This is a genomic window from Bacillus sp. MZGC1 (assembly GCF_002998605.1).
In the GTDB taxonomy this organism is placed as follows: Bacteria; Bacillota; Bacilli; order Bacillales; family Bacillaceae; genus Bacillus.
Genome location: NZ_PVRE01000002.1, coordinates 57,672 through 169,139, shown reverse-complemented (window position 1 = coordinate 169,139; position 111,468 = coordinate 57,672). Strand labels below are relative to the sequence as shown.

General features: G+C 40.2%; 133 protein-coding genes and 2 pseudogenes (2 of these 135 running past the window's edge). 50 read left to right on the top strand and 85 right to left on the bottom strand.

Annotated features, from left to right (window positions below):
* The 19 genes from C6Y06_RS05990 to C6Y06_RS05905 all read right to left on the bottom strand — a co-directional run.
* Positions 1 to 687 carry the 5' portion of a DUF3383 family protein gene (locus C6Y06_RS05990; protein ID WP_106036656.1) on the bottom strand. It extends 348 nt beyond the left edge of the window, so 687 of the gene's 1,035 nt are visible here — the first part of the coding sequence; the start codon lies at positions 685 to 687; the stop codon falls past the left edge of the window.
* A gap of 4 nt (positions 688 to 691) precedes the next feature.
* On the bottom strand, positions 692 to 1,171 hold the full coding sequence (locus C6Y06_RS05985; protein ID WP_106036655.1) for a phage neck terminator protein: 480 nt from the start codon (positions 1,169 to 1,171) through the stop codon (positions 692 to 694).
* Complete coding sequence (locus C6Y06_RS05980) at positions 1,164 to 1,514, bottom strand: hypothetical protein (protein WP_106036654.1); 351 nt, start codon at positions 1,512 to 1,514, stop codon at positions 1,164 to 1,166. The genes C6Y06_RS05985 and C6Y06_RS05980 overlap by 8 nt, the downstream gene beginning before the upstream one ends.
* Positions 1,514 to 2,014: a hypothetical protein gene (locus C6Y06_RS05975; RefSeq protein WP_106036653.1), complete on the bottom strand. Its 501-nt coding sequence runs from the start codon at positions 2,012 to 2,014 to the stop codon at positions 1,514 to 1,516. Before C6Y06_RS05975 ends, C6Y06_RS05980 begins: the two co-directional genes overlap by 1 nt.
* A gap of 4 nt (positions 2,015 to 2,018) precedes the next feature.
* The gene (locus C6Y06_RS05970; protein ID WP_106036652.1) at positions 2,019 to 2,354 is read right to left on the bottom strand and encodes a phage head-tail connector protein; all 336 of its coding nucleotides are present in this window, start codon (positions 2,352 to 2,354) and stop codon (positions 2,019 to 2,021) included.
* Complete coding sequence (locus tag C6Y06_RS05965; protein WP_189288322.1) at positions 2,354 to 3,211, bottom strand: phage minor head protein; 858 nt, start codon at positions 3,209 to 3,211, stop codon at positions 2,354 to 2,356. Before C6Y06_RS05965 ends, C6Y06_RS05970 begins: the two co-directional genes overlap by 1 nt.
* Positions 3,212 to 3,222: 11 nt before the next feature.
* Complete coding sequence (locus C6Y06_RS20035) at positions 3,223 to 3,372, bottom strand: hypothetical protein (RefSeq protein WP_189288320.1); 150 nt, start codon at positions 3,370 to 3,372, stop codon at positions 3,223 to 3,225.
* On the bottom strand, positions 3,372 to 4,274 hold the full coding sequence (locus tag C6Y06_RS05960) for a phage major capsid protein (protein ID WP_106036650.1): 903 nt from the start codon (positions 4,272 to 4,274) through the stop codon (positions 3,372 to 3,374). The genes C6Y06_RS20035 and C6Y06_RS05960 overlap by 1 nt, the downstream gene beginning before the upstream one ends.
* A gap of 12 nt (positions 4,275 to 4,286) precedes the next feature.
* A complete protein-coding gene (locus C6Y06_RS05955) occupies positions 4,287 to 4,868 on the bottom strand; it encodes a DUF4355 domain-containing protein (protein ID WP_106036649.1) in 582 nt (193 codons plus the stop codon).
* Positions 4,869 to 4,899: 31 nt separating this feature from the next.
* The gene (locus C6Y06_RS05950) at positions 4,900 to 6,345 is read right to left on the bottom strand and encodes a phage portal protein (RefSeq protein ID WP_106036648.1); all 1,446 of its coding nucleotides are present in this window, start codon (positions 6,343 to 6,345) and stop codon (positions 4,900 to 4,902) included.
* A 4-nt stretch (positions 6,346 to 6,349) separates the two neighbouring features.
* Complete coding sequence (locus C6Y06_RS05945; protein WP_106036647.1) at positions 6,350 to 7,552, bottom strand: PBSX family phage terminase large subunit; 1,203 nt, start codon at positions 7,550 to 7,552, stop codon at positions 6,350 to 6,352.
* On the bottom strand, positions 7,539 to 8,291 hold the full coding sequence (gene terS, locus C6Y06_RS05940) for a phage terminase small subunit (protein WP_106036646.1): 753 nt from the start codon (positions 8,289 to 8,291) through the stop codon (positions 7,539 to 7,541). Before terS ends, C6Y06_RS05945 begins: the two co-directional genes overlap by 14 nt.
* A 155-nt stretch (positions 8,292 to 8,446) precedes the next feature.
* A complete protein-coding gene (locus C6Y06_RS05935) occupies positions 8,447 to 8,848 on the bottom strand; it encodes a hypothetical protein (RefSeq protein WP_106036645.1) in 402 nt (133 codons plus the stop codon).
* Between the two features lie 74 nt (positions 8,849 to 8,922).
* Positions 8,923 to 9,387, bottom strand: a complete 465-nt coding sequence (locus C6Y06_RS05930; RefSeq protein WP_106036644.1) for a hypothetical protein — start codon at positions 9,385 to 9,387, stop codon at positions 8,923 to 8,925.
* A gap of 161 nt (positions 9,388 to 9,548) precedes the next feature.
* Positions 9,549 to 10,013 carry a hypothetical protein gene (locus C6Y06_RS05925; RefSeq protein WP_071168002.1) on the bottom strand — a complete coding sequence of 155 codons (465 nt, stop codon included), beginning with the start codon at positions 10,011 to 10,013 and terminating at the stop codon, positions 9,549 to 9,551.
* A 357-nt stretch (positions 10,014 to 10,370) separates the two neighbouring features.
* The gene (locus C6Y06_RS05920; protein ID WP_200964054.1) at positions 10,371 to 11,435 is read right to left on the bottom strand and encodes a dimethylarginine dimethylaminohydrolase family protein; all 1,065 of its coding nucleotides are present in this window, start codon (positions 11,433 to 11,435) and stop codon (positions 10,371 to 10,373) included.
* Positions 11,436 to 11,534: 99 nt separating this feature from the next.
* A complete protein-coding gene (locus C6Y06_RS05915; protein WP_058015869.1) occupies positions 11,535 to 11,918 on the bottom strand; it encodes an ArpU family phage packaging/lysis transcriptional regulator in 384 nt (127 codons plus the stop codon).
* A 74-nt stretch (positions 11,919 to 11,992) separates the two neighbouring features.
* Positions 11,993 to 12,214: a hypothetical protein gene (locus C6Y06_RS05910; RefSeq protein ID WP_106036643.1), complete on the bottom strand. Its 222-nt coding sequence runs from the start codon at positions 12,212 to 12,214 to the stop codon at positions 11,993 to 11,995.
* An 11-nt stretch (positions 12,215 to 12,225) separates the two neighbouring features.
* Positions 12,226 to 12,651: a hypothetical protein gene (locus tag C6Y06_RS05905; RefSeq protein ID WP_106036642.1), complete on the bottom strand. Its 426-nt coding sequence runs from the start codon at positions 12,649 to 12,651 to the stop codon at positions 12,226 to 12,228.
* A gap of 122 nt (positions 12,652 to 12,773) precedes the next feature.
* On the opposite strand from C6Y06_RS05905, the gene C6Y06_RS05900 reads away from it, so the two are divergent.
* Positions 12,774 to 13,043: a hypothetical protein gene (locus tag C6Y06_RS05900; RefSeq protein ID WP_106036641.1), complete on the top strand. Its 270-nt coding sequence runs from the start codon at positions 12,774 to 12,776 to the stop codon at positions 13,041 to 13,043.
* 40 nt (positions 13,044 to 13,083) lie between these two features.
* On the opposite strand, the gene C6Y06_RS05895 is transcribed toward C6Y06_RS05900, so the two are convergent.
* The 19 genes from C6Y06_RS05895 to C6Y06_RS05800 all read right to left on the bottom strand — a co-directional run bounded on the left by C6Y06_RS05895 (position 13,084) and on the right by C6Y06_RS05800 (position 21,884).
* Positions 13,084 to 13,353, bottom strand: coding sequence for a hypothetical protein (locus C6Y06_RS05895; RefSeq protein ID WP_106036640.1), 270 nt, complete (start codon positions 13,351 to 13,353; stop codon positions 13,084 to 13,086).
* Positions 13,354 to 13,368: 15 nt separating this feature from the next.
* Entirely contained in the window at positions 13,369 to 13,782 is a 414-nt protein-coding gene (locus tag C6Y06_RS20300) for a hypothetical protein (RefSeq protein ID WP_223251436.1), read from the bottom strand.
* Positions 13,783 to 14,024: 242 nt separating this feature from the next.
* Entirely contained in the window at positions 14,025 to 14,276 is a 252-nt protein-coding gene (locus C6Y06_RS05875; RefSeq protein ID WP_106036638.1) for a hypothetical protein, read from the bottom strand.
* On the bottom strand, positions 14,273 to 14,530 hold the full coding sequence (locus tag C6Y06_RS05870; protein WP_106036637.1) for a hypothetical protein: 258 nt from the start codon (positions 14,528 to 14,530) through the stop codon (positions 14,273 to 14,275). Before C6Y06_RS05870 ends, C6Y06_RS05875 begins: the two co-directional genes overlap by 4 nt.
* A complete protein-coding gene (locus C6Y06_RS05865) occupies positions 14,527 to 14,778 on the bottom strand; it encodes a hypothetical protein (protein ID WP_106036636.1) in 252 nt (83 codons plus the stop codon). Before C6Y06_RS05865 ends, C6Y06_RS05870 begins: the two co-directional genes overlap by 4 nt.
* Before the next feature lie 15 nt (positions 14,779 to 14,793).
* On the bottom strand, positions 14,794 to 14,994 hold the full coding sequence (locus tag C6Y06_RS05860) for an XtrA/YqaO family protein (protein WP_248065121.1): 201 nt from the start codon (positions 14,992 to 14,994) through the stop codon (positions 14,794 to 14,796).
* A 75-nt stretch (positions 14,995 to 15,069) separates the two neighbouring features.
* The gene (locus C6Y06_RS20030) at positions 15,070 to 15,225 is read right to left on the bottom strand and encodes a hypothetical protein (RefSeq protein ID WP_186304664.1); all 156 of its coding nucleotides are present in this window, start codon (positions 15,223 to 15,225) and stop codon (positions 15,070 to 15,072) included.
* Positions 15,226 to 15,246: 21 nt separating this feature from the next.
* Positions 15,247 to 15,681: a RusA family crossover junction endodeoxyribonuclease gene (locus C6Y06_RS05855; RefSeq protein WP_106036634.1), complete on the bottom strand. Its 435-nt coding sequence runs from the start codon at positions 15,679 to 15,681 to the stop codon at positions 15,247 to 15,249.
* Between the two features lie 91 nt (positions 15,682 to 15,772).
* Positions 15,773 to 15,949, bottom strand: coding sequence for a hypothetical protein (locus C6Y06_RS20025; protein ID WP_189288317.1), 177 nt, complete (start codon positions 15,947 to 15,949; stop codon positions 15,773 to 15,775).
* Positions 15,950 to 15,962: 13 nt separating this feature from the next.
* Positions 15,963 to 16,718 carry an ATP-binding protein gene (locus tag C6Y06_RS05850; protein WP_189288315.1) on the bottom strand — a complete coding sequence of 252 codons (756 nt, stop codon included), beginning with the start codon at positions 16,716 to 16,718 and terminating at the stop codon, positions 15,963 to 15,965.
* Between the two features lie 37 nt (positions 16,719 to 16,755).
* Positions 16,756 to 17,460: a DnaD domain-containing protein gene (locus tag C6Y06_RS05845; RefSeq protein ID WP_106036632.1), complete on the bottom strand. Its 705-nt coding sequence runs from the start codon at positions 17,458 to 17,460 to the stop codon at positions 16,756 to 16,758.
* 188 nt (positions 17,461 to 17,648) lie between these two features.
* Complete coding sequence (locus C6Y06_RS05835) at positions 17,649 to 18,446, bottom strand: PD-(D/E)XK nuclease-like domain-containing protein (protein WP_106036631.1); 798 nt, start codon at positions 18,444 to 18,446, stop codon at positions 17,649 to 17,651.
* Positions 18,418 to 19,311, bottom strand: coding sequence for a hypothetical protein (locus tag C6Y06_RS05830; protein ID WP_105927717.1), 894 nt, complete (start codon positions 19,309 to 19,311; stop codon positions 18,418 to 18,420). The genes C6Y06_RS05835 and C6Y06_RS05830 overlap by 29 nt, the downstream gene beginning before the upstream one ends.
* A complete protein-coding gene (locus C6Y06_RS05825) occupies positions 19,311 to 19,490 on the bottom strand; it encodes a hypothetical protein (protein WP_106036630.1) in 180 nt (59 codons plus the stop codon). Before C6Y06_RS05825 ends, C6Y06_RS05830 begins: the two co-directional genes overlap by 1 nt.
* Positions 19,483 to 19,767, bottom strand: coding sequence for a hypothetical protein (locus C6Y06_RS05820; protein ID WP_098676744.1), 285 nt, complete (start codon positions 19,765 to 19,767; stop codon positions 19,483 to 19,485). Before C6Y06_RS05820 ends, C6Y06_RS05825 begins: the two co-directional genes overlap by 8 nt.
* 208 nt (positions 19,768 to 19,975) lie before the next feature.
* Positions 19,976 to 20,260: a YqaH family protein gene (locus C6Y06_RS05815; protein WP_223251435.1), complete on the bottom strand. Its 285-nt coding sequence runs from the start codon at positions 20,258 to 20,260 to the stop codon at positions 19,976 to 19,978.
* Positions 20,257 to 20,826: a helix-turn-helix domain-containing protein gene (locus C6Y06_RS05810; RefSeq protein ID WP_106036629.1), complete on the bottom strand. Its 570-nt coding sequence runs from the start codon at positions 20,824 to 20,826 to the stop codon at positions 20,257 to 20,259. Before C6Y06_RS05810 ends, C6Y06_RS05815 begins: the two co-directional genes overlap by 4 nt.
* A 66-nt stretch (positions 20,827 to 20,892) precedes the next feature.
* The gene (locus C6Y06_RS05805) at positions 20,893 to 21,582 is read right to left on the bottom strand and encodes an ORF6C domain-containing protein (RefSeq protein WP_106036628.1); all 690 of its coding nucleotides are present in this window, start codon (positions 21,580 to 21,582) and stop codon (positions 20,893 to 20,895) included.
* Positions 21,579 to 21,884 carry a hypothetical protein gene (locus C6Y06_RS05800; protein WP_008348790.1) on the bottom strand — a complete coding sequence of 102 codons (306 nt, stop codon included), beginning with the start codon at positions 21,882 to 21,884 and terminating at the stop codon, positions 21,579 to 21,581. Before C6Y06_RS05800 ends, C6Y06_RS05805 begins: the two co-directional genes overlap by 4 nt.
* A gap of 66 nt (positions 21,885 to 21,950) precedes the next feature.
* On the opposite strand from C6Y06_RS05800, the gene C6Y06_RS05795 reads away from it, so the two are divergent.
* Positions 21,951 to 22,262 carry a hypothetical protein gene (locus C6Y06_RS05795; protein WP_106036627.1) on the top strand — a complete coding sequence of 104 codons (312 nt, stop codon included), beginning with the start codon at positions 21,951 to 21,953 and terminating at the stop codon, positions 22,260 to 22,262.
* On the opposite strand, the gene C6Y06_RS20020 is transcribed toward C6Y06_RS05795, so the two are convergent.
* Both C6Y06_RS20020 and C6Y06_RS05790 read right to left on the bottom strand, forming a co-directional pair.
* On the bottom strand, positions 22,259 to 22,402 hold the full coding sequence (locus C6Y06_RS20020; RefSeq protein WP_185847329.1) for a hypothetical protein: 144 nt from the start codon (positions 22,400 to 22,402) through the stop codon (positions 22,259 to 22,261). The genes C6Y06_RS05795 and C6Y06_RS20020 overlap by 4 nt on opposite strands.
* Positions 22,403 to 22,425: 23 nt before the next feature.
* Positions 22,426 to 22,650: a helix-turn-helix transcriptional regulator gene (locus tag C6Y06_RS05790; RefSeq protein WP_106036626.1), complete on the bottom strand. Its 225-nt coding sequence runs from the start codon at positions 22,648 to 22,650 to the stop codon at positions 22,426 to 22,428.
* A gap of 165 nt (positions 22,651 to 22,815) precedes the next feature.
* Between C6Y06_RS05790 and C6Y06_RS05785 the strand changes: the two genes are divergently transcribed.
* The 5 genes from C6Y06_RS05785 (at position 22,816) to C6Y06_RS05765 (ending at position 26,431) form a co-directional block, all read left to right on the top strand.
* The gene (locus C6Y06_RS05785) at positions 22,816 to 23,184 is read left to right on the top strand and encodes a helix-turn-helix domain-containing protein (RefSeq protein WP_106036625.1); all 369 of its coding nucleotides are present in this window, start codon (positions 22,816 to 22,818) and stop codon (positions 23,182 to 23,184) included.
* Between the two features lie 56 nt (positions 23,185 to 23,240).
* Complete coding sequence (locus C6Y06_RS05780) at positions 23,241 to 23,591, top strand: helix-turn-helix domain-containing protein (protein ID WP_106036624.1); 351 nt, start codon at positions 23,241 to 23,243, stop codon at positions 23,589 to 23,591.
* 301 nt (positions 23,592 to 23,892) lie between these two features.
* Entirely contained in the window at positions 23,893 to 24,654 is a 762-nt protein-coding gene (locus C6Y06_RS05775) for a hypothetical protein (RefSeq protein ID WP_106036623.1), read from the top strand.
* Positions 24,655 to 24,719: 65 nt separating this feature from the next.
* Positions 24,720 to 25,223, top strand: coding sequence for an ImmA/IrrE family metallo-endopeptidase (locus C6Y06_RS05770; RefSeq protein WP_106036622.1), 504 nt, complete (start codon positions 24,720 to 24,722; stop codon positions 25,221 to 25,223).
* A 14-nt stretch (positions 25,224 to 25,237) separates the two neighbouring features.
* Positions 25,238 to 26,431, top strand: a complete 1,194-nt coding sequence (locus C6Y06_RS05765; protein WP_106036621.1) for a site-specific integrase — start codon at positions 25,238 to 25,240, stop codon at positions 26,429 to 26,431.
* A 78-nt stretch (positions 26,432 to 26,509) separates the two neighbouring features.
* Here the strand turns inward: C6Y06_RS05765 and C6Y06_RS05760 are convergent.
* Positions 26,510 to 26,752, bottom strand: a pseudogene (locus C6Y06_RS05760) (competence protein ComK); the annotation flags it as partial.
* A 289-nt stretch (positions 26,753 to 27,041) separates the two neighbouring features.
* Here C6Y06_RS05760 and C6Y06_RS05755 point away from each other — a divergent pair.
* The gene (locus C6Y06_RS05755; RefSeq protein ID WP_060595937.1) at positions 27,042 to 27,278 is read left to right on the top strand and encodes an IDEAL domain-containing protein; all 237 of its coding nucleotides are present in this window, start codon (positions 27,042 to 27,044) and stop codon (positions 27,276 to 27,278) included.
* Between the two features lie 56 nt (positions 27,279 to 27,334).
* Here the strand turns inward: C6Y06_RS05755 and C6Y06_RS05750 are convergent, their stop codons facing one another.
* Positions 27,335 to 28,195: an SDR family oxidoreductase gene (locus tag C6Y06_RS05750; RefSeq protein WP_106036619.1), complete on the bottom strand. Its 861-nt coding sequence runs from the start codon at positions 28,193 to 28,195 to the stop codon at positions 27,335 to 27,337.
* Between the two features lie 145 nt (positions 28,196 to 28,340).
* Here C6Y06_RS05750 and C6Y06_RS05745 point away from each other — a divergent pair, with 145 nt between their 5' ends.
* From C6Y06_RS05745 to C6Y06_RS05730, 5 genes and pseudogenes are all read left to right on the top strand, one after another.
* Complete coding sequence (locus C6Y06_RS05745) at positions 28,341 to 29,873, top strand: FAD-dependent oxidoreductase (protein ID WP_106036618.1); 1,533 nt, start codon at positions 28,341 to 28,343, stop codon at positions 29,871 to 29,873.
* A 91-nt stretch (positions 29,874 to 29,964) separates the two neighbouring features.
* Positions 29,965 to 30,504, top strand: a pseudogene (locus C6Y06_RS20595) (protoglobin family protein); the annotation flags it as partial.
* A gap of 144 nt (positions 30,505 to 30,648) precedes the next feature.
* Positions 30,649 to 31,260, top strand: a complete 612-nt coding sequence (locus C6Y06_RS20590) for a methyl-accepting chemotaxis protein (protein ID WP_404841025.1) — start codon at positions 30,649 to 30,651, stop codon at positions 31,258 to 31,260.
* A 61-nt stretch (positions 31,261 to 31,321) separates the two neighbouring features.
* Positions 31,322 to 31,906 carry a histidine phosphatase family protein gene (locus tag C6Y06_RS05735; RefSeq protein WP_106036616.1) on the top strand — a complete coding sequence of 195 codons (585 nt, stop codon included), beginning with the start codon at positions 31,322 to 31,324 and terminating at the stop codon, positions 31,904 to 31,906.
* Between the two features lie 389 nt (positions 31,907 to 32,295).
* The gene (locus C6Y06_RS05730; protein WP_060595933.1) at positions 32,296 to 33,441 is read left to right on the top strand and encodes a serine alkaline protease SapB; all 1,146 of its coding nucleotides are present in this window, start codon (positions 32,296 to 32,298) and stop codon (positions 33,439 to 33,441) included.
* A 43-nt stretch (positions 33,442 to 33,484) separates the two neighbouring features.
* Here the strand turns inward: C6Y06_RS05730 and C6Y06_RS05725 are convergent, their stop codons facing one another.
* Positions 33,485 to 34,768, bottom strand: coding sequence for a M48 family metallopeptidase (locus tag C6Y06_RS05725; protein ID WP_106036615.1), 1,284 nt, complete (start codon positions 34,766 to 34,768; stop codon positions 33,485 to 33,487).
* A gap of 177 nt (positions 34,769 to 34,945) precedes the next feature.
* Here C6Y06_RS05725 and C6Y06_RS05720 point away from each other — a divergent pair, with 177 nt between their 5' ends.
* Positions 34,946 to 35,353, top strand: a complete 408-nt coding sequence (locus tag C6Y06_RS05720) for a YhfM domain-containing protein (protein ID WP_066031080.1) — start codon at positions 34,946 to 34,948, stop codon at positions 35,351 to 35,353.
* 114 nt (positions 35,354 to 35,467) lie between these two features.
* On the opposite strand, the gene C6Y06_RS05715 is transcribed toward C6Y06_RS05720, so the two are convergent.
* The 3 genes from C6Y06_RS05715 to C6Y06_RS05705 all read right to left on the bottom strand — a co-directional run bounded on the left by C6Y06_RS05715 (position 35,468) and on the right by C6Y06_RS05705 (position 38,928).
* Positions 35,468 to 37,021, bottom strand: coding sequence for a fatty acid--CoA ligase family protein (locus tag C6Y06_RS05715; RefSeq protein ID WP_060595931.1), 1,554 nt, complete (start codon positions 37,019 to 37,021; stop codon positions 35,468 to 35,470).
* Positions 37,022 to 37,192: 171 nt separating this feature from the next.
* Positions 37,193 to 38,182: a lipoate--protein ligase gene (lplA, locus tag C6Y06_RS05710; protein WP_060595930.1), complete on the bottom strand. Its 990-nt coding sequence runs from the start codon at positions 38,180 to 38,182 to the stop codon at positions 37,193 to 37,195.
* Positions 38,183 to 38,184: 2 nt separating this feature from the next.
* Positions 38,185 to 38,928, bottom strand: coding sequence for an MBL fold metallo-hydrolase (locus tag C6Y06_RS05705; protein WP_189288341.1), 744 nt, complete (start codon positions 38,926 to 38,928; stop codon positions 38,185 to 38,187).
* 156 nt (positions 38,929 to 39,084) lie between these two features.
* On the opposite strand from C6Y06_RS05705, the gene yhfH reads away from it, so the two are divergent.
* Together yhfH and gltT are read left to right on the top strand one after the other, a co-directional pair.
* Positions 39,085 to 39,222 carry a protein YhfH gene (gene yhfH / locus C6Y06_RS05700; protein WP_008359029.1) on the top strand — a complete coding sequence of 46 codons (138 nt, stop codon included), beginning with the start codon at positions 39,085 to 39,087 and terminating at the stop codon, positions 39,220 to 39,222.
* Between the two features lie 339 nt (positions 39,223 to 39,561).
* Positions 39,562 to 40,851, top strand: coding sequence for a glutamate/proton symporter GltT (gene gltT, locus C6Y06_RS05695; protein ID WP_034663550.1), 1,290 nt, complete (start codon positions 39,562 to 39,564; stop codon positions 40,849 to 40,851).
* A gap of 16 nt (positions 40,852 to 40,867) precedes the next feature.
* Here the strand turns inward: gltT and C6Y06_RS05690 are convergent, their stop codons facing one another.
* The 7 genes from C6Y06_RS05690 to C6Y06_RS05660 all read right to left on the bottom strand — a co-directional run bounded on the left by C6Y06_RS05690 (position 40,868) and on the right by C6Y06_RS05660 (position 50,924).
* Positions 40,868 to 41,929 (bottom strand): M42 family metallopeptidase, encoded by a 1,062-nt coding sequence (locus C6Y06_RS05690; protein WP_106036613.1) that lies wholly within the window; start codon positions 41,927 to 41,929, stop codon positions 40,868 to 40,870.
* A 143-nt stretch (positions 41,930 to 42,072) separates the two neighbouring features.
* Complete coding sequence (locus C6Y06_RS05685; protein WP_106036612.1) at positions 42,073 to 44,382, bottom strand: YhgE/Pip domain-containing protein; 2,310 nt, start codon at positions 44,380 to 44,382, stop codon at positions 42,073 to 42,075.
* Between the two features lie 64 nt (positions 44,383 to 44,446).
* Positions 44,447 to 45,025, bottom strand: coding sequence for a TetR/AcrR family transcriptional regulator (locus C6Y06_RS05680; RefSeq protein WP_034620016.1), 579 nt, complete (start codon positions 45,023 to 45,025; stop codon positions 44,447 to 44,449).
* 174 nt (positions 45,026 to 45,199) lie between these two features.
* Positions 45,200 to 46,612, bottom strand: a complete 1,413-nt coding sequence (gene hemY / locus C6Y06_RS05675) for a protoporphyrinogen oxidase (RefSeq protein WP_106036611.1) — start codon at positions 46,610 to 46,612, stop codon at positions 45,200 to 45,202.
* A 22-nt stretch (positions 46,613 to 46,634) separates the two neighbouring features.
* Positions 46,635 to 47,573 carry a ferrochelatase gene (gene hemH / locus C6Y06_RS05670; protein ID WP_034663560.1) on the bottom strand — a complete coding sequence of 313 codons (939 nt, stop codon included), beginning with the start codon at positions 47,571 to 47,573 and terminating at the stop codon, positions 46,635 to 46,637.
* 32 nt (positions 47,574 to 47,605) lie between these two features.
* On the bottom strand, positions 47,606 to 48,664 hold the full coding sequence (gene hemE / locus C6Y06_RS05665; protein WP_060595926.1) for a uroporphyrinogen decarboxylase: 1,059 nt from the start codon (positions 48,662 to 48,664) through the stop codon (positions 47,606 to 47,608).
* Positions 48,665 to 48,788: 124 nt separating this feature from the next.
* The gene (locus C6Y06_RS05660; protein WP_060595925.1) at positions 48,789 to 50,924 is read right to left on the bottom strand and encodes a transglycosylase domain-containing protein; all 2,136 of its coding nucleotides are present in this window, start codon (positions 50,922 to 50,924) and stop codon (positions 48,789 to 48,791) included.
* Positions 50,925 to 51,051: 127 nt separating this feature from the next.
* Between C6Y06_RS05660 and C6Y06_RS05655 the strand changes: the two genes are divergently transcribed.
* Positions 51,052 to 51,537: an antibiotic biosynthesis monooxygenase family protein gene (locus C6Y06_RS05655; protein WP_060595924.1), complete on the top strand. Its 486-nt coding sequence runs from the start codon at positions 51,052 to 51,054 to the stop codon at positions 51,535 to 51,537.
* Positions 51,538 to 51,601: 64 nt separating this feature from the next.
* Here the strand turns inward: C6Y06_RS05655 and C6Y06_RS05650 are convergent, their stop codons facing one another.
* Positions 51,602 to 51,889 (bottom strand): hypothetical protein, encoded by a 288-nt coding sequence (locus C6Y06_RS05650; protein ID WP_223251434.1) that lies wholly within the window; start codon positions 51,887 to 51,889, stop codon positions 51,602 to 51,604.
* 148 nt (positions 51,890 to 52,037) lie between these two features.
* Here C6Y06_RS05650 and C6Y06_RS05645 point away from each other — a divergent pair, with 148 nt between their 5' ends.
* On the top strand, positions 52,038 to 53,225 hold the full coding sequence (locus tag C6Y06_RS05645; protein ID WP_106036610.1) for a M20 family metallopeptidase: 1,188 nt from the start codon (positions 52,038 to 52,040) through the stop codon (positions 53,223 to 53,225).
* Between the two features lie 225 nt (positions 53,226 to 53,450).
* On the opposite strand, the gene C6Y06_RS05640 is transcribed toward C6Y06_RS05645, so the two are convergent.
* Genes C6Y06_RS05640 through C6Y06_RS05630 form a run of 3 tightly spaced genes read right to left on the bottom strand, consistent with a single transcriptional unit; the run spans position 53,451 to position 56,165 of the window.
* Positions 53,451 to 54,158 (bottom strand): EcsC family protein, encoded by a 708-nt coding sequence (locus C6Y06_RS05640; protein WP_060595922.1) that lies wholly within the window; start codon positions 54,156 to 54,158, stop codon positions 53,451 to 53,453.
* 53 nt (positions 54,159 to 54,211) lie between these two features.
* Positions 54,212 to 55,432 carry an ABC transporter permease gene (locus C6Y06_RS05635; RefSeq protein WP_060595920.1) on the bottom strand — a complete coding sequence of 407 codons (1,221 nt, stop codon included), beginning with the start codon at positions 55,430 to 55,432 and terminating at the stop codon, positions 54,212 to 54,214.
* Complete coding sequence (locus C6Y06_RS05630) at positions 55,425 to 56,165, bottom strand: ABC transporter ATP-binding protein (RefSeq protein WP_003212171.1); 741 nt, start codon at positions 56,163 to 56,165, stop codon at positions 55,425 to 55,427. The genes C6Y06_RS05635 and C6Y06_RS05630 overlap by 8 nt, the downstream gene beginning before the upstream one ends.
* Before the next feature lie 485 nt (positions 56,166 to 56,650).
* Here C6Y06_RS05630 and C6Y06_RS05625 point away from each other — a divergent pair, with 485 nt between their 5' ends.
* The 3 genes from C6Y06_RS05625 (at position 56,651) to C6Y06_RS05615 (ending at position 58,962) form a co-directional block, all read left to right on the top strand.
* Positions 56,651 to 57,079 (top strand): HIT family protein, encoded by a 429-nt coding sequence (locus tag C6Y06_RS05625; RefSeq protein WP_034663580.1) that lies wholly within the window; start codon positions 56,651 to 56,653, stop codon positions 57,077 to 57,079.
* 159 nt (positions 57,080 to 57,238) lie between these two features.
* Positions 57,239 to 58,318: a 3-phosphoserine/phosphohydroxythreonine transaminase gene (gene serC, locus C6Y06_RS05620; protein ID WP_106036609.1), complete on the top strand. Its 1,080-nt coding sequence runs from the start codon at positions 57,239 to 57,241 to the stop codon at positions 58,316 to 58,318.
* A 125-nt stretch (positions 58,319 to 58,443) separates the two neighbouring features.
* Positions 58,444 to 58,962: a tryptophan transporter gene (locus tag C6Y06_RS05615; protein WP_024425455.1), complete on the top strand. Its 519-nt coding sequence runs from the start codon at positions 58,444 to 58,446 to the stop codon at positions 58,960 to 58,962.
* 48 nt (positions 58,963 to 59,010) lie between these two features.
* On the opposite strand, the gene yhzF is transcribed toward C6Y06_RS05615, so the two are convergent.
* Positions 59,011 to 59,202, bottom strand: a complete 192-nt coding sequence (yhzF, locus tag C6Y06_RS05610; protein WP_003211362.1) for a membrane protein YhzF — start codon at positions 59,200 to 59,202, stop codon at positions 59,011 to 59,013.
* 128 nt (positions 59,203 to 59,330) lie between these two features.
* Between yhzF and C6Y06_RS05605 the strand changes: the two genes are divergently transcribed.
* Positions 59,331 to 59,687: a YtxH domain-containing protein gene (locus C6Y06_RS05605; RefSeq protein WP_034663584.1), complete on the top strand. Its 357-nt coding sequence runs from the start codon at positions 59,331 to 59,333 to the stop codon at positions 59,685 to 59,687.
* Positions 59,688 to 59,874: 187 nt separating this feature from the next.
* Positions 59,875 to 60,495: an HTH-type transcriptional regulator Hpr gene (locus tag C6Y06_RS05600; RefSeq protein WP_034663587.1), complete on the top strand. Its 621-nt coding sequence runs from the start codon at positions 59,875 to 59,877 to the stop codon at positions 60,493 to 60,495.
* Here the strand turns inward: C6Y06_RS05600 and C6Y06_RS05595 are convergent.
* Entirely contained in the window at positions 60,473 to 60,817 is a 345-nt protein-coding gene (locus C6Y06_RS05595) for a YhaI family protein (protein ID WP_106036608.1), read from the bottom strand. The two genes, C6Y06_RS05600 and C6Y06_RS05595, sit on opposite strands and share 23 nt — an antisense overlap.
* A 233-nt stretch (positions 60,818 to 61,050) precedes the next feature.
* On the opposite strand from C6Y06_RS05595, the gene C6Y06_RS05590 reads away from it, so the two are divergent.
* Both C6Y06_RS05590 and C6Y06_RS20295 read left to right on the top strand, forming a co-directional pair.
* Positions 61,051 to 61,569: a DUF3267 domain-containing protein gene (locus tag C6Y06_RS05590; protein ID WP_060595916.1), complete on the top strand. Its 519-nt coding sequence runs from the start codon at positions 61,051 to 61,053 to the stop codon at positions 61,567 to 61,569.
* Between the two features lie 82 nt (positions 61,570 to 61,651).
* Complete coding sequence (locus C6Y06_RS20295; RefSeq protein ID WP_072368131.1) at positions 61,652 to 61,837, top strand: hypothetical protein; 186 nt, start codon at positions 61,652 to 61,654, stop codon at positions 61,835 to 61,837.
* A gap of 53 nt (positions 61,838 to 61,890) precedes the next feature.
* Here the strand turns inward: C6Y06_RS20295 and C6Y06_RS05580 are convergent, their stop codons facing one another.
* Both C6Y06_RS05580 and C6Y06_RS05575 read right to left on the bottom strand, forming a co-directional pair.
* A complete protein-coding gene (locus C6Y06_RS05580; protein WP_017360317.1) occupies positions 61,891 to 61,980 on the bottom strand; it encodes a YjcZ family sporulation protein in 90 nt (29 codons plus the stop codon).
* Between the two features lie 145 nt (positions 61,981 to 62,125).
* A complete protein-coding gene (locus C6Y06_RS05575) occupies positions 62,126 to 62,212 on the bottom strand; it encodes a YjcZ family sporulation protein (protein ID WP_008361129.1) in 87 nt (28 codons plus the stop codon).
* Positions 62,213 to 62,373: 161 nt separating this feature from the next.
* On the opposite strand from C6Y06_RS05575, the gene C6Y06_RS05570 reads away from it, so the two are divergent.
* Complete coding sequence (locus C6Y06_RS05570; protein WP_106036607.1) at positions 62,374 to 63,258, top strand: peptidylprolyl isomerase; 885 nt, start codon at positions 62,374 to 62,376, stop codon at positions 63,256 to 63,258.
* Between the two features lie 53 nt (positions 63,259 to 63,311).
* On the opposite strand, the gene C6Y06_RS05565 is transcribed toward C6Y06_RS05570, so the two are convergent.
* The 4 genes from C6Y06_RS05565 to C6Y06_RS05550 all read right to left on the bottom strand — a co-directional run bounded on the left by C6Y06_RS05565 (position 63,312) and on the right by C6Y06_RS05550 (position 68,686).
* Positions 63,312 to 63,539: a sporulation YhaL family protein gene (locus tag C6Y06_RS05565; RefSeq protein WP_034663596.1), complete on the bottom strand. Its 228-nt coding sequence runs from the start codon at positions 63,537 to 63,539 to the stop codon at positions 63,312 to 63,314.
* Positions 63,540 to 63,655: 116 nt separating this feature from the next.
* Positions 63,656 to 64,603 carry a 3'-5' exoribonuclease YhaM gene (gene yhaM, locus C6Y06_RS05560; protein WP_034663598.1) on the bottom strand — a complete coding sequence of 316 codons (948 nt, stop codon included), beginning with the start codon at positions 64,601 to 64,603 and terminating at the stop codon, positions 63,656 to 63,658.
* 62 nt (positions 64,604 to 64,665) lie between these two features.
* A complete protein-coding gene (locus C6Y06_RS05555) occupies positions 64,666 to 67,455 on the bottom strand; it encodes an ATP-binding protein (RefSeq protein ID WP_106036606.1) in 2,790 nt (929 codons plus the stop codon).
* A gap of 16 nt (positions 67,456 to 67,471) precedes the next feature.
* On the bottom strand, positions 67,472 to 68,686 hold the full coding sequence (locus C6Y06_RS05550) for a metallophosphoesterase family protein (protein WP_066031087.1): 1,215 nt from the start codon (positions 68,684 to 68,686) through the stop codon (positions 67,472 to 67,474).
* A gap of 172 nt (positions 68,687 to 68,858) precedes the next feature.
* Between C6Y06_RS05550 and C6Y06_RS05545 the strand changes: the two genes are divergently transcribed.
* Positions 68,859 to 69,047: a YhzD family protein gene (locus C6Y06_RS05545; RefSeq protein WP_034663606.1), complete on the top strand. Its 189-nt coding sequence runs from the start codon at positions 68,859 to 68,861 to the stop codon at positions 69,045 to 69,047.
* 31 nt (positions 69,048 to 69,078) lie between these two features.
* Here the strand turns inward: C6Y06_RS05545 and C6Y06_RS05540 are convergent, their stop codons facing one another.
* Complete coding sequence (locus tag C6Y06_RS05540; RefSeq protein WP_081311426.1) at positions 69,079 to 69,852, bottom strand: enoyl-CoA hydratase; 774 nt, start codon at positions 69,850 to 69,852, stop codon at positions 69,079 to 69,081.
* 569 nt (positions 69,853 to 70,421) lie between these two features.
* On the opposite strand from C6Y06_RS05540, the gene C6Y06_RS05530 reads away from it, so the two are divergent.
* Complete coding sequence (locus C6Y06_RS05530; protein ID WP_066031090.1) at positions 70,422 to 70,919, top strand: cation:proton antiporter regulatory subunit; 498 nt, start codon at positions 70,422 to 70,424, stop codon at positions 70,917 to 70,919.
* Positions 70,920 to 70,922: 3 nt separating this feature from the next.
* Positions 70,923 to 72,146: a cation:proton antiporter gene (locus C6Y06_RS05525; RefSeq protein WP_066031091.1), complete on the top strand. Its 1,224-nt coding sequence runs from the start codon at positions 70,923 to 70,925 to the stop codon at positions 72,144 to 72,146.
* A 36-nt stretch (positions 72,147 to 72,182) separates the two neighbouring features.
* Here C6Y06_RS05525 and C6Y06_RS05520 read toward each other — a convergent pair whose 3' ends face one another.
* From C6Y06_RS05520 to C6Y06_RS05500, 5 genes are all read right to left on the bottom strand, one after another.
* Positions 72,183 to 73,457 carry a lysine N(6)-hydroxylase/L-ornithine N(5)-oxygenase family protein gene (locus C6Y06_RS05520; protein ID WP_106031631.1) on the bottom strand — a complete coding sequence of 425 codons (1,275 nt, stop codon included), beginning with the start codon at positions 73,455 to 73,457 and terminating at the stop codon, positions 72,183 to 72,185.
* 75 nt (positions 73,458 to 73,532) lie between these two features.
* On the bottom strand, positions 73,533 to 75,032 hold the full coding sequence (locus C6Y06_RS05515) for a coproporphyrinogen III oxidase (RefSeq protein ID WP_060595900.1): 1,500 nt from the start codon (positions 75,030 to 75,032) through the stop codon (positions 73,533 to 73,535).
* A gap of 114 nt (positions 75,033 to 75,146) precedes the next feature.
* Positions 75,147 to 76,013 carry a Cof-type HAD-IIB family hydrolase gene (locus C6Y06_RS05510; RefSeq protein WP_060595898.1) on the bottom strand — a complete coding sequence of 289 codons (867 nt, stop codon included), beginning with the start codon at positions 76,011 to 76,013 and terminating at the stop codon, positions 75,147 to 75,149.
* A 447-nt stretch (positions 76,014 to 76,460) separates the two neighbouring features.
* Positions 76,461 to 76,820 (bottom strand): YlbF/YmcA family competence regulator, encoded by a 360-nt coding sequence (locus C6Y06_RS05505; RefSeq protein WP_034663625.1) that lies wholly within the window; start codon positions 76,818 to 76,820, stop codon positions 76,461 to 76,463.
* Between the two features lie 121 nt (positions 76,821 to 76,941).
* Positions 76,942 to 78,075 (bottom strand): DUF445 domain-containing protein, encoded by a 1,134-nt coding sequence (locus C6Y06_RS05500; RefSeq protein ID WP_106031630.1) that lies wholly within the window; start codon positions 78,073 to 78,075, stop codon positions 76,942 to 76,944.
* A 215-nt stretch (positions 78,076 to 78,290) separates the two neighbouring features.
* On the opposite strand from C6Y06_RS05500, the gene C6Y06_RS05495 reads away from it, so the two are divergent.
* From C6Y06_RS05495 to C6Y06_RS05465, 7 genes are all read left to right on the top strand, one after another.
* On the top strand, positions 78,291 to 79,394 hold the full coding sequence (locus tag C6Y06_RS05495; protein ID WP_106036605.1) for a YheC/YheD family protein: 1,104 nt from the start codon (positions 78,291 to 78,293) through the stop codon (positions 79,392 to 79,394).
* Positions 79,351 to 80,709, top strand: a complete 1,359-nt coding sequence (locus C6Y06_RS05490) for a YheC/YheD family endospore coat-associated protein (RefSeq protein WP_106031628.1) — start codon at positions 79,351 to 79,353, stop codon at positions 80,707 to 80,709. The genes C6Y06_RS05495 and C6Y06_RS05490 overlap by 44 nt, the downstream gene beginning before the upstream one ends.
* Positions 80,710 to 80,864: 155 nt before the next feature.
* Positions 80,865 to 81,074 (top strand): YheE family protein, encoded by a 210-nt coding sequence (locus C6Y06_RS05485; RefSeq protein ID WP_003211787.1) that lies wholly within the window; start codon positions 80,865 to 80,867, stop codon positions 81,072 to 81,074.
* 20 nt (positions 81,075 to 81,094) lie between these two features.
* Complete coding sequence (locus tag C6Y06_RS05480; RefSeq protein WP_106036604.1) at positions 81,095 to 81,970, top strand: helix-turn-helix domain-containing protein; 876 nt, start codon at positions 81,095 to 81,097, stop codon at positions 81,968 to 81,970.
* 139 nt (positions 81,971 to 82,109) lie between these two features.
* Positions 82,110 to 83,216: an ABC transporter ATP-binding protein gene (locus C6Y06_RS05475; protein ID WP_060595888.1), complete on the top strand. Its 1,107-nt coding sequence runs from the start codon at positions 82,110 to 82,112 to the stop codon at positions 83,214 to 83,216.
* Positions 83,217 to 83,449: 233 nt separating this feature from the next.
* Positions 83,450 to 83,653, top strand: a complete 204-nt coding sequence (locus C6Y06_RS05470; RefSeq protein ID WP_034663637.1) for an alpha/beta-type small acid-soluble spore protein — start codon at positions 83,450 to 83,452, stop codon at positions 83,651 to 83,653.
* 286 nt (positions 83,654 to 83,939) lie between these two features.
* Entirely contained in the window at positions 83,940 to 84,557 is a 618-nt protein-coding gene (locus C6Y06_RS05465) for an NAD(P)-dependent oxidoreductase (RefSeq protein WP_060595886.1), read from the top strand.
* A gap of 119 nt (positions 84,558 to 84,676) precedes the next feature.
* Here the strand turns inward: C6Y06_RS05465 and C6Y06_RS05460 are convergent, their stop codons facing one another.
* Entirely contained in the window at positions 84,677 to 86,692 is a 2,016-nt protein-coding gene (locus tag C6Y06_RS05460) for an ABC transporter ATP-binding protein (protein WP_106036603.1), read from the bottom strand.
* Positions 86,689 to 88,446: a multidrug ABC transporter ATP-binding protein BmrC gene (gene bmrC, locus C6Y06_RS05455; protein WP_066031099.1), complete on the bottom strand. Its 1,758-nt coding sequence runs from the start codon at positions 88,444 to 88,446 to the stop codon at positions 86,689 to 86,691. Before bmrC ends, C6Y06_RS05460 begins: the two co-directional genes overlap by 4 nt.
* Before the next feature lie 557 nt (positions 88,447 to 89,003).
* Here bmrC and C6Y06_RS05450 point away from each other — a divergent pair.
* Entirely contained in the window at positions 89,004 to 89,510 is a 507-nt protein-coding gene (locus tag C6Y06_RS05450) for a universal stress protein (RefSeq protein WP_003210990.1), read from the top strand.
* Between the two features lie 46 nt (positions 89,511 to 89,556).
* On the opposite strand, the gene dat is transcribed toward C6Y06_RS05450, so the two are convergent.
* Entirely contained in the window at positions 89,557 to 90,414 is an 858-nt protein-coding gene (gene dat / locus C6Y06_RS05445; RefSeq protein ID WP_106031624.1) for a D-amino-acid transaminase, read from the bottom strand.
* A gap of 296 nt (positions 90,415 to 90,710) precedes the next feature.
* Here dat and C6Y06_RS05440 point away from each other — a divergent pair, with 296 nt between their 5' ends.
* Positions 90,711 to 91,565, top strand: a complete 855-nt coding sequence (locus tag C6Y06_RS05440) for a polysaccharide deacetylase family protein (RefSeq protein WP_066031100.1) — start codon at positions 90,711 to 90,713, stop codon at positions 91,563 to 91,565.
* 43 nt (positions 91,566 to 91,608) lie between these two features.
* On the opposite strand, the gene C6Y06_RS05435 is transcribed toward C6Y06_RS05440, so the two are convergent.
* The 3 genes from C6Y06_RS05435 to C6Y06_RS05425 all read right to left on the bottom strand — a co-directional run bounded on the left by C6Y06_RS05435 (position 91,609) and on the right by C6Y06_RS05425 (position 93,724).
* Positions 91,609 to 92,340, bottom strand: coding sequence for an NAD-dependent protein deacylase (locus C6Y06_RS05435; protein ID WP_375567667.1), 732 nt, complete (start codon positions 92,338 to 92,340; stop codon positions 91,609 to 91,611).
* Between the two features lie 29 nt (positions 92,341 to 92,369).
* A complete protein-coding gene (locus C6Y06_RS05430; protein WP_060595874.1) occupies positions 92,370 to 93,458 on the bottom strand; it encodes a mechanosensitive ion channel family protein in 1,089 nt (362 codons plus the stop codon).
* 164 nt (positions 93,459 to 93,622) lie between these two features.
* The gene (locus C6Y06_RS05425) at positions 93,623 to 93,724 is read right to left on the bottom strand and encodes a YhdX family protein (protein WP_017360338.1); all 102 of its coding nucleotides are present in this window, start codon (positions 93,722 to 93,724) and stop codon (positions 93,623 to 93,625) included.
* Between the two features lie 306 nt (positions 93,725 to 94,030).
* Here C6Y06_RS05425 and C6Y06_RS05420 point away from each other — a divergent pair, with 306 nt between their 5' ends.
* From C6Y06_RS05420 to crcB (C6Y06_RS05410), 3 genes are read left to right on the top strand one after another with little or no spacing between them, the layout of a single operon-like run.
* Complete coding sequence (locus C6Y06_RS05420; RefSeq protein ID WP_066031101.1) at positions 94,031 to 94,747, top strand: glycerophosphodiester phosphodiesterase; 717 nt, start codon at positions 94,031 to 94,033, stop codon at positions 94,745 to 94,747.
* A gap of 5 nt (positions 94,748 to 94,752) precedes the next feature.
* Complete coding sequence (gene crcB / locus C6Y06_RS05415) at positions 94,753 to 95,148, top strand: fluoride efflux transporter CrcB (protein WP_060595870.1); 396 nt, start codon at positions 94,753 to 94,755, stop codon at positions 95,146 to 95,148.
* Positions 95,149 to 95,514: a fluoride efflux transporter CrcB gene (gene crcB / locus C6Y06_RS05410; RefSeq protein ID WP_060595868.1), complete on the top strand. Its 366-nt coding sequence runs from the start codon at positions 95,149 to 95,151 to the stop codon at positions 95,512 to 95,514. It abuts the gene before it with no gap.
* Here the strand turns inward: crcB (C6Y06_RS05410) and C6Y06_RS05405 are convergent.
* Together C6Y06_RS05405 and C6Y06_RS05400 are read right to left on the bottom strand one after the other, a co-directional pair.
* Positions 95,511 to 95,903, bottom strand: coding sequence for a hypothetical protein (locus C6Y06_RS05405; protein ID WP_060595866.1), 393 nt, complete (start codon positions 95,901 to 95,903; stop codon positions 95,511 to 95,513). The two genes, crcB (C6Y06_RS05410) and C6Y06_RS05405, sit on opposite strands and share 4 nt — an antisense overlap.
* An 89-nt stretch (positions 95,904 to 95,992) precedes the next feature.
* Positions 95,993 to 97,375 (bottom strand): hemolysin family protein, encoded by a 1,383-nt coding sequence (locus C6Y06_RS05400; RefSeq protein WP_060595863.1) that lies wholly within the window; start codon positions 97,373 to 97,375, stop codon positions 95,993 to 95,995.
* 334 nt (positions 97,376 to 97,709) lie between these two features.
* On the opposite strand from C6Y06_RS05400, the gene C6Y06_RS05395 reads away from it, so the two are divergent.
* Together C6Y06_RS05395 and C6Y06_RS05390 are read left to right on the top strand one after the other, a co-directional pair.
* A complete protein-coding gene (locus C6Y06_RS05395) occupies positions 97,710 to 98,150 on the top strand; it encodes a MerR family transcriptional regulator (protein ID WP_034620022.1) in 441 nt (146 codons plus the stop codon).
* 58 nt (positions 98,151 to 98,208) lie between these two features.
* Complete coding sequence (locus tag C6Y06_RS05390; RefSeq protein WP_012009419.1) at positions 98,209 to 99,540, top strand: hemolysin family protein; 1,332 nt, start codon at positions 98,209 to 98,211, stop codon at positions 99,538 to 99,540.
* Between the two features lie 39 nt (positions 99,541 to 99,579).
* Here C6Y06_RS05390 and C6Y06_RS05385 read toward each other — a convergent pair whose 3' ends face one another.
* Positions 99,580 to 100,182, bottom strand: coding sequence for a lysophospholipid acyltransferase family protein (locus C6Y06_RS05385; protein ID WP_034663683.1), 603 nt, complete (start codon positions 100,180 to 100,182; stop codon positions 99,580 to 99,582).
* A 372-nt stretch (positions 100,183 to 100,554) separates the two neighbouring features.
* Here C6Y06_RS05385 and C6Y06_RS05380 point away from each other — a divergent pair, with 372 nt between their 5' ends.
* The 3 genes from C6Y06_RS05380 to C6Y06_RS05370 are packed head-to-tail and all read left to right on the top strand — an operon-like array spanning position 100,555 to position 102,375.
* Positions 100,555 to 101,046: a sigma-70 family RNA polymerase sigma factor gene (locus C6Y06_RS05380; protein ID WP_003211938.1), complete on the top strand. Its 492-nt coding sequence runs from the start codon at positions 100,555 to 100,557 to the stop codon at positions 101,044 to 101,046.
* Entirely contained in the window at positions 101,039 to 102,097 is a 1,059-nt protein-coding gene (locus tag C6Y06_RS05375; RefSeq protein WP_034663685.1) for an anti-sigma factor, read from the top strand. Before C6Y06_RS05380 ends, C6Y06_RS05375 begins: the two co-directional genes overlap by 8 nt.
* The gene (locus C6Y06_RS05370; protein WP_034663689.1) at positions 102,085 to 102,375 is read left to right on the top strand and encodes a hypothetical protein; all 291 of its coding nucleotides are present in this window, start codon (positions 102,085 to 102,087) and stop codon (positions 102,373 to 102,375) included. Before C6Y06_RS05375 ends, C6Y06_RS05370 begins: the two co-directional genes overlap by 13 nt.
* A gap of 140 nt (positions 102,376 to 102,515) precedes the next feature.
* Here the strand turns inward: C6Y06_RS05370 and C6Y06_RS05365 are convergent, their stop codons facing one another.
* The gene (locus C6Y06_RS05365; RefSeq protein ID WP_034663692.1) at positions 102,516 to 103,349 is read right to left on the bottom strand and encodes a C40 family peptidase; all 834 of its coding nucleotides are present in this window, start codon (positions 103,347 to 103,349) and stop codon (positions 102,516 to 102,518) included.
* A 353-nt stretch (positions 103,350 to 103,702) separates the two neighbouring features.
* Between C6Y06_RS05365 and C6Y06_RS05360 the strand changes: the two genes are divergently transcribed.
* Positions 103,703 to 105,067: an alkaline phosphatase gene (locus C6Y06_RS05360; RefSeq protein WP_106036602.1), complete on the top strand. Its 1,365-nt coding sequence runs from the start codon at positions 103,703 to 103,705 to the stop codon at positions 105,065 to 105,067.
* Positions 105,068 to 105,116: 49 nt separating this feature from the next.
* Here C6Y06_RS05360 and C6Y06_RS05355 read toward each other — a convergent pair whose 3' ends face one another.
* Positions 105,117 to 106,541, bottom strand: a complete 1,425-nt coding sequence (locus C6Y06_RS05355; RefSeq protein ID WP_374955730.1) for a SpoVR family protein — start codon at positions 106,539 to 106,541, stop codon at positions 105,117 to 105,119.
* A 67-nt stretch (positions 106,542 to 106,608) separates the two neighbouring features.
* Entirely contained in the window at positions 106,609 to 107,808 is a 1,200-nt protein-coding gene (locus C6Y06_RS05350) for a globin domain-containing protein (protein WP_106036601.1), read from the bottom strand.
* Positions 107,809 to 107,992: 184 nt separating this feature from the next.
* Between C6Y06_RS05350 and C6Y06_RS05345 the strand changes: the two genes are divergently transcribed.
* Both C6Y06_RS05345 and C6Y06_RS05340 read left to right on the top strand, forming a co-directional pair.
* Positions 107,993 to 108,424 carry an Rrf2 family transcriptional regulator gene (locus tag C6Y06_RS05345; protein WP_034663719.1) on the top strand — a complete coding sequence of 144 codons (432 nt, stop codon included), beginning with the start codon at positions 107,993 to 107,995 and terminating at the stop codon, positions 108,422 to 108,424.
* A gap of 159 nt (positions 108,425 to 108,583) precedes the next feature.
* Positions 108,584 to 110,059, top strand: a complete 1,476-nt coding sequence (locus tag C6Y06_RS05340; protein WP_066031106.1) for a catalase — start codon at positions 108,584 to 108,586, stop codon at positions 110,057 to 110,059.
* A 40-nt stretch (positions 110,060 to 110,099) separates the two neighbouring features.
* Here C6Y06_RS05340 and C6Y06_RS05335 read toward each other — a convergent pair whose 3' ends face one another.
* Positions 110,100 to 110,483 carry a YqzG/YhdC family protein gene (locus C6Y06_RS05335; protein WP_060595857.1) on the bottom strand — a complete coding sequence of 128 codons (384 nt, stop codon included), beginning with the start codon at positions 110,481 to 110,483 and terminating at the stop codon, positions 110,100 to 110,102.
* Positions 110,484 to 110,611: 128 nt separating this feature from the next.
* Between C6Y06_RS05335 and C6Y06_RS05330 the strand changes: the two genes are divergently transcribed.
* Positions 110,612 to 110,860: a YhdB family protein gene (locus C6Y06_RS05330; protein WP_024426598.1), complete on the top strand. Its 249-nt coding sequence runs from the start codon at positions 110,612 to 110,614 to the stop codon at positions 110,858 to 110,860.
* 35 nt (positions 110,861 to 110,895) lie between these two features.
* Here the strand turns inward: C6Y06_RS05330 and C6Y06_RS05325 are convergent, their stop codons facing one another.
* On the bottom strand, positions 110,896 to 111,468 hold the 3' portion of the coding sequence (locus C6Y06_RS05325; protein ID WP_060595855.1) for a GNAT family N-acetyltransferase. Its footprint extends 312 nt past the window's final position; the window shows 573 of its 885 coding nt (coding positions 313–885); its start codon lies beyond the right edge, outside the window; the stop codon is at positions 110,896 to 110,898.

Here is a 111,468-nt window from a genome sequence, read left to right as displayed (position 1 = left end):
AATACCCTCGCTTGTTTGATTGCGGCCAGCTTTAGTTACAAATGCAATGGCACCCGCCTTGTGGATGTTTTCCAATGTATCGACTTTGAAATCTTGCGGTGTGACACCAACAAGATTTTTAAACTTCCACGTAACAGAACCGACAGGCTTGTTTGCAATGGCACCGATAAGTGCGGCGTCCGGCTCCTCATCAACAAGCGGATGATGGAATACAATGGTCCGATCTTTTCCTGTGTATTGCTCCAATTCCTCGAATGACGCGACTTTCAGCACTATAAACTTGTAAGATTTTTCTTCAAAGAATTTAGACGCCTCAAGACGATCCTCTGCGTTAACAGCAGCCAGCAATACAAAATGAAAGTCTTTGTCAAAATACTCTTCTAATGCGTTTCTAACGCTAAAAACCTGTTTAGGGTTCTCTGTATCTCCTGTCTCAACTTCGTGCCCAAATGAAGCCACAGCAACCTTATTTGGTGCGTTGTCACCTTGTGCAAAGATAGCCGCCGCCTTTTTGTAAGTAGCTGTGCTTTCACCGTAGTTCTGTTTTAAGGACTCTAGTGACCCGTATTCTCGGTAAACACTCTCAGTTGCGCTTGTGTTTTTAACCAAGATAAGCGGAATACCAAGACCTACAAGCGTTGTGGGCTTTAAAATATCAATTTTGACTTTTACGTCTGATAAAGGCATGTAATTACCCTCCTATATTCTCGTTATTTATGGTGACGGAATCAAAATACTCTGACTCTGCCCCGTTATGCGTTACTTGTATTCTGAACCGTGCATCAAAGCCATGACGTCGCTCATTTTCAATAGATAGAAATGTATCTCTGTTACCTGTTCCCTCCGCTTTAATAAACGCGATTCCCTTATCATAAAGAACCTGCTTCGCCTTCATTGTTCTCAAAAGCGTAGCAGTCTGTTGTGTTAATGAAATCACTTCAATAGCATCATCGGAAATCCAAGTGAACGAAAAGAAAATATCTACATCCTCAGTGATTGCATCTCCCTCAATAATTCCCCGGTGCTGGGGAAGATATGGGGAAGTAACGGTATATGTGCAAAAAGGATAAGCAGGCTGCTTCCCTGTTCCATTTTCCATAATCACTTTGTGACCGGTACTATCTCTAATGACACCAATCACCGTGCTTATAATGGATTCGTAATCAATCAAAGCTGCTCACCGCCTTTAAGATGTAACTATTGAAGTCTGCGTAATCCTCGAAAGGGTTCATAGATTCAACATGGTATGTGGTTCCCTTATAAATCACTTTAGATTTCAAAGGGATCTCCACAGATTTGCTGATATAAAGTTGGCGGTCAAGTGTCGTTAAACGGCCACCTGATTGATAGATTAATTGACTAGGTAGAACAACAAGTGCCCCTTTTTGCATTGTGGTTACGGCTTCACCGTCTTGCCATCGCCCGAGATCGTCATAATCTCCTTCACTCTGCACAACGAGGTCAAAAGTCACACTATATTTGCCTATGAGTTTCATGAAATTGAATTGGCTCATCACTGCACCTCATAATCAATGGAACCAATCAGCTCACCTGTATCAACAAGTGGATTTGATGATCCTTTTTGTTGAGTGGTAAATGGCTGGTTTGCTGGTGACTTCAGATCACGGGCATATTTTTGTATTTTCCCCTTTGTCTCAAGACCGATAGAGTTCATGACGTTTCGAGTGCTGATTCCTTTTTGGACAGCTTCAAGCAAAAATCTGTCCAGCTTCCGTAGAATTTCACGCTCGTTTTCATCCCATCCCGATCTAATAAAGGATCGTTCGGGAATCACAACGTGAGTGGTATCTTTCCGCAAATGCAGACCTTGAGAATGAAGATATGCACGCATCTTAGGTGTCACTGTGATACGTGTACCAAATTCATGCACAGCTGCAATCATAGCTTCTTTTCCTGTTCCAAGAACGCCCACTCTTGCTTTTCTCTCGCCATTTCCAAGTGCGTTTACCACTTTCGGAATACGATTTTTGTCTTTGATCTTTATGCGCCCCATATCATCACCTCAACGGGCGGAACTTAACTTTCCTGTATTTTCTCCACAGCTTATACACAGCCTCGTAACGTGTGTAATCACTTGTGTATGTCTTGCTCATGCCGCCGATAGATTCGGAGGAAACACCTACCTCATTCGAGCGGTCAATTTTAATCATCATGGCAATTCCTTTTTTGACTGGTGAAGGCAACTCTAGTAACCCCTCTTTGTTTAAAAAGGGGTTGTTGCAATACTCTTTTACGTATTCAATGCCGTCTTGCAATTCCAGTTTCAGCTTTTCATCCTGTGACTCATCATCTAAAGGGATCTCTAAACGGGTTTTCAATTCTATTAAATCCATTATTCACCCCTCAATCCCACTACTTCATATGTTAGAAAGCAGCGGCAATGTATGTCATTGGCTGCGCTGCCTGATTGTCCGGGCGCAACTGCTGTGACACCATTTCCTAAATCAAAATGTTCATTGACCTTTCTACGCTGACCTTGTAACGCTTTATGATTTGCCTTCCGAGTTTGTCGGACCCGCCCATCATTAACGTTGTTCCATACCTTTTCCATAATGATGCCTTGTTGCTCAAACTCTTCAGCTTTATTGTGAGTAGCCTTTTCACGCACTCTGTGAGCTTCTGTACGAGCGATAACGGTTGATCTATAGTAAGAGCTATCAAAAGCATTTCTCACACGTCTAGCAATATCAGAAAAGCGTTCACGTTCGATGAAGCCTCTTTCTATTGCTTCGTTTATGTCCTTCACAATCATTGCACGATGCTTTTCCAATGCTTGCGTTAGCTTGAGTCCATATACAGTGTTCTTACGAGTCTCTTCTACCATTCTAGGCAAAGATGGTGTGGCGTTTTTCAGCTTTTGATCAATCATTGCTTCGACAACGGATGCCATCCAGTCATAAGAGAAATCATAAGTATCTTCTAAGAGCCTTATGATTTCTCTTTGAGAACGGGTATCTAGTTTGGATGCCAAAGCAAGTATTTGAGACTTCAAGGCTTCAATATCATCGAATTGATTAATGTCAGCATATGAAAGGTCTTCACCTTGATCTAATTTCTCGTACAGATCAGTAAGAGAACTCATAAATTCCTTTGAGGCTTCACGATACAGCTTTTTTAACCTTCTCATGGCCCCTCGTTCTTTAAGGTCCAACGGCTTCAAAAGCTCGTTTAAAAATTTCCCTTTATCCACCGTCATCCCCCTTATTCTTCTACTAGTTCAGGAACTTCTTCAACTTCATCTTGTTCCTGCTTCTCGCCCTTTTTGTCGAGCTTATATCCTAATTCTTTGTAGATGATTTCAAAGGCTCTTTCAGTGACATCAAGTGAATGCTTACCTTTTTTAATTTTCATTACTCTCCAGCAGCTCCTTTTGGTGTGATAGCAGCAAATGCATCATCATTAAGAGTCATAAAGCCAACTTGTTGAGTAACACGTAAAGCCACTAAATCTTGCTCAAATAAGCTAATCGGTTTGCCATCTTTATCAAGAGTACCTTCAAGCGTAGCATCTTCACTGATTTTGTATTCCATTCCTTGTGGGATACCGTATCTAGCCATGCTCCAATCACCAGCAAACAAAGAAGCTTTATCATATTTCCAAGACTTAGAACTAACATAGCCGATTGGTAGACCTAGAGCCTCAGATGTGGCACCACCCTTTGGATCATTAAAAATCGGCAAGCCATTTTCATCTTTTGCACCACGCAGTTTTTGTTTAAAGCGTTTTGTTGTTGTAAATCCATTTGCGTCTTTATCAGATTCTTCTAAGAGCGCCATCACTGCGTTTAGCTCGTCATACAAGCCTCCCAAAGAATCTAATTCAATTTTATTTCCTTTAGATTCAATTCTCTCCATGACGGATACACCTGCACCAAATGGAGAGCCAATACCAAATAAAGCAGCTTGGTCAAATTTAATAGCGAAAGCTTCTGCAATTGCTGGCTGCATTTCTGCGAAGAAATCCGGCACAGAATAACGTAAAAACTCCTTTGAAACAGGAATGATAACGCCTAGTTTTTTAGATACCATCTCTGCATTCAACCATGTCGCACCATCCGTTTTAATTCTTTCGCCTTCACCAACCCAGTAAGCCCCAGGTCCAGAAGCTAAATAAGTAAACTCTTTTTTAGGCTTGGTCATTTCTTCATATTGCGCCAGCTGTGTCACTGCTGATTGTGTCAAAAAGTCTCTTAATACTAATGTCCCCGTTTCTTTCGGGACCGCCCCTGTCTTTGCGTCTTGTAGCATTACCATAATTATTTCCCCCTATTTTCTAATGTTTGCTTCTTGAGCAATTGTTCTAATATCAATGTTTCCAGTAGAATTACCTGCACCATTACCTCGTTCAATTTCGCGGCCCGATTCTTTGAATTTCACATCTACAGCAGCTTGCACGGCAGCATTGAATGATTCTTCAAGCTTGCTTAGATTTTCCAGTGTAGAATCTTCGTTTTCTCCAATAAAAAAGTCAATAACGTCCTTTGGCAACTTCTTTTCATCAGCTGCTTTAAGGGCTTTATTGACTAAAGTTTCTCTATTTCGTGCTGCTTTTTCTGCTTCAATTTCTTTTCTGAGCTTTTCTACTTCAAGTTGTTCAGGTGTTTTGGAAGGATTCCTTTTTGAAACCTCTTCCTCAACGATTTTTTCAAGGTTGTTCTCTTTCCAAGTCGCTAGACCTTTAGTGAAATGGGAATCCAATCGAGGCTGCAAGAGCTTCTTTCCTTCTTCTGTTTCTAGGAATCCTTTCACCTTGTCCGCTGACACGGCTGATAGTTCACCTACAAACGCTTTTACTTCTTCATTTTCTTTATTTTGTTCAAGAAACTGCTTAATTTCTTCAATATTCATTATTTCATCCTCCAAGCCATGTAGTACGAGCCTACACGTCTAAGTTTTCCGTCTTTTCACGACTTCCGGCAGGTCGATTGTCTAGCTCTTCATCTTCGTCCAAGCTGTAGATTGAATCTACTTTCACGTCATTCATTCTTTCGATTTCATATTGAACATCATCAACAAACGTAAGAAGTGACAGCCTTGTTTCTTCGCTTACAAGCCCTTTAAGTTTTGCCGTGGTTTCAGCTTCTTCTGCGATATTCGCAGGAAGGTTACGTGTGAACGTGAACCATACTTTCAAATAATCATCATTACTAATAGCGGCGTTTTTTCGTGACCAAGCTGAACACAGCAACTTGTATTGGTATCTCAAAGCAGCAGTCATTTTACGCTCCATCGTAATACATTTGTTTTCTAATGCCATAAGCTTGTACCGCATTGCAACGCCTGTTAGATTGCCGCCAAACGCTTCATCTGAGAAGTTAACCGACTTAGAGAAGCGCATAATGTTTTCTTCTAACCGATTCAAGTGATTTTCAATCATTGTGTCGTTTATATCTTTTGTTAAAAACTTCACGTCATCGTTATCACCGAACAGCTCAAAGACCCCATGTTTCTTTAGCTTCTCAAGCGTTTCCTCATCAGCACCAGCACCTTTAAAGATCATGTAAGCAAGTCGCAACTGCTCAATTTCATTTGATGCATCTGATAATGTGCGGTCATAAGCATCAATAAGAGAGAGGACCTTTTCAGCATCACCCATAAACTCATCATTGTTCGGCAAACCGAATAAAGGACAGTGGTCAAATAAGTGGTTTTTAACTTCAATTTCTTGCCATCCATTCTCAAGCTTCTCAAAATAGTAAACGTAAGAAGAGTCGTAAAACTCTGCTTTTTCTCTTTTGATCTGCTTTCCATCTATCCAGGTTGTCACCTCATAATATCGAAGAGCAAATTCAGGTTCAGTAATGTCATTGCCGCTACCAATAATGACCGCTTCCCACGGATCAATATTCACGGTCCTAACTTCTCCCGCTGTGTCAACATAAGCCAAGCGAGCGGCATACCCACAGATGGCCGCTTTCTTACCCAGTTCACTATCAGCATCCTCGATAGTATTTAGCAGATTAAATCTATTGATCACTTCGACTAAAGCCCCTGATTCACTTACTTGGTTCTTATCCACCTCGTAAGTGATTGGATGACCAAACATATAACCCACTTTTGTATCAACAATCTCACTATCAAAACCATTGTTTAAGCGGTTGTTTACTCGATCATCTATTCGGAGGATTGCCCCTGTTTCAAAGTCCTCTTGATGTTCAATGGTAAAAGCGTCCCTTTGGAGAATCGGCACGCCCTCAATGGACGCTTTATATCTCTCGTACTGATTGATCATTTTCTCTCGCTGTGTTTTATGAGAATTTATAATCGCTTCAATGACTTTGCTGTTAATCTTGTTTTCTCTTAAATACTGTACAAATTCATTCATTTGCTCACCTCTTTCCTTTACGCCTCATCGGTTTATTATGTGTATAAAGGGCATAACGCACTGAATCAAGCACATCGTCCCATTCTTTAACTGGATCACCCGTCTTTTGATTCCACACATACATGAATATTTCTTGTTTGAACCGCTCTACTTTGTCCTCAACGACAAAAAGCCTGTTCTTCTTGAACAAGCCTGCCACCTCTTCTATACCAGACACTACAGCCTTATCAGCATTCAAGGCTCTTAACCTTTCACGCCTGAATCTAACAACATGTTCTGGCCGAGCGGTATCGCAATAAAAATTCATGCCGCCGTAACGCTCTTTTATATCTTTCGCCACTTTGACCCAATAATCTATTTCTTCATGCTGCGCTGCATGCTCTTCCAAGAGATAATAATTTTGTTTATCATCCTCTCCAATAACGACGATGGAACCAAAATGCTCATACCCCCAGTCAACGCCAGCGAAGTATTTTACAAAGTTGACGTTCTCTAATTGATCTGACTTGATGTAATGCACATCTTTGTTGAAATCTTTGTATATCACGCCTTCTGGCGCAACCCAATACCCGTGAATATCCCTGTCTGTAAACATGCCGCTCGGTGTCGATGCCACTATACTTTCAACATATTCAGGATCAAGAAAGTTATTATCAAACAAAGAAAAGTGAAAAGCCCTGATGTTAAGACGGCCACTCTTTAACCTTTGCCCGTCTTTGTCGATGTAATCCTTTTTTACGGTGTGCATTGGGTTTTCAGGGTTTGTATCCATCAAGACCATTGCGCCCTTGTAGGAGCAACGGGATATAACTTCCTTCACGAATGAATCATGAAGAGCGGTTGCTTCGTTTAAAAATGCGCCAGCTGATGTAAAACCCCTTGCTTTTTTCCAAGCATCCACATTGGCACCATCGAAACAGTAGACCCGGTTGCCGAATATCTCAATGGCATTTGCTTTGTCTAGTTTAAGCTCTTTCTCTAATATCAATTCAAGGTCATTCAATACGTTACGCTTGATGGCTGCTTGAGTAGCACCACCGATAATAAACGAAAGACCCTTGTTTTGATATTTACTAATGTGAGCAAGGAATGCTAAAAGAAGCACGAATGTTTTCCCTGCTCTCTTTGCTCCGCTACACAAAAGGATTTTAGGACGCTCTTTTACGAAGCTGTCCCATACCTCTTTTTGTTTTTTATTCAATTCCATGTTCAATCACCATCTTTTGAAGCATTGAAGCAATTTTGTTTTCCCCGCTGCTTTCGCTACCGCCATCAATGGCCTTCTTAGTCTTCTCGATGTTCAAGCGCATCTGCTCCAGTTTAAGCCGTCTTTCGTCTGTCTCATGGGCTATGTTGTCAAACTGCTTTATCAAGCTTCTCAGCTCGCCCATTGCCCTAGATTGAGCGTTTAGGAAAGCAGCTTGTTTATCCCAAGCAAATTGTATGTCATGTTGTAACTCTTCCACATAATGCATATTAGTAAGATTCCCTGTTTCATCTACGCTAAGATCACCTTTTATTTTTGACACAACTTTTGTAGTATCATTCTTACTTTCAACAAACATGATCTTCTGCGCTCTTACAATAGCGGTGAACTGAATTTGTATTTGCTCCCACAGCAGGTCAACGGGTGAAAACTCCTGAATGTCCTGCATGATCTCAAACGCTTCTGCTGGCATGTGCTTTGAATAAAAGCCGTGCGTCTTTGCGTTTTGGTTTCTTGCAGGAGCACCGCCGCTATTTCCGATAGCGTTTTTGTTCCCAGGTTGCCCACCTTTTTTTGTGTGCACACTTTTTTCTTTGGGTGCACCCTTTTTCCTTTCCCAACCATGCCGCTTTTTCCACGATTTTATGGTGTTGATCGACACCCCGTATTTCTCGGCAAGGTCCTTGTATTTCATGCCTTTGACGTAATCTTTCTCCGCCTGAATGTGCTTGGATTCCATCTACATTCACCTGCCGCCTCCTTCTGATTCGTGTTGTTTTGGGATTTTTATTTCCTCTAAACTGCCGCCGCACTCTACCTTTAAGCCGATGCTTGGTGTAAAGGTTCACCGGAAGCAGTTTACAGGGAACAAAAAAAGCACCCCAAAACGGGTGCTTAAATTAGTTTGTAAAGATCTTTGATTGATTTAGCATAGTTGAATTCATGAGCTTCATTACAGTCTTTTGCATCAAATTCAATCTCTTCACCGTTCTCAAAAGTGAAAGTCAAATTAGCTTCTCTTCTTCCACTAAAAGTAAGATTTTTATTAACAATCCTACTCTTATAGAAATCCAAAGCGAATCGTTCCTCTTTTTGTTTGGCAATGAGTAAACCCGATTCTAAGAAGAAATAATGTTCGGCACTATTGATATCGAAGGGGTTTTTAGAATAAATAAATTTAATTTCATCTCCCTCAATAAATTCATAAACTCCTTTAGCCATAATCTCATAATAGTCATAATTTGTGTCTGTTATGAAGTTTTGAAAATGATTTTTAAAAATTTCAACATATTCCATTTTTTCACCTCCCACCCTTAATATCGGCAGAAAGTAAGTATATGGAACTATTCGCAGAATTTGTCGAACAAAAATCACTTTTCATCTTTTTCTTTTCTCGCCTTTACTTGCTCAAATGTTTTTAACATGTAACCTGTAATAATTCTATTCTTTCTGTCTTTATCTAATAGTATTAGTACAATTAGAACCGATATAGTCACAAGCAAAAAACCTAAAATTTTAATTACATTAACATTAAATACAGCCGTAAGATATGCAACGAATAAAGGAATCACTGCCATTAAGTTTCTTCTAACAGGATCTAAACTGTTATCCAAATGATAAAATCTAGCAATTGCAAAATCTATGGAATCCATATCTAGGCTGCGAAGTAAAGACAAGTTCTTTTGATAATGCTCCTTCGTATTACCGTGTATGAATATCTTTTTAAAATAAGAAACTAAATCTTTCTCTGGATATGTGTAGATCACATCTTCTAATTCCTTTAATTGTTCGTTCTTTTGTTTATTATTAGTTGTGGTTTTCTTCTTTTTACTCAATTTCCTTCACTCCTCAATATTATTATCGGATAAGATTGATAAAGTTGAGGAGTCTACGAAATTTGTCGAACGAATCCCAAGCTCGCAAGAGCAAGTGCAAGTGAAAATATATTAATTTGTGGAGACACGGGAAATTATGCCTCCCCGTCCTGCCTTCAAGTTTACACTGCGGTTTTAAGTGATTTCAAATGTTGAAGAAAATTGACTTTCTTGACTTCTTTGACGATGTTGCCGATTATTTCAGTTTTGATTTTTCTAATGGTGTCTCTTGAGCATTCAAGATGATCAGATATAGCGGTGTAACTCATTCCAGTCATCATGCAGTCATACACGATTAAATGTCTTTCCTCTTGCATTTGGTCCACGGCTTTATTAAGGAAATTAGCAATAGCTTCGTATTTGAGCAGTCGCTTTTCTCTGCGGTCAAGATGTCTTAGTTCAGCTTGGCTTATTCCTGCTGATCCTTTAGGCATTGCAGCTTCATCACCATATGTTGCTGTTAGCTTTTGACCTCCTGCAAATTCAACACGATTCAGGAGCCTTGTGAGCCTGTCGATCTCTCGTAACATAAATTCATAGTCTCTAATCCATTCTTCTACCTTCCAAGCAATCATTTGATCTGTCATATATATTCCCTCCCGTTATTTACGCTTGTACGCCCCGCCTTTGGCTCTTCTCAGTCTTTGCATGTTTTGCTTTTATCTCTCTTTCTGTAAGCTCCTGCGGTCGTTTTTTCGGCTTTTCCTTCTTCATGACCGCTCCTTTCCGACAAAAAGAAAACGGACACCAACCAGCACCCTTTAAAGGTGTTGATCAGTGTCCGCAGGCTCTCCGTCTTGGACAAAATTTTCACGTTCGTTTTGCTTGTCTCTATCATACGATGATCCACACAGGAAAAAAGGTCCCCTTTTTATCCCCCATTTTGTCGGCTTTTTCTTATTTAAATAAAAAAACATCCTTAACAAGGATGTTTCGTCTCTAGTTTATTTACGGAGTAATGGTTGAGTAGTACATCGGAAAGCGCCACCATAGCTTCTTGTTATTTTAAAATCTACATATTCCACCTTGATATTTCTTTTTTCTAGTTCTTTTCCAATCGTATTTTTATATGCAGAATCCGTTACATATACTTTTTCATCAATAGGTAAACCATTTATGGCCAAATCTTGCGCATCTTTGTAACTTACTTTTATTTTATCCCAATCCTTTAATTCATCTGGAATCCCGTTTGGTAGTGAATCTTCATTCACAATCATCAGTCCGTCTCGGACAAAACTAATAGCACAATCTAGATGAAGTGTATTTTTTTCGAGTTTTACTTCAACTACTTTATAACCATCTGGTGTTAAATAATTACGGAGCCAATCGATTCCTTCTTTATTAGATGCTTGACCAGAGTTCCCAACAAAAATTGTTTTCCCGTACACAAGAATATCTCCACCCTCTAAAAATGGACCATTCTTGGAATTTATGCCTTTTGAAACATCGGGCTGTGGAACAGCAACATATGGATTTTTGTTCGCTTTTACCTCTTTTAAAAGGATATCCCTTGCTGGAAGCACTTCAAGTCTGCGGTAAGTTGATAAAAACGATCCTTCGATTATGTGATCTCCAATTGTAAAGAATGGATCTCTAACAAAGAAATTCGTAGCACCAGCTCCACCAGTTATACCATTTTCAGCTATACCTAATTTCTTTTCATCCTCCGTTAAAAGGCGTGGCATTTGGATGTCTACATCGTATTTCTGGAGTATTTTCTTAAACTCATCACGTTCTTTTTCCATTTTGATTTGAATATCGTTCATATCTTCCATCATGTTTGAGCCGCTATCTTCTGGAAAATAGACTTCAGATTGAGACATAACGACACGTTTTAATGGAGCAAATTCACTTTCAACATACACATTTCCTTTATTTTTTTCGTTTTCAGCTGAGACTTTTTCTGCTTTTGCTTTCACACCGTCTGAGCTTTTTGACTGCGAACAACCTGTTAAAATAACAGCCATTACCGCAGCAAAGCCAACTAAATTAATAAATTTTTTTCTCATTTCAATTAATCCTCCATTTTATTGTTTTGTCACTAATTAAAGATAGTAACTATTAAATCTTAAATATTTCTTAACTAATAGGATTTGGTGTTTTTTGTATTAAATTATGCCCAGTGCTGTTGAGAGGTTAAATGTGGCTTGCTTTTTCAACCTATAGTACCGGTCCTTTTTCAATCCCAATTCTTCGCTTATTTCTAAATCTTTTACGAATCGTGATGTAAGATATTTCATCCTGATAATATCTTGTTCAATTTCGTCTAAACTATTTTTTAACGCCCTTTCTATCTGCCGTACCTTCAGTTCATTTAAAACTTCCTGATTCCTGAGAGAAGGAAAAAGGCCTGTTGCACCGTTTGCCTCTTGTTCCTTTCTGTTTTCTTCCTTCACCTTGAGAGCTCTATAAACCTTCAGCTCCTTTATCAGAGCATTCCGGACTTGTTTCTCATCGATCCCTGGCAGTAAACACAATTGTTCAGCTCCCATGTTTCTCAACCTCCTCCTATAAACAATGAAAGACATAGACCAGGGCAATTTTGCACCGATCTATGTCGTATGATTTATTCTTCTAATGGAATGCTGATTCCGTAATTCTCTCCAAAATCTTCAATGTACTCTTTCAAAAAACCATCTAACGTAGAGTGAAAAAGCATGTCGTCTTCTACACCACATATAAACTTCTCAATGTCTTCTTCGTTTAGTCCTAATTCAGTTATTCCCTCGCCGTTTTCTAGTTGGTATTTCATGAAAGCTCTGAATGCTTGTCTTGGATCAATGTCCATTCCGCTACCTCCTATCGAATATTGAATTTCAAGGATTCAAAGGTCCCGATATATTTTTTCTTAGCTGAATCCGTATAGCAGTCCAGCTGGATAACATATGTTCCTTTTCCGGTACGCTTGCGAATTTCTTTAACACTAAACGACTTTAGAGGCGTTGACGCTTTGAAGCTGCCCCTTTGCACTAGATTAGTATCAGTCAAACCACCATTGGACCTCTTTTTATATACGCCAGCGGTGTAATAAAGCGTGCTCGATCCCTTCTTTTCCGCTCTCCAATCGACCGTTTTCGCTCCTGCATAGTAATTGGTGTCATCGGTAAAGACTCGTGCTTGGTGCCCGAACCCCTCGGTTTGCCAGTTTGACCATACCGCTTGAGCAGACGGCGCATAAAGCACCGCCGCAATAATAATAGTTAGTGTGATTAGTAGTTTTTTCATACAGAAACCTCCAATATTTATTCCCATATAAGTTAAAAAATTTTTTACATGGATTATTTTTGAATATATAGTATTATTAAACTTGCAAGACTATTATCCCAAACTAAAAGGAGAGTCAAACTATGAGAATTAAAAAAGTAATTGCAAGTTCAGTTCTATCACTCGCTTTGCTAGTTTCTTCATCTGCTTTTTTTACTGCTCAAGCAGAAGCTGCTAGCCCTAATCAAGAATGGAAAGTTTGTACCTCGACTGAAGCTGGCCCATACACTTCAAGAAATGCAATCCCAGCAATCTATAACGACGGAACCAATAATTGGTACTTAAAAGGTGCAAGATCTTGGAAAGGTACTTGGTATGGTTTATATGAACGCTGCTGGACAGAAAATTTATAATTGTTGCTATGAAAGAGGGAATCTACCCTCTTTTTTATTTTCATATCAATCTTCCGTCTATTGCCAATCTCATTTCTTTTTCGTTCGTTAAATCTTCAAGGACTTCTTCAATTGGAACTGTTTTGTTATCTTCTCCAGTACAGCGACTATACTTTGTTGCTGCATATAGCGCCGTTACTTCTTTGATACTTTCCGCAAGTTCTTTCTCTTCATCACCAGTAACGTCATTATTGTAAATCTCCATTGCACGTTCGATATTGCGCGCTTTAATCAATGCGTAATATGGCTCATGCACCTCGTAAAATTTCATCTTCATTCCCCTTTTCTATTGTCTTTCAGAAGACCATTCCAACGCTTCTGTAAGTACCTTGGTTAGACTCTCTCCATTTGTTTCAAAGTCACAGGAAATTCCGATGTCATTTGGACAAATATCAAGTTGAAATAGGTGTACGCACCATTGTTCATTTACAGTGTAAATCTCCAATTGATGTCTTTCTCGTAGCTTCATAATTAATTCATGAGTGTCCATTTCTTTGCTTTTAACTTGTTCTTCTAGCAACTGAATGGCCGTTTCAAGGTATGTCGCAAAATCAATTGCTTCTTCCTGCGCATGTCGCAACCATCCTTTTAAGTCGTGGGAAGAGGTTTCAACCTCCATCCCGTACTTTTTCAGGCCTTTTTCCTGCTGCTTGTGCAGCTTTGTAATTACAGATGAGATAATCGGGTTATTTTCGTTCATTTCGCGTCCTCCTGAATATCCTTTTTGATAACTTTTAAGAAGAGTGTCGCTGTATCTTTAACGTCCACTTTGTCAAAGCATGTTCTTTCATCTGTGTCGCAAAGAGGAATTCTTAATTGCATATTTGATTGTTCATAGATTTTATAGCTGGTAGTTTTTCTATTGCATAATGCACATGGTTTACTTTCATATGTTGACATGCTGCCTATTCTCACGATAATTCCTCCTAAGCCGCTAGGCGTTTAATTTCCTAGTAATCCAGCGATCGTTATAATCGCCATGAAACCAATCAAGGTGAAAATGACAGGCCCGTTTGACTCACGCTTTGCCATGACCACGTTGCCCTCTATAACAAGGTCATCATTTTCACGCACCAGCATTGGTACAACGTTTTCCGGCACTTTAAGATGGACAGCAGCATCCTGAATCGTGATCGCTTGATGTTTGCAGGCTTTGACCGCTTGTGACAGTTCAATGTGTTTTGGTAGACTCATCGTTGCTCCTCCTTCACCACATAGCCATTTGTTAAAGCACTCATTAAGTCATGCGGATCAACATCATTTAAAGGTGTGAATAATAGTTCCCACGGTGGTGTGTCGCCTCTTTTTACTAGCCAGTGTTCAAATACAAACAATCTATTTAATCTAACGCCACGTTCCATCCCGTGTGATTCGTAATATTTCACGCCTGCTTCTACTGCCTTGGCTTGTTCTTTAGTTAACTCGACTTTTGCAACTGGAAGACTCATACTTTTTCACCGTCCAATCGCTTCATAAAAGCAAATTCATATTGCTTCTCGATGTTTTTCATGGCTGCTAATCCGCCTCTGTGAAACTCATCTTTAGTTCTATCGAAATGTCGCTGCTCCCAATTCAGTTCGTTTAAGAAAAGCTTTGAGAATCCGTCGATCTGCTGATTCTTTTTCTCTATTTCTCTTTTTAAACATTCGACCTCATGCAAAAGGGCCTCAACGCTTAATTGATCTTTTGATAACATTGCAATTCCTCCAAGTCATTTGATCTTGTATCCTATTTCATGGTCAACTCTTGCAAAGTGACCTTTAGCAGTTTGAATGATTGTTTTTCCGTGTTCAGGTGCGTCAGTAATATGGACTGTTCCCTCATTGCCGTCTATTACTATAATGCGGACCTTACCGGGTTCTATTGCGCTTTGAATGGTTGTATCAAAGTCTTTAATTTCAGTTGGTTTCATCCGCTTCATGCCCCCATGTGTTATAATTAAAGTGTCAGATTTAATTAGCACTGGAGCAGCGGCTTCGGTGTTTTTTTATGCCCATTTATCCATCTGGAACGTTGGTGACGGTTTTAGTTCTTCTCGATAGACAATCGGGTGCTTGGCTAGATACGCCTCTAGCTCCTCTTTAGTCATCTTCCACTCGATGACCGGACCCGCAGCATATGGGTTGTTAGGCTTCTCGTTCATTTCTTCTTCACGCCCTCCTTTTCAGTTCTTCAATTCAGTAATGATAATTTCGACTCTTGGATTTTCGCTGTAGAACTTACAGACTTTCAATTCCACTACTTGACTATCATCCTTGTAAATTAGATTGTTTAATGCGTCTTTAATGCCTTTTGAATAGTTATCAACATCCGGCTTTGTTGTGGGCCTTAAAATTCCTTTTTCAGCACATGCTTTTTGCTTCTTAGAATCTGAAATCTTCTTTGTCATTGGTCTGAATACTCTGATATCCATTGAGACAGGCCCCGCTATGAGTTGATTTGGTTTATGTTGTGAAGCAACTAAAGCCACGTAATGCTTAAAATCTTTTGATTTCTGTGGATCATGCATAACGATTTTTCTTTTTCCAGTATTCCTTGTAGACGCTCTTGGTCTCCCTTGTGCTACTGGCTCGCCATAAACTGTGAATGCTATTGTCATGTCTACCTCCCGTCATCCCGCAGCCATTGCAGGAGCTTCCTCTCTCTCAATCTAGCTGTGAAAGCGATAGTAATTAGTGCTGCCATCGCCTTCATGCTGTCTTTCCTTCAAGTGCTTCCGCTTTAGCAAGCATTTGATCTAACATTTCGATGACTGGCTTTAGGCTCTGTTTGCGTCCTGTGGTGTTACAATCAGGACAAGGGAAGAAGCCCACCATGAATGTATTTTCGTTTATGACGACTTTCTCGCCATTGCATGTGTTGCACATCTGACATTCTCCTTTATTCGTATAATTCCAAAAGCAGTTCTTCATTTTCTTTTTGCGCTATCTTTTTCCGAATCTTTTCATTTGGCATAATCACAGGGAACGCTAGTTTTTCAATCCTGCTACTGATCCGACCGCTTTTATAGACTGTGTCAAGATCATCTATACTTAAATTGCTTGTAAGGATCGTAGGTTTCTTGTTTTGAAGTCGGTAATCAAGAATACGTGTGAATGTTTCTTCAACAAAATCAGTTACCTTTTCCACTCCAATATCATCTAGGACAACAAGATCCGCTGTCTTGACAGCATCCATAATGTCGGTACTCTTCACTTTTGATTCGCTATCAAACGTGCTCTTTATTTCTCCGATTAGATCAGCTGTAGACGAATAGATGATTTTAAGTGGTTTGTACGTTTGAGTTTCTTTGTCGTATACCTTGTCATGTGTTTTGGTTATCGCATGAAGAATACTGGCAGCAAGCCTTGTCTTCCCGCTCCCTTTCTCCTTACTAAAGAAATACAAGCCTTTTCCTAGATCCCTCATTTTTTCAAATTTCAAAACATAGTTTTTTGCAACTCTTTTCGCATTGGCTGCTCGCTCTTTTGATTCGGGTTTGTCATAAACATTGATATCAAAAGAGTTTAGAGAAGCGTCTTTGAACTCTTCCGGTAGTCTTGCGCTCATAAGTCTATTTGAGAGCTTTTTTACTTCTTTGCATGGGCACTCTTCCATAAATTCTTTGTTTTGCTCATGATCAATAATCCATACCAACCCCGACCCATCGCATTTCCCATACATGCAATGTTGTTCAGAAATCACAGTGAGTGTCTCGTATCTTTCCTGAGAGGCCCTTTTCACGGGCAAGCGCTTCGAGTCTTTCAACTTCTGCGCTAGATTTGGATTGGCTTTCTCCAACGACTTTAAGGTATCGCCCATACTCTGCATCTTTCTTCACTCCTTCTTGTGCCCGCTGATTTGAAAGGACCCGCTGAACATATTTGATGTTCTGAACGCCGTTTTTCAAAGTGACCTCCATTGCTTTAATCACGTTTTCTTCTCCAAAATCATCTATCAGATCACCTATTTGCTGACTTATAAAACTGTTTAGTGTTCCGCCGAAATGGCTCTCGTAAAATTCAAATGCGTTCATAGGTTGCTTGTCCTCCTGTCTTGTTGGTTTTTCTTCTTTTGGCTTTTTAGGTTCTTCATCAGGTGTCGGAGTAATGCTTGTTGTATTCTCTAAACTTATGATGCGATAACTGCCCGCTGATTTACCTTTAGGCTTGTATTCAATCCGGCCATGTTTTATCAATAGTTTCCTGTGATCTATCATGGTCTTTTCGGCGACTCCTAACCGTGAATAAAGACGACTGTTAGACACCGTGAACCAATCTTTCCACGCACAATTGTTGTTAATATCCATCAGATGAAACCACAATGCTTGAGTGGTAGGTTTTAGTTCTGTTGTTTCAAGCCACCTCATGAAGCCGTTTATTTCTTTCAGGTAATTCATCTATTCACGCCCTTTCAACTTACATAGGGCATACATACCGCTAATTTTGATATAAGTAAGCCCAGTTTCGTTTCTCTTAATGAAGTCTTTTACATATGACCTAAACAAACTGGCTTGATCTTTGCTTGATTCTGATAAAGACAAGTAAGCATAAGGGATAGGGACCTTTATCAAAAAATCCTTTTCCATCAACCGATCAGCTCCGAAAAATGAATGATCCTGTTTAATTGATTTGTGGAACGACAATACTTACATTTTCCGCACCGGTTTGGCGGCTCACCGCCATGTTTCACTTGAATGATTCGCTCCATATGCTTTTCAATATCTTCAAGCTCGACTTCCATTCTGGAATTGTCTATGTTGATAACGGCTTTGTCTGGTGGATCTTCTTTTGAAATGGCAACAATAAGAGGCTCAAGCCATTCATCCCTTTTAAACATTTGCCTTTCTAACTCTGCATAAATTGCCATTTGTCCTATATATCCGTAAGCCTCTACAAATGAACAATAGCCTAGTTCTTGATCCCAAACTTTTTCACGAAGGGAACGTGTTGTCTTTAAATCTGCGAAACGTCCTCCATTTGGGTTGTAGACATCGAGCTTGCCTTTCCACGGAACACCAAACAATTCACCAGTAACAACGACTTCTTTCTCTCCTTGAAGAACAAACATACACAGATCATCGTTTTGAATTGATTCAATCATGAGATCAGCTAATTGATATTGCTTGTACAGCTGGCCCTTTTGAGTGAATAATGATGGTGTATTCATTTTGAAGGAATCGAATGCCTTTTCACCTTCTAACCAAGCATGAACATACTGTCCGAATAGAAGAGCCTCAGAGGACGGCGGCTTCCATTCTCCGTTAATCTTTGCAATCGTAGCCGCCTCACACTCTAAGAAACTTTTATATTGAGAATTAGACATGTAGACTTTATCTATCTCATTAGAGTAATAGTTATCTTGATTGATCACCGGAATCCCCATTTACAGGATCACCCGCCTTTTTATTGCTTTCTTTTTGTTCCTTCTGTTTTTGGAAATCTTCTTCTGCCTTTGACTTGGTGGCACTGCTAACCTTCACATTGAAGTAATCTTCTTTCTTTGCCATACCATCACGTAAGGAAGTGTAAATACGACCAATCTTGAGATAATCTTGCTCAGTAAAAGCATCCAAGTTGCTCCCTACATATTCTTCGATCATTTCTTTAGTAACACCAAATTCAGTTTTAAAAGCTGATAAGGCGTTTCTCAAACGGTCCTCTAACGGCTCCTTATGTCCGTTAATCAATGTTTTTTGACACATATCAACAGCGGCATCTACAATGTCTCCTGGTATTACTCCAAGAATGCAGGCACGAACACGGCGTGCCCCTAGATTAGCCACAAGCTCATAAATATCTCTCGAATCATTCAACTTAGTTACGGTTCCCTTAGCTTTCCGTTCATGTTTTACCGTGAATATTTTTGTTTGTCGTGTATTTGTCTCAAGATCCCACGCATACGCCATTACTGACGATTCACCCGCTTTTTGTTCTAGCTCAATTATCCCGTAATCAATATTCCCCCAGTTCTGAGCCAAAGCCTCAGCAAGCCGGATAGAAGGACCCGAAATTTTCGATCCACCTTTTGGGTATTCGTAAACAGCACTCTCAGCTAACAGCTTTCTTTCACATGCTTTCTTAATTCGCTCAAATGCAGCATAGACGTCTCTCGGAAATTTTTTTGCTATCACCATCGCCGCCTGAACCTCTTGCGCCTGCCTGCTCACCATTGCTTCTGTTGTGACGGAAGGTGCTGCATTTCCTTGTGGCATATATGTTGAGTAATCAATATTGGTTAAACCATTCATTACATTTCCACCTTTCTGCGATAAGCCGCCTGCCCCAATTGAATGTATTTTTGTTTTGCTTGAGCGTTCGGAAAGTTGAACACAGGTTGTCCCTTTTTGTAGTCGATCCAACCGCCTGCTTGCTCTAAACGCTCCTGCGCTTCACGGCGATGGTCAAAGCTGATTTGATATTTACTCATCTGAATCACCTTCCTCAGATAGTTTGTTTTTGTTTCTATCAAGGTAGGCAAAACCATCACTTGTCAGAACAGCTCCGAAATAAGGAAGCTGGTCTGCTCCTGTTAATCCAGCAATGCTCGGATCATATTGCTCCAGTTCGTCAAGCGGCACCAATTTAACAAATGATGGATCAAACGCTTGAACCTCTCTTAATAAGTGAGCTTCCATGAAACCCCAAATTGTTGCGCCTTCTCCAATGTCTTTCATTATTTGCAGATGATTTTTTGATAATTCCATCATGTATACCTCCGTCATTGATTTTCATGTGTTTTCTTGGTATACTGTCGGTACCTAATCGAAGCAGTACACCTTAAAACTCGCTATGCCAAGCGGGTTTTTTTATTTGTCTTCATCGTCTTCCTCTTCATATCCGTCTCTTTCATGTTCATCTTTCCAATGACTCTTTGGATAACCAAAACTATTAATCTGCGTTACCATCGGATGCTCAATATTCAATGGTTTCAGTCCCTTCGTTGCGTTTGACAAGCTCAAGACGCACACCATATTTCTGTTGGATTTCCTTGGCTTTATTAATTAAAAGACCCTTGTTTCCCATCCTCATTAGATCCTCACTAATGATTTCAACGCTTCCACCTAGACTTGCTAGTTCGTCATAATCACCATCTGTTAGTGCTTGGTGAGCAAGGTGTAAAAGCTGGTTTATGGAATCAATTTTGGCTTTTGCTTTCGATAAATCTTCTTTCAAAAACTGTTTTTCAATCATGCTCATGCTAGAACTGCCTCCCTATCTTGCCTTTTGTGCATTGCTACCTCTGCGACAATGGCTTTTTTCGACCATTTTTCCGTCAGGTCTTGTATCTTCAAGTCAAACTCACGAGCCATTGAGTACATGAGCGTTTTGTTTGCCTGCGTCAGATCATAAATCTGTTTTATCGCTTGCATCGGAAGCTCCCCATGTTTTCCCGGGCGGGTATTGTTCAACCATTCGGCAAGCTCACCGATAGCCTTTTGTGCGTCTTTCATTTCCTGCACCAAGTTGATCAGGGCCTTATGAGCGCAATCATTCAAGGCGGGATTAATTGGAGCGGCTGCCATTGGATGAAGCTTGAAAATGAAATGAACAAGGTCAATGTGTTCATATGCTCCACAAGCTTTGAACCAGTTGATGCACAATTCAGGTGTAGGTCTGACATAACCATTTTCAATGTCTGATACATTACGCTGATCACGCCCTCCAATTAATTTGCCTAGCTGATACTGTGAATATCCGGCTTCTTTCCTTACTCTCCTCATGATTTCAGGTAAATTCCGCTGATTATACGGGCTGTTCTGCATTTGTTCCCATCCTTCTTTATTCGATTTTTATTGGTAAAATTTATTAATGAAGGGACACGGCAGGATCTAGGAAACCCTGCGTGGAACCCAGTTAACGATGTAATTCACGGCAGCTTGCATGTCTTTTCGTTTTACATCTTTGTAACTTGATACACCGAAGCGATCTTTGATCTCACGATAAAGCTCTTTGAAAAGTCGATTTCTTTCGTTTTTGTCATCTGTGAAACTGTAAATTCTAGTAGCGACCGCTTTTTGAATACGTCTTTGTTCACCATGATCAATTGTGATCTGCTCATCCACTTTGGTGTTCAATTCAAGGATTTTCTTTTCATGAGTGCTGATTTTTTTATTCATTTCATCCTGCCGTTGTGATGTTTCTAATAAGAGTTTAAGAGACTCTATTCTCTGCTCTCTTTCGGTTAAAGGTTTAGGAACACCAAAGTGACCATTTTTTCTAATTGAAGGTATGACTTCAATTGCTAGCCAATCTTGAAATTGTTCTGCAACTTCGTTAGATGCTTTAAATGCCAGCTTGTACACAAGTGGTTCAGGAATGAAATCACCTCTCCCCACTTCTGGGGAATTTTTCGGAAGGTATTCATTCACTCGCTCCCATCGAATGTACTGTTTGTTATTTTTCTCTTGGATAAACCCTAGAGATTTCGCAACTTGTTCAGCATCAAAAATGATTAGATCACCTTCGATTTTTACTGATACTTCAAACATTTCATTTTTGAATAACTGTGGGTTGTTCATGCTGTTACCTCCTGAATGTATGAGGAATTTTGTTCAATCCATCGAAACACTAGATCTCTTGGGTAACGACCGCTAATTTCATTGAATTTTGGAAAATCAGGCCTTGATGTGATTTTCCATACAGGGCTTCTTGAAGCTGAAAAGATTTCTTGTAAATGCTGGTTTGTCAGTAAAGGCGGGTACGAGTTTTTATTCATTCCGTCTTCAACGCCTTTTTCATAAGCTGCCTGAAACAACTTTTGCATTTGATCTTGAAACACGGTGGCTGTCATTTCGTCAAAAGTGATTACTGTCTGTGGCATGTCATAACCTCCTATTGGATTTTTCTACCTTTCAGCCGATATTATCTCTGAAAGGTGGTGAAACATATGGAAATCAAGGGGTTTAAAGAATTTGAAAAACAACTCGAAAAAATGTCTAAGGCTGCTGATGATCTTCAAGGATCTAACGAAGTTCCTTTTGAAGAGTTGTTTACAGATGCTTTTTTGAGAAAAAACACTAATTTTTCATCCTACAATGAATTTGAAAGTGGAGAGGTTTTCTCAAAGCATGAAAACTTAGATCAAATACCTGAAAATGAATTAGATGATTATGTTTTAAATAACACTAAATTCAGTTCATGGAGAGAAATGCTTAATACAGCTGGTACTGAGTATGTGGCTAGAAAGCTTGGTTTTTAATCAATTTTCACATTAGGTGTAAATGATTCAATTTGACTAAGTGTTTGTTTGAGTTGTTCGATTTGGTACCCAGCCTTATCGAGCAGCTCTTTCAATTCATGTTGATTTGTTACGTGAAGACTTACGTTGCTTTTTTCCATGTTCTTGCTCCTTTCATTTTGAATTACGCTGTGTTTGTCTGAGATTCTTGGACTCTAAGATTTAAAAAAAGATTATTTATATCGCATCCAAGTACCTCAGACAATTTGAAAGCTAATGGTAATGTTGGATTTGATACACCATTCTCCCAATTGCTAATAGTTGTCTTTTGACATTCCAAAATTAGTGCGAGTTCATCTTGTGTATATCCCTTAGCTTTCCTTGCCAAAATTAAGTTTTGATTCTTCATTAAGTCACCCCCTATCGTCCAAGTAAGTTGGATTATTAACATCAGTTTATATCCAAACAACTTGGATGTCAATGGTTAAGTTTGATTTTCTTGGACTTATGTTTATTTTCCACTATATTCATGTACAATATATTTGAACTATTATGATAGATAGGTGTGGTGGGTATGCTACCTGAACGAATAAAGAAGCGAAGAATTCAACTAGGTTTAACTCAAACCCAGTTAGCAGAAAAAGTTAATACAAAAAAGACTACTATCTCAAACTATGAGACTGGATATAGTACACCATCTACTGAGATGCTTTCTGATTTAGCGGGTGTTTTACAAACTACAGCTGATTACTTACTAGGAAGAACAAATAATCCGTCATTTGATGAAAATGAGACTATTAATGAAATTGATGACCCGGATTTACAAATTGCTTTCAAAGATGCTTCTGATTTTTCTGAAGAAGCTAGAAAACAAACTATAGACTTTATCAATTACATTAAAGAAAAAGAAAAGAAAAGCGGCCGCACTTTTAAAAAAAAATAAAATTAAACAAAACCATTGCAATATCCATAGATGCTTATTAGTTGAAGGGGACTGTCATGCTCTCTAAAAGAATAAAGAGTGTCAGAAAAGATAAAGGATTAACACAGGAAGAACTAGCTAAACGTCTTAAAACAACAAAAGGAACTATAAGCAATTATGAAAACGGACATAGTACACCTTCAAATGTCATGCTTAAAGATTTAGCTGATGTATTAAATACAACAACAGATTTTCTTCTTGGTAGAACTGAAAATATTGCTTCGAGTCATAATGTATATGATTCTGATTTGCAAATCGCTTTCAATGAAGTTTCCAACTTTTCCAAAGAAGCTAGACAAGAAACGATTAATTTCATCAATTACATAAAACAGAAAGAGCAGATGAAAGATCGTAAACCAAAAAACTAAACAAATATATTAATTATTCTTTTGTTTATATTTCTTTGTTTAGTTTTGTTTAATTAATGCTGAAGGTTCTGCTGTAATTTTTACAGTAATACCTACAATTGAACGATCATTCAACTGTAAAAATTACAGTAGAGTCTACAATCATTTCTTTCTCAACTGAGGGTTGTGCTGTAATTTTTACAGTTGAAACCACACCTTAGAATGTTAATATTTTCGTTTTTTGTTGAATTATTGAATGAGGTTATGTGATCTCTAAAGAGAGATAAAGATCACTCATAATAAACTTTAAGGGGAATTTAATATGAAAAATATCTCAACCGTTCTTTCTGTACTTTTTCTATCATTTCTATTAGTTGCTTGTGGTAACTCATCTACATCCGGGGAGACTAGCAAAAAAACAAAAGAAGAAACAAATGAGAAAAAAGAGATCGTTAAGACTAAAGTTGCTGATAAAGCAGCATACATATGGACAGACGATTCTATCGGTGGCTTAACTCAAATAAACACATATGCAGTTATAAAAAACACTGGAAACACTACAGTAGATGTAACGAACACAAAAATTACATATTTAAATAAAGAAAAAGAAGTCTTAGGGGTTACGAAGGCTAACCAACTATACACAAACATTTCCCCATCTATTATAGAACCAGGAGAAACTTCTTATTTAGGAATAAAAGATGATGCAACTGAAGAAATGGAAAATTTAGATGACATTAAAATTGAGGTTTCACCTGTCACTGTAAAAAATAATATGATTAATTTGATTCCATCAAAAGAAAAGGTAATAACGAGTGACAACTGGGGCGGAGATGTAAAGGTTACTGGATTATTAAAAAACAATACAAATAAAAATGCTTCTGCATTAGAAGTAGCAGCAGCCCTATATTCAAAGGAGGATAAATTTCTAGGTGTAATGTTTCTGAGTTCAAATGATGAAACAGAAATTCTCCCGAAAAAGGAAACAAGTATTGAATTAGCTATACCTGGTTTCCCTTCAAATAAGATAAATGAAATAAGTAAAGCAAAATTGGTTGCAAAAGCACCTGAAATTGAAGATTAGCCTATTAAAGGGCTTTTCTTTTCAAATAAAAACAGAACATACATTCTTATTTTAGGGGTGATTAGATGAAAGGACTATCTCATTTAGAAGAAGAAGTGAAGAAAATATACACAAAAATAAACATGCTTACGCCAGAATCAATTGACATGGAACTTATGGCAGCTTCACTAAAAATATGGCTTCACTTTGAAAGAAGGCCTAGCATCGTTTTCTGTGTGAATGGCTCGTACAGCATGGTCATTGATAAACGTTTAAACAAAAAACAACAATGGGAAGAATTTGGTCACGAACTGTGTCATGTAATTAAGCACTATGGCAACCAGTTTGATATGCACAAGCTCTTTCGAGAATTGCAAGAATATCAGGCTAATAGTTTTATGTATCATTTCTGTGTGCCCTCCTTTATGCTTCAAAAATTGAACCTGCCTTCTTTGCAATCTGAAGCGATAAAGCTAATTGGAGACACCTTTAATGTGACTTATTCTTTTGCCGCTGCGCGCTTAGAAATGTTTAGAAGGAAAAGCTTTGCTTTTGCTTTATATGAGAATTCCTTAAAACAAATTAATTGAGGAGGATTTTTAACATGGCAAGTATTCAAAAGTATGAAACAAAAAAAGGCATCCGATGGATGTATGTCATTGAAAATGGAATTGACCCCAAAACAGGTAAAAGACAACGGATACCAAAGCGTGGTTTTTTGAGAGAAAAAGATGCCAAACAAGCTGCTGCTGAAATGGAGTATATTCTTGGTAAAGTTAAACTCGATATGAAGAACAAAATAACTTTCAAAGAGCTTTGCGACGAATGGCACTCAGTATACAAACTGTCTGGAGTTAAAAACAGCACTTTACGAACTAGGAAAAAAGAAATTAAACACCTAAATAAACACCTTGGTCATAAAAGAGTTAAAGAAATAACTGATAAGGACTATCAAAAAATGTTAGTGAAATTAAAAGAAGGAGGAGAATTATCAAAAGGAAATATTAGCAACATACACTCTGTAGCTAAAATGGTTTTCAGGAGGGCTAGACAACAAAAAATCATTTTAGATGATCCGACAGAATTCGCTCAATTACCTAAAGACATTAAAACCGTTGAGGAGTTAGAAAACCAATCAATCGAAGATAAATACTTTGAAAAAACTGAACTCAAAACTTTTCTGGACACAGCTAATAGAGATTTCGATCATGAATATTTCACAATGTTCTTCCTATTGGCTTGGACAGGCATGAGGGTTGGTGAATTAGCAGCACTTAAATGGAGTGATGTGGATTTTGAAAACAACAGTATCAGTATCACAAAAACATATTTTAATGATAAGGACAATACTAAAGAATTTGAAATTTTAACTCCAAAAACAAAAGGTTCCATTAGGGTTATTGATATAGAACCGGAAGTAATTTCAATTTTAAAAACTCACAAGGCTAATCAAAATGCAGTTAAAATTGCGATTAAAGATGAATGGTTCGATGGTAACTTTATTTTCGGGAGAATGAAGAGAACAAAGTATTATGGTTATCCCCCATTTGTCAAAACGATTGAACATCGTTTCAATACTGTTTTGAAAAAGTCAGGTATTAAAAAAAAATTAACACCGCATTCTCTTAGACACACGCATACTTCGCTGCTTGCAGAAGCCGGTGTAGATCTTCATAGAATTATGGCCCGTTTAGGACATACTGAAGATAAAATAACACGATTAGTTTATTTACACATTACCAGTGATAGGAAAAAAGAGGCTTCAAAGATGTTTGGAGACCTTATGAGAACCGTTTGAAATTGTTTTGGCATCAAAAGGGCATCAAAAATTTTCATTTGTGCCCCCAATCCCTTATATATCGAGCCTTTTATTCCTTAACGGAGGCTTGTGAGATATTCCTGTTACTTCATATGTTCCCGCTTTTCTGCCCGCATAGCTTGAGCCGAAGAATCTGCAACTGCGTTCAATAATTTGCAGGGGCTTTAATTCAACGTAAAAGCTTGTCTCTCTTTCTATGACTTTTGAATATACTCTTTTTCCTTCTTCAACCGGAAGGACCGCCATTGTTGTTTGATTAATGACGTATGAATCTAAAGGTGTTTCACTAATTCCTGACACTTCATTTCCTCCTGTGTTAATTTTTGGTTATTTTAGATACTATTAATCTATCACCAACATATAAGAAACGACAGGATTTTTTCAAAATTTATTAAAAATCATCTTTTTATCGTATTTTTTAGTCCATTCGATCTATCGAAAAGCCTTTTTTAATGATATATCACATCCTGTCGATCGGACAAGAGATGTCGATTTCGCTCAAAAATAAATTGTCTAAAAATTATAAATTCTTGTTGATTTTTTCTCCGCCAATCCATATACTATAAAAAAGGCATCGGGGGGATTCTTTATGAAAGAGAAAAAAACGTATGCTGAGCTCATGAAGTCCCGCAACACCCAAAAAACCGAAGAAAACGGCGTCACTATTTTAGACATCTATATTCAAATGGTTTTAGATGAGGCGCTTTATAAACAGCGCTTAACCTTCCTTAGAGAAGAGATTGATAAGGCGCTGGATCAGCGTGATGTAAAGCGATTCAACGACCTGTCAGCTCAATATGCAGAACACTGCTTACATCAATCATGATGATTTTACTTGCGGCAAAGAGACAGCAACTCGTCTCTTTACCGCAAGTTTTTTGTTTATCCATTTAAAATGGTTCCGCCATTTACATGCAGGATTTGTCCATTCATATAAGAGGAGTCTTCGCTCGCTAAAAACAAATAGCTCGGCGCAAGCTCTACTGGCTCACCAGGACGTTCCATTGGAACATCTCCGCCAAATTCTGAGACTTCCTTTTCCGTAAAGGTCGATGGAATGAGCGGTGTCCAAATAGGCCCTGGGGCTACCCCATTCACTCTGATCCCCTGTTTAATGAGCGATAAAGATAATGATCTCGTAAATGTCACGACTGCCCCTTTTGTAGATGAATAGTCGATCAAGGTTTCATGCCCTTTATAGGCTGTAACAGATGTGGTATTAATGATACTGCTTCCTTTCTTTAAATGAGGAAGAACCGCTTTTGTTAAATAAAACATGGCAAAAATATTCGTTTGAAATGTTCGAAGAAGCTGATGCGAGGTAATCTGTTCAATGCTTTTTTGCGGATGCTGTTCCCCGGCGTTGTTCACCAAAATCTCGATGGAACCAAAAGCATCCTTCGTTTTTTTGACGACCTCGTTTGAAAACGCCTCATCTCCTAAATCACCTGCAATTAAAATGGCGCGGCCTCCCGCCTTTTCAATATAGTCCTTCGTTTCCTCTGCATCGCGGTGTTCACTCAAGTAAACAATGGCGACATTGGCTCCTTCCTTCGCAAACAAGACCGAGACTGCTCTTCCGATCCCGCTGTCTCCACCTGTCACAATGGCTGTTTTCCCTGCTAACTTTTTATCCGGCACCTCTCGATCAAAAACAGGTCTAGGGTTCATTTTATATTCCAGACCTGGACGTTCATTTTGATGCTGAGGCGGCAATGTTTTCTTCGGCTGCTTTGTTGACACGTCTGTCCACTCCTTCCTTTTATCTTGTTTATTTTTATGTGTTGGTTATTTTTTTATGTATGTCGAACTTGTTTCCTTTCAAATGTATGATTTTCATTATTGTGGAAAAATTATACACAACAAGTCACTAACTGGAGGCGACAACATGAAACAAGAACATAAAGGATCGGAACAGGCAAAATCGTTATGGATAGCAGAAAGCCAGAAGCATTCTTTTCCTGCAAAACATGAGGATCTCACAGCAGATGTCATCATTGTTGGCGGCGGTATTACCGGTATCGCTACTGCGTTTGAAATGACAGAGCGCGGGCTGGATGTCATCCTCATTGATGCCGATCAACTGCTGCAAGGTACGACCGGACATACGACAGCTAAGATTACCTCACAGCACGATGTGTACTACCATGAGCTGATTCAGCAAATTGGCATGCCCAAAGCTCGATTGTATGTAGAAGCAAACGAGAAAGCAAAAGAGCTGATTCAAGCTCGTGTCAAAGAGTACGACATCGATTGTCAGCTAGAGATAAAAGATGCTTACCTTTATACAAAGGAAGAAAGCGGTGTAAAAAAGTTAAAGAAGGAATTAGATGCCTACAAACAGCTTGGGATTGACCGAGAATGGAAAACAGCGCTTCCTTTTGATGCTGACATCAAAGCTGCCCTAGCAATGACGCAGCAGGCACAGTTTCATCCCCTTCATTATCTAAATGCACTAATCGACCAGCTCCTAGAGCGAGGTGTACGTATTTATGAACAGACAACTGCTGTTGACGTGAAAGAAGGAAACCGGCCTGCTGTCGTCACACAAGACGGACATCACCTGACAGGACGCTATATCATTTCCTGTTCGCACTTCCCTTTTTATGACGGGAAAGGACTTTATTTCACACGAATTCACCCAGAACAATCTTATGTGGTAGCAGCCAAAACAACGAAGCCGCTTCCAGACGGGATGTATTTAGGAATCGACCAGCCTGCTCATTCTTTAAGAACCGCAGAATGGCATGGTGAGGAAGTGGTTCTCATCGGAGGAGAAGGCCATAAAACTGGACAAGGCGGGGTTGAATCTGCTCACTATGAAGGATTAGAAAGGTTTGGAGACGCCACCCTTGGAATTGAAGAGGTGCTGTATCGCTGGTCGACACACGATATGGTCACAATGGATCAAATCCCTTACATTGGCCGCCTGACCAAACACCACCAAAATATCTTCGTTGCGACCGGTTTTAGAAAATGGGGCATGACGACAAGCCATGTCGCAGCCACTCTTATCGGTGATTTGATTGAGGGAAAATCGAATCCATACGAATCGATTTTTACGCCATCAAGACCTGTTTCTGACTCTTTCGTCAAAGATTTTATTAAAGAAAACAGCAATGTCGCTGCCAAGCTGATCAGTGGTAAATTAAAACGAACCGATCAAACAATTGATGATTTAAAGCCAGGCGAAGGCGGCATTGTATCTTACGAACATAAAAAATGCGGCGCCTTTAAATCAGAGGACGGGAATATCTTTCTTGTGGATACAACGTGTACTCACCTGGGCTGTGAAGTCGCTTGGAATAATAGCGACCGCACTTGGGATTGCCCGTGTCACGGTTCACGTTTTTCCATTACTGGAGAGGTAGTAGAAGGCCCAGCAAAGAAACCACTAAAAAGGTCTTATAAAGAACAGTAAAATTTTACTGTTTCCCTTTAAAAAATCCAATATTATCCGATAAATAATATAAAGTCTGATAATTTGTGATGATTATGGGGGGACCAAAACATTGTTATTTAAAAAAGAGACGAAAAGAAAAAACACTGCTTTTTTCACACAGCAGGATGATGGGATAAAACGAATCAACTTTTTAAACAATACGGATATCGCGAAACAAATCAAAATGATAGACCTGACGCAGCATGACCTCTTTATTCTAAAACAGCTCAATCCAATTGTTCAGGAGGATATTGCACATATCGTTGATAAATTTTATAAAAATTTAGAAGTCGAATCTTCCTTGATGCATATCATTCAAGATAATAGTTCTGTCGAACGTTTGAAAAAAACACTCCGCATTCATATTAGTGAAATGTTTGCAGGTGTGGTTGATGAAGCCTATCTGGCAAAACGAATTAAAATTGCGCAAGTTCATTTACGGATTGGCCTCCAGCCTAAATGGTATATGGCAGCATTCCAGGATCTTCTGCTATCGATTATGGATTTATTTGCTCAGCATATCCAAGATTTCAAAGAATATCAGACAGCAGTCAAAGCGACGACGAAAATCTTAAATTTAGAGCAGCAGCTTGTCCTGGATACATTCCAAAATGAATATTCTAAAATTCGTGATGAAGCAGAACAGCAGCAGCAGGAGCTTCATACAAAAATCACAGAAACATCAAATTCGCTTGCTTCTCTCTTCTCAAACACAACAAATGCAGTGGACAAGCTTGTATCAAAATCTGATGAGATGGCGGACATGTCGCAAGCTGGAACGCAAATTTCAGCACAGGTCGAGGAAAAATCGATCGGCGGTAAAAAAGAATTAGAAATTCAACAAACACAAATGAACCAAATTGATGGCAGCATGACAAAGATTGAAACAGAAATTAAGCGTTTAGAAGAAATCGCCAAACAGATTGAACAAATCTTTGGGATTGTCACAGGCATTGCAGAGCAGACGAATTTGTTATCTTTAAATGCCTCAATCGAATCTGCACGAGCTGGTGAACATGGTAAAGGCTTTGCTGTCGTCGCAAACGAGGTTCGTAAATTGTCAGAGGACACAAAGAAAACGGTTTCAACCGTGTCTGAACTCGTCAACAATACCAATTCACAAATCTCCATTGTGTCTCAGCACATTGGGGACGTGAATTTACTCGTGACAGACAGTAAAGAAAAAATGACTCAAATCAATTCGCTCTTCGATGATATCGTCAGCAGCATGAACTTAAGTAAAAACCAAAATGGAAAAATTGAAATCGACCTTCAAACCTTCCTTAACGAATTGAAGGAAGTCAAACAAACGGTGTCCCAAGTTGCCAGCTCAGTCGAATCCTTAACAAGTCTCACAAATCGCTGATCCAGTCTTTTTTCTTCTGCTTTAGTATAATAGAAGAAAAGATAGAAAAGGCGGGATTTGCTTGACAACAATTTGCCTAGTCAGACACGGGGAAACAGATTGGAATGCAGCGAAACGAATTCAAGGACGAACAGATATCCCTTTAAACGACACTGGTAAATGGCAGGCTGAACAAACGGGACTTTACTTAAAGAATGTCCATTGGGATGTTGTCATTTCCAGTCCACTCACAAGGGCAAAAGAAACGGCTCACTTGATTTTAAAACATGTAGATGCGCCTCTTGTCATCATGGATGATTTCATTGAACGTGATTATGGTGACGCTGAAGGCATGTCGTTTGAGGAGCGCCAAAAGCTGTTTCCAGATAAACAGTATCCAAACATGGAGCCGCTTGAGGCGATTCAAGATCGAATGGTAGAAGGCATTGAGAAAGTCAGAGCAGCCTATCCAAATCAACAAGTCCTGATCGTGGCACACGGCGCTGCTATCCATGCTTTACTTACCACCTTAGCGGATGAACATCTGGGTCTAGAGAACACGAGACTTGTCAATGCTTGCTTAAATTATGTGGAATGGAAAGATGGTGAATGGAAGGTCCTTGATTACAACGTGGTCAGCCATTTAACTCAATCCTCCCCTTCTTAAAGAACCTGTTATTGTAACAGGTTCTTCTTTTTAAATGACAAAAACAAAAAAAATAATATTTTTTTATATCGAAATTCGAAATAGATGCTAGACGTTTCTACCTATTTTAAGGATTTTCGGGTATCGAATATTTGTCCGAAAATGGATCATAAGAAAAAAAGCACACTTCCTTTTTAATAGATAACCGCTGAAACAGTAGAACAAACATATTTTCCCAACGTTTCCAAGTGACTTAATTCCCCAATTTTCGCTAGGACTTTCACAAAAATTCGGGTCTACTCTTATTTGCCTACTTCCCTTAAACTGAATATACAGAATAATCAAACGAATCATTCTTATAGACTACGAATGATTATTCTGAAATAAGAAAAAAGGGATGTGGATTGTGCGTGAAAAAGAAAAATGTGATGACAAGTGTTTTATTGGCTGTCCCTCTTCTGTTTTCAGCAGGGTTTGGAGGCTCCATGGCAAATGCCGAGACGGTCTCAAAGTCAGATAGTGAAAAGAGCTATATTGTTGGCTTTAAAGCCTCTGCCACCACAAACAGCTCTAAGAAACAAGCCGTCACTCAAAATGGCGGAAAACTAGAAAAGCAATATCGTCTTATTAATGCCGCACAAGTAAAGATGTCCGAACAAGCCGCAAAAAAACTTGAACATGACCCTAGCATTGCTTACGTAGAAGAAGACCACAAAGCAGAAGCATATGCACAAACCGTCCCTTATGGAATCCCTCAAATCAAAGCTCCAGCTGTACACGCTCAAGGTTATAAAGGTGCTAATGTCAAAGTAGCTGTCCTTGATACTGGAATCCACGCTGCACATCCTGACTTAAATGTTGCAGGCGGTGCCAGCTTCGTCCCTTCAGAGCCAAATGCCACCCAAGACTTTCAATCACATGGAACTCACGTAGCCGGAACCATTGCTGCCCTTGATAACACAATTGGTGTTCTTGGGGTCGCTCCAAGTGCTTCCCTATATGCTGTTAAAGTATTAGACCGCAATGGCGACGGACAATACAGCTGGATCATTAGCGGTATTGAATGGGCTGTAGCCAATAACATGGATGTCATCAATATGAGCTTAGGTGGACCAAACGGTTCAACAGCGCTTAAAAATGCCGTTGATACAGCAAATAACCGCGGAGTCGTTGTTGTGGCGGCCGCAGGTAATTCAGGTTCCACTGGCTCTACAAGTACAGTTGGCTATCCAGCAAAATATGATTCTACAATTGCCGTTGCCAATGTAAACAGCAGCAATGTCAGAAACTCGTCTTCCAGCGCAGGTCCTGAATTAGATGTTTCTGCACCTGGTACTTCTATTTTAAGTACAGTACCAAGCAGTGGATACACATCTTATACTGGAACTTCTATGGCGTCTCCTCATGTAGCAGGAGCAGCAGCGCTTATTCTTTCTAAAAATCCGAACCTATCAAATTCACAGGTTCGCCAGCGCTTAGAAAACACGGCAACACCGCTTGGTAACTCCTTCTATTACGGAAAAGGGTTAATCAACGCTCAAGCAGCTTCTAACTAAACAAGCGCGAAAAAAATCCGGCTGATCCAGCCGGTTTTTTTATTTATTGCTTCCTCGACGTTTCCTCTTTTTCCGCTGCATTTTCCATCTCCATGATTCTCTCCATCATGGTTGGGTGTCCATAGCGGAAGACCTTCACTAAAAGCGGTGGATTCACCTGAGACAGCCCTGATTTTGCAAGCTTTTGAAAAGACGTCACCCCTGCCTCTCCGTCTTTTGTCAGGTTTACCGCATATTCGTCAGCTGCTCGTTCTTGATGTCTTGAAACTGCATTTGTAAAAGGTGAAGTTGCAAATGACAGCATCGATACGATAATGAGAAGAAGCGGAAGAGCAGCGATGTCGTTTGACACCCTCAGCCGAAATGGAACTGCTCCCTTTTGATAAAAATAAAAATAGAGACGGTCAATCGCAAAAAATCCGGCAAGTGACAGCACTAGATATCCTGCTAATCCTATATAGACATGCTTCATGACGTAATGTCCCATTTCATGTGCCATAATAAATAAAATTTCGCGATCTTTCAGCTTTTGCAGTGTCGTATCCCATAACACAATACGCTTATTTTCACCAATCCCTGTGACATAAGCATTCATTGTATTCGTTTTCTCAGACATATTGACCTCATATACATGATCTGCCGGGATATGTGCTTTGTCTGCAAGCGTTAAGATCTTGTTCTCAAGAGCTTGATCCTTTAGTGGATAAAAATTGTTATATAACGGATCAATGACGACCGGCTGTATAAAGAAGAGAAATAGCGTGAAGGGGACTGTCAAACACCAAGCATACAGCCACCAACGCTTTCTTCTTTTTTGAATGAGCCAAAAGAATACAATAGCACATAGGGCAAGAAGTGGATATTGAATCCAGAAATCCAGTATTTGATCTTTAAACCAGCTTGCCGTACTTTGAGCAGATACTCCGTAGTGCAAAGACAGCTGATAGCCAATCCACTTAATGGGCAATGAAATCAGCATTGTCAAAAGCGACAACACAAACACATATACAAGTTTGCTTAAAAATGTGAAACGAGCTGCTGCCAGGCTCCAGTCTGCTATTTTTCGTGAAAACCTTGAAATGAGCAGAAGAAAAAAAACATACCAATCTAATGGAATTGTCATGAAATACAGCAGATTACGTATGTTCGAGAAATTCTCGCTGATGACAAGTTCATGGCTTGTCATAAAGGTATGCGGATCTGCACTTGTTCCTTTTACACTTTCAGGAACCGATGAATCCCCAAATAGAAACAAATAAGAATAAATAAAAAGACCGTACAATATGTAAGCTACCGTTGCAAGAGCTACCCATTTACGTACTCGCACTGGTCAGCCTCCTTTCCATCCCTCTCTCTATTCTAATCAACCATTTTTTTGTTTAGAACCTGTCTCATGTGGCTCCATCATAGCATGCCCCATCTGAAAAAGCTTTCGCGAAAAAAATGATTATGCTACTCGAAAATCGGAGATGCTACATATAAAACAGAGAGTTGGAGGATTAAAATGAAGAAAATCCTTGCAGGAGTTGTGATCTTTGGACTTTTACTCATTACCTTCTTTTATGTGTTCAGCCGGACGAGCGAAATCTTTGATGAGAATCGAGCAGAAAAATTGCTGCTTTCACCTGCAAACGAGTCCACTTCTTATGAAATAGATGATAAGGACACAGCAGAAGATTTAATAGAAGAATTAAACAAAGGCAAACAAACAAGCAATCATCTTAAGAAAAATTTAAAGGAACCAGATTATATCGCCAAGGTGATGTACGGCCGAACAAACGGCACAACCTTTCAGCTCTGGACGAGCCGATCACAGGTCGTTTTTTTAGTAGATGGGACTTATTATGAACTGAATCAAAAACAGTCTAATTCTTTTCAGAAACAGCTAAAAGAAGCGATTCAAAAGAGCTAAAATTTTATTTTAGCCCTTTGTCTTCTTTTCAGCGTGATAGAAAACCTTTTCAGACCTGAATGCGAGGGTTTGTCTAAACGCTGAGGGAGCCTCCTCATAAGAGACTCCCTTTTTTTATTTACTTTCTTCTGCTTGATACTTTTCCTTTAGTGCTCTTCTTAAAATTTTACCTGTTGTGTTCTTTGGAATATCATCTATGAAATGGATCGTTTGGGGCTGCTTATATTTCGCTAAAAAGCGTGAACAATGTGTGATGATGTCTTCTTGATTGATGTGAGCATGTTTCTTAGGGGAAATGTAACAGACGACAGCTTCTCCGGTGTTCGGATCTGGCACACCGATGACGACGGCTTCTGCTACAGCTTCATGTTGATAAAGCACTTCTTCTACTTCTCTTGGATAAACATTATACCCGCCAACGAGAATCATATCCTTTTTCCGATCGACAATATAAATGTATCCTTCTTCATCTCTTCTCGCTAAATCACCGGTATACAGCCAGCCGCCTCTTAGTGCAGCTTCAGTATCTTCTGGCATTTGATAGTAGCCTTTCATAATGTTTGGTCCTTTTGCTATCAGCTCTCCGACTTCATTTGGACCGACTTCTTCTCCCAGTTCATTCACGATCTTATTCTTCACATTCATAATGTCGGTCCCAACTGAACCGGGTTTTCTTTTTCCATCAAGAGGATTGAATGCAGTTACTGGGGAAGCCTCTGATAATCCGTAGCCCTCCAGCACCGTGACACCAAATTTTTTCTCAAAACCGTGAAGTAAGGCAACAGGCATTGAGGCACCGCCAGATATACAAATCCTCACTGAGGACATCGCTTCCTCGTGCCCTTCCTGGCAGTACAAATAGTTATACATAGTGGGAACACCAACAAATAACGTTGGCTTCTCTTTTTCCATCATACGCAAAAGCTCCGATGGGCTGAAATGCGGCATGACATAAATGGTCGCGCCATGAATCAATGGTGCATTCATACAAACCGTTAAACAAAATACGTGGAACATCGGCAAAGCGGCGATGACCTTGTCCTTTTCATCAATGGATAGGTACTCAGCGACGTCTCTGGCATTTGAATAAAGGTTGAAATGAGTCAGCATCGCACCCTTTGGTTTTCCTGTCGTGCCAGATGTAAATAGAATAACTGCCGTATCATCCTGATGAATAGAAGGATGCACGTTCTCTTTCGCATGACCAGACACAAGCTTTCCAAAGAAGACAAGACGATCAGATACTTCCTTAAAACTTGATCTGCATGCAGATTCATTTTCTGCACAAATAATCACTCGTTCAATAGACGGAAGCTGTTCGTACACCTGCTCGTACACTGGCAGTAGCTGTTCAGGGGCAACAATGCCTTTTACATCACCTGTAATCAGCATATAGCCAATTTCACTAGGCGTGTATGTTGGATTGACTGGTACTACGACAAGTCCTGCCTTTAAGGCACCAAAAAAAGAAATGACAAAATGCGGTGAATTTCCTAAAATAAGCGCGATATGGTCCCCAGCTTGAAACCCTTCGTTGACTAATCCATCTGCAAATCGCTCGATACTTGTCATCAGCTCTCGATAGGTCCACTTATTTCCTTCAAAGATCAGTGCGATATTTTCTCCTTTCGTCATCGCCGTCTGCTCTAGATTTTTGATCAAATCCATTCTCCCACCCCTTACACGTCATTAATGAATGAATAGCCATTCATTTTATGGCCAAACATTCCTCCTTTCTATTATAATAGACAATCGAAAAAATCCACAAGATCAAATGTGAATCGCTTTCATTTCTTTCAATCAAAAAAGCACCGCTATCTCTAGCCGTGCTTGTCCCTTTTAATAAATCAAATCAAGAAAATCCTCTTTTGATACGTTGCCGAAGTAGTGGCGCATATCCATATCTTCTAATACGTCGCTGATCGTTTTGCGATCATATTGCTGCCCAATGAGTCTTTTTTCAATATCAGCAATATCCCCTACACCAAAGAAATCACCAAAGATTTTGCAGTCTTGGATGATGCCTTTTTTCACTTCTAATCGAAGATCAATGGAGCCTGCTGGGAATCTTTTAGAATGCTGTAAATTAAATTTCGGTGAACGGCCGTAGTTCCATTCCCATTTTTGATATCGATCCCGAGAAATCTCGTGAATCTTTTCCCAATCCTTCTCAGTCAACTGATATTGAGGGACATCCCCATTCGTATCGAAAATGTAGCTTAAAAGAATTTTTCTAAATTCTTCTGTTGTCATCTTTTGATCCATCAATTCACTAATATTGGCAACCCTGCTTCTAATGGATTTAATGCCTTTTGATTCAATCTTTTCTTTTTTCACATTTAAAGCCGAAACGACATGTTCGATTTCTGAATCAAATAGCAGCGTGCCATGGCTGAAAATACGTCCTCTTGTAGCGAACTGGGCATTTCCAGAAATTTTTCGTCCATCTGCCATAATGTCATTTCTCCCGCTTAATTCCGCTTTGACACCAAGCTTTTCAAGCGCTTTGATGACTGGCTCGGTGAACTTTTTGAAGTTATGGAAGCTGTCCCCATCATCTTTTGTGATAAAACTGAAGTTTAAGTTTCCTTTGTCATGGTAAACTGCACCACCACCGGACAGGCGGCGGACAACTTTGATGCCGTTGTCTTCCACATACTTCGTATTGATTTCTTCTATTGTATTTTGGTTCTTTCCAATAATAATCGACGGCTGATTGATGTAAAACAGCAAATACGTTTCATCAGGATCTAAATATTTTAAGCAATACTCTTCTATTGCCAAATTAATCATTGGATCATAATGTTGTTCGTTATCGATAAACAGCATCTCTATCTTCCTTCCTTGTTCCATCTAAGCCCTGAATGGGCAAGCTGTATATTGCCAGTATATAACGCCTGTGCTTCATTGACTAGGTCTTTATGACGACCAAAATGGGGCAAATGCGTGATGATGAGTTCCCCAACATTTGCTTCCCTTGCAAGCTTGCCCGCCTCTGTACTGTTCATATGTCCTGCACCCGATCCGTCCTGTCCAGCATAAAAATTGCTTTCAGCAATCAGTAGATCTGCATCCTTGCTAAATGGGATAAATGCGTCCTGATAACTTGAGTCTGCTGTATACACCACCACAGCATCCCCTGCCTGAATTCTCATAGCATAGCATTCTGCCGGATGAACCGTTTTCAAAAAATCAATTTGAAATGGACCAATTTGAATACCCTCTTCTGGCTGATAAGCCTCTGCCTTAGTATGTACATCATCCGCAAGTCGCCCAAATGCTTTTTGATCACCCGTATGTCCATAGATCGGAAGCGGACCGCTGCTTTTTCCTAAATGATATCCCACTAGCTTCGCATATTGGAGTGGTCCGATATCCGCAATATGATCGTGGTGATAATGAGAAAGGAGAACAGCATCTAGTTCTTCTATATCCATGTATTGCTGCAGTTTGGAAAGAACACCGCTCCCGCAGTCTACAAGCAGACGAAATCCATCTGATTCAAAAAGGTACCCTGACGTCGCTTTACCAGCGGCCGGAAACCCTCCGCAGCATCCAATGACAGTTAATTTCATCGTCATTTTTCCCTCCTTTTCTAAAAATCCCCTTCTTACAATATACCCATTTTTCATGAAAAAAGCATTCTTCTTGCCTATTGTTGCAAAACAGATTGACAATTATCAATCTGTTATAATACAATAATAGCAACAAAATGTATTGGAGGATGACAAATGCTAGGAAAAATCACTGAGTTTTTTAGAAATTTGCCCTCAAAGAAATGCACAAAATGTGGAAATGATTTAATGGAACAACACGAGTGTTACGGTAATGAATGTGAGGAATGCTCACAAGTAAGTTATCTTAAATAAGGTAAAAAATTGAATTAAAAAGCACTTTTTTCCTCCATCGTCAGTTGGAGTCAAAAGTGCTTTTTATTTTTTCTAAAAAATAGGTAAAAAGGTAAAACCCTTGTCCTAAAAGGGTTTTTTAGTATTTTCATATGATGAGTTTTAGTTCTGAAGACACTTTTTATTGACTTGAATCAATAAAGGAGGTTCTAAATGTTCATTTTTTCAAACAATTTTGTATTTTCTTAATATAATTTAATCGTGGACGAGCCTCTTTAATTTTAGTTATACTTTAATTCATATATTAAAACTTAATATGATGGGAATATTCCTTTAATGAATATGTTAGGGAGGAAATCTATGAAAAAATTAAAATTTGGATTAGCTACACAAATCCTAATCGGTCTTATTCTCGGTGTCGTTGTTGGGGCAATCTTTTTCGGTAACCCAGGCGTTGAGACTTATTTAAAACCAATTGGAGACTTCTTCTTAAGACTCATTAAGATGATTGTTATACCAATTGTCGTATCTAGCTTAATTTTAGGTGTTGCAGGTGCCGGTGATGGTAAAAAAGTAGGGAAACTTGGTTTTAGAACTATTCTTTATTTTGAAATTATCACAACATTTGCGATTATTCTTGGTCTTGCGCTTGCAAACTTTGTTCAACCTGGTGCAGGCGTTGACTTTGGAAATACGGAAAAACAAGATATTAGCCAGTATGTTGAAACGGAAAAAGAGCAAAGCAGCAAATCAGTTGCTGATACGTTCCTTCATATCGTTCCAACGAACTTCTTCCAATCATTGGCGGAAGGTGATTTGCTTGCGATTATTTTCTTCACTGTGTTATTTGCTCTTGGCGTTTCAGCCATTGGTGAACGCGGCAAACCAGTGCTCGCCTTCTTCGAAGGTGTATCACACGCCATGTTCCATGTCGTCAATGTTGTGATGAAAGCTGCACCATTTGGTGTCTTCGCACTCATTGGTGTGACTGTATCAAAATTTGGTCTTGAATCTCTTATTTCATTAGGTAAGCTTGTAGGTCTTGTTTATTTTGCGCTCGCTCTCTTCCTTATCGTTGTATTCGGAATTATTGGAAAGATGATTGGCGTCAATATTTTCAGATTTCTTGCTTACATGAAAGACGAAATGCTTCTTGCCTTTAGTACATCCAGCTCTGAAACAGTTTTACCAAGAGTCATGGATAAAATGGAACGCATTGGATGTCCGAAGGGAATTGTTTCTTTCGTTATCCCAATCGGTTATACGTTTAACCTAGACGGCTCCGTACTGTATCAAGCTATTGCTGCGCTTTTCCTTGCACAGGTATATGGCATTGACCTCACGATCGTCCAGCAGCTCACACTTGTTCTTGTACTGATGGTGACATCTAAAGGAATGGCTGCCGTTCCTGGCACTTCCTTTGTTGTATTACTCGCAACATTAGGAACGATCGGTGTACCTGCTGAAGGTCTTGCATTTATTGCAGGTGTGGATCGTATCATGGATATGGCGCGAACAGTTGTTAACTTAACAGGAAATGCACTTGCAGCTGTTGTGATGTCTAAATGGGAAGGACAATATGACCCTGAAAAAGGACATCGCGTGATGACTGGACAAGAAGTACCTGAACCGACACAGCTTTCAAGCTAACGAAAAAGAACCCCATCTATCGGGGTTCTTTTTTCGTGATTAATTCTGATTGAACATAGTGATAAAGGAGATTCGCTGTATGGACGAGAGAATCTTCATGTGTTCGTTCAAATGCATGCGAGGAATCTATGCCAGGACCAATCAGTCCATGAATGATATCATATCCTGCTCTAATGGCTGCTGATGCATCAGAGCCGTAATAAGGGTAAATATCTAGACGGTAATCAATATTGTTCTCCTCTGCTAATGCGGCTAAATGCTTGCGTAATCCAAAATGATAAGGACCGCTTGAGTCCTTCACACAAATAGACACACTGTATTCATCTGTTGATTGACCATCGCCGATAGCTCCCATATCGACAGCGAGGTATTCCACCGTTTCTTCTGGAATATTGGAATTTCCACCGTAGCCAATCTCTTCATTATTGGAAATTAAGAAGTGCGTCGTATGCGGCAATGTGATGTTTTCCTTTTGAATGCGGTGGATGAGTCGCAGCAAGAGCGCCACACTTGCCTTGTCATCAAGGTGTCTTGATTTAATAAAACCTGAAGACGTCACTTCCACTCTAGGATCAAATGAGATAAAGTCCCCTACTTGAATGCCAAGTGCTTTGACATCGTCTGCATTTTGCACCTTTTCATCGAGTCGGATCTCCATATTCTCTTGGTTTCGTTTTGCTTTTCCCGCATCCGCATAGACATGAACTGACGTTTGATGCATGAGAATGGTTCCTGTGTATGTATGGCCTGAAGCGGTTTCAATTTCACAGTATTCACCTTCGATTGAGTTATACTGAAAGCCTCCAATGAGTGCAAGACGAAGCCGTCCATTTGATTTAATCTCCTTTACCATCGCACCAAGCGTATCGACATGTGCTGTCAGCATGCGGTGTTCCTTATCATCGGTTCCTTTAATAGTGGCAATTAAGCCGCCCTTTCGATTTCGTTTTGTCTCAATATTTACATCCTGTAAAAAGCGTTCAACAAAGCCAATCACCTTTTCTGTATTCCCTGACGGACTTGGGATCGATACGAGCTTTTGAATCAGCTGAACGGTTTCGTTTACTTCAGTTGTCATTCGGCATTTCCTCCTTTGTCTGAAAACAATTCCTTCCATGTATGCCTTTTATAGCATCTCTTCTTAAAATATATCGCTTCGGGTTCAAGATGTCTAATTTCAAATCAAAAATCCTTCCTCTATAAAGAGAAAGGATTTCTTGATTAAGCTTCGTCTTGTTTCATTTTTCTTACGTTCCAAGCAAAGTAAGCTGTTGTTGCCGCCATCATGATGATCGCAACTGTTCCAAGAATCGCTGCTTGGTGCCATAAATAGCTGTCATCACCGCTTGCAATGATCGTTCTAAATCCATTGATTGTATACGTCATTGGAAGCAGACTATGAATGACTTGGAAGAATTTAGGAACAAGCTCAAGCGGGAATGTACCAGCACTTGCTGCGAGCTGAAGAACTAAGATAATGACGGCAATGAAGCGTCCTGGGTTCCCCATTGTTGTCGCTAGCAGCTGAATGATCGCTAAGAATGTCAGACTGACGATGATTGCAAAGAGATAGAAGCGCCAGAGGCTTTCCACCTCAAGACCAAGCCCAAAGATGAGCATCGTACTTGCAATGACTGCTTGCAGGATACCGACAAGCAGAAGCACGCTATATTTGCTGACAAACCATTCAAACGCATTTCTAGGGCGTCCAGCAGGGTCTTTCATTGGGAATACAACGGTGAGCATCAGAGCCCCAACAAAGAGTCCCATGGATAAAATATAAGGCGTGAGCCCTGTTCCATAATTATCAATCTTTTTCGCTGTATCATTCTCTGTTTTAACAGGGCTTGCAATCATATTGTAATTGTCTTGATTTGCATCAATTTCCCCTGTTTCATCAGCGGCGCTTTTCAATTTATTGGACAGCTTACCTGTACCGCTCTTTAAATCTCCCAATCCTTTATCAAGCGATTTTGAGCCTTCGGCAAGCTTAGATGTATTGCTTTGGATATTTGTTGAACCACTTTCCAGCTTATTTAACGCTGCGCTAAGCTGGCTTGATCCATTTGCAAGCTTATCCGCTCCGCTTTTCGCCGTATCAAGCTTTCCATTTGCTGTTTGCAGGCCATCTTGTAATTGGCCTTGACCTGTTTGAAGCTTCAATGCACCTTGATATAATTTATTCGTACCAGATGTCATTTGGTCGATCGCATTTTGTATCGCGACTGTAGACGTGTACAGCTGTTCTGTTTTCTTTGGCAGCTGTTTGACTTGCTGCAGCTGAGCTTTTGCAGATGCAACCGCAGACTGTACCTCACTTGCATCAGGCAGTTCCTGCAAGGCCGCTAAGCTTTGTTCGAGTCCAGACAGATCAGGCAGTTCGATTTTAGGCAGACTGTTCAGCTGATCCATTGCCGCCTTTTTCTCTTCATCTGTCATGGAGCTGTTTTGGATAATGCTTTTTACTTTAGCATCTCGATTTGATAATGCTTCTTTTAATGAAGCAAGTTTTGTACTGAACGTTTTTGCGTCTTTTTTCACCTGATCGAGTTTAGGCGCCATCTTTTCAAGATTCGCTAATTCTGGTGACGATAAGACTTTTTCTACTGCTGCAATTTTTTCTGAAAAGGATTGTGCTTTGTTGTTTAACTGCTCAATGCCTGCTGTGAATTGCGGCATTTTAGAAGCGAGTTGCTGATGTCCTTCTTTGCTTGTGTTTAATCCTTCGGTTAATGTATCAATTCCTGTACCAAGATCTCCAAATTTCTGATCAATGGTTTGATAGCCTGTTAAGAGCTGACCGAGCCCACTGTCTAGAGACTGTATGCCTGTGTTCAGTTCACCCATTTTCCCTGCGAACTGATGAACACCTTCGCTATAGGTTAACGTACCTTCAGCCAATTTGGCTAAGTTGTCTTTTAACTTTGTACTGCCATCTTTTGCGCTTTTTGTTCCGTCATCAATTTTCTTCGCGCCATCGCTTGCTTGATCTAATCCTTTTGCAATCGTTTTGAAGTTATCAAAGATGACCTCGGCGTAATTTTTTGTGACTTCCTTTGAAACCGAATCTTTTAATTTGATAATGGCATTATTCGCAATTTGTGACGCCGCATAGTTTGCGCCTGGATTCGTATAATATTTCAGATTCGATTTTTTCGGATGTTTATCTAACACTGTACTTGCATTTTTCGAGAAGTCTTTTGGTATTTCCACAACGAGATAATAATCCTCGTTATTTAATCCCTTTACGGCCTTTTCTTCACTATCGACAAAATTCCATTTGAAATTATCGTTTTTCTTTAATTCCTTCACTAAATCATCGCCGACATGAAGGGTTTTCCCGTCATAATGACTGCCTTCATCCAAGTTGACAACCGCTACAGGCAGTTGATCAACTGTACCATATGGATCCCAATATGCTTTTAAAAATACACCACTGTAAATCAGCGGAATAAATAAGACAGCTAAAATCGGGATCAGTAGTTTTTTGCTCGTTACAATGTCTTTCCATTGATTCCGAATTAAATTCATTGCTGTTTTCCTCCCATAGATGAATGACTAAATATAAAATTTGGTCATATGAACTCAAAAAAAATTATGTTGTTGCAGATAGTCCTTTTAAGACATAAAGCTCCAGCGATTCGGCTACCTCTTCTTTTGTTAAAGGCTCGTATCGCTTTTCCCAATCAAAAATCAGTGCAATATATAGTTTCACCATCACAAATGCAGTCAATTCAGGATCACAAGGCTTAATGTCGCCTTTATCCATCGCTTCTTGTACTTTCATTTTGATATAGCGAATGATCATCTGCTCCATCTTTTCGATCATTTCCTTGACCGCTGACGTGCCAAGCTCCGCATTTTCCTGAAAAATCTTAATTGTGAGCTGGTGGTTTTTTCGAAATTCTAAAATTGCAAAGAGTGCTAAGTGAAGGTTTTCAGAGAAACTATTCTTCTCATCAATCGCCTCATCCGCAATTTTCCTCATCTCTAGTAAAAGGGATGTGAAAATTTCATCGAACAACTCTTCTTTGTTTTTGAAAAATGTATAAATGGTTCCTTTCCCGACGTTGGCAAGCTTCGCCACGAGGTCCATTGTGGTCGCTTTATACCCGAATTGAGTAAATGCCTTCGTCGCACCATCTAAAATCATTTGTCTCCTATCAACACTCATGATCTCACTCCCGAAATGACTATTTGAACGTTTTGGTCATTAAGTACAGAAAGTAATATACCATATCCCTTTCCCCGGATGCAACAACTTTGTTCACATTTATGATTCCCAACTCTTTTCGAATGATTCGAACATGAAAAACTCCCTTTCCATGACAGAAAAGGGAGTTGTTTTTTATGAAAATAGATACGATACAGCTTCTGAGATGGCGGCTTTTCCTTGATCAATACAATCAGGGATTCCAACACCTTCAAAAGCAGCACCTGTGATATAAACACCAGGATATGATTGCTTAAACGTTTCTCGCATGTTCGAAATAGCTTTTTGATGACCGACGTGATATTGCGGCATACTGGTCTTCCAGCGAGTCACTGTCGTCAATTCTGGATCTGCTTTAATATCCATGATTCTCTTTAAATCTTCAAGCACGATGCTGACGATTTGACTGTCTGACTGCTCGACAATCGATTCGTCGCCAGCTTTTCCGACATACGCACGCAATAGCGTTTTTCCTTTCGGAGCTGTATGCGGCCATTTTTTGTTTGTCCATGTACAGGCCGTAATAGAGAAATCACTGTTTCTTGAGATGACAAAACCAGTGCCGTCATATTCATTATGAACATCCTCTTCTTTAAAACCGAGTGCTACCGTTGCAACAGAAGTAGAGGTCATGTCATGCAAATACTCAAGCCCTGCTTCTTTAGGAAACATGGAATAGATCGATTGATGCGGAGTCGTGACAATGGTTGAATCGGCAAAAAGCGTTTGACCGCTGTCTAATTGCACACCATAGCCTCCCTCTGTTTTTTCAATCTGCTTCACTTTTGTCCCTTTATACACCGTTGTCAGCTTGAGCTTACTTTCTACTGCTTCCACAAGCGACTGCAGTCCTTGATTGATCGTTTGGAACTGTCCTTGTTTTTTCGCAGTCACTTGCTGTGCTTTCGCATGCTGCTGTGATTTTTTCATCCCAAGAATCAAACTGCGATGCTGCTGTTCTGTTTGATAAAATTGCGGGAAGGTGGACATTAAGCTCAGGCGGTCAATATCCCCTGCGTAAATGCCTGATAGAAGCGGCTCGATTAAATTCTCAACGACCTCATCACCCACACGTCTTCTAAAAAATTCACCAAGCGACTGATCTTCGGTCTGCTTGCTTTTTGGCAACACGAAATCCATCGCCGCTCTCGCTTTTCCCGCAACTGAAAAAAGACCAGTTGTAATAAATGGGCTGATTTGAGTTGGAATACCCATCACAGCACCCTTTGGCATCGGATGAAGGGTTTCGTTGACTAGTACATACGCTTGCCCAGTTTCATTATTGACGAGCTGATCGGACAGACCGACATCCTTAGCCAGCTGCGGTCCACTGACTTTTCTTTCTAAAAATGAATCAGGTCCACGTTCGATGATGTAGCCGTCTTTATATAATGTTTGGATTTTTCCACCTAGCCTAGGGCTCGCTTCAATAAGAGATATTTGAATCGGAAGACCTTTTTCTTCGACTTCCTTTTCCAAATAGAAGGCGGCGGCTAAACCAGTGATGCCACCGCCAATGATGACAAGGTGTTTTTGATTGTCATACATAGGATCGCCTTCTTTTATATGATTACTTGCTTTCGTCAAGCTTCTTTAATACGACTGTTGCCAGAGCATCAATAAATGCTGGTTTCGCATTTGGCATTTCTGGACGATAGTAGGCTGCACCAATTTCATCTGTCACGACTTTACATTCATAATCGTTGTCGTATAACACTTCAAGATGGTCAGCGACAAAACCAACAGGCACATACACGAATGTTTGATAGCCTTTTTGTTCAAATAAATCCCGCGTTAAGTCTTGCACGTCTGGTCCAAGCCATGGATCCGGCGTGTTGCCTTCACTTTGCCAGCCAATTTCATAGTGTTCAATTCCCGCACCTTCCGCAATCATTTTGGCCGATTGTGCGAGCTGATCAGGATATGGATCTCCTGCTGCAATAATTTTTTCAGGCAGACTGTGTGCAGACACAATAAGTACCGCGGAATCTCGTTCCTCTTGACTCATTGATGCATACGTATCCTTCACTTGTTTCACCCAATAGTCCACAAACTTCGGCTCATCGTACCAGCTTTCAACAGACGTAATCTGTAAATTGCCCAGCTTGTCTGCCTCATCTTGTGCACGTTTGTTATACGATTTCACACTAAAGGTTGAGAAATGCGGCGCAAGAACGATACTCACAGCTTCTGTAATGCCGTCCTTGTGCATTTCAGCAACTGCATCCTCAATGAAAGGCTCGATATGTTTTAAGCCAATGTAGACATGAAATTCAATGTCGTCTTGAATGTCATTCAAGTGCTCACACAAACCATTTGCCTGCTGCTCTGTAATTTTTGATAAAGGAGAAATACCGCCGATTGCCTTGTAGCGATCCTTTAAATCTTGCAGCATTTCTGGCTCCGGCTTTCTGCCTCTACGAATATGTGTATAATAACGCTCAATGTCTTCTTCTTTATATGGGGTGCCATATGCCATGACAAGAAGCCCCATTTTCTTTTTCTCCACAACCAACACTCCTTCAGATCATTTGAAATAGTTTAGATGGATGTTTTTTTATGTTTAGCTGAATAGTCGTGAATAAAATCGGTCAGCTTCTTTAACGTATCTGGTGAAACATCTGGAAATACCCCATGACCTAAGTTAAAGATGAAGTGATCTGATTTCATCCCTTGATCTAAAATATCTTTTGCTCTCTCTTCAATGACTTCCCAAGGAGAAAGTAAGATCGTTGGATCAAGATTCCCTTGTAACGTTTTTGTGAGCCCTTCTTTTCGAGCCTCGTCTACACTCATACGCCAATCCAGTCCAACGACATCTAGCGGCAGGTCATGCCAATCTTTCACCAGATGGCTTGCCCCAACTCCGTACATGATCATTGGTACATTTTCACTCTTCAACTCTGTGAAAATTCGCTGCATGACAGGTTTAATGAATGTCCGGTAATCTGCTGCATTTAAAGCACCAACCCATGAGTCAAAGATTTGAAACGCACTGATCCCTGCTTTTACCTGCGCACGTATGTACGTGATCGTCATATCAGCTAATTTGTTCATGAGCAGCATCCATGTCTCAGGCTCACTGTACATCAGCGCTTTTGTTTTATGATAGTTTTTAGATGGGCCGCCTTCAATCATATAGCTTGCCATCGTAAATGGTGCACCGGCAAAACCAATGAGCGGTACATTCAGCTGCTCCTTCGTTAAAAGCTGAATGGTATCAAGCACATATGGCAGGTCTTCTTCAGGATGAAGCTCCCCAAGACGTTCAATATCTGCTTTTGTCCGAATCGGTGAATCAATCACAGGTCCAATTCCATTTTTAATTTCAACGTCCACTCCAATAGCCGGAAGCGGGGTCATAATATCTTTATATAAAATAGCGGCATCTACACCATATTGTTCTACAGGAAGTCTTGTTACATAAGCACATAACTCTGGCTGATGCGTAATTTCAAATAGCCCGTATTTTTCTTTAAGGGCACGATATTCAGGCTGTGAGCGTCCTGCCTGTCTCATATACCAAACTGGTACATGGTCTGTTTTTTCCCCTTTGCACGCCTTTAAGAACGTGTCATTAAAAGCCTTCGTTTTTCCCATTACCTTTCATTCCACCTTTCGCCTTACACGCTCTTTGTATAAGGCTCAAACACTGCTTTTACTATACCGCTTTTTCAAGGCACGGTATACTAAAGCGGCTCAATGTTCAAAAATTCGCCGAATATTAACGTCCAAAAGCCTCTGGCTTGACATACGGACTGCCTTCTCCTTCTTCTTGCGTTTGGGTATTATATGGAACAACCTTATACTCCGCATCTGAAAACACGTTGGCATACGGCATTGTGTAGCTGCCCACGCCTGTCACTGAATCGATCAGCGTCTCGTTTCCATTTCTCTTCTCATAAATACGGTATTCAACCCGTTTATCCTCCTGCTTGTCCCAAGAAAGCTCTAATGTAAACAATCCTTTGATTTTAAACGCATAGCGGGCTTCAAATCCTGAAAGTCCCTCTAAATGGATTGGCGATTGAAGTTCTTTAATTCCCTCTGGTTTTTCAAACGTTTCATTGGTGATTTGGGCTGTCGTTAAAATATCTTTAAACAGCTGCACTGGGTATTGACTGCCGCCAGTTAAATAGTGACTGTTATCGGTTGTGTCATACCCCATCCAGATCGCACCCGTTGTACTAGGCGTATAGCCGGCAAACCAAGCATCTTTTGTTGCACCTTTCACACCTGAATATGTGGTCGTGCCTGTTTTACCTGCTAAATCTCCAGCATATGAACCGCTCTGGGCTGTTCCGCCTTTGACGACTTGCTGCAGCATTCTTGTCATATTCCAAGCATTCTGCACGCTAAACACTCGTTCTGGCTTACTGCGATTCTTCTCTACCGTTTCTCCTTCATCATTGGTGATTTTTTGAATGAAGAAAGGCTTTTTATATACGCCTTCATTTGCAAATGTGTGGAAAGCTCCAGCGATTTGAAGTGGAGAAACCCCTTTTTCTAAGCCGCCAAGTGCCATGGCAAGTCCTTTATCCGAAATCTCCATTCCCATTTTCTCGAGATATGATTTCGAGGTATCAATACCAAGCTCGCTTAATGTCCACACCGCAGCTGTATTCTTACTTTTCATGAGCGCATCCACCATTGTGACCCTGCCTTCATACTGCCCATCGTAATTCTTTGGTGAATAGCCGTCATAGCTTTTTTCTTTGTCTTCAAGCAGGGAATAAGGTCGGAATTTTTTCTCCTGCATTGCCGGACCATATACCGCGATCGGCTTGAAAACAGATCCAGGCTGTCTAACAGCGGTCACCCTGTTATAGCCCCTCGCTTGATATTCTCGTCCTCCAATCGCTGCTTTTACTCCGCCAGACTCATTATCAATAAAGATGGCACTGCTTTCAGGAGAACCGCTTTTTCCCGGGAAATAACGGTTGTTTTTCATCGCATCGTAAGCGACCTTTTGCAGATTCATATCGATCGGAACTGTAATGGTATAACCACCTTGAAGCAATTGCTCATGTGAAATGGCATACTCTGATTCTGCCTCCTTAATGATGAGATCGACATAGCTGTCGACCCAAGGCGTTTCTGATTTCTTTTTCAAATGAATGCCTAGTGTTCTCCCTTTTGCTTCTACTGTTTCTGTTGATGATAAATATCCTTGCTCATTCATTAAATTAAGGATGGTGTCCCGCCTTTGTTTATTTTTATCAGGGTGTAAAACAGGCGAGTAAGTAGACGGCGCTTTTGGCATCGCAGCGAGTGTAGCCCCTTCGCTGACAGTTAAATCTTTCACATCTTTACTAAAGTAATAATTGGCTGCTGCCTGAATACCGTAGACGCCATGACCGAAGTAAAGCTGATTCAGATACATCTCGAGCAGTTTATCCTTTGAATAATCTCTTTCTAAATTAATGGCAATAATGACTTCTTTTGTTTTTCGAAGAAAGGTTTTGTCATTTGTGAGAAAAATATTTTTTGCGAGCTGCTGAGTGATTGTACTGCCGCCCTCTACCTTTCCTCCTGCTAATATATCTCGATAAACCGCCCTTGAAATTGACTGTGCATCAATACCATGATGCTCATAAAATCGTTTGTCCTCGACAGCCACAAAAGCTTTCGCTACTTTATCAGGTACCTCCTTTAATGAGACAGGGTCCCGATTTTCTGAATACATACTTGTAAGTTCTTTTCCATTCTGATCAATGATTTGGGATGAAGCGTGAAAAACAAGCTTCTTTTCATCTATGACATAATGTCCTAAAAATAAAATGGTCAGATAGCCAATAAATGAAAGTACGATGGTACTTCCTGCAATGACTAATGGAATGATTATCTTCTTTTTCTTCAAATTAGGTCACCTCATTCCTTTATACGGATAGTATGGGATGTATTGCTTCATAATATGTTTTATGGATTGACTACCAAAGAATTATATATCATTCTTTTGTTATACTATCAAGCAGGAGGCGGTTTAGATGAATGTCTATATCACATATGGAACAGCAGATTTCTTGCATAAAATCACAAAGAAACACGATCAGGAAAATCTGCTTTATATGGTCGGAAAAGAACAAGCAGCTCTTTTCCATGAGACGGAGGGCGAGACTGTTTTTAAAGCCCCTCATGCCTATGATGTGATTTATGCGAAAGGTGAGCTAGTCCAATCTGGCTTCGTCACCTTGAATCATATCCCTGTGAAGCTTGAAAGCAGAGCACTTTTTGAATCTACTTTTCAGAAGAAGACGAACATCTCGGAACATCAGCGGGGCTTCCAGGCTCTTCGAGTGTTAAGACCGAAAAAAGATGAAGAAGTGTATTTGATTATGACACTTTGGGAATCAGAGGACTTATTTGAAGACTTTCAAGAATCAGAAGCGTTCTTTCAGCCAAACGAGGATACTGGCTCCATCTTCTCTCGTCCTGCTTTTCTCACATCCTATCATGCCGTTACAGACAATTAAGGAAGTGCTGAAAGCAGCACTTCTTTTTTTCATGAAAAAAAGCCCAATAGCTGGGCTTTTCATTTTATCGTCGTGATGTCAGCTCGTACCGATGAATGATCGGCTGAAGCACATAAAAATTCAATAGTATCCATCCTAATAAGATCGGCCACTTCAACATAGGTGAAGCACCTTTCAATTGAATGAGCATCACCAATAGCGGAATCAAGCAGATCATGAAAAAACTCATCTTGGAGACAAAGGTTTCTTTGACTTGATGACGACAGCTTGGACACATCATCATTTTCGTATGTGATAATTGAAACTTTTCAACGAAAGAAAATGCTTTTGAACAATTTGGACAGCTTCCCAACACGATTCCTCCCTTTCCCCGCTTCATATCAACTTCGACTTTTATGTAAAATGACCTTTTGATGCAGCATGCGAAATCCTCTTCTGTTGAAAGATTCTAACAATTACCATACAATCAGTAAAAGAGCATGAAGGAGGTTTTCGACTCAATGACAATATCCACTTTACAAAAAAGCATTAATGAACGTCTTGATGAACATTATAAGGAAATGGTTGAAATTAGACGCCATCTCCACATGAATCCTGAACTTTCTTTCCAGGAAGAAGAAACAGCCGCTTTCATCGCCAACTACTATGACACATTACATATACCAACACGTACACAGGTGGGCGGCCATGGTGTACTCGCCTTTATCGAAGGAGCTTCTCCGGGGCCGACGATTGCCCTCAGGGCTGATTTTGATGCACTTCCCATCCATGATGAAAAGGAAGTGCCTTACAAATCAACAAAGCCAGGTGTGATGCATGCATGCGGGCACGATGGGCACACAGCGACACTACTTGTCTTAGCGAAAATCTTGAATGAGCACCGCGATCAATTAAAAGGGAAAATCGTCCTCATTCATCAGCACGCAGAAGAATATGCGCCAGGCGGTGCAAAACCAATGATTGAAGACGGCTGCTTAGACGGTGTCGATGTCATATTCGGTACGCACCTTTGGTCTCCAGAGCCTTGTGGCACCGTTCTTTATAAAAGCGGGAACTTTATGGCAGCCGCCGACCGCTTCTCTATTCGAGTTCAGGGGAAAGGCGGACACGGCGCACAGCCTCACTTAACGAAAGATGCCGTACTCATCGGTTCACAAATCGTCGCAAACCTGCAGCAAGTCGTTGCCCGTAAAGTCAATCCAGTTGATTCTGCTGTTGTATCTGTTGGAGGTTTTGTGGCAGAGAATGCTTTTAACGTCATTGCAGATTCAGCTGTTTTAACTGGTACTGCACGATCCTTTGAAGAAAGTGCACGACACACCATCGAACGAGAAATTGAACAGGTCGTGAAAGGGGTGTGCGACATGCATGATGCCGACTACACATATGAATATGTGAGAGGATATCCTGCTGTTAAAAATCATCCAAAGCCGACTGAATATATTGCTGACATCGCAAAACAGACAGAAGGTGTCACAGAAGTAAAAGAAGCGGAAACCCAAATGGGTGGAGAAGATTTTGCTTACTACCTTCAGCATGTCCCTGGTACCTTCTTTTACACAGGCGCCATGCCTGAAAACAGCCAAGACGTGTATCCCCATCATCACCCAAAATTTGATATCAACGAAAAAGCAATGCCTGTCGCAGCAAAGGTACTCGCCCGTGCCGTCCTTTCCTACGATGAATGAAAAAAAGCCGCTGTCGCCAGCGGCTTTAGATTATTGACAAAGGGCTAAAATGATTTTTATTTTAGCCCTTTGTCTTCTTTTCAGTGTGATAGAAAACCTTTGAAGTCTAGGAAGGACGAGTACCGGAGCGGAGCGAATTGAACATTCGTGAGCACCGGAACGCAGCCCTGACAACGAATGCGAGGGTTTGTCTACACGCTGATGCCGCTGTCGCCAGCGGCTTTTCTATTTCATTTCTTTCAACACTCGTAAGTGAAACACATGACGAGCGACATCTCCAAGCTGTCCTGTCAGCTGATGATTTGCCACACCGCCAACAGCGGCTCCGACGATCGGCATTAATTGAAATAGCTTCACTAGGTCAATGTAATCTCGATACTCCTGCTGAAAGCTGTACCAATCCATTTCCTCGCAGCTCGTTTCCCAATCATCTATGATGTTCATCATTTTTTGACGATGTGCACTGCCGGAAAAGGCGAGTTGAAATATACAGAGCAAAAAGAGTCTTTCTTCTTTTTGAGACAAATCAAAGCCATAAATACATGCCAGCTCATAAAGACATTTCATCTTAATGCTAAGCAGCAGCGGAAAGTCTGCCATACCGAGCAATATACCACCTGCACCTGTTCCAATTCCTTCGATCGCAGCTGCCTTTTGATAGTACTTCACTTTCTCCTTTGCCAGTTCATTTCGCTCGATGATAGATAATTGCTCATCAATCACCGAAAATGAAGTGAAGTGCGATCCTGATACGGTGGATTCAACCATTGTTTTGACCGCACTTGTGATGACTTGATGAAATCGAGCAGGGATTCGGCGGTTCACCTGCTGCTGAACTCCTTTTGAAAACCGTTCGATCTTCGAAGGTTTTCTTAAAAAACGCGTTTGAAAAAAAATGGCTTCTTCATACAACTCCCGTTCAGCTGCATTCATCCGGACCCCTCCTTGATGTCATCATACGCTTGCTGTCAGAAACATATCTCCGCTTATCTCATCTTTTTTAATCGACTGAGTACGTAAGGCTTGAAGAGGACAAGTACAAATGCCAGCGAAATCAGAAGGGCAAGTCCACTTCCCTGCCATCCTCCTGCCGGGAGTACTGCACAGCTCAGCAATATCGATTGAATAATAAGCACATTACGAACGAGAACAAAAAAGCTCCGATCCTTTTCTTGCTGAGCAACTGGATAAAGTGCCTGTAATGAAAGATGGGAAAAGTGCTTCGTTAACGGCACAAGCTGTACACCTGTGATAAACACGGTGAACAAGACAAGCAGCGCACCCACCCAGCCTGCTGCACCTGTATACAAAATAATCAGCACAAACACGGCGGTTAGCCTAAACACGAGACCAAAATAGTCATTTGAACGTAAAAACGCCCTCACATACATGTAAGAAAAAGTTTTACGCTGGTCATACGGAACAAACTGCAAGAGCCAGTCCATGTATGCTCTTCTTTTCACCTGTTTCTTTAAATGAGGCACATCTGTAAATAAGTTTGCCAGACGATAAAAGCGCTGTTTTCGTTTTAATTCGTCAGAAATATGCAATTCCCATTGAAAAGGCTGTTTTTTTACTGCATTGGTTAAGTAAACGAGATAGACACCATAGATCAGATAAAAAACGATTGCGATTGCATAGGATGCCTGTAAAACGGTATATACCAAAATCATATTCAATAGAAAACGAAGGACTGCATCAAGCCATCTGATCTGTTTTCCTTGAAAATAAGTGATCCTCCATTGAATTGCTGTATTCACACCCTTGATCAAAATCATTTGCGCCAATATCAGCACATACATCTTGAGGCCGCCTGAAGACACCGCAGAATAAAGCGGAAGTGCAACAATGGATACGGCAATAAGAGGAAACAGCTGGGAAATGAAGCTAAAATTAAAAGCTTGTTTTAAATAAGGCTCCATCTTCCCTTCCAAGGGAAGCAAAAACACGAGATCTGCTTCTTTGATCAACGTACGCACGTAAGAGCTTGTCAGCACCAATGAAAAAACAACTGCCATGACCCAGTAGGATGGGAAGTGAGCCGGAATCTGTTTGAGCCAGTTACTATACCAGCTCGCTCCGCCTGCAAGGAAAAAAATGAGCACAATGACAAGATGATCATTGAACATGTATTTTAAATATTTTCTTGTATCTTGCATGTGTTCCTCTAATCGGGATTTCCAAATGGTTTGCGTCATTTTACTCATAGCTTTCTTCCTTTGTTAATTCCAAATAAAGATCATCGAGTGTCGCATCTCTCATATTGAACTGTTCTCTCAGCTCTGTCAGTGTTCCTTTCGCTCTGATTTCCCCTTCGTGCAAAATAATAAAGGAATCACAATAGCGCTCAGCTGTCGCCAAAATATGCGTCGACATCAGGACACTTGCGCCGTTTTTCTTCGCAGCATTCATCCGTTCAAGAAGTGCATTAATCGCAAGAGGATCAAGCCCTAAAAACGGTTCATCGATGATATACAGTTCTGGTTCAACAAGGAATGCACACATAATCATGACCTTCTGTTTCATTCCTTTTGAAAAATGAGCAGGGAACCATTTCAAACGTTTCTCCATTCGAAATTCTTTCAGCAATGACGGCAGACGTTCATCTAATTGTTCCTTTGACAGACCGTAAGCCATCGCTGTCAGCTCTAAATGCTCTTTTAAGGTTAATTCTTCATATAATACAGGTGTTTCTGGAATAAACGTAAATTGCGAACGATACGCCTCTTGATCGTCTTGAAGAGTTCGTCCATTCAATTCAATGACACCTTTATGCGGTTTCATGAGCCCGATGATATGGCGAATGGTTGTGCTTTTCCCCGCCCCGTTTAAGCCGATGAGACCGACGATTTGATTTCTTTCTAATTCAAATGAGATATTTTTTAGAACGGGATTCTTCGTATATCCACCCGTTACATCTTTTACAGTGAGAAGGGACATGAATTCGTTCCTTTCTTTCTTTTTTCTTTATAGTAACAAAAACGAAAGGTAATTTGAAATGTTTACCTTAATCGCGGCATGAATAAAAAATAGGCACTTTGGTCATCATAATGTATGTAGAAGAAATGAACTTGATGACCAATAAGTAAATGAGGTGTTTGTTAAAGGCAAAGAACCGCATGACAAGTTGGTTTTTCATCTAAAAACCTTAGCTTCTGTTTTGCTTCACTGATTCTTGATTTTTGTGTCCTATACAATATGTATACGACAAACCAAAACGTCAAATGAGGTGTTTACGGCAGAAATAGCAGGCATACGAATTCTTTATTTCAGTAAATAGAGAATTCAAAAGGCATATCGAATGAAAGCATCAGCATTTCTTCTGCAGGAGCAGGATGAGCGACCAAAGGAGTTCGCTTGTCCTGTTTTCTTTTTTGCTTCTTTTTGTGATACGATGAAGGAAAATGAATGAGGAGTGACATGACGTGAGCGATTGTATTTTTTGCAAGATTATTGATGGAGACATTCCATGTGCAAAAGTATATGAAGACGAGCATGTATTGGCTTTTCTAGATATTAGCCAAGTAACAAAAGGACATACCCTTGTAATCCCGAAAATACATAAAGAAAATATCTACGAGATGACACCAGAAGTGTCTAATCACTACTTCCAAGCGATTCCGAAAATTGCAAGAGCAATCAAACAGGAATTTGAACCAATTGGGTTAAACCTTCTAAACAACAACGGCGAAAAAGCCGGACAATCTGTGTTCCATTACCATATGCATATCATTCCGCGCTACGGAAAAGGCGATGGCTTTGGTGCTGTATGGAAATCACATCAAGAGCAATACACGTCAGAGGATTTAAAAGATATTTCTTCTGCCATCCACACGCGGCTTACCTCATCTTAATAGATGAGGTTTTTCTTATTTCTGCCCCTTTTTATCGCTTTCAACTCTTAATAGTAAGATATTTAAAACGATTCAAATTTTTCGTCCAATTGCTTCAAATTTGTGATAGGATGGTTTTATCTTTTGATCCATTAACGCGAGAAATAGGGAGAGATTGTGATGAAGCGAACGACGAATTTTAATGCTGGTCCGGCGGCACTGCCGCTAGAAGTGCTTCAAAAAGCACAGGAAGAACTTGTTGATTTTAAACAAACTGGGATGTCTGTGATGGAGCTGTCTCATCGCAGCGGTGAATATGAAGAAGTCCACAATAAGGCAAAAGCACTGTTGGTGGAACTGATGGACATTCCTGAAGATTACGAAGTCCTCTTTTTACAGGGCGGAGCTAGTCTTCAATTTGCGATGATTCCTATGAACTTCTTACATGAAGGCGAAACGGCTCATTTCATTCAAACAGGCGCTTGGTCAGAAAAAGCATTATCAGAAGCACAAGGGTTTGGTGAAACATCTGTGTTTGCTTCAAGTGAAGACGACAACTACTCGTATATTCCAGAAGTAGATGCCTCCGGTTTAACAGATGGCGCTTATTTACACATCACATCAAACAATACGATCTTCGGCACTCAGTGGAAAACGTTCCCTGGTACATCATTACCGCTTATTGCAGATATGTCCAGTGATATTCTCAGCAAAAAAATCGATGTTTCTCAATTTGATTTCATTTATGCTGGGGCACAAAAAAACTTAGGGCCTTCTGGTATCACGATTGTGATCGCGCGCAAACGTTTATTAGAGAAAGAGAAAAGCAGCACACCGAAAATATTAAAATATTCAACACACGCAAAAGCCAACTCTCTTTATCACACACCACCGACTTTTGCGATTTATATGCTGTCTCTTGTCCTTGAGCATGTCAAACAGGCTGGCGGCGTAGAAGCAGCGGAAAAACGCAATGAACAAAAAGCAGGCATTCTCTACGACACAATTGATCAAAGCGGCGGTTTTTACAAAGGACACGCACGCACTGACAGCCGTTCGCATATGAATGTCACGTTTACCCTTCGTGATGATGCGCTCACTGCTTCCTTTGTAGAGAAAGCAAAGCAGGAACAAATGGTTGGACTTGCCGGTCACCGTTCTGTCGGTGGATGCAGAGCATCTATTTACAATGCGGTATCGATTGAAGAATGCCAAAAGCTTGCGGACTTTATGAAAAAGTTCCAGCAAGAAAATGAGTAAAAAAGCTTTTCTATAGAGAAATAAATTTGTTATAATAACGAGAAATATAAAGTGATGACTCTTGCAATAAATGATGAGCCATATTATTGAAGAGTCCTAAGAGCTTAGCAGAGGAGAGCATAGAAATGAAAACAAAAGAATTAGTGATTATGTCATTGCTTGCAGCAATGGGAGCTGTTTTGCATACGATTTTCCCGCCCATCTTTTTCGGAATGAAACCTGATATGATGCTGGTCATGATGTTTTTAAGCATCATCCTTTTCCCAAAGGTACAGCATGTAGTGGTTATTGCCCTAGTGACTGGCGTCATTTCTGCATTAACAACGGGTTTCCCAGGCGGACAAATTCCAAATATGATTGATAAACCAGTGACAGCCTTTATCTTCCTAGCCCTTTTCTTATCTTGCTTGAAGATAAAGAACAAAGTGGTGCTGACCGCTGTGTTAACTGCGATTGGAACCATCGTATCCGGCGTGATTTTCCTATCTGCCGCTTTACTGATTACTGGACTGCCAGCTGCATTACCGGCACTTCTTGTGGGCGTTGTCCTTCCAGCAGCCGTGATTAATACCATTGCCATGGTATTTGTCTTCCCAATTGCTCAGTCCATTCTAAGGCGTGCAAGAATGATAGAAGTTGCTTAACGAATAATCGAACCTCTTCATAATAGATGAAGAGGTTTTTTCATGCTTTTATAAAAGAAAAAGGGTCAGCAGCAAAATGAGGAGCGAAATCCCTGCACCTGCCGCACACACAAGTGCTTTTTGCTTTAATACATGTTTTGGCGGATAAGACCCTGCATACCCCAGCTGTCTTGCATAATGAATAGAACCACCTGTAAAAACGACACCGATACACGTAAAAACGAACAGAAAGACAGACAACCTTCTCCCCTCCCTTTTCTTCAAAAGTATGCTAAAATAAAGCAAGCTATGTATGGAAGTTCAATGAAGCTGATCGTCAGCTCAGAGAGAACATGCGAATGTGTAAAATTTGACTAGAGGTGATTTGAATGGCTAGTGGACGTTCTTTATTAACAGGATTATTTGTAGGCGGTCTCCTCGGAGGTGCGGCAGTGCTCCTGACGACTCCCTCTTCTGGCAGAGATGTGCGCGGAAAGATGAAAGACGGCTATGACAAATTCGAAGATACGCTGACAAGATTAAAAAGAGATGGACAAGCTTTAAAAGAGCAAATTGTTGAAACAGCAAAAGAAAGCGCAGAGGTCATTAAAGAAGTCGGAACTGAATTACAAGCATCGATTCAGCAATGGCGCGAAGAAATCAAACCTCACCAGCAGGACTTGCAAAAGGAAATTCAGGAAATTGAGGAAAAGCTCAAACAACTGGAGAAAACCTTACAAAACTAATATACTCACGAAAAAATATTCGTTTACAAAAGTGTGCGGGGTGCGTATCCCGCACTTTTTTTGTTGAAAAAAGGTTATTTTGTCAATGTTTTTCATGAGTTTTAAAAATTCTTGAATTTTCAGCTTTATTAATCTTTATTTTATTGGCATAATAGAATTACAAGAAAAAGAGAAGTAGGTGAAATGGATGAATCATTCGGAACAGCCTTTCGATGTAAAAGAAGCACTTTTATTCAGTCAAAGAATGGCCCAATTGAGCAAAGCTCTTTGGAAATCCATTGAAAAGGACTGGCAGCAGTGGATCAAACCGTATAACCTAAATATCAATGAACATCATATTTTGTGGATTGCGTATCAATTAAAAGGAGCTTCAATATCAGAAATTGCAAAGTTTGGCGTCATGCATGTATCAACGGCGTTTAACTTCTCCAAGAAACTGGAGGAACGAGGATTTTTAAAATTTTCTAAAAAGTTAAACGATAAACGCAATACGTATATTGAGCTAACGCCAAAAGGCGAAGAGACATTCCATAAACTACTTGAAGATTATGACCCGGCACGAACTGGTATTGTCAAAGGCGCACAGCCGCTTCATGACATTTACGGAAAGTTCCCTGAGATTTTAGAAATGATGTGTATTATCCGAAACATCTATGGTGAGGATTTCATGGAGATTTTTGAGAAATCGTTTTCAAACATTGAGAAGGACTTTTTGAATGAGCGAGGAAAAGTCACGAAAAAGCCTGAGGAACTTGAAGACTCAGCTGATGCAGCAGAAAAAGCGGCTAAAGCAAATCAAATTGTTTAATGATCTTTATAAATTCATCCATTAACGGCTGAAACAGCCCTTGATCATGCAATGCAAATATCGTCTCATGCACATCCAGCTTTTCAATTAACTGTCCTGCAAAAAGCGCAAGCATATCGTCAAACATGACGTAGCCTTGTGCTTTTTGCTTGTCCATTTCCTCTGAAAGCTCAGCACAAATACGCTCAATTTCCTTCGCCTCTTCTTTCGATACCCGCTGCCTGATCAATAATGCATAATATGGATAACGGCTCATATCGGTCGCCGTCAGCAAAAGTTCCATATAATATTCGAGCTGGCTCATTCGTTCCTCAATACTCATGTACGTTCCCTCTTTCTCTTAGTCTTTCTATTTTAGCCGAAATTACTCATTGACGAAAGAGACGAACCTCCCTCTTCTGTCTTTTTTTCTTGAAAAACCCAAAGTTTCCTCTCTTTATTCCATATGAAGGCAACATTTTATTTTTTTTCACCAAAACCATTGATTTTTATCCTCAGGAAGAGTAAATTATCTTGAGATATTCAATTAGTTTTTTAAGATTGGAAGGATGAAAAATGAATTGTTGGAAGACCATTAATCTTGAAAAGGATTATGGTTATACGAGACTGCTGATTTCAGCCATAAGTCTTGCTATACTTTTTTTCATTATGGCTTTTTTATGTTTTCAACTGACTCATCCTGAAACGAGACTAAGCAGCCACAACGCACCGCTTTTTGCTGTGCTTTTACTTGTGACATTGCTTGTCCACCGTGTGGTTCACTTGATCCCAGTGATGAAAAACAAGAAAAAAATGACGCTATTTAAACGAAATTGCTGGAAGCGTGTGCCAAAGAAAGTAATGCTTTATTCACTTCTCAGTCCATTTTGTTTGATTTCACTGCTTTACTTTGTGTTAGGCGTGGCGTTTCCAATGTATGCACACTATTTTATCATCATCGCAAGTATTCATGCAGGCTATTGTTTGCCTGACTTTTTATTTGCATGGAAACTGCTCAAAGCACCTAAATCCTGCATCATCGATCAAGCCCAAGACGAGTTTGATATTTTAGTTGACCAAACTTCCTCATCATGAGGTTTTTAAAGCCAACTTCTATCTTTTTCATAAAAAATTTGGTAATGTAGTATGGGAATAGCATAGAGAGGGGGGATCTCCGATAGTTTTATTTTACTTCATCGTCTTTGCCGCGTTTATTGTGTATTCAATAAACAGGCTTACTAATACATTATGCCTTGTCAGAGAGATTCCTGAAGAACGGCAAGATAAGGTGTTTCGCTTTATCAATGTATCGATACTGATCTTACTGATCTCATCATTTGTTGAAATTACCATTTCTATTTAAGATCAAAGCAAAAGCTGCCAGTTTGAGGGCAGCTTTTTGTGTATATTGATTGATTAGCAAATCCAAGATGCACCGATAATGATCAATAAGATGAATAACACGACGACTAGTGCAAAACCGCCAGCAAAGACTTCTCCTCCCATGTAAAAACACCTCCTGCCAGTTCTTGCTCTGTTCTAAGCTCAGTGTATGCAAAAAAAATGAAAACGTTTAGGCACCTGTCATCGTTTGAAAAAAGAACCGCCCGCACGCATGGCAGGACGGCTCCTTTCTGTCACAGCGATTTAATTAGTAAAGATATGCTGCACCAACGATGATCAGCAAAATGAATAGCACGACCAATAAAGCAAACCCATTAGAATATCCTGCTCCCATATAATTCAGCCTCCTTTTTGTGATCACTATATGTGTATGTCGCGCGCAAATTTTTGACTAGACGAATGCCCTCCCATTTGCATTTCTTTTTACAGCGTGTCACAATATGTTATGATACAAGCAATGATAAATAAATTGGAAAGATTAGGAGTGTTTTTTGAATGAAAAAAATGGCTTTAGCAGCTGTAACAGCAGTTAGTGTTTTAACTCTTGGCGCATGCAGTAGCGATGATAAAGATGTCATCGCAACAACAAAATCAGGAGATGTCACAAAAGAAGAGCTTTATACAACTCTTAAGAAACAAGCAGGTGGAGATGCTTTAAATCTACTTGTTCAACAAAAGGTTCTTGCTGACAAATACAAAGTATCTGATAAAGAAATTGATAAGAAAATGGAAGAATATAAAAAGACACTTGGTGAAGATCGTTTAAAACAACTTCAAGATGAATTCGGAAAAGATTACATCAAAGATCAAGTGAAATATGAGCTGCTGACTCAAAAGGCTGCCAAAGCTAACATCAAAATCACTGATAAAGAAGTAAAAGCGTATTACGATGACCTAAAAGGGAAAATCCGCGCAAGCCACATTTTAGTAGCTGATAAGAAAACAGCTGACGAAGTGGAAAAGAAATTAGATAAAGGTGAAAAATGGGATGCCGTTGTGTCTGAATATTCAACTGATACCGCTTCAGCAGCACAAGGCGGCGATGTAGGCTGGTTCGCAAAAGAAGGCCAAATGGACGAGAACTTCAGTAAAGCTGCTTTCAAACTAAAAGTGAATGAAATCAGCAAACCAGTGAAATCACAATTCGGCTACCATATCATTAAAAAGACCGAAGAACGCGGTAAATACGATGACATGAAAGCAGACTTGAAAAAAGAACTGCTTAATCAAAAACAAGCAGACACAAATGAAATCCAAACGATCTTAAACAAATTGGTGAAAGATGCCGATGTGAAAGTAAAAGATAAAGAACTTGAAAACACATTCAAAGAAAAGTCTCAACAACCCGCACAAAATCAACAACCTCAACAAAACCAGTAATCACAAAAAACCCCTCTGCCGTGCTCGTGCAGAGGGGTTTTTATATGACCTGATTAAGCAATCGAGTCTTCATGTGCCGCCGTATCATGTGATCTTTTCACTTGCTGATCCTGACGTCTACGCTCTCTTTCTTGTTCCATTCGCTCGATAAAAATTTCTCCTTCCTTTTCAATAAAGGATTGATCAATCTCTTGCTCCTCTTTGGCCGTTGTCATTAATTTATACGCACAGAAAATAATGCCAATGATACATGCATACACCCACCATGGAAAAAACAACATTTTTTCATCGCCTCCTTTTTTCAGAACAGCTCTCTCTTCCTTTGTGTTACATGCTTATGCGAAAAGAAGACAAGTTATGAAAAAAACGCCCGCAATAAACGGACGTTTTGACATGGTTATTCGTGATGAAAGGTTGGTTTATAAAATGAACGATTCTCTAGCGCAAAAATACGTTCTGTATATTCTCCTGGCTTCACATGCTCAAGCGCACGATCCATCATATTCATCTTCGCATCTAAATTATCAATATAGTGGAGTATTTCGGCTTCCTTCACCATTGGTGGTTTCGGGCTGCCCCACTCTCCTTTTCCGTGATGACTCAGTACTAAGTGCTGTAAAATCAGAATTTCTTCTGAATCAATGCCAAGCTCTTCTGCAGCTTTCGCAATTTCTGTCACCATAATCGAAATATGACCAATTAAATTCCCTTCCACCGTATAGGTGGTTGAGACTGGGCCCGAAAGCTCTTTGACTTTCCCTAAATCATGAAGAATGATGCCTGAATATAAAAGATCTCGATCTAATGATGGATATAGGTCAACAATTGATTTAGCCAAATGCAGCATGGACACCACGTGATAAGCAAGACCAGAGACAAATTCGTGATGGTTTTTTGTCGCTGCTGGATAGTCAGCGAATTCCTGTCCATATTTTTTCAGCAAATGCCTTGTAACACGCTGTATATTAGGGTTTTTCATATCAAAGATATATTGCATAATCGTATCCATCATATCATGTTTTGGAATAGGAGCTGTTTCGAGAAAATCATCAATTCGAATTTGCTCATTTTCAGCAACAGGGCGTATATTCCTAAGTTTCAGCTGATTCCTCCCGCGATAATGATGAATATCGCCTACTACCTTCACAATGGTTTGCGCGGCATAGGTTTGTTCATCATTCTGCTTTGCATCCCATAGTTTCGCCTCAATATCTCCACTTTGATCTTGAAGAATTAACGTTAAAAATGGTTTGCCATTACTCGCAATCCCTTTAGTAGATGATTTAATTAATAAATGCAGGTCAACTTGTTCGCCGACATCATAGGTCATGATCCCTTTAGCCATTCAATAAAAGCTCCTTCCATGTTTCTGCTCATATAAGTATAACATAAGTCATTATTTGTCAATCATTCAACTGCTAAACTCGTAATCTGTCCATCTTCTGCTGCTTGCTTCATATGCTCATGACAGGTGAAATAAAACAGCTGTGTTTCAAAACGTGTGAGCTCGTTCATCATCTCCAGCACTCTTCCTAGACGAACGTGATCGAAATGAACGAAGCTGTCATCCATCATAAACGGAAGCTGACAATCTTGCTGATGAGACAAAGCGAGCGCAAAACGAATCGCCAGATAGATCTGTTCACACGTTGCCTGTGAAAGCTCCTCTGGACGGAATATTCGTCCATCCATTCTTTTCACCATCAGCAAGTCATCTTCAGGTGAAAATAAAATCGCTTCATAACGATCATTTGTTAACGGCTGAATAAAACTTGAGGCTGTTTGAAGCAATGCAGGCAGCCTTGTTTCTTTATGCTCATTCAATTTTTCTCGTATGACGGAGCGGACAAGCTGAATTGCCGCCCATTTTTTTGCGAGGTGCTTCGCATGCTCCTGCTCTGCGGCAAGCTGATGAGTCAAATCAGACACCGTTCCAGAAGCTTCTATTTGCCGGATTTCCACCGCTAGTTCTGCTAAACGTTTTTCCATATTCTCCGCATTCAATTGAACGTCATGAAGGTGCTGCTTTGCTTCTGCACACTCCTCTTCAAGGAGAGGTAATCCTTTGCGAACAATCCATTCCTCCTCATCAAAACAACCGCTTCTATGAAGCTCTTGATTCAGCTGCTGCAAATGGGAAAGCCGTTCCCGGTATTCTTTAGATAGATGAGAAAGCACTTGGTAATCTTCTTTGGACTCTGCTTCTACTTGACGAAAAAGCTCGTCAGTTTGTTTTTCGTAATATTGAATTTCCCCTTCTAGTGTCGTGAGCTGCTGGATCGCATGTTGAATGGATACGTACAATGTCTGGCGTTCTTTTTCTCTTCTCGCCTCATCTTTCAATATCTCTTGAAAAGCTGAGATATTCTCCTGAATGGTTCCTTCCTTTTTTTGAAGGATACTCCTTAACGCTGAAACCCTGCGCTCATAAATCGATTGCTGATCGGAAAGCACGCCTATTTCACGATGAAGCTCCTCATATGCCGCTGTATTCATTTTTAATTGTTTTAGGATATGGAAGGCCTCTACTAGGAAAGTAAGCTCAGACGACAAGCCAAGCTGTCTCTTCTTTTCCTCTACTTGCTGCTGGACAGGTTCCAGCTCTAGCTCCCAGTCTTCATATTGCCGGATGATTCTTTCGTACAGAAGCTCCTTCTGCCTCATAAGTGTTTCAGCTGAAGCTGCCTGCACTTGAAATGAATCAAAGGCCCCTTCGCCGCTTCTTTGTTTCATCGGGCTCATTTGACTGAATGGGTAAATGAGAAAGAAGAGAAAAACAGAAAATCCCGCAAACAAGAGCGTGATCCACCACTCTGTTAAAAAGAATAGAACAAGCAGAAGCACCACATCAAATGCGATCAAGCCTCGGAATAACAACGCCCGGGAATGAATCGGTTTCTTTTTCGATCTTGTCCCCTTCGCATCGTCTTCTGCTCCGTGCTGTCTGACTTGCTGTTCCTTTAATCCTTTTAGAGCGGCTTCTGCTTCGTCCAGCTCATGTCTTGCGTGATCAAATCGTTCATCTAACTGCGCTTTTCTATCCATGAGACGAACGTATTGAGTGACAGTCTCCTTTAATTCCCACTCAAATTCAAGCGAATCGTCGATTTGTTCGAACTTTATCGGGTACTCCCACTTTAGCTTTGCTACCGCTTCGTCTATTTTTTGTTTCAATGAATCACGGTTTGCTCGACACTCTGCTATGCGCTTTTTCACAAGCTCAGCATCAGATGCTTCATCTACGACTCGTTTCATCTCCATTATGGTATCCTTGTCATAGAGCGGTTGAACTTGTACAAGTGAGGTTTGCAAATGGTCTAACTTCTGCTTCAGTGCAGTCAATTGAGCCTTTTTCGGGTGAAGGTGTGATTCTAGTTTATCCAGCTCATGCTCTGTTTCTGCTCTAAAACGTTTGACTCGGTCTGGATAGCGGGCTAATCCCTTTTTTAATTCCACTTTTCTCTCGATCATGGGATAAACTTGAATGGATTCAGCCAGTTTCTGAATGTGTTCCTCAGCTTGCTTCATTTCATTTTGAAGCATTTCGATCGTCTCCGTTAATTCAGATTGCTCCCGTTTCTTTTCGGTATAACGGCCTTCTACCAATTTGGCTTGTTTCAGCTGACCTGTCAGCTCTTTTAAACGATCAAGCTGCTGATTTAATTCCGGCTTGCGTCCATTTGGTTTAAACAGCTGCTCCTGCTGCTTTAGCAGCCTGCTATCCATCTTGGTGGCTGCATCCGAGCCAAATAAACTTGAGAAAAGTAGAAATTCGCCTATTTGGTCCTGGTTTAAGGCTTGGACATTTTGCAGTCCAAACACATCAAATGAATAGATTGATTGATATAACCTGCGATCCGTTCCCTTTAAAAGTGTCTGTAGAAAAACTTCGTCTTTCACTTCACCATTCGGTAAAAACACCTGCGCTTGACCACCTCGATCGGACGTTCTTTCAATATGAATAACGCCTAACTCGTCATCTTGGCAAGTGAGGGAACCACCATAAAAAGAACCCTGTTTCGTCTTGTACATCTTGTTTTTCGGAAAACCAAATAACATCGATTCAATAAACGTTTTCAATGTCGTTTTCCCCGATTCATTCAGGCCGTAAACTAGCTGAAAACCGTCATCAGAAAAGTGAAAGGTCCGATTTGAAAATTTCCCGAAATGGGCGATATGGAGTGAACGTATTTTCATTGTGCCTCTCCTTTTCTCATAATTGCTTTAGCTGTTCTGTCAGCAGCCTTTGTGCTTCTTCTTTTATATCCACTTCATCCTCTTTTGTGAGAGCTTTTCCTGATTTTCTATAGGTTGGGTGACGCTTGATCGGTGATAACAGCTCTTCATATGCCTCAAACTGTGAAATTTCAGCAGTGAGTTCCTTCAAAAAAGAATCTTCTAAATAGATCACATCCTCGTTTGTTCGGCAGTCAATCGATATCACCCAAACGAATACCTCTTCATCTTCTTCCTGTTCATGAAGAACGGTCAACAGCTCCTCAAGAACCTCAAGCTGAGTACGCTCAAAGTAAGGAGGAGCATCACCCGTCAATTCAATTTTCACAAAATGAGGGACGCCCTCCTCTTTCAGCTCACTGATTTTGCTATCCACAAGTGTCACAAGATCCGTCATATGAACCGTTTCTGTCATGTCTATTGCAAGTGTCTCAAACATCACATCCGCACAGCTAATAAATTCCGCTGTCTCAGAATCCTCGGAGAGTTGAATAACGTAACAGCCTTTCTCTCCTGTTTCTTTTATATGTCTGCCCTGCATGTTACCAGGGTAAATAATCAACGGGTCTTCATGCAGAAGGGCTCTCTTATGTATATGTCCAAGCGCCCAATAATCGAAATCCCGTGAAAGAAGCTGCTCAAGCTGAAATGGTGCATACGCATCATGCCCTTCTTGTCCGGCTAATGTACCGTGAAGCATCGCAATGTGATAGGCAGCATCTGTCGTTTTGACATAATGAGATGTCATATTTTCATAGACAGCCCGCTCTTTGTAGCTAAACCCATAAATACTTGCAACAAGCTGCCCCCCTCTATAGTAGGATTGCTCACTTGGTGTACTGCTTGAAAAAACGTGCACATTCTCAGGCCACTCAATCGGTGTCCATTCACCGCCTAAATGATCATGATTACCATAAATAATAAAGACGTCAATCCCTTGAGTTTGCAGTCTTAGAAACTGATTTCTTAAAAACAGCTGTGCTTTCAGACTGCGATTTGATTCGTCAAATAAATCTCCGCTCAGCAGCACAAAGTCTACTGATCGAGCAATGGCGAGATCAAACATATTCTTCGCACTTTGAAATGTACTTTCTTTGAGCCGCTTAAATGGTAAGCTAGGGATATTCGACATTCCTGCAAATGGACTGTCTAAATGTAAATCTGCGGCATGAATAAAGGTAAGCTTAGTCAAACGTCTATCTCCTTGTCCGATACTGTCATTGTCCATATTTTATCATGCCATTTTTACGAATGCACGTTCTATCGCTTTCATTCTAAAAAACACATTTTTAACAGTTAAAAAAGAGGTTTTGTCTTATTCATTGTTTAATTACATAGAAAAGCAGAGGAAAGGGAGATGAGGAATGGAGAAGACATACTTTTTAACTGTATTTGACCGGTCGGGTGAGACCTTATTAAATGAAAAAATCACAACGGATAGTGATGAAAAGGCAAAGGAATTAGGGCGCCATCGCTTAATCGAACAGCAATACACGAAGCATTCCCACCGGCTCGTTGATGATGCAGGCAAGCTTCTTTTATTTGAACGTTAAAAAAACCGGCATTCGCCGGTCTCACATTCGTTTATACGTTCTGAAACACAGGTCGTCTTTTTTCTAAAAAGGCCTGAATGCCTTCCTTATGATCATGACTTTGCCTCAGTCTTGCCTGTGCTGCCCTCTCCTTTTGAAGAACGGCTAGCAGCTCAGGTTCTGACTGCTGAAAATAGATCAGCTTTGTTTCGACAAATGCTTGAAGCGGCATGTTCATAAACGGCTTCACACATACTTTTTGATACGCATCGACTTCATCCTGAAACACCCCGTCTGCAAGGCGCAGTTTTAACGCTTCTTCAGCCGGCAGCTTTTGTCCGCTCCAAATCAATTGTTTCGCGGTTTGTTCACTGACTCTTTTTGTGAGAAAAAAATGCCCTCCGCCATCTGGAATTAATCCTACTCCATTAAAATTCATGGCGAGCTGTGCATCCTGATGCATAAACAAGTAGTCACAGCTTAAAGCAAAGCTAAAAGCAAGGCCTGCCGCTGACCCGTGGACAAGGGCAATCGTCACTTTTTTCATACCGGCTAGAGAAAGTGTAATTCCCTCGATCAAATCCATCACACGATGGAAATCTTCTTCACTTTCCTGCTTAAGCATCATGCCAATATCTCCGCCTGCAGAAAACCCTTTCCCCGCTCCCTTGATCACAACGACTTTTGCACTGCTTTCTTCCGCTGCATCACATGCCTCTTTGAATTCAGCAAACATGTCCACATGAAATGAATTATAAGCATCAGGCCTGTTGAAAACGATTTCAAAAATATCCCCGTTTAACTGACAATTGATATATGTCATCATCCATCCCCCTTTTCTTTTAAACTCATGACTTAATTCCATTTCAACCCGAATAATTCCTTTTCCTCTGCATGAAAAATTTCAAGATCAATTGATACTAAAATAAGCATAATTGTTGAAACAAGAAATATATTTTTATATAGTAAATGAAGAAAGAAATGATTTTGAAAGGGGGAGGATGATTGATAAGGTGTTCCATATTCATATTGGTTAGTTTCATCGTCATGTTTTCTCCTTTTTCAAATGTCGTTTTTGCTCCACAGGCAGAAGCGAGTGCACCTAGTCTTATTTCTCCATCCATCTACGATGAAGAAATTCAAGCTGTGAAGACACCTCCATTTTCAAAAAAACATGCCTTCTCTATTCTGTTAAAGAACAGATTATCACTGGCTGATTCAAAGGTTTTTCTACTCAAGCCTGCTCCATCAGCTGCGTTATCCATTGATCTATGTTTTTTGGAAATGAAGTGTGCGATCCCCATTATGTGTCAATCAAATTACCTCTACTGATTCATTTTATTTCATCCGTATTACTATATGAAAAACACAACCTATCATATTCGGAGGGATAAAATGAATATTAAAGAAAATGATCTTCCTGGGATCGGAAAGAAATTTGAAATTGAAACGAGAAATAGAGAAAAAATGACGATAGTGATTCATGATGATGGCAGACGGGAGATTTATCGTTTTGACGATGATGATCCAGATGAAGTGCTGTCCACCATTTCTCTCGATGATACTGAATCAAGGCAAATCGCTGCGATTATCGGCGGCATGGTGTATAAACCGCAGGCACTTGAAACCATTGAAATGGCCTTCAATGACTTGATGATTGAATGGTTTAAGGTGGAAAAAGGCGCAAAAGCGGTTGGACATACACTCGGTGATTTAGATGTGCGACAAAACTATGAAGTCACCGTCATTGCGATCATTAAACATACAAATGAAAAATTACTGAACCCTGGTGCCGATTCGATTATTGAAGCAAATGATACGATGGTCATTTCAGGCGAAAGAAAACACTTAAAGCGATTGATACGTGATTTTCTTTCTAGAGGGGGAGAGTGATGAATGGATCATTTAGTCTTTGAAGTTGGGACGGCGCTGATTCTCATCGCCATCGCCAGCTTAATCGCCAATAAAATGAAATTCTCTATCATCCCTTTTCTCATTGTCCTCGGTATGATCGTTGGGCCGCATGCTCCAACCATCGGGATCATTGATCTAAAATTTATCGAAAGCACCGAAATTATTTCGTTTTTTGGCAGAATGGGCGTCTTGTTCCTTCTTTTCTATCTTGGACTTGAGTTCTCTGTCGGAAAGCTTATTAAATCGGGCAAATCCATTGCTGTCGGCGGATCTATTTATATTTTGATTAACTTCAGCTTAGGACTGCTTTACGGTTTTATCACAGGGTTTGGGTTCCTTGAGGTTCTCATTATGGCAGGAGTTATCACGATTTCATCCAGTGCCATTGTGGCCAAAGTCCTTGTTGATTTGAAACGGACTGCGAACCCTGAAACTGAGTTAATTCTTGGGATCATTATGTTTGAGGATATTTTCCTCGCTGTTTATTTATCCGTCGTATCTGGTCTTGTCCTTGGAGATGCCACAACGGTTAGCGGTGCCTTATTATCCATTTTCATTGCTTTTGGTTATATGATGCTTTTCTTTATCATCGCACGTAAGCTGCCAAAACGATTAAACAAGTTGTTCGATATCCGTTCGAACGAAGTGTTCATCATTGTGATTTTTGCGGCTTTATTCTTTGTCGCTGGTTTCTCAGAGACAATCCATGTAGCAGAGGCCATTGGGGCACTCTTACTTGGTCTTGTTTTCTCAGAAACAGAGCACTCTGACCGCATCGAACATCTTGTGGTTCCATTTAGAGATTTCTTCGGGGCCATGTTCTTCTTCAGCTTCGGTCTCAGCATTGATCCATTTACATTAGGTGATGCCTTCTGGCTTGCGATCGGCGCTGTGATTCTCACCTTCATTGGGAACTTCACTGCTGGAATGTTCGCTGGAAGAAGAGCTGGATTTTCTCATAAAGCCTCTTCTAATATTGGATTAACCATCGTATCACGAGGAGAGTTTTCAATCATTGTAGCCGAGCTCGGTATTGCGGGCGGACTTGCCGCTACCTTGAAGCCATTTGCTGCATTGTACGTCTTAATCCTTGCGATTTTAGGACCGCTTGTGACGAAGGAATCTAAGCGAATTTATCAAATTCTGAACAAAATGTTCAAATGGCAAACAGAAAAACCAAAAGTGAAAAAAGAAACGACAATCTAATGAAAAAGGGCCCTATACTTGGGCCCTTTTTATCTCTTATTCAAATTGCTGAAAGGCTGTTTCTTGCTTGACTGGCGCTTCTTTGACCCCGCGAATGGTTTGAATCACTTTCTGATTGCGGTAGATGGATAGTTTTAAATTGGTCGCCGCTGTTCCATGAGAGTGATCTAAGTTCGTAAATGTAAAGAAATGATGCGGACGCTTGTCTTTGAACACAAGCCTGAAGTCTTCTGTCACTTTAAAATGCTCTTCACTTTCCCATTCAATTAAAGGTTCATACGCACTAAACCACGCCGGGATATTCGGAGTGTACCCTGTAGCCAATAGGGCACGATCAGCTGTTATGCTCTTTTCTTTCTTTAGCTGCCACTGCTTTAGGTGCAGCTTCAGGGACTGATTCTCCTCCACCTGAATCGCTTCAAGCTCGGTCATTGGCTGAATCACCACAGATGGCTCTTCACCTGTAACAGACCGATGATACAATTCCTGATAAATACGCGAGAGCGTCGATGCATCTATACCATTTCTTAATCCAGTCAGCCTAGGCAATGTGTTCATTCGTTCTTCATAAGGAAGCGAATGGAAATATTCGACGTACTTCGGTGTAAATAGCTCCTGGCCAAGCTCTGCCGTCTCCAGCTCTCTAAATTCACTAGATCGCGTAAACCACGAAAGCTGCTGTCCTTTCTTTTGATGCTGAAGCAGGTCTAAGAAGATTTCGGCTGCACTCTGCCCAGAGCCAATCACCGTCACCGACTCAGCTTCATGAAGTTCTTCCTGCTGGTCTAAATAACGGCTGCTATGTGTCACATATGGCAGTGCAGCATCAGGCACATCGACAGGAATCATCGGTTTGCTCCCTGTTCCAAGCACGACATGCTTTGCCCGATACTCAGAGAGCGATCCATCCTTCAATCGCCGGACTTTCACAAGATAACCACCTTGGCAGTCCGTCACTTCCTCTACCTTCATCCCAAATTGACAGCTATCTAATTCACCTGCGACCCATGATAAATACTCATTGAATTCTCTTCGCGGAATGTCAAACTGTTCAAATGTATAGAACCGGTGAAGTCTATTTGATTCATGTAAATAATTTAAAAATGTATACCTGCTCCTTGGATTCGCCATCGTCACAAGATCAGCTAAAAAGGAGACTTGTAAATCCGTTCCTTTGATCAGCATACCAGGATGCCACGCAAACTCGGACTCCTGTTCAAAAAAACAGCATGAAACATCTTCATACTCCTCTAACAAAGCCGCCAAACCTAAATTGGCGGGCCCAATCCCAATTCCGATCACATCAATCATATGTACACCTGCTTTAACTTTTTATCACTTATATACCCTTTTACAAATGAAAAAAACACTGCGTCACCGCAGTGTTTAAACGTGAGGAACAAATAATGACTCAAGAAATTCAATTTTCTCTTCGGTATAGTGTTCATAGCGGTCATTATACGATTTTGGATCTTTTGGATTGGCGTACTGCGTAATTTTTCCTGAACGCGGATCAATGAATTTACTAGCAGCACCGCATCCAATCCCTATAATTGTCTGCACTTCTTCCATAATAATGATATTATACAAACTTTCCTGCCCATCCAATGAATACCCGACATTTTCAAGGTTCCCTAAGATGTTTTTTTGTCTATATAAATAATAGGGATGATAGTCATGTGCTTTCGTCCAAGCGACCGCTTCATCCATCATACGTGTGATTTCTTCTCGGTCTGCTACTTGATATTTGTCCTTATTGCGCGTCATCTCAGAAGCTCTTTTAAAGGAGAGCGTATGCACGGTTAAAGATTCAGGCTTAAGTTCTTCAGTCTGCTGCAAGGAATGCTGGAATTCCTTTAGCCCTTCTCCCGGCAAACCAATAATTAAGTCCATATTAATATTATTCATGCCATACTGTCTTGATAAGTGATACTTTTCAATCGTTTCTTCTACACTATGGTGCCGGCCAATGGCTTTCAGTGTTTCATTCTCATACGATTGTGGATTGATGCTAATCCGGTCAATATGATATTGGTTTAGCACTTCTAGCTTATCAGGCGAAATCGTATCAGGACGCCCTGCTTCGACAGTCACTTCCCGTATATGTTTCACATCAGGGAACGAGCGATACATTTCTTCATACAGCAAATCCATTTCTTCCGCAGTGATACTCGTCGGCGTACCCCCGCCAAAATAAACAGTCGTCACTTTGATACCATGTTCTTTTAGCCAAGTACCGATTTTTTGCATCTCATAATGCAGACCAAACAAAAATGTTCCCACTCTTCCAGCTTGTCCTTTAATCGCATAAGCAGGGAACGTGCAATAAGCGCATTTTGTTGGGCAGAAAGGAATACCAATATAAATACTTACTTCCTGCTGAAGGTCATACAGGTCAGGAATCGCTTGAAGCTGACGGTCGACAATCTCCTGCATCAAATCGATTTTTTCATCATGAATCAAATAATCACGCTTTAGTGCGGCATGCGCACCTTCCTTTGTCATTCCTTCTCTCAGCATCTTATGGAGTAATTTTGTAGGACGTATCCCTGTGAGAATCCCCCACTTTTGCGTCATTCCTGTGTGCTCCTGAAGCAGATGTAAATAAACAGACAGCACTGTGTTTTTGATTTGTTTCCAGCGCTCCTTGTCATTCAAGCCCTCTGGGACGTCTCGCGAAAAACGACTAGTGATGTCTGATCCAGCGATATGGCCAGATGCTTCCACCGTTCCATTTTCTTCTTTCCAGCTAAACACCATGGTTAAGCCATCTTCCAATTCACCTGTATCAAACAGCACTTCACTATCTTCTTCAAATAAATTGGCTATATTGACAAGCGGGCGATGAAATCGTTCATCTGACAGCCCTTTAATTAAAATTCGCATCGTATCACCTTTATCTTCAAACTTGTTTCATTTTACAAAATCTATGTAGGAAAAGCAATGACTGGAACAGTTGAAGGCCCTGCCATTTCTTGATTGACAGGGCCTTCGTCTATATTATCGTTTAATATCGAATTGATGTAAAAATCCTTCTCTTTGCTGCATTCTAAAGTATTCTTTGATCATATAAGCGACTCCCTGTTCATCTTGCGAACGTGTCACCCAATCGGCTTTACGCTTAACAGAATGAGGGGCATTTCCCATTGCAACGCCTAAGCCAGCCAATTCGAGCATTGGGATGTCATCTGTCCCCTGTCCAATGACCACAGTATCTTCTAAAGTCAAACCTAATGCTGAGGTCAAAAGAGAAAGCCCCGCTTCTTTCGATACGCCTTTGCATACAATATTCATTTTCTCATCACTGATCCGAATGAGATCGACAGATGGAAAAGCTTGTTGAATGGTTCGGTGAATTTCAGGCTGAAGCTCTGCGGTTGAATATACTTCAATCACCGGTGTACTGACCGGTTCATCCATCAGCATATCACTTAGCGATTCAACAAATTGCACAGGATAGAAAATTGGATCAGACGGATGAATCAACGTCTTTCCCATCAGCTGTGACTGCGTTTTTTTCCGGTTGCCAATTGAGAATTTTTCATGCAGTAAGCGAACATTACAATCAAAGCTTTCAAGAATTTGCACAAGATTAAATGTTTTTTCTTCCGTTAATTTCTTCACATGAAGCGGCTCATCGAGTTTATTCGCGATAAATGCACCACTATGCGTCACAAGGGTTGAAGTTGGAATCTTCAACGCCTTGGCAATTTTTTGTGCGGAACGAAAATGCCGGTTGGTGACAAGCGTCACGTAAACCCCTTTTTTCTTCACGTATTCCACAGCTTCTTTTGTAGCGGAATGGATTTTTCCATTGGAACGAAGTAACGTTCCATCTATATTGAGTGCAAGTAGTTTTTTTGACACTGAGGCATCCCCCTTCTTGATGACTGTACTTACGATGAGGATATGCCCTAGCTTGGTGCTTTAGAACATGCAGTTGAAAGAGCTCTGTGTTATGAATCTTTTGTAAATAAAAAAAGCCTACCCCTAGGCTTTTTTTTTATGTATGGTTTGGATGCGTCACAATGAGGTGATGAAGCTCCCCATGATCCCCTTATCTTTCACACACCAAAGCATTGCTTATATCAGATCCCCTTATGCTTTGCGTTTCTCCCAGAAGCGCTTCTCTCTCGTTTGGCTAATCGCCGTAAATCCCAAGTGAAACGCACCCAATTGTCCCATGAGAGCGCTCATTTGAAAGCACTTTCAATATAAGTATTATCGCAGAATTTATGAGCTTAGACAACCTTTTTTTGAAAAGTTGGACAGGGAACATGTGAAATAAAAAAAGGGCGAATATCATCGCCCTTTTCATTCATTTTCTTCTGGATTCCCATAAAGCTCTTCAAGAGGCTTCATGATCACTTTATTTAATTCTCCGATGAGAACACTCACACGTTGTTCTGCTTCCATCAACTGAGAGATTTTATCGTGCTGTTGAACAAGTGCCACTGTTTTTTGAGCTTGCTCCACTTCTTCTTGTGTGATCTCTTGACCAGTCATTTGTTTTTGTTGAAGGTTTACTTGAATGTCTCGGAAGTTCTCGAACATTCTTTTAGAGGACTCATCCGCGTTTACCTCATCATAAAGATTTTTTAAAGTTGAATATTCTTCGCTATGACGCAGAGCTTTTTCAAGGTCATATGCAACATCATAAACATTTACAGACATGTTATGTCTCCTTTCTATCCGTTATCACCGATATGATCGGCGGACACCACTCCACTATAACAAACTATGGCTTTCGTTTCACATATATACAATGAATTCATCAAAATTTCTCTAGCTTGTCTTAAAATAGCGTGACAAAGATTGCTTGAATTGCGCCGATTAATCCGCCTAAAAAACCGCCTAAAAACGTGATCATTTTAAGTTCATTGTTGGAAATGCTAACCACAAGCTCCTCCATTTTTTTAAGCGGAAAATGTTCAATCTGCTCACGAATGATATCTTCAAATTTGAGCTTTGCGAGCAGTCCCTCTAAAGCATTCGATGCTGCTTTAATCCCCTTGTCGACAAGCACTGGTGCAAAGTGTGTTTTGAGATCAAGCGCTACTGCACTGACATAATATCCAACTGGCTTGTCTAATATCAGCTTTGTAGAGAAGTGTGAAAGCAATTGCTTTTTCACACTATAAGCAAGCTCCTTCACATTCCATTTTTCATCTAGCTCCTGAAGAGAAAACTGCTTCACCTTGTCCCATTCTTGAACAAGCAAATCTGATAAAAATCTTTTTGTTTCTGCGTTTCTTAAAAATTTGATGATTTCAGGATGTACCCGATCAATTAAGCTTGAATTCCCTAGAAACATTTGAACCATACTGCCAAGCATGCCTCGTTCCTTTAAGAAATCATCAATCATATTACCAAGCCTTGCTTTACCTTCCTCGCTTTCAAAATAATGAATGCCCCTCTTTAAAATATAATCAGCTGCATCTGGAATTTTTGAAGATATTTTGTTTTCCACATCTAGCGGAAGCAATTCAGATAAAGTTTGCTCATTATATTTTTCAAGCAGTGAATTGAGCTTCTGATCAGACCACTGATGGATCCATTCATCTGCTTTGACGTCAGCCTGTGATACGCCGACTCTTTCAAGCAAAGATAGCACTGTTATCTCCATTTCAGCGCCTTTGTCAATATATCGATGGACTGTATGCAAGATCTCTTGCTTTGCCTCCGATGATTCAAATCGCTTTTGAATTCCTTCTGGCGTGAGCAAATGCTCCATAACCATGACACCAACCTGCTTGGCTACTTCGTCTCTTCTTTTAGGAATGAGCCCTGGTGTAAAAGGAAGCTGTTTCCCGAATAAGTAATACGGCTTATAAGGGCGAAAAAGCATTTTAATTGCAAGATGGTTTGTCGCTGCTCCTATGACTGCGCCTATAACAATCATAAAGATAAACGTTGTGAATATATTCAAAGTCGTCATCTACCTTTCAAACAACACCCGATGTTTATTGGTTTAATCTATACGTATTATAGTTGTTGTCAAGTCCCCAAGCAAATGAAGCATGTTGCTAGACATATGATCAATCGATCTGTCGTAATGATAAAGGAGCGCAATCTTTATGTAAAATCATGAAAAAGTGTTTTTGTGCTGGTAAAAAAAGAAGTTGAAAAGAAGGTGTTTTTTTAATGACATCAACATTAGGTATTGTGAGCCTTTCTTCAAAGTATGAAGAGGCATTCACTCGTGGGTTAGCCAAAGCTGCCCCTTCTTATGGTTTAAAGGTTGTTCGTTTTACACCATTTGATTTAAAGCCGGCTTCAAATTTGATACAAGGTCAAACTTATACGAATGGTCAAGGATTTGCCGCAGCAGAATTTGAGATTCCTGACTTGATTTACGATCGATGCCTTTACAAGCATGACGCACAATCTAAAAAAGCAAAACCAATCATGGAATGGCTGAAAAAGTATCCGAAAACAGATTTTTTGAATACAGGTATTTCAAATAAAATGATGCTATTTGAGCAGCTCCGTCTTCTCCCTTCTTTACAGCCATATTTACCTGTCTGCTCATTATTAAAAGAGCCATCAGAACTTCTCAACATGGTAAGGAAAGACGGTTATTGTAAAATGCAGCCGCTCTCTCAACAGCATGCAGCATCTACTTACTTCATTTTCTTAAAAGACAACACTTTCACTGTTCAGCTAAGTCCCGAGCAAGTCATCACATTTTCGCGTCCATCAGATATAGAGCGCTGGTGCAAAAAGTACGTAGGCCGATATTTCCTTCAATTTTTTCAGACGAGTGATCAAAAAGACTTTTTATTCAATGAAATAAGGATTTTCCTTATGAAAGATTCACAAAATCAATGGAGTCGCATAGGGATTCACACAAAATCACCTACAGAAAATAGTCATTTAAACATTACACAAAAATCAGCTCCCATGATAGGCTTTGATCACTATCTAAACACATTGCAGCCGCACATCAAAGAGCTTCTTTTAGATGATATTGCATCCATTCAAGCATCTCTCCCAGCATATATAGATAAAACCTTCTCCCCTTGCTTTGAATTCGCTGTAGACTTACTCCATACAAGTGAAGGCAGGCTTTTCATATCAAATATAAGATCAAAGCCAGGGCGATCCGCTTTTTTAAAAGCTTATCCTGACAAGGAAGATCAATTGATTCGTACCATTCTTGCACATGCTCAATCGATGACGTCTCAACCGAAGGAGGTTTCTTATGAACAAAAATCGCTTCTTCATCGCCCCTCATCTCACAAGTGAAAAAACAGTTCATCTTCCCGCCCATTTTAAACAGCAGGATGCGATCTATTCTCTTGCTTTAGGATCCCGTTTAGTAGATGACTTCACCGTTTCCTATCATCAACATCCAAATAAAATTTTATTATCAGAAAATCTATATAGAAATTTACTAATTCCTTATCAATCAAAAGCTGATGTAATCGCCGTTGATCATACACTGTTTATAGGGCCGCTGCTTGGCATTTTCACAGCAGGTTTTGGGCAAAGCACGCAGCCACTAGGAACGAGATCAGACTTTTTTATCAAACTGCTGCACTCTTTCAGGCAGCATGCTGGATTTGCCTACCTTTTTGGTACACATTCTATTGATTGGGATAAAGGAATAGTAGAAGGATTGTTGTACCAACAGCAAACATGGGTTAAAAAACAGATGCCCCTGCCGTCAGTCATTTACGACCGTCTTCCAAATAGAAAGGCTGCTCAGTCGGCATTCATTCAAGAAACAAAGCGTAAACTCACACAAGACTATGATATTCCTTGGTTCAACCCTTATTTTTTCAATAAATGGGATATTCATGAACAACTGTTAACAGATGAAAAAACATGTCCTTTTCTTCCACATTCCATACAATTGGATCCGGTGGACGCTCTAAATAAAATAGAAACACTCCTCCATCTACATCAGGTCATATACGTAAAACCATCGAACGGAAGTCACGGCGACGGTATTTATCAATTAAAGAAGACGGCTCATGGAATCACTGTATGCTCAAATCACGGAAGCGCTGTTCCATATGACTCAATAGAGCATTTCGTGACCAAGCTCCGGAAAGATCACGCAATTCAAGACTTTATGGCTCAACAAGGCATTGCACTTCTTCAAATAGACAATCAACCAATGGATTTCAGAGTTCATACGAATAAAAATAAGTACGGCCATTGGACAGTCACGGCAGCAGCAGCAAAAGTCTCTGGCAATCACACAGTAACGACTCACCATTTACATGGTGGCTTAGTAAAAACACTTTATGATGTTTTTCCAGAAAAGAAGAAGCGTTTGAAAACTTTAGAGCAGCTTTCTTATACTGCCATCACGCTTAGTCAGGTGATAGATGAAAAAATGTCCGGCCATATTGGTGAAATCGGTTTTGATTTAGGCATTGATCAGACAGGAGCTATCTGGATGTTTGAAGCCAATTCTCGCCCTGGCCGCGAGATTTTCCAGCATGTTTCATTGCGAAACTCAGAAAGGCTGATTGGGAAAAGAATCATGGATTATGCATCTTATCTTTCACGAACGACCTCAACAACTACAGACCACACGAACGTCTACTAACTGTTTTTCGTTTTAAATTGATGGTGTTATGAAATCTATGCTTTTCCTATGCTCTTTTCATCAGATGAGATACAATAAAATCAAGTTCAAGGTTGTTTCCGTATTGTCGTGTTTATTTATTGTTTCATCAATAAAAGCAAGGAGGCAATGATGATATGATTTCTCATTTTCAATGGAAACCTCTCTTTAAGAAAGCACAGTTGCCAGGCTGGAAAATATCCTTTTTTCACAATGGTGCGCACTACGAAGGCATCTACCACAAAACAGGTGATATTGAATGGGGCTCTCAGCTTCCACCTCATGAAGTCGAACCAACCTTAAAAGAAGAAATCCACGAATTAATGCTATTCCATGTCTATGATTAAACTGTTTAAGGAGCTTCGCCATGTTAGAAAAATTAAAGCTTGTTTACGGAGAGTATATCATCAGCTCACCTACAAATGATCATCAAATTCTTTGGTATCAAACAGACGAAGGCGAATTATTTGGAGTAGACAAATCAGAGCTTACAGCGAGAGAAACACTTCTTCTCAATACTTTCCTTACACCAATTGATCTTTCTCATACAAAGCAGACTGAGGATGAACAAAAATGGTACAGCTATCTTTTTGATAACAAACCACTAACCGTTCAGCACCCCGTCCGTGTATATTATTTTAAAATGTCCCATCAAGCAGAACAAAGGCAGCAAATAAAAGAGGCTGTGGTTCACAGCCTCGAACATACTCATTTCATTTGGACAGGCGCTGATACAGCGATGCTGATTCAAACAAACGCTACATCAGAAAATGGTCAATTAGATCTGCTAAACGATTTGTCTCTAGCCATTACAAGTGACTTTTTAACAGACTCAGTCTTTTTACAAGGACAGCTCCATTTGCCAAATGAACATTTACAGAAGAAATTGTTAAATGAACAGCAGCTTTTCTTGGACCATGTGCAGCGAGGCAAGCTTAGATCAGGGATTTCCACATTTTATGAATGTCTGCCATCACTCATACGTTATGATGAATCCGCGCTCTCTCATGCTATTTCAGATGCTTTTAAAGAGGCGGTCTTTGATCGGGACGTTTACCGCACCCTCATGACCTATATGCAATGTAACTTAAATGCATCCAAGGCAGCAAAAGCTTTATATGTTCACAGAAACAGCCTTCAATATCGAATCGATAAATTTATTGAGCGCACAGGAATCGATATACGGCATTTTCCAGAAGCATCTGCTGTTTATTTTATGATGAATCTTCTCGACCTTTCATAACAATCAATGACATGAGCATCCTGCCCAAAAGTGAAAATGAGATGTTGTGCACGTTGTCCATTTACAGACGCTTCCCCATTTTATACACTTTATTTACAAGTAAAGCGCTTTCAATAAGAGGATGGGGAGGTTATCATCTATGGCTGAAATGATGCTCAATCAAATTTATAAAGTGTATGATAACAAGGTAACAGCAGTAGACAACTTTAATCTACATATAGAAGATAAAGAATTTATTGTGTTTGTTGGTCCATCTGGGTGCGGAAAATCAACAACCCTTCGCATGATTGCAGGACTTGAAGAGATTTCACAAGGGGATTTTCTGTTAGACGGAAAACGGATGAATGATGTAGCACCAAAAGACCGGGATATCGCAATGGTTTTCCAAAACTATGCTTTGTACCCTCACATGAATGTATACGATAATATGGCTTTTGGATTAAAGCTGCGGAAGTTCCCGAAATCAGAAATTGATGAGCGGGTTCGAAATGCTGCGAAAATATTGGGGCTTGAGCAATATTTAGACAGAAAACCAAAAGCTCTGTCTGGCGGTCAAAGACAACGCGTTGCACTTGGGAGAGCAATTGTGCGTGATGCAAAGGTCTTTCTTTTGGATGAGCCGCTTTCTAATTTAGATGCAAAACTTCGCGTTCAGATGCGTGCTGAAATATCTAAGCTTCATCAGCGTCTGCAAACGACATTTATCTATGTCACACATGATCAGACTGAAGCTATGACAATGGCTACTCGCCTTGTTGTGATGAAAGATGGCTTTATTCAGCAGGTTGGAGCGCCGAAGGATGTATATGAAAATCCAGAGAATGTATTTGTAGGCGGATTCATTGGCTCTCCTGCGATGAATTTTTTCACAGGAAAACTCTCTGACGGTGCTATTGCAGTTGGAAAAACGCATATTCGTGTACCAGAAGGAAAGATGAAGGTATTACGCAGCCAAGGTTATATCGGAAAAGATATCATCCTTGGTATCAGACCAGAAGATTTTCATGATGAACCCGTGTTTATAGAGGCATCTGAGGGCACAAAGATCGATGCCAGTGTAGAAGTTGCTGAATTAATGGGAGCAGAAACGATGCTTTACTCTTCTCTCGATGGTCAGTCTTTTATTGCACGTGTTGATTCTCGTACTGATGTTCAGGCTGGACAGTCTATCCCTCTTGCTATTGATATGAACAAGGCCCACTTCTTTGATTCGGATACAGAACTTCGCATTCGCTCTGCTGATTAAAGAGATCTAAGCAGCACCATCACTCATGATTGAGTGATGGTTTTTTTGCATGTTGAACAACATTTACCATGTTCTTTTCTCGTATGTTTTTTTCAGAAATCACCATAATACTTAGTACAAAGCAGTTACTGCATTGGGTTTCGCCAAGTGGCAAATGACTTGCTCATTTCGCTGGTGCGATTCCAGCAAACCCAACCAAAAACCAAATCATATACAAAAAGGAGATTCACATCATGGCAAATTCTAATAGTTCAAATCAATTACTAGTTCCTGGAGCAGAGCAAGCAATCGACCAAATGAAGTACGAAATCGCTTCTGAATTCGGTGTAAACCTTGGTGCAGAAACAACATCTCGCGCTAACGGATCAGTTGGTGGAGAAATCACTAAGCGTCTTGTATCTTACGCTCAACAACACATGGGTGGAACACAAGCTTAATTTCATATTTGGATCATAGAAGGCACCTCTTAAGGTGTCTTCTTTTTTTATTTTTATCCCTCACCAATCTCCTTTCCAGCTCATATCATGTAGTAGAAAGGAGCGGATCTTCATGGACATTATTTCCGGTATGAACTTTGAACTTCTACAATTTGTAGGGATCTCTCTATTATGTGAATATGCTCATAGTATTCGGTCCTTTCACCTTTATAAAAAAAGCATCACATAAAAGTTGTACCATTTTGGGTTCTTTTCACTTATAGTATGTAGTGGAGGGATCGAACAGATGAAAATAGCTCTTTTCGGTGCTCATGGACGTGTAGGACAAGCATTTCTTCGTTTCGTTCAAGTAGATGATCGTTACATAGTTCGTTCATTGATTCGGACAAACCGAGAAGAAATGCTTGCGGGTATGTTTCAAGTCACCGGCAATTCAAGAAATCGAGAAGATGTGCTTGAGACGATCAAAGGAGCAGATATTGTTGTGAGCTGTCTATCAACAGATGGTGATGATACATTATCTGTTTCAATGGAGCATATCGTACAAGCCATGAAGCAATCAAATACTTCAAGAATTATTACAATTGGTACGGCAGGTATTTTAAAGGCAAGGCAGCAGCCGGAGCTTTACCGTTTTGAAACAAATGAATCAAGGCGGACTACTTCCCGAGCAGCTAAAGAGCATGCCAAAGCGTTTGAAATCCTTCAATCGACTGATCTAGATTGGACCATTATTTGTCCAACCTATTTACCAGATGGAGAAGTGACACGGTCATATCGCTATGAGAAAGATTTTCTCCCTATAGATGGAAAGAAAATTTCAGTTGAAGATACCGCACACTTTTTATATCAGCAGTTAAATTCGAAGGAATTTGTACATCAACGCGTCGGCATTGCCTACTGATGATGCAGCTCGTGTAAACGATATAACTAGTAAAGGTCGAGGTCAAAAACGAATCCTCGACTTTTTATGCAAATAAAAAGAGCCTCATTCAAAGTGAATAGGCTCTTTTTTGTTATTCATCAGCTGTTTGCAACAGCACCCTTTTGCAGTTCGTACATTTGCGCATACAGCCCTTCTTGCTGCATGAGTTGATCATGACTGCCTCGCTCGACAATTTCACCTTTTTCTAATACCAAAATCATATCGGCTTTCTTAATGGTGGATAATCGGTGAGCAATGACAAAAGTCGTTCGTCCTTCTTTGACGACATCAAGCGCCCGCTGAATGATCGCTTCTGTTTCTGTATCAATGTTTGCGGTGGCTTCATCTAAAATTAAGATCGCTGGATCGTACGCTAATGCACGGGCAAATGAGATTAACTGACGTTCTCCTGAGGAAAGAGTACTTCCCTTTTCAACGACTGGTTCATCAAATCCTTTTGGCAGGTGCTTCAATAACTCTACTGCGCCTACTTGCTTTAATGATGATTCAATCGTTTCTCTTTTAATGTCTTCATTTCCTAAGCTGACATTGGATGCAATCGTTCCGGAAAATAAATACGGGTCTTGAAGCACAATGCCCATTTGTTTACGCAACGTTTGGCGTGACTGGTGATAAATGCTTTCCCCATCTATGAGAATGTCTCCTTGCTGAATGTCATAAAAACGCAGCAGCAAGTTCATGATCGAGCTTTTCCCAGAACCGGTATGCCCCACAAGTGCAACTGTTTGGCCTTTTTTGGCCTCGAACGTAATGTTCTTTAATACATTATTTCCTTCATTATAAGCAAAGGTGACATCTTGGAACTGAACGTGTCCCTCCATTTTCTTTTGAACAGGTTCTTCCACTGTTGTTCCTGGCTCATCCAATAATCGGAAAACCCTTTCCGATGAAACCCTTGCTAATTCCAATCTCGAGAACTGGTTCACAATGCCTGTAATCGGCTGAAATAATCGATTTAAATAATCGACAAACGCATAGAGCACACCAATTGACACAATGCCCGTCGCACTTAAGGACGCACCGCCAAAATACCAAATGAGTGCCACATATGCTAAATTCCGAAGCAGGTTAACCAAGTTATGCGACAGAAGTGAATTTAAATGCAGCATCTTTCGCTGATATCGAAAGTGATTGTTGTTCAGTTCATCAAATTCCTCTTTCGTCACTTTTTCATGACGAAACGCTTGAATAATGGTCATCCCTTGAATGGCTTCATTTAGCTTGGCATTGATGTCACTAATGATCGAACGAATGCGGTGGTTGTACACTGATGCAAACTTTCTGTAGGTCATTGACCATAGGAAAATAATCGGTACCGCCACCAAACAAATGAGTGCCAGCTTCACATTTAATAAAAACATGGCAATATAAATTCCAATCATGTAAATAGCACTCGTCACGAAATTAGCGAGGACTGTCACATATAAATCACGAATGGTTTCTGTGTCATTGGTAATCCTCGCTACGACCTTTCCAGCCGGTAAATTATCAAAATACCGGATAGGCAACGTTTGAATATGCTCAAATACATCAACCCTCATTTTTTGAATAATTCGATTGGCTATCCGCTGTAGCAGATAATGCTGCGCATACTGAAAGAAAATCGCAATGACGAGAAGCCCTAGATAAAATAGAACAAGCTGCACCAAACCACTGATTTCCGGCTCATAAAAAGAGAAAATTTCCTCTTTTGATAAACGCTGTACTTGATATGTCTCGCGCTCGTTCCCATTTTCAATGGTAAGCTGATCTCCGGATATCTTTCGGTTTCCATCAAAACGAATCGGCTCATTTACAAAATAGTAACCGAATCCGACTTGCACCACATTGATTTGTTTTCCGGATTTCATATCACTGTCTAATCGATCGCTTCGTATATAGTTATTTCCCTGGTAATAAACGGTTTTGTCTGTTTTTTCATTGACCTCGACATATGGTTTTTCTACACCTAAAATATGATCATCAATCATTTTCTTCCCAATAAATGGTCCTGTCAGTTCAGCACCTACTGCAATGATGAGAAAGATCAAGGCAACAGACAGTACTTTCTTATAAAGGAGTGCGTAGGCAAGGAGTCTTCTTCCTGTTGTCATGCCTCATCCCCTCCTTCCAGCTGGTTTGTCAGCTGCTGACGCAGAAATTGTTCTTTGTACCACCCATCTTGCTGAATGAGCTCTTCGTGGGTGCCCTTTTGGACAATGCGTCCTTCTTCCATGACAAGTATGAGATCCGCATGCTCAACAGCTGATAGACGATGAGTCGTAATAAACGTCGTTTTCCCATGACGATTTTGCCTTAAATTTTCTAAAATAGCGGTTTCTGTTTTTGCATCTACCGCAGAAAGCGAGTCATCCAGTATCAAAATGTCGGGGTCTATTAATAAAGCGCGTGCAATGGAAATTCGCTGCTTTTGTCCACCTGACAGTGCCACACCTTTTTCCCCCACCATGGTTTCGAGACCCTCTGGCAAAAGACGTAAATCTTTTTCAAAGTAAGCATCTTTGATCGCTTGTGCTAATTCATTTTGTTTTGCGTCCCGATGACCAAAGCGCATATTCTCTTCTACACTTTTTGAAAAAAGGATATGATCCTGCGGTACGTATCCGATCCATTGAAATAGCTGATCCAATTCGATCTCTTGGATTGGGACTCCTGATAGCAGGATTTGACCATCACCTGTTGGATACTGGCGCAGAAGCTGTTTTACGATAGTCGTTTTACCGCTTCCTGTTTTGCCTGTAATTCCGATTGTCTGCCCTTTTCGAACCGTAAAGGACACATCAATTAAATTATCTTTAGGGGAAGTTGGATACCTGAATGTCACGCGGTCAAACTGAATATCGCCAGGCTCTTGTAACGTTTTTGGCTGAGAAGCGTCTGTGACATCCGGCTTGTAGCTGAGTGTATGATTCAACCGGTCTAACGACGCATTTCCCCTTTGCATAATATTAATCAATTCGCCTATCGCAAACATTGGCCAGATCATCATTCCAAGATAGACGTTAAATGCGACAAGCTCACCAATGGTTAAATCACTTTGGAACACAAGATAGGCTCCGTAGCCGATTCCAATTAAGTAGCTGACACCGACAAGTAATTTCACTGTCGGCTCAAACAATGAATCAATGATCGCCACTCTCATATTTTTTTGAAATACATCATCTGTCATTTGGCGAAAGCGTTCGACATCTTGTTTCTCCTGTACAAAAGACCGAATAACCCGGACACCTGCGACTGATTCAAGGACGCGATCGTTCATATCACCAAATGCATCTTGAGCAACTGTAAAGCGATCATGAATCTTGCTGCCATAATACGCAATCAAGAGCGCCATCAGCGGCATAGGGATGATCGCCATTAAGGTTAATTTCCAGCTAATCGTCAGCCCCATCGTAAAGAAGATCATCAGCATATAAGCAGTGGAATCAACCAATGTCAGAACGCCAAAACCTGTCGTTAAAGCCACAGCATTTAAATCGTTTGTACCTAATGCCATTAAATTACCGGTTTTTTTCTTTTCATAAAAGGTGGGTGTCATCTTAAGTAAGTGACGCATGAGCTTCCCGCGCATCACACGCTCCATGACATTTGCGCCGCCAAATAACTGATACATCCAAAAATATGTCAGCGTATAGACGACGACACCTAGCAAGCAAAAAATGGTTACATAAAACACAATACTGGATGTTGTAAATTGACCAGAACGAATGTCATCAACTGCCTGCCCAAGATATCTTGGCGGCAGCATTTCAAGCACATTCACAATGAGCAGAAGCGTAATGGCGATCGTATAACGCCTCCACTCTTGTTTGAAGAACCAGCCTAATTTCGCAAATACTGAAAACATGTTTGTCTCTCCTTTTAAAGCTAGCCGCTTTCTAGATTTTCCTGGCTGTCACCTTGTTTCGTTTTTTTGGTTTTTGTCATTTGTCTTGCTTTTGGCATGTTCACATGCTTTCACTCCTCTTCATTTACTTGTTGATCTCCATCCCTTTATTTCGAAATGCGAAATGAATACAACAAAAAAAGAGGCAACCAGCTGTCTGGTACGCCTCTTTTAGTCATGTAAAAAGGCGCATGTTGACAAATACGCAACATACGCCTTGATTCATCCGATCAATTGGAACATACGAGTCCCTTTTCAATGACCAATGAAGGTGTAATTGTCACGTGAATCAACCCATTCATGCAGTTTGATTTCATTCTTCCAATGTTGCACATGACATTTCCTCCTTTTGGCTCTTGAATCTTTTTTTATCTTATAGTGGCTGTCACCATTTTGTCAATAAATATTTTTCAATAAATGAAATTTTCTAACAAAAAGTTCACCGCCTTCATGTGTATCTTTTTCAGATAACGGGTATACCATGAGTGTAAAGACTCCTTTTGAAAGGAATGAGGACATTGTTTCAAGCTGATCGGATGGTCGTTGCGTTTGATGGACATGAAGACAGTAAGAAAGCATTAAAAAAGGCAATCGCTCTAGCCAAAACCTTGAATGCCAAGCTGACTGTTGCCTATGCACATGATGGCAAATCAAGCAGACAGGTGTTTGATGCACCACGCCCAATGACTGGCGGAGCTTATATCGGCGGCGGCATGGCAGACCTTCAAACACCCCCTGTGTATGTACCTCATGATGAACAGCAAAGTCCCTTGATTTTTGAAGATCATACAGAAGAAGTCGTTGCAGAAGCAAGAATGCTTTTAAATGAGGAGCAGTTTGAAGCTGCCATTGAAATTGTTGAGGGGGAACCAGCGGAAGCGATTATCGAATATGCTGAAGACATATCAGCAGACCTCATCGTCATGGGAGCACGTGACCAAAGCAGATTGAAAAAAATGCTCTTTGGCAGTGTAAGTGAAAAGTTATCATCAAAATCAGATATACCTGTGCTTATTGTAAAATAAAAGAATCACAAAAGGCTGTAAACATTGGTTTACAGCCTCTCTTTATTTATGAAGAAATAGATGCTTCACTTTCATGTTTAATTTTTTGCTGGAAGCCTTCCTGTACACGCTTTGTCAACTCTCCTGGAACGCCTTCCCCTACTGGCTGGCCATCAATTTCAACAATCGGAATGACTTCAGCCGTCGTCGAGCTGATGAAGATTTCCTGCGCGCGCAGCAGCTCTTCTTTACTTATACAAGTTTCTTCAACACTGCATCCCTCTTCTTTACATACCTCAAGAAGCTTTCTACGGGTAATACCGTTTAGAATAAGATTGTTTGCTGGATGTGTGCGAATCACGCCATCAATGACGGCATATACATTCGAGGAGGTTCCCTCAGTCACAAAACCATCTCTAATGAGAATGGCTTCAAATGCACCAGCTTCAGATGCCTTCTGCTTTTCCATGACGTTATATAAGAGATTTAAGCTTTTAATATCACATCTTAACCAGCGAAGGTCCTCAGATAATATGGCCTTTGCACCAGCTGTCTGCTCATGAACAGGCTTTTTCACCTGGAACGTATATGCTGTGATTTGAGGAGTGAGAGAATCGCCATATTGATGTTTACGAGGTGCGACGCCCCGCGTGACTTGAATATACACACCTCCATCTGTTAATTGGTTGTGGGCGACGAGCTGTTTTAACTTTTCTTCCATATCTGATACTGCACCTTGAAGATGAATGCCGATTTCTTTTGCACTCTTGAACAGACGCTCTGTATGCTCTTTTAATGTAAACAAAGTCCCATTGTATACACGGATGACCTCATAGACGCCGTCACCAAATTGATAGCCTCTGTCTTCAATATCAACATGTGCATCCTTTTTTTCAATGAAATCGCCATTATACAATACTTTCATACGGAATCTCCCCTTCGCTTCGCATTAATGGTTGAGTCTGATGCTATCTTAGCGGATAAATGAGTACGTTTCAATGATTATTCAGAATTATTTCACATCATGATAAATGGTCAACTTTTTATTGTAACAAACATAGACTCATAACCAAAAAGATTCCAATTTTTTAGCATCTTCTATATTCATAGGCTCTTTTTTCCTGTATACTTAATCGATATGAGCACGACAAAAAACAGCGGAAAAAGACAGAATCTACTACATGATTCGACACAAATTTTTGATTTATTGGAGCGATTGTAATGCAACGGGTTACGAAAAAACAGACACCTTCAAACACGATGCTGCTCTCAAAGGCGATTGGTTTAGTGATTCTGTCACTGATCCTCTTTTTTATTTGGGATATATCTAAAACCAATATGCAGGCAGCAGATCAGCCGGCTAAAATGTCTGCGAGCAGTCAATTCCGAGACACAAGCGCAAGTCTGAAAGCAAAAGATGATTCTACGAAAACATTAGATGCACATTTTAAGATCAACCCAAACAAACATGTAACGGATCAAACGATCTTTTTAACCTTTGATGATGGTCCGTCAGCGACATCAAATCAGCTTTTAGATGTGCTCAAAGCGCATCAAGTAAAGGCCACATTCTTTATGCTTGGGCCGCAGATTAAGGAACACCCGGCAGCTGTGAAAAGACTTCATCAAGAAGGTCATCAGTTAGGGCTTCATGGTATCACACATGATGTGAAACGCTTTTATCAAAAAAGTGATTCTCCCGTCAATGAGATGAAGGAAGATCAGCGCATTTTGGCTTCTGTCACAGGTGAGTATACACATCTTGTGAGAACACCTTATGGCAGCGCCCCAAATTTAACGGATCAGCAAAAGGCACGTTTAAAACAAAAAGGCTTTGTATACTGGGATTGGACAATTGACAGTCTTGACTGGAAATATAAAAGCTCAAAATATGTACCAGAGGTATTAAATCAGCTGCAAGTGCTTGAGACAAAACATCCAAAAGAACCAAAAATCATCTTAATGCACGATCAGCCAGCGACAGCAAAATACTTAAACAGTTTAATCACACAGCTAAAAGCGAAGGGCTATACATTTGAAGTCCTTGATGAATCGATGAAGCCGCTGCAACAATAAAGAAAGACCCCGCACCTTTTTTGGATGCGGGGTCTTTGATGATTTATAAAGCTTTCACGAGATCGCCAATTCGCTCATGAAAGACAAGATCAAACAGTGGATCGTATTCTGTTTCACTCAAATTCATCATCACCTTGAAGATGGAAGGATTTTGAGCGGCATCTTCTGGAATATATCTTGCTGGCGCCACTTCTAGGGAAGTCCCCATGACGAGCAGAAGGTCCGCTCGCTGAAGTGATTTCTCTACTTGATCAAAATGTTTGATCCTGTCTCCAAAAAGGACAACATCTGTTTTCAGCACACGCCCACATGTCCGTCCGTCTGAGGAAACCTTTAGACATACAGGCACTTCTTCTTGTAATAAATAAGGCAGTTCATATGTCGCATGACACGATGGGCAAGTAGCTGTTTGAATGGAGCCGTGGAGTTCATATACATGCTGGCTTCCTGCTTTTTTATGCAAGCCATCAATATTTTGGGTGAAAATATCCACATGTTTTCCTTGTTTCTCAAGGCTGGCTAAAAAGGTATGTCCACTATTGGGCTCGTACTCTCCGCTCATTTTCATCTGAAACAATTCCTTGAATTTCGGCCAGAATTGCTGAGGGTGTGATAAAAAGTAGGACCGGCTCATCGCCTCCATGCGGGCGGTGTCTTCAGTCCATAAGCCGCCCGTTGATCTAAAATCGGGGATACCTGATTCCGTGCTCATACCCGCACCTGAAAGTACCATAATATGTGAAGCCTGCGTTAATTTCTCGCTTAGCGCTGCCACCTTTGTTTGATCCACTCACCATTCCTCCTTTATTCACCCAGCTGTTTTTCGCCTTTTTGTTTCATATAAATGGTCTGTCCAGGGAAGGCAAATTCTACACCTTCTTGATGGAAGATATCCATGATACGGTAGTTAATGTCCTGTTTAATATCAAGGTTTTCAGCCCAGGCCGTCGTGTTTGTGTAAAAGTTGAAAAATAAATTCAAATAACTGTCTGCCAGTACATCGAGATTTACCATGATCGTCTCCTTGTGCACCCCATCATGTTCATAAAGCATTTGTTTGAGACGTTTGATGCATCGGTCAAGATTTTCCTTTGGTGTATTATAGGATACACGTACGGAAAACGTAATTTGGCGTTTATTCATTCTCGTCCAGTTCGTGATAGGTTCCTTTGAAAGCGTAGAATTCGGAACTGTCACAACAGCTTCAGCAGGTGTTCTAAACTTTGTGCTTCGAAATGTAATGTCCTCGACAGTTCCAAGAACACTTGGCGTCTCCACAAAGTCACCCATTGTAAAAGGCTTCTCTGTAATGATGACGATCCCTCCAAAAAAGTTCGCCACCGTATCCTGGGCAGCAAGCGCAAAGGCTAGACCACCTAGACCAAGACCTGCCACAAGTCCATTTACATCATAATTAAATTCTTGTGCAATGACACTAATACTTAGTGCAATGATAATGAAGCGAAGTACCTTTGATAAAAACGGTGCTAAAATATCATCCATTTCCAATTCAAATTTCGAATTTACTTTTTGAAATAAGAAAGAAGAAGCTGCGGTTAAATTACAAAGCCCCCATGTCAGCATCAATATAATGGAGGATCTATATAATTTGACGATGACATCCATATGATGCTCAAAGTATGGTGCCTGTCTTAACGCAAAATATAACCCAAGTGCGACAAAAAACAGTCTGGCTGGCTTTTCGAAAGCCACAACAATTTGGTTAATGACCTCCGTTTTAGACCGATTGGTCAGCCTAAAGAGAAGATGAAATAAGTACTTCGTAAATACTTTCCGAAGCAATAAAAAAAGCAATAAAATACAAAGGCTAATACCGATTTGGATCGCAACATCTACTGTAAAATATGTATCCATCCATTTTTGTGTAATCATGTTTGTCTCTCTCCTTTAAAACAATCCTCTCTAGTTTATAATATAACCTTCGTTTATGTCCTCTCATAAATGTCTGACCTCTATATAAAAAGCCTCGGGACCAGTCCCGAGGCATGATGTTCAATTATGAAATTTTGGCTAGAGACATATCGACGGGCAGCAAACTACTTTTTCTTCTGAGCCTGATCAAGGAGAGTCGCTTTAAACATTTCAGCATCCGTTTCGGCCTTAATACGTTCTTCCACTCTAATTCTCCCTTTACCCAATCATCTCGCCTCCTTTTCATCATTATAAAACATCAGAATTTTCAGTCAACATGACGAAAGCACTAATATTTTGGCGAACGCTGACGATTTGGACAAAATTGATCGAAGAAAAATTGATGTACTTCAGATTTACTCAATCATGGCTTGGGATATTCCTGCAACTTTTCACATTTGAATCATCATACTTTCTTAGCAATGCGATTCACCATTACATACAGCTCTTCTTCCCTCCATATAGTAAAGAAGGAAAAACGGTAAAGCATTTGATATGATAAGACCAGAACTTATGTCAGGGAGCTGGAGCATGTGTATATTATCGCGCATAGAGGGTCATCAAGTGCTGCCCCAGAAAATACAATTGCCGCGTTTGATTTAGCTGTTCAGCAGGGTGCAGATTATATTGAATTAGATGTACAGCTCACATTGGATCAGCACGTAGTCGTGATCCATGATGATACAGTTGACCGAACGACGAACGGAAACGGTTTAGTCAAAAGCTATACACTTGATCAGCTGAAAAAACTGGACGCAGGAAGCTGGTTTGACCAGCAGTACACGAATGAACGAATTCCAACATTACAAGAAGTTCTTGAGAGATACAGTCAGCGGATCGGGATATTGATCGAGATCAAACACCCAAGACGGCAGATAGGAATTGAAAAGGCAGTTGTCGACATCATCAATCGGTTTGCCTATTCTCGTCATATCATGATTCAATCTTTTGATGATCATGCACTTCAAAGAATCAAAGCTTTCGCCCCTTCTCTTCGAACAGCTTTGATTATAAAGCCTACTGCATATAAACTGGCGAAAAGAAAGTTAACTGCATACAGCTCGTTTGCTGATTGTCTTAATATGAAGAAAACGCTGATCAACAGATGGTGGATAGACCGCATCCACTCATTCGGGATGGATGTGTTTATATGGACTGTGAAAGACCAAAAAACAGCCGATCGGATCAAAAAATATCCCGTTGATGGAGTGGTGACGGATCACCCGCCATTTTTTCTAAAGGAGAAATGATGTAAATGAAAGCGTATCTTGCTGTATTTATAGGCGGACTGCTTGGGACACTTTGCAGATATGAACTAAGCCAATCGATTGTCAGCCAAACATTCCCTTATGCAACGCTAATCGAAAACGTAACAGGCAGTCTGCTTCTTGGTTTTTCAACAGGATATTTTATGTTCCAGAAGGGAAAAAAATATCTTGCCGCTTTGATCGGAACAGGATTTTGCGGAGGTTTTACGACAATGTCCACTTTTTCTAAAGAAACGGTTCTTTTATTACAGACTGGGCAATTCACCTCAAGTGTGATCTACATCCTGCTCTCAGTCATTGCCGGAGTAGCCGCTGCCTTATGTGGACTGATGCTTGCTCAGCGGCTCTTTCATCAAAATAAGCAGCAGAGAGGAGGCAGATAAATGATCGTTTTATATACAGCTGTTGCCGGCGGGATTGGCAGCGCCCTTCGTTTTTTCATTAGCCAATTAATACAGAAAACCAAGTCTCATGCTCGTTTCCCGTATAGTATTATTCTCATCAACTTATTAGGTGCTGCCGGTTTAGGTATACTGACAGGTGCCGTGACTGCCAATCATCCGCTGCTTATGATCATTGGAACAGGTTTTTTCGGTGGCTTTACAACATTCTCTACGTTTAGTGTAGAGTCTGCGACCATGCTAGAGCAGCGGCAAATCGGAAAACTTGCTGTCTACTTATTGATGACGATCATCGGGTCTTTCTGTCTCTTTGCTGCGTTCTATCAAATAGGACATCACCTTTTTTAAATATTGGTAATGGCGGCTAAGCTGATGAGCAGTTGATCCATGAGCTGGCGCTTCATTAAAAAGAGTGTTTTTTCACTGTAGCCGATTTCCATCGCACATTTGGCCATCCGCCAATCTCGAAAATATTTGTAATCGATGAGCTGCTGCTCTATTTCATCCAACTCTTTTAATGCTGTTTTAATACATGCAACGATGAGTTCATACTGATTTTTTTGCTCTTCTAACTTCTTCCGTGTCATGTGATCCAGATGATGCGGGCTTCTTTTTTCAAGCTGTCTTTCGATATTTAAAATCGCTGCCTGGTAATTTTTGAAATTCTTCAAATGAAACTCAATACGTTTCATTGAGGTTTTTTTCTCTGTGATACTTGCTGTTTCATACCAAAGCATGTCCATCCCCCTCTATCGAACATTTGTTCTTATTATAACTCGAACAAACATTCGTAAAAAGAGACTAAATACCTAAAAAAACCTTGAGCTTATTTTTCGCTCAAGGTCATTTCATTTACTAACAGCGGCTCTTTTATATCAAGCCCAGTGCGTGCATTTCCTTTTTCTGATGATATGACGCCTTTCTTCAGGTCGATCTTTTTAACATAGCGTCCATCCATCTCCAAGACCTTCATCCGAATATCATCAAGATAAATGGATTGTCCTTCTCGGATATCAATATTCTCTTTTAAGATTAACCCGCCTATTGTATCAATTTCTTCATCATGATATGACATTTCGATCAAATCTTGAACTTCATCTAATCTTACTTTGCCATCTAAAACATAATGATGATCGGCTCTTTTTTGAATAACCGGCTGCTCATCTTCATCGAATTCATCTCGAATATCTCCAACAATCTCTTCTAAAATATCTTCTGTTGTGACAAGTCCAGACGTTCCGCCATATTCGTCGGTTAAAATCGCCAAATGCATTCTATCGCGCTGCATCTTGACGAGAAGCTCCTGAATAGGAATCGTGTCAATGACCTCAATCACTGGATATATATAATCTTGAATCTTCAGTTGATCTTTTTCTCCTTGATACACAAGATCTGCAAAGAGCTGCTTTTTGTTCAGCATGCCGATGACATGGTCTTTATCCCCTGAAAACACGGGAAAGCGTGTATACTTTTCCTGCGTCATGATGGAGAGGATATCATCTAGCGGCATATCTTCTGGAATGGCACAAATTTCTCTCCGCGGTACCATGATCTCTCTGGCAATTCGATTATCAAAGTCGAAAATCTTGTTCATATAATTATATTCTGATGGGTTGATTTCCCCATTTTTTAAGCTCTCAGATAATAAAATCTTCAATTCCTCTTCAGAATGGGAATGTTCTTTTTCAGACCCCATATCGATGCCCATCATTTTGGTTAGAACACGGGCTGACCCGTTTAACACATAAATGAAAGGGAACATCAGGATATAAAATGCATGCAGCGGGCCTGACAGCCAGAGCGTCATTTTTTCCGCCTTTTGAATCGCAAGCGTTTTTGGTGCAAGCTCACCGACGACTACATGCAAAAAGGTAATAATAGAGAACGCAAGTGTTGCTGAGATCAGGCTGATTGCTGAATCAGGAATGTTTGTCAAACCAAAACCTCGAACCAAAAGTTCTTTTACAGCCGGCTTACCAATCCACCCTAAACCAAGGGATGTCACTGTAATACCGAGCTGACAGGCTGACAAATATTCATCTAGCCTTGATGTCACCTTTTTCGCCACGATGGCCTTTTTGGACCCTTCGGCAACAAGTTGATTAATTCTTGAACTTCTCACCTTTACTATGGCAAATTCAGATGCAACAAAGAAAGCTGTTAAAGCAATCAAAACACCGACTATACTCAGATTAACAATATCGTCCATTTAACCTTGCTCTTTCTTAGAAGAACAAGGAGTCACCTCCTGATTGATGATGTTATATTTTGCAAAACGGTTAACTGATTAAATAAGACTACATTGAGGGCCCCACTTAACCACCTCCGGTTCACGTATAAATCCGCCTCTCTACATATATATGAAACGGTATTCATTTTATCTTACCATAAATAATCTGAAAATTCCTGTATCACCATGTTAAATTTGACAGGACAATCTAGACTGAGAAATCCCTCTCTAATGTTCATATCGGCAGGAAATATGAACAATTAACTTGTATTTCAGACTCGAATTATATTAAACTATTTTCATAAACTATAACGTGACGGTTAGGAGGAGATGTTCAGATGGGGCTGAGAAAAAGTATCGTATTGGTGAACTAGCACAGATTGCACAGGTGACGAAACGAACTGTAGATTATTATACAAATCTAGGTTTGCTTGCGCCTGTTAGATCTTGCTCAAATTATCGTTATTACGATGAACATGCTTTAAAACGATTACAATTAATCGTTCTTTGCAAACAGCAGAGATTGGCTCTTTCTGACATCAAATCCAGATTAGATGAACAATTCCCTTCTCAAAAGGAAGATCCTGATGAACTTGTCCATTTAACCTCTGATATCGATCGGATGAACGAGCATATGGACCGCATTTTGGTACGTTGTAAGCAGCTTCAGCCAGAACAACGTGAAAAATTAAAAGAGCAGCTTACACCTGAAAAGATGACGGCTGTCCAATCATTTTTACTGCTGTTAAGTTAAAATTTTTACTAAACAGGAGGTGTTACCTTCGTTCTCAAAGTCAGAACGAAGGCCTTAATTGGACATAGTTAATTTACTTATAGTTGCTTTGCTTATAGCTTTAACCGCATTTTTCGTAGCATCAGAGTTTGCGATCATTCGCTTAAGAAGCTCAAGAATTGATCAGTTAATCGCAGAAGGTAATAAAACAGCAGTTGCTGTCAAGCATGTCACGACTCACCTTGATGAGTATCTGTCGGCCTGTCAGCTCGGTATTACCATTACCGCCCTTGGTATTGGTTGGTTAGGGGAAGAAACAATTGCACACATGCTTGCTCCACTATTTGTAGAGCTGTCCATTCCTCAATCAGCTAGTTCTATTGTCACTTTTATTATTGCGTTTAGTATTATGACGTTTTTACACGTTGTGGTTGGAGAACTTGCACCAAAAACACTCGCCATTCAAAAGGCGGAGCAAGTATCTCTTCTTTTTGCTAGACCGCTTATGATTTTTTACAAAGTGATGTTCCCGTTTATCTGGGTATTAAATGGATCTGCTCGTTTGTTAACAAAAGCGTTCGGTCTTCAGCAAGTTTCTGAGCATGACATGGCGCACTCTGAAGAAGAATTGCGGATTATTTTATCAGAGAGCTATAAAAGCGGCGAAATTAACCAGTCTGAATTCAAATATGTAAATAAAATTTTTGAATTTGATGACCGTCTGGCGAAAGAAATTATGATTCCTCGTACCGAAGTTGTCAGCTTCCCTCATGATATTACCATTGAGGAAATGCTGAAGGTGACCAAGGTAGAAAAATATACACGTTATCCAATTGAAGATGGCGATAAAGATAACATGATTGGTGTTCTGAACATTAAAGAGGTTCTCACTGCCTGCATTAGCGGTGAGTGTTCTACAAGTGATACAATCGAAAAGTTTGTCAACCCGATTATTCATGTGATTGAAACAGTTCCTGTACATGATTTATTGCTCAAAATGCAGCGTGAACGTGTACACATGGCGATTTTATCAGATGAATACGGCGGTACAGCAGGTCTTGTGACTGTAGAAGACATCCTTGAAGAAATCGTCGGTGAAATTCGTGATGAATTCGATATTGATGAAATCAACGAAGTGCGTAAACTTGGAGAAGACCATTACATCTTTGATGGAAAGGTTCTAGTTGACCAAGTCAACCTGCTCTTAGGTACGCAGCTTGATAACGAAGAGGTCGATACGATCGGCGGATGGTTCCTTACACAGAAATATGAAGTTGAGAAAAATGACACCATTCGTGAACAAGGCTATGAATTTATCATTAATGAAGTCGATGGACACCATGTGGTATATATCGAAGTCAAAAAGTTAAATGAACAATTAGCAGAAGCCGCTGAAGAAGGCGCTTCTTAAGAAAAAAACGACCCTTGCCAAAGCAAGCGGTCGTTTTTCTTATGCCTTTTCCATTAATTGAGCTTCAAGTTCTTTAATTCTCGTGTTTAATACTTCCGTCATGGCACCTAACCGTTCTTTTGGCGGCAGATGCTCAAATTCTGACTGCTCAATCGGTTCACCGATAATTAAGCGCATTTTCCCCTTTTTGAAAAGACTTTTCGCATTGGACGGTCCTTTGTACGCTGCTGGAACGATTGGCGCTTTACCGAGCTGGGCAATGGTGACCGCACCTCTTTTTAAAGGTACATCCTCTGTTGTACGTGTTCCGCTTGGAAAAATCCCAACGATCTTCCCCTCTTTTAATAATTTAATGGGCGTTTTAATACTGCTTGGCCCAGGATTCTCTCGATCAACTGGAAAGGCATGAATCTTCTTTAAAAATCCACCGATCCATTTATTTGCAAACAATTCTTTTTTCGACATGTAGTGGATCTCAAACGGAAGAATCCCTGCGCCTAATGCAAGAACATCCACAAAACCCTCATGTGTACATGCAATGACAAACCCCCGATCCGTTGGCAGATTCTCTTTTTGATATACTTTGATTCCGCCTCGGAGAGAAAATAATACTTTGATGGTATAGCCTGAAAATTTATACATAGTGCACTTCCTTTGTTTGAAGAATGAAGGATTTGTTTCTATTATAACAAATTTTTTATTACCTGGTACTAAAAATTTCATGAAACAGCCAAACCATCACATCATTTTTCGTTAAGAATCACCGTTCTTTCTGTATCCAGGTCCATGGTTTTAGGAGAGAATAGAAGAGGAATTGTGTCCAATTTTGTCGTTTTTTAAGGTTTTTTCCTGATTTGTTCTATTGAAAATGCTTTATAAATGGCGTAAATTTCGCTATGATAAGGAGAAATGATTTTGATTCGGCGAAAGAGATGAGTAATGTACGGTATTGAGAAGTTTCGTGCAACTTTATGCCTTTCTTATGCGTGTATAACATAGAGGGGAGAAAAATCAGTGACGATCGATGAAATTTATCAAATGTATATGAACGATGTTTACAGGTTTCTGCTCTCCATGACAAAAGACAAACATTTGGCAGAAGACTTATTGCAGGAAACCTTTATGCGTGCTTATATACATATTCATTCCTACGACCATAGCAAAGTGAAACCTTGGTTATTTCAGGTGGCACGAAATGCTTTTATTGATTATGTCAGGAAACATAAAAAAGAAGTGACCATATCGGATGATCTAATTGGCGGCCTTTTACAAACGTCTGTACAAAGCCCTGCTGAACAGGTTGAAATAAAAGAAGTCCTCAACATGTATTTGGAGCAGCTTCCAGATAACTACAAGGAAGCGTTGACATTGTATTATTTAAAAGAACTGAACTACAAGGAAGCATCCAAGGTCATGAATATTACTGAAGCAAATTTTAAAAGTGTTTTATTTCGTGCAAGGCAGCGCCTAAAAGCACTTTACAACAGAGGTGTTAATGATGAATGAAGAGTTTAACAAGCGATGGGAACAATATAATAATGGTGAGATGAACGAGGAAGAAATGATGGCGTTTGAAGAAGAACTTGAAGAAAACGAAAAACGCTTAAGTCAGGAACTGAACGACTCGGATTGGACAGATTTTTCCATCAGTCCTGAAAAGCAAAAAGCCATCTTACAATACGGAAAAAGAAAGTCTTATTTACGTATTTCCGTGCTTGCTGTCATATCGACACTCATTATTTTACCGCTTTGTACATTAGGAAGTTATCTATACTACGGTGTTGGCGGAGCAGAGAGCAAAGGGAATCACTTCATGGAAACAGCCGCTGTCACCGTCGCTTTGACGAAACCAAACGTGGCGATTGATATGAAGGATTTAAAAGGCCAAGTCAAGCTTTTTGGGATGAACACCGAATTGAAGCTGCAAAAACAAATTGGCAATAAAACAGAAGCCATTGGCAGTGAACAAATCGAGATGTTTTTCGATAAATTAAAGCAGCCTACCATCTCTTATTATGGTGACAGCGCACGCGATACGGAGGATTTCTTTACCCATCCTTCGGCGCAGCCAGATGCATCAAAAAAACAAACACTCACTACTTTAGACAAGCTTCCTGAAGGAACAGTCAGTGAAGTGTATGTATCCTATGACAAAGCTTATACACCAAAAGACGTTTATTCCTTTGCTAAAAAATATGATATGAAAGTGCTCTGGAATGCGATTAAAACAGAGGATTCATTAAGCGGGAATCAGCGGCCAATCGGCTTCCCTGGGAAAGACTCTGAATTCTTAAAAGAGCTTCAGCACACATCAAAAACAGAGGTAGATCAATTTAAAGATGCCCTTGCTTATGTCGATCAGCACCCAACCTGGGCAAAAACGATCTCTGGCAGACCTGAACTGGATCTGTCAAACCGAATACGCTATATCAACCAAAATGGTGTCACGATTTATGGCTCTGTGATCACAGGTCCTTCGAAAGAAATCGAGAAATTTGTGAAGACAAAACGCATTAAAACGGCAAAAGTGAGCGAGGTGGAATTATGGAATTGGTAAGAATTTTTAAAGAGCATAATGTATTTGGCTGGATTTCCGTCGGTACAGCGATATTATCCCTGCTCATGCTGAACCTCGCCATTATCAGCAACGTGACATTTTATTCTTTTCAGATGCTTCCTTTTGCAATGGCCGCAGTTCCATTTGGCATTATTGAACTGTTCATTAAAAAAGGCCGTACGGGCCCAGGGTTCCTTGGTGTCGTACTGAATATCTTTGTTATTGTTTGTGTCTACACCATCGTATCGATCGATGTCGATCTTCAATTAGGTTTTTAAATCTCATTAGATGAATAGCCAGTGTTACTTGACTAACGCCAAGCAGCACTGGCTTTTTGGTGTTTTCTTAAATATACCCAACGGTAAGTCTACAGCGCAAATAAAAAAAGACTGCTTCATAAGCAGTCTCTTAGAATAAATTAGTTCACAAATGTTTTCGCTCCAAGGTAAATCGGCTTCCAGTAGCTTGAATTCATATTACTGATCGTCACACCATCAGAAGCAGCATGAATAAACTTGTTGTTCCCAATGTAGACACCCATGTGAGATGGACCCGATTTATATGTTGTAAAGAACACAAAATCGCCAACCTTTGGTGTTGATACGCTTTTCATTGATCCCCAGAAACCTTCAGTTGTTTGTCTTGAAATCTTTTTTTGTTTGTTAATGATATACCACATAAATCCGCTGCAATCAAAGCCTTTTGGTGTCGTTCCACCCCATCTATATGGTGTGCCATTGTGCGCTTTAGCATCTGCTACAAGCTTAGACGTGTTTAAAGAAGAAGCAGAAACTGTTTTTTCTTTAACAGGTGTTGTCTTCACTTTTTTAGATGTCTTTTTGACCTTTAGCTTTTGCCCAATTTTGATCAGGTTTGTTTTGAGTTTATTTAACGATTTCAGCTCTTTTACAGTCATGCCGTACTTTTTGCCGATTTTAGATAATGTATCACCTTTAACAACTTTATGAGTAGCTGTCGCTGACGCCGCTTTTACTTTTGTTGTTGTTTTTGATGTTTTCGTAGTTTTTTTTGAGGAAGTACCATTTACTTTTAAAGTTTGTCCAACATAAATCGTGTTAGATTTCAGCTTATTATCTGATTTAATCTTGCTCACACTTGTTTTGTATTTTTTCGCTAGAACAGAAAGAGAGTCACCTTTTTGAACTTTTACTGATTGTGCTGAGGCAGCTCCGGCAAATAATGTCGTCCCAAGTAGAACTGCACTTGCAGCTGTGATCAATTGTTTTTTCATTTGTTCCTCCTGTATGTATCTATCGTGATCCGAATTTTATCTACTTACTATTATAAGGATCAAATACCAGAAGAAATAGTCTTGACTTCCTACGACATTATGCTTATTAATTCGGCAAAATTTATTTTTTTTTAGGGTTCTTTATATTTCATTTTCATTACACAATCATGACAAAATAAACGCATCTTGTCATGGATAAATGATACATTCATTTCTCTTTTTGGTCCATTCTATGTAAAGTGGACCTTTACAATTTTAAAGTGAACTTTACGATCCTGTAAATGGGAATCCACAATTCTGCTCTACCATTGTAAACGTAAGAGCGATACATAAACAATGAGGAGGCAAAATGAATGAGTGTGTTGAAAAGCTCGAAAACGAAAATCGCTGCAGTAGCGGCAGCATCTGTGCTATCGATTGGCATTTTTTCAGGGATTGAATTTGGACAGGCTGACAAAGCAGAGGCTAAAAAGAAGCCAAAAAATGACGTGCAAAATGTGATCGTGCTGATCGGGGATGGCATGGGAACACCTTATCTTTCAACTTACCGTTCATTTAAACACAACGGAGACCTTTCAAAACAAACAGCGTTTGACCCTTACCTCACTGGCATGCACAAAACATACCCTAACGACTCTAAAAGCAATATCACCGATTCTGCCGCAGCTGGTACAGCTATGGCAACTGGTAAAAAGACTTACAACAATGCGATCGGTGTAAATAAAAACGGCAAAAAATTAAAAACAGTTCTAGAAGAAGCAAAACGGAAGGGAAAATCTACAGGTCTTGTCGTGACCTCTGAATTAACAAATGCCACTCCTGCTGCGTATGCGGCTCACGATGTATCGAGAAAAAACACAGCAGCCATCGCTGATGATTTCTTCGATGAAAAAATCGGAAAACAGCATACAGTCGATGTCATGCTTGGCGGAGGTCTTGTCGATTTTGTCCGGAAGGATCGTGATTTGACGAAAGAATTCAAGCAAGCCGGATATGATTATGTCACCAATAAAGATGCCTTACAAAAAAACAAAAATCAAAAGGTGCTAGGCATTTTTGCTGACGGTGGTCTTGATAAAGCGATTGATCGTGATAAAAAGACCCCTTCCCTGCAAGACATGACGTCCTCAGCCATTAAACAGCTGTCTAAAAACAAAAAAGGATTTTTCCTTATGGTTGAAGGCAGCCAAATTGACTGGGCTGGACATGATCATGATATTGTCAGTGCAATGAGTGAAATGAAGGATTTTGAAAAAGCATTTGAAGAAGCCATTCGTTTTGCAAAAAAGGATAAAAATACGTTAGTCATCACCACTGCCGATCATTCAACTGGCGGACTTTCCTTCGGAGCAGACGGCTCGGGCAGCTGGGATTACAAACCGGTAAAAGCAGCGAAAAAGACGCCTGACTTTATTGCAAACAAAATTGTCAGCGGCATGCCTGTTGAATCAGCGCTGAAACAATATATCGATCTTGAATTTACAAAAGAAGAAATAGCCTCCATTCAAAAGGCTTCTGAAACAAAGGATGCTGTTAAAATTGATGATGCGATTGAAGAAGTGATCAACATGAGATCACATACAGGCTGGACAACATCAGGTCATACGGGTGATGAAGTTCCATTCTTTGCATATGGCCCAACAAGCCAAAAGCTAAAAGGTCTGATGGAAAACACCGATCAAGCAAAACACATTTTCAAACTGCTGAAAAACCAATAAAACGGGCAAAAAAAGATGTCTGCTAAGAGACATCTTTTTTTGGTCTTTTTTAAGCGAGATATTTCCTATGAACCCCTTTTCCATCATACGAAAACATGACTTCTTTTCCTTCAAGAACTGATTCGATATGCACACTTCTTCCCCATAGCTGATGCAAATAAGGGAGTACTTTTTCTAAGTATTTCAGATCTAGTTCAATGCCTTCATACCAATGTTTAATATAGAGTTCATTGTTTTTTAAATAGTCGCCATCCATCACGGTCAAATAAGGAAAGCCGCCATTGACCCTCATGCTGACTAGCTGATCACGAACAGCCTTCCATTCTTTATCGATGACTTTATAGTCTCTCCCTTGTTTTTGAAACAAGTACAAATCTTCTCTCATCACAAGGTCTTTTGTTAAGTAATTTCGAATAAAGGAAATATCTGATTCAATTTCCCTGACTTCAAACATTTTGCTGCGGCCCGATCCTTCTGTCACCCCTGCTTTTTTTAATTCTTCACATGGGTTGTCATAGCGCTCTTCGATATCTTCAAAAATCTTCAGACCTAAATAGTAAGGATTGATGCCTGTTTTAGATGGCTGCACCACTCCTGCATTTAATTTGGCAAACTCAATCGATTCACTTGAATCTAAATCAAGCTCACGCATAATCCGCTGATGCCAATACGATGCCCAGCCTTCATTCATAATCTTTGTTTCCAGCTGCGGCCAAAAATAGAGCATTTCCTCCCTCAGCATGGTGAGGACGTCCCGCTGCCACGGCTCTAGCTCCCGGGAGTGCGCCTCAATAAAGAGCAAAATATCTTTTTCTGGCTTTGGTGGAAATTGCTTGACGATTTTCTTTTTCTCATGCGTCTTCGGCTCATCCATTCCCCACAAATCATCATACGGCGTCTGACGTTTTGGTTTATCATCTTCACATTCTTCTTCATCGTCCATATTCCAGCTTAGTTTTGAACGAACAAGAGACGGATCAATATGCTCCTGTAGAGCCAATACGGCGTCTAAAAAGGATTCCACTTCTTTTGTTCCATGAAGATGCTCATATTCTTTGATCCGCTCTGCCGCTGCTGACATGCTTTCTACCATGTCTCGTTTTGTGTTTTGGAAACGGCAATTATTTTTGAAGAAATCACAGTGTGCCAGTACATGAGCCACAATTAATTTATTTTGAACAAGCGTGTTGTTATCAAGTAGAAAGGCGTAGCAAGGATTTGAATTGATGACCAGCTCATAAATTTTGCTTAACCCTAAATCATAATGAAGCTTCATTTTATGAAATTGCTTCCCAAAGCTCCAGTGGCTGAATCGTGTTGGCATTCCGTATGCACCGAACGTATAAATAATTTCCGCGGGACAGATTTCATACCTCATCGGATAAAAATCTAGACCAAATCCATCTGCAATTTCTGTAATTTCATCAATGGCTCTTTGTAAAAGACGTTTTTCAGATACGCTCAAGGAAACCATCCCTCCTCATCGGACTTATCCCTACTATATGAGCGCACCTAAAAAAACATGATGTTCCGCCATTCGTTTAGACGACTTCCATTTCTTTCGTGGATTGCCCGCCGAATGACTCGAAATGAATATTCTGTTCTGGAATTCCCAGCTCTTTTAGTATATGAATCATCTCCTGTGTAAACACCGGGGAACCGCATAGATAAAATTGGCCTTTCCCTTCTCCAATCACTGATTGAAGGAATGGACGGTCAATGCGGGAAGCTGCCTTTTCAACAAGCTCACCCTTACCAGGCTGTACAAATTGTTCATTACATAAGATGATGCGACCATGAGAAGCTGCAGCTAGAACGCTTTCAAATTCATTTTCAAAAGCAGTTACATCCTCTAATCGATCTGCATGAATCATTGTAAACGGCTGGCTGTTTTGCGCTGCTGTTTTCATTAAACCGATCATTGGTGTGACACCAGAACCAGCACTAATAAAATAAACAGGCTCTTTAGTGTCTTCTTGCAAACAGAACATTCCCTGCGGCATACTCACTTGAAGAACGTCCCCTTCTTCCATTTCATCATGCAAAAATGTAGACACATGACCATCACGCTTTACTGTAATGCGGTAATAAGAAGGATGATGCTGATCTGATAAGCTATATTGTCTGCTGCACATATAAGCTTCACCCGGCATATCTGCCTGTACCGTAACATATTGGCCTGCTTCATACATTGGCAGCTCTGATTCATCTTCTGGTACTAAGTAAAAGGAGATCAGCGATGGAGATTCCTGTACCTTTTTCTTAATCACAAACGGCTTCACATCTGCCCATCCGCCAGTTTGCTTTACATTCTCCTCCATCATTTCTGCTTCAATCGTGATAAAAATATTTGCAATAATGTCATATGCGGCCTTCCAAGCTAAAAGCGTGTCATCTTTTTCCGTTAAACCAAACACTTCTTTCATCGCTTCAATGAGGTGATATCCGACGATTGGATATTGCTCTTTTTTGACCATCACACTGACATGCTTATGGGCAATCTGTTTGACCGCAGGAAGTAATTCTTCTAATCGATCGATGTGCAGTGCTGCTTGATATAGTGTCGCAGCAAGCGCCTCTGGCTGACTTCCGTTCATGAGGTTTGTTTTATTAAATTGATTGAGTAGTTCTGGGTGCTGCCGAATCATATTTTGATAAAAAACAGTCACAAGTTTGGTTCCCTCAGCTTTTAATAGAGGGGCTGATTGTTTAATGGCATTCATTTGATCTTTAGATAACATCGTCATTCCTTCTTTCAAAAAGATGTATTTTAAATACATCTTTATCGTAATGGATGACAGCTTATAAAAGCAATATTTATAATACATGTTTTAAATGTTGTCACATTTAACACTTTCTCGAACAGTTTTTGTCTAAAATGTGTTACGATGATACAAAACTCTATCAGGTTTAGAGGTCGTCAAAATGAAACTAACGAATTATACAGATTTCTCATTAAGAGTACTCATTTATTTAGCATCAAGAGAAAACAATGAACTGTCAAATATTCAGCAGATCGCCGATGTTTATGGCATTTCTAAAAATCATCTGACTAAGGTGATTTATCATCTTGGAAAACGCGGGTATGTGGAAACGATCCGTGGAAGAAATGGCGGGATTAGGCTTGGGAAAAGCCCAGAAAGCATTAATATTGGAGAAGTTGTCCGTTATACTGAGGATGATTTAGTCATGGTTGAATGCTTTGATTCAAAGAAAAACAGCTGTATCATCTCTCCGATTTGTTCATTAAAGCATGTACTTCATGAAGCACTTACTGCTTACTTACGCGTTCTTGATCAATACACATTAAAAGATTTAACTCAAAACAAAGATGCTCTTAGAGAGCTCCTCCTTTAGGCGAAAGAATTCTTTTCTTTCGTCTTTTTCTTTACCTTCTTGTAATAATAATTAATTTAAAATTATTATAAATAAATATTGACTATCAGGTTTGATTTAATATAATTAGGGTATATAGATTACTAGAAATCATTTTTTTGTTTACAGGAGGAGAAAAGAATGACAAATTCAAATCATAAAAATTTGACAACGAATCAAGGCGTGCCTGTTGGCGATAACCAAAACTCAAGAACAGCTGGTCACCGCGGACCTACATTTCTTGATGATTACCATTTGATTGAAAAACTTGCACACTTCGATCGTGAACGTATTCCAGAGCGTGTCGTTCATGCAAGAGGCGCCGGCGCTTATGGTGTGTTTGAAGTTGAAAATAGCATGGAGAAACATACAAAAGCTGACTTCTTAAGTGAAGAAGGAAAACAGACAGACGTTTTTGTTCGCTTCTCAACAGTTATTCATCCTAAAGGTTCACCTGAAACATTGCGTGACCCGCGCGGCTTTGCTGTCAAATTTTACACAGAAGAAGGTAACTATGATCTAGTTGGTAACAACTTGCCGATCTTCTTTATACGTGATGCATTGAAATTCCCTGATATGGTTCACTCTCTCAAGCCAGATCCTGTAACCAATATCCAAGATCCTGACCGTTATTGGGATTTTATGACCTTAACACCTGAATCCACTCATATGCTCACATGGCTCTTCTCTGATGAAGGAATCCCTGCGAGTTACGCTGAAATGCGCGGTTCTGGTGTGCATACATTTAGATGGGTCAACAAATATGGAGAAACAAAATATGTGAAATATCACTGGAGACCTTCAGAAGGTATTCGCAATTTATCTATGGAAGAAGCAGCAGAAATCCAAGCGAATGATTTCCAGCATGCGACAAGAGACTTATATGACCGCATTGAAAATGGCCATTACCCAGCATGGGACTTATATGTCCAGCTGATGCCGCTTAGCGATTATGATGACCTTGACTATGATCCATGTGATCCAACAAAGACATGGAGCGAGGAAGATTATCCGCTTCAAAAAGTAGGACGCATGACACTCAACCGCAATCCTGAGAACTTCTTTGCTGAAACAGAGCAATCTGCTTTCACGCCAAGTGCACTTGTTCCAGGAATCGAAGCATCAGAAGATAAACTGCTTCAAGGCCGTCTGTTCTCATATCCTGATACGCAGCGTCATCGTCTTGGTGCAAACTACATGCGCATTCCGGTGAACTGTCCTTATGCACCAGTACACAATAATCAGCAGGATGGCTTTATGACAACGACTCGTCCAAGCGGTCATATTAACTATGAACCAAACCGTTACGATGATCAGCCAAAAGAAAATCCTCACTACAAAGAAAGTGAGCAAGTTCTTCACGGTGACCGTATGGTGAGACAAAAAATTGAAAAACCGAACGATTTCAAACAAGCTGGGGAAAAATATCGAAGCTACTCTGAAGAAGAGAAGCAAGCATTGATCAAAAACCTAACAGCTGACCTGAAAGATGTAAATGACAAAACAAAATTACTTGCGATCTGCAACTTCTATCGTGCAGACGAAGACTACGGACAACGATTAGCCGATTCACTTGGTGTGGATATTCGCTCATACCTTCAAGGAAGCATGAAATAATTGATCCGTAATGAGCACCTCTTTATTAGAGGTGCTTTTTTTATAGCCGGAATACGTTAATACTAATCAAATGACCGGTCACCGGGTGAAAATAGATTTCTGCATGTGCGGCAAAAAGCGTTGAGCCTTCCTTCACGGTGACGCGAAACACATCTTTTGTCTGATCTTCATTTACTTGTGTACGCCCAATATATTGATAATCGTTTAAAGCGGCGCCTTCATATTCCTCTTGCAACGCTGTGTACGCAAGTCTTTCCCAATTTTCAACAGGCTGCATCGCTGCATTTGCTGCAGGATGGATCATGAAAATGCCATACAAAACCATTCCTGCTGCAAAAGGCATCCACCATTTCGGCTGCATAATATCATTGATCTCACTTTCATGTATATTTTGTTTATGTTTTGCTGGTCGATCCTTTTTCATACATGAAGCATTTATTCAGCCTAAAATTCCCGGTACATGATTAATGCGGACACCAACTTTTCCCCTGAAAATGTCGATATGTTCCGAGCAAACTAATGAGGACTTCTCAAGGGAAAGGAGAAGGTTTGATGAATGTGGCGGATTATGATAAAGCACTTTATTATACGCATCGCTCGCAATGGGATAATTTACTTATTCTTATGGTACGTACGCAAGATGACTTGCTCTCGAAACGTATTGAGCATTTCTTACACGCGTATCAATTTAACCGGAACGATGCTGATGTTGAAAAATGTTTATATGGGCTCCTGCAGTACATTGACCATGCTTCAGAGGCTGCTGCTTCTGAAGTTTATTCACAACCGATGTACACATAAAGAAAAAGGCTGATTATCAGCCTTTTTACATACACTTAGCAGTGCGCAGTGATTGGAAGCATAAAGTGGTCTTTTACCCATTCTTTTTTTGTATAAATAAACAGCGCATCCTCGTCATTTGGCGCCATAACCACATGTAAGCCGTCAATTGACGTATCAGGTGTAAAATAGAATATCACTTTTTCCGTCGTTTCATTCACAATATGTGCAACAACTTCCTCTATATTTTGCGGCTGGAGAGAAATGATATCAAAGACATGTATGGTTTCATTTTCTTCATTCATCAGGACAATGGTATCCAACGCTTCAATATAGAAAATGGCATCCGGCCAAACGAATGTAAAATAAAACATCAATAAGCTACCATGGTCTTCAGCATCTAATTTCATTGATCCCGTTTGACGTTTTTCTGCGAACTGTTCAAGTAATGGCAGGTCATGTTCCAACGTCAGCTGCTTTTTGCGCATGTCCTTTTTCATTTGAATGGCGCTTTTGCCGATATTTAGACTAAATTCGCTTTCGTGGTAACGGGTAAAGCCGAATCTTGGATAAAAATCCAGTACAGTTTCATTGGCAAAAAGAAAAATCATATCATAGTCATTTTCGTA

Coding starts and splice junctions, on each gene's coding strand:
- C6Y06_RS05630 (WP_003212171.1), bottom strand. CDS start 56,165: ATGTCCCTTCTCACTGTAAAAGATGTAACGGGTGGATATACGAAGAAT.
- C6Y06_RS05980 (WP_106036654.1), bottom strand. CDS start 1,514: ATGAGCCAATTCAATTTCATGAAACTCATAGGCAAATATAGTGTGACT.
- C6Y06_RS05520 (WP_106031631.1), bottom strand. CDS start 73,457: ATGATTGATGTGATCGGAATTGGGATTGGGCCCGCCAATTTAGGTTTG.
- C6Y06_RS05785 (WP_106036625.1), top strand. CDS start 22,816: ATGCTACCTGAACGAATAAAGAAGCGAAGAATTCAACTAGGTTTAACT.
- C6Y06_RS05790 (WP_106036626.1), bottom strand. CDS start 22,650: ATGAAGAATCAAAACTTAATTTTGGCAAGGAAAGCTAAGGGATATACA.
- C6Y06_RS05635 (WP_060595920.1), bottom strand. CDS start 55,432: ATGAGTAAAATGACGCAAACCATTTGGAAATCCCGATTAGAGGAACAC.
- C6Y06_RS05950 (WP_106036648.1), bottom strand. CDS start 6,345: ATGAATGAATTTGTACAGTATTTAAGAGAAAACAAGATTAACAGCAAA.
- C6Y06_RS05580 (WP_017360317.1), bottom strand. CDS start 61,980: ATGGGAGGAGAAGTCTTTGCTGGCGGTTTTGCACTAGTCGTCGTGTTA.
- lplA (WP_060595930.1), bottom strand. CDS start 38,182: ATGCTGTTTATCGATAACGAACAACATTATGATCCAATGATTAATTTG.
- C6Y06_RS05915 (WP_058015869.1), bottom strand. CDS start 11,918: ATGGGAGCTGAACAATTGTGTTTACTGCCAGGGATCGATGAGAAACAA.
- C6Y06_RS05470 (WP_034663637.1), top strand. CDS start 83,450: ATGGCAAATTCTAATAGTTCAAATCAATTACTAGTTCCTGGAGCAGAG.
- C6Y06_RS05830 (WP_105927717.1), bottom strand. CDS start 19,311: ATGAATGGTTTAACCAATATTGATTACTCAACATATATGCCACAAGGA.
- C6Y06_RS05960 (WP_106036650.1), bottom strand. CDS start 4,274: ATGGTAATGCTACAAGACGCAAAGACAGGGGCGGTCCCGAAAGAAACG.
- C6Y06_RS05900 (WP_106036641.1), top strand. CDS start 12,774: ATGAGAATTAAAAAAGTAATTGCAAGTTCAGTTCTATCACTCGCTTTG.
- C6Y06_RS05600 (WP_034663587.1), top strand. CDS start 59,875: ATGAATCATTCGGAACAGCCTTTCGATGTAAAAGAAGCACTTTTATTC.
- C6Y06_RS05925 (WP_071168002.1), bottom strand. CDS start 10,013: ATGACAGATCAAATGATTGCTTGGAAGGTAGAAGAATGGATTAGAGAC.
- C6Y06_RS05505 (WP_034663625.1), bottom strand. CDS start 76,820: ATGTCTGTAAATGTTTATGATGTTGCATATGACCTTGAAAAAGCTCTG.
- C6Y06_RS05905 (WP_106036642.1), bottom strand. CDS start 12,651: ATGAAAAAACTACTAATCACACTAACTATTATTATTGCGGCGGTGCTT.
- C6Y06_RS20030 (WP_186304664.1), bottom strand. CDS start 15,225: ATGAACGAGAAGCCTAACAACCCATATGCTGCGGGTCCGGTCATCGAG.
- C6Y06_RS05755 (WP_060595937.1), top strand. CDS start 27,042: ATGAAAGAGAAAAAAACGTATGCTGAGCTCATGAAGTCCCGCAACACC.
- C6Y06_RS05335 (WP_060595857.1), bottom strand. CDS start 110,483: ATGAAAAAGGATCGACCAGCAAAACATAAACAAAATATACATGAAAGT.
- C6Y06_RS05835 (WP_106036631.1), bottom strand. CDS start 18,446: ATGGGGATTCCGGTGATCAATCAAGATAACTATTACTCTAATGAGATA.
- C6Y06_RS20300 (WP_223251436.1), bottom strand. CDS start 13,782: ATGAACGAAAATAACCCGATTATCTCATCTGTAATTACAAAGCTGCAC.
- C6Y06_RS05570 (WP_106036607.1), top strand. CDS start 62,374: ATGAAAAAAATGGCTTTAGCAGCTGTAACAGCAGTTAGTGTTTTAACT.
- yhaM (WP_034663598.1), bottom strand. CDS start 64,603: ATGGCTAAAGGGATCATGACCTATGATGTCGGCGAACAAGTTGACCTG.
- C6Y06_RS05800 (WP_008348790.1), bottom strand. CDS start 21,884: ATGCCACAGACAGTAATCACTTTTGACGAAATGACAGCCACCGTGTTT.
- C6Y06_RS05365 (WP_034663692.1), bottom strand. CDS start 103,349: ATGAAAAAACAATTGATCACAGCTGCAAGTGCAGTTCTACTTGGGACG.
- C6Y06_RS05855 (WP_106036634.1), bottom strand. CDS start 15,681: ATGACAATAGCATTCACAGTTTATGGCGAGCCAGTAGCACAAGGGAGA.
- C6Y06_RS05780 (WP_106036624.1), top strand. CDS start 23,241: ATGCTCTCTAAAAGAATAAAGAGTGTCAGAAAAGATAAAGGATTAACA.
- yhfH (WP_008359029.1), top strand. CDS start 39,085: ATGCTAGGAAAAATCACTGAGTTTTTTAGAAATTTGCCCTCAAAGAAA.
- C6Y06_RS05465 (WP_060595886.1), top strand. CDS start 83,940: ATGAAAATAGCTCTTTTCGGTGCTCATGGACGTGTAGGACAAGCATTT.
- C6Y06_RS05820 (WP_098676744.1), bottom strand. CDS start 19,767: ATGGAATTATCAAAAAATCATCTGCAAATAATGAAAGACATTGGAGAA.
- C6Y06_RS05440 (WP_066031100.1), top strand. CDS start 90,711: ATGCAACGGGTTACGAAAAAACAGACACCTTCAAACACGATGCTGCTC.
- C6Y06_RS05370 (WP_034663689.1), top strand. CDS start 102,085: ATGGAATTGGTAAGAATTTTTAAAGAGCATAATGTATTTGGCTGGATT.
- C6Y06_RS05495 (WP_106036605.1), top strand. CDS start 78,291: ATGACATCAACATTAGGTATTGTGAGCCTTTCTTCAAAGTATGAAGAG.
- crcB (WP_060595870.1), top strand. CDS start 94,753: ATGAAAGCGTATCTTGCTGTATTTATAGGCGGACTGCTTGGGACACTT.
- C6Y06_RS05525 (WP_066031091.1), top strand. CDS start 70,923: ATGGATCATTTAGTCTTTGAAGTTGGGACGGCGCTGATTCTCATCGCC.
- C6Y06_RS05970 (WP_106036652.1), bottom strand. CDS start 2,354: ATGGATTTAATAGAATTGAAAACCCGTTTAGAGATCCCTTTAGATGAT.
- dat (WP_106031624.1), bottom strand. CDS start 90,414: ATGAAAGTATTGTATAATGGCGATTTCATTGAAAAAAAGGATGCACAT.
- C6Y06_RS05805 (WP_106036628.1), bottom strand. CDS start 21,582: ATGAACAACCCACAGTTATTCAAAAATGAAATGTTTGAAGTATCAGTA.
- C6Y06_RS05795 (WP_106036627.1), top strand. CDS start 21,951: ATGGAAATCAAGGGGTTTAAAGAATTTGAAAAACAACTCGAAAAAATG.
- C6Y06_RS05945 (WP_106036647.1), bottom strand. CDS start 7,552: ATGGAATTGAATAAAAAACAAAAAGAGGTATGGGACAGCTTCGTAAAA.
- C6Y06_RS05555 (WP_106036606.1), bottom strand. CDS start 67,455: ATGAAAATACGTTCACTCCATATCGCCCATTTCGGGAAATTTTCAAAT.
- C6Y06_RS05340 (WP_066031106.1), top strand. CDS start 108,584: ATGACAAATTCAAATCATAAAAATTTGACAACGAATCAAGGCGTGCCT.
- hemY (WP_106036611.1), bottom strand. CDS start 46,612: ATGTATGACAATCAAAAACACCTTGTCATCATTGGCGGTGGCATCACT.
- C6Y06_RS05690 (WP_106036613.1), bottom strand. CDS start 41,929: ATGACAACTGAAGTAAACGAAACCGTTCAGCTGATTCAAAAGCTCGTA.
- C6Y06_RS05490 (WP_106031628.1), top strand. CDS start 79,351: ATGAACAAAAATCGCTTCTTCATCGCCCCTCATCTCACAAGTGAAAAA.
- serC (WP_106036609.1), top strand. CDS start 57,239: ATGAAGCGAACGACGAATTTTAATGCTGGTCCGGCGGCACTGCCGCTA.
- C6Y06_RS05715 (WP_060595931.1), bottom strand. CDS start 37,021: ATGGATTTGATCAAAAATCTAGAGCAGACGGCGATGACGAAAGGAGAA.
- C6Y06_RS05860 (WP_248065121.1), bottom strand. CDS start 14,994: ATGAAACCAACTGAAATTAAAGACTTTGATACAACCATTCAAAGCGCA.
- C6Y06_RS05975 (WP_106036653.1), bottom strand. CDS start 2,014: ATGGGGCGCATAAAGATCAAAGACAAAAATCGTATTCCGAAAGTGGTA.
- C6Y06_RS05540 (WP_081311426.1), bottom strand. CDS start 69,852: ATGATGACATATATCAATTGTCAGTTAAACGGGGATATTTTTGAAATC.
- C6Y06_RS05480 (WP_106036604.1), top strand. CDS start 81,095: ATGTTAGAAAAATTAAAGCTTGTTTACGGAGAGTATATCATCAGCTCA.
- C6Y06_RS05530 (WP_066031090.1), top strand. CDS start 70,422: ATGAATATTAAAGAAAATGATCTTCCTGGGATCGGAAAGAAATTTGAA.
- C6Y06_RS05955 (WP_106036649.1), bottom strand. CDS start 4,868: ATGAATATTGAAGAAATTAAGCAGTTTCTTGAACAAAATAAAGAAAAT.
- gltT (WP_034663550.1), top strand. CDS start 39,562: ATGAAAAAATTAAAATTTGGATTAGCTACACAAATCCTAATCGGTCTT.
- hemE (WP_060595926.1), bottom strand. CDS start 48,664: ATGGGAAAAACGAAGGCTTTTAATGACACGTTCTTAAAGGCGTGCAAA.
- C6Y06_RS05605 (WP_034663584.1), top strand. CDS start 59,331: ATGGCTAGTGGACGTTCTTTATTAACAGGATTATTTGTAGGCGGTCTC.
- C6Y06_RS05565 (WP_034663596.1), bottom strand. CDS start 63,539: ATGTTGTTTTTTCCATGGTGGGTGTATGCATGTATCATTGGCATTATT.
- C6Y06_RS20035 (WP_189288320.1), bottom strand. CDS start 3,372: ATGAAAATTAAAAAAGGTAAGCATTCACTTGATGTCACTGAAAGAGCC.
- C6Y06_RS05575 (WP_008361129.1), bottom strand. CDS start 62,212: ATGGGAGCAGGATATTCTAATGGGTTTGCTTTATTGGTCGTGCTATTC.
- C6Y06_RS05705 (WP_189288341.1), bottom strand. CDS start 38,928: ATGAAATTAACTGTCATTGGATGCTGCGGAGGGTTTCCGGCCGCTGGT.
- C6Y06_RS05765 (WP_106036621.1), top strand. CDS start 25,238: ATGGCAAGTATTCAAAAGTATGAAACAAAAAAAGGCATCCGATGGATG.
- C6Y06_RS05655 (WP_060595924.1), top strand. CDS start 51,052: ATGAATGTCTATATCACATATGGAACAGCAGATTTCTTGCATAAAATC.
- terS (WP_106036646.1), bottom strand. CDS start 8,291: ATGGAATCCAAGCACATTCAGGCGGAGAAAGATTACGTCAAAGGCATG.
- C6Y06_RS05745 (WP_106036618.1), top strand. CDS start 28,341: ATGAAACAAGAACATAAAGGATCGGAACAGGCAAAATCGTTATGGATA.
- C6Y06_RS05485 (WP_003211787.1), top strand. CDS start 80,865: ATGATTTCTCATTTTCAATGGAAACCTCTCTTTAAGAAAGCACAGTTG.
- C6Y06_RS05865 (WP_106036636.1), bottom strand. CDS start 14,778: ATGTTATCAAAAGATCAATTAAGCGTTGAGGCCCTTTTGCATGAGGTC.
- C6Y06_RS05360 (WP_106036602.1), top strand. CDS start 103,703: ATGAGTGTGTTGAAAAGCTCGAAAACGAAAATCGCTGCAGTAGCGGCA.
- C6Y06_RS05405 (WP_060595866.1), bottom strand. CDS start 95,903: ATGCTTTGGTATGAAACAGCAAGTATCACAGAGAAAAAAACCTCAATG.
- C6Y06_RS05845 (WP_106036632.1), bottom strand. CDS start 17,460: ATGAATTACCTGAAAGAAATAAACGGCTTCATGAGGTGGCTTGAAACA.
- C6Y06_RS05775 (WP_106036623.1), top strand. CDS start 23,893: ATGAAAAATATCTCAACCGTTCTTTCTGTACTTTTTCTATCATTTCTA.
- C6Y06_RS05545 (WP_034663606.1), top strand. CDS start 68,859: ATGGAGAAGACATACTTTTTAACTGTATTTGACCGGTCGGGTGAGACC.
- C6Y06_RS05460 (WP_106036603.1), bottom strand. CDS start 86,692: ATGACAACAGGAAGAAGACTCCTTGCCTACGCACTCCTTTATAAGAAA.
- C6Y06_RS05590 (WP_060595916.1), top strand. CDS start 61,051: ATGAATTGTTGGAAGACCATTAATCTTGAAAAGGATTATGGTTATACG.
- C6Y06_RS05895 (WP_106036640.1), bottom strand. CDS start 13,353: ATGAAATTTTACGAGGTGCATGAGCCATATTACGCATTGATTAAAGCG.
- C6Y06_RS05825 (WP_106036630.1), bottom strand. CDS start 19,490: ATGAGTAAATATCAAATCAGCTTTGACCATCGCCGTGAAGCGCAGGAG.
- C6Y06_RS05330 (WP_024426598.1), top strand. CDS start 110,612: ATGAATGTGGCGGATTATGATAAAGCACTTTATTATACGCATCGCTCG.
- C6Y06_RS05385 (WP_034663683.1), bottom strand. CDS start 100,182: ATGTATAAATTTTCAGGCTATACCATCAAAGTATTATTTTCTCTCCGA.
- C6Y06_RS05350 (WP_106036601.1), bottom strand. CDS start 107,808: ATGTTATCTAAAGATCAAATGAATGCCATTAAACAATCAGCCCCTCTA.
- C6Y06_RS05430 (WP_060595874.1), bottom strand. CDS start 93,458: ATGATTACACAAAAATGGATGGATACATATTTTACAGTAGATGTTGCG.
- C6Y06_RS05400 (WP_060595863.1), bottom strand. CDS start 97,375: ATGGACGATATTGTTAATCTGAGTATAGTCGGTGTTTTGATTGCTTTA.
- C6Y06_RS20590 (WP_404841025.1), top strand. CDS start 30,649: ATGGCGGACATGTCGCAAGCTGGAACGCAAATTTCAGCACAGGTCGAG.
- C6Y06_RS05640 (WP_060595922.1), bottom strand. CDS start 54,158: ATGAATGCAGCTGAACGGGAGTTGTATGAAGAAGCCATTTTTTTTCAA.
- bmrC (WP_066031099.1), bottom strand. CDS start 88,446: ATGTTTTCAGTATTTGCGAAATTAGGCTGGTTCTTCAAACAAGAGTGG.
- C6Y06_RS05920 (WP_200964054.1), bottom strand. CDS start 11,435: ATGAGAAAAAAATTTATTAATTTAGTTGGCTTTGCTGCGGTAATGGCT.
- C6Y06_RS05680 (WP_034620016.1), bottom strand. CDS start 45,025: ATGAGTGTTGATAGGAGACAAATGATTTTAGATGGTGCGACGAAGGCA.
- C6Y06_RS05355 (WP_374955730.1), bottom strand. CDS start 106,541: ATGGTTTCCTTGAGCGTATCTGAAAAACGTCTTTTACAAAGAGCCATT.
- C6Y06_RS05870 (WP_106036637.1), bottom strand. CDS start 14,530: ATGAGTCTTCCAGTTGCAAAAGTCGAGTTAACTAAAGAACAAGCCAAG.
- C6Y06_RS05645 (WP_106036610.1), top strand. CDS start 52,038: ATGACAATATCCACTTTACAAAAAAGCATTAATGAACGTCTTGATGAA.
- C6Y06_RS05815 (WP_223251435.1), bottom strand. CDS start 20,260: ATGAGCATGATTGAAAAACAGTTTTTGAAAGAAGATTTATCGAAAGCA.
- C6Y06_RS05935 (WP_106036645.1), bottom strand. CDS start 8,848: ATGGAATATGTTGAAATTTTTAAAAATCATTTTCAAAACTTCATAACA.
- C6Y06_RS05875 (WP_106036638.1), bottom strand. CDS start 14,276: ATGAGTCTACCAAAACACATTGAACTGTCACAAGCGGTCAAAGCCTGC.
- C6Y06_RS05910 (WP_106036643.1), bottom strand. CDS start 12,214: ATGGACATTGATCCAAGACAAGCATTCAGAGCTTTCATGAAATACCAA.
- C6Y06_RS05810 (WP_106036629.1), bottom strand. CDS start 20,826: ATGCAGAACAGCCCGTATAATCAGCGGAATTTACCTGAAATCATGAGG.
- C6Y06_RS05685 (WP_106036612.1), bottom strand. CDS start 44,382: ATGAATTTAATTCGGAATCAATGGAAAGACATTGTAACGAGCAAAAAA.
- C6Y06_RS05720 (WP_066031080.1), top strand. CDS start 34,946: ATGAAGAAAATCCTTGCAGGAGTTGTGATCTTTGGACTTTTACTCATT.
- crcB (WP_060595868.1), top strand. CDS start 95,149: ATGATCGTTTTATATACAGCTGTTGCCGGCGGGATTGGCAGCGCCCTT.
- C6Y06_RS05345 (WP_034663719.1), top strand. CDS start 107,993: ATGAAACTAACGAATTATACAGATTTCTCATTAAGAGTACTCATTTAT.
- C6Y06_RS05515 (WP_060595900.1), bottom strand. CDS start 75,032: ATGCGAATTTTAATTAAAGGGCTGTCAGATGAACGATTTCATCGCCCG.
- C6Y06_RS05595 (WP_106036608.1), bottom strand. CDS start 60,817: ATGAGTATTGAGGAACGAATGAGCCAGCTCGAATATTATATGGAACTT.
- C6Y06_RS05475 (WP_060595888.1), top strand. CDS start 82,110: ATGGCTGAAATGATGCTCAATCAAATTTATAAAGTGTATGATAACAAG.
- C6Y06_RS20020 (WP_185847329.1), bottom strand. CDS start 22,402: ATGGAAAAAAGCAACGTAAGTCTTCACGTAACAAATCAACATGAATTG.
- C6Y06_RS05375 (WP_034663685.1), top strand. CDS start 101,039: ATGAATGAAGAGTTTAACAAGCGATGGGAACAATATAATAATGGTGAG.
- C6Y06_RS20025 (WP_189288317.1), bottom strand. CDS start 15,949: ATGTGCAACACATGCAATGGCGAGAAAGTCGTCATAAACGAAAATACA.
- C6Y06_RS05770 (WP_106036622.1), top strand. CDS start 24,720: ATGAAAGGACTATCTCATTTAGAAGAAGAAGTGAAGAAAATATACACA.
- C6Y06_RS05615 (WP_024425455.1), top strand. CDS start 58,444: ATGAAAACAAAAGAATTAGTGATTATGTCATTGCTTGCAGCAATGGGA.